This is a genomic window from Paractinoplanes polyasparticus, from assembly GCF_019710575.1.
Taxonomy (GTDB): domain Bacteria; phylum Actinomycetota; class Actinomycetes; order Mycobacteriales; family Micromonosporaceae; genus Actinoplanes; species Actinoplanes polyasparticus.
The window spans coordinates 225,531-337,041 of record NZ_JAHWFK010000031.1; the positions used below are offsets into that span (position 1 = coordinate 225,531).

Below are 111,511 nucleotides of genomic sequence, written 5' to 3' on the forward strand. Positions count from 1 at the left end.
GCCGGCGACGTCGAGCGCGCCACGACGCTGGCGGCCGAGCGGCAGGCCGTGCTGGGCGAGCTGCGGCGGGCCGCCGGACTCGGGGGCCGCACCCGCCGGCACAGCGCCGAGGCGGAACGCGCGCGGGTCAACGCGACGCGCGCCGTCCGGGCCGTGCTGACCCGGCTCGAGCCGCTCATGCCCGTCGCAGCGGCGCACCTGCGTTCCTCGGTGCGCACCGGCAGTCATTTCCGGTACGAACCGGCCGCCGGTGGGCCCGCCCGCTGGCAGGTGTGATCGGAGCCACGAACAACGTGTTCCCCGCCCGGTTACGCCTCCCGGGTATGTCGTCTCCGCTCGTTCTTCTGCACGGACTCACCTTCGACCGGCGGCACTGGGAGCCGTTGCGCCGGCGCCTGGCCGTCGTGGACCCCGGCCGTGAGGTTCTCGCCCTCGACCTGCCGGGTCACGGAGACGCCCCGTCGCGGGCCTCCTACCGCCTGGCGGAGGTCGCCGAGGTGCTGCACAGCCAGATAGCAGCGGCGGGTCTGACCGAGCCACCGACCGTGGTGGGTCACTCGGTGAGCGGGATCATCGCCACTGCCTACGCCGCCCGCTACCCCACTCGTACGGTCGTGAACCTGGACCAGATTCTGCTGCCCGGACCCTTCGGCGCCATCGTGCGCGCAGCGGAGCCGGAGCTTCGGGGCCCGGGCTGGCGTGCGGTCTGGGAGCGAATGGTGGCCGGCATGGGAATCGAGGCGCTCGAGGGTGAGGCCAGGCAGCTCGCGGAGACGGCCACCGATCCGCGCCCCGACCTTCTGCTGGGTTACTGGGACGAGGTCATGCACCGTACGGACCAGCAGCTCCGTGCCGACCGCGAGGCCGACCTGCGCAGCATCGGTGAGCGGGGCACCGGCTATCGGTGGGTGACCGCCGCGGAACCGCCGGCCGCCTACGTCGACTGGCTGACGGCGGCGCTGCCCACAACCGTCGTCACGGTGCTGCCCGGCAGCCACCTGCCGCACCTGGAACATCCCGACGAGCTCGCGCTGCTGTTGTCGCGGCTCGCGATCGAGCCGTAGGCGCAGCGACGCGGGGTCTCACCGGCGGGCGGCCGAGGGAACGTCGGTGAGGCCGAACTGATCCCTGACGCCGGCCAGGAAGGTGGCGTCGTCGGCTGCCCGCCGGGCGCTGAGCATCCGGATGCCGTCGGCGCCCGCTTCGTACCGGAGCTGGTCGGTGCCGTCGGTGACCGCGGTGAAGACGGTTTCGGCGATGTTGGCCGGGGCCGAGCCCTCGGCTGTCAGCGGGCCGAGAACGCCGAGGACCTTGCCGACGGCCGGCTGGTAGTCGGCGATCTCCGGGTCGTTGCTGAAGTCGAGGGACCGGCCGCCGAAGTCGGTCCGGATGCCGCCGGGTTCGACCAGCTTCACCCGTACGCCGATCGTGCCGAGCTCGTAGGCCAGTGACTCGGAAAGGCCCTCGACCGCGAACTTCGCGCCGTGGTAGAGCGTGCCGAGCGGGAACGCCATCCGGCCGCCGATCGACGAGATGTTGACGATGACGCCGGAACGCTGCGTCCGGAAGTGCGGCAGCACCGCCTGGGCCGTCGCCAGCAGGCCGAAGACGTTCACCTCGAACTGGCGCCGGATCTTCGCCATCGGCGTGGCCTCCAAGGGTCCGTACGCGCCGTAGCCCGCGTTGTTGACGAGGGCGTCGAGGCGCCCGAAGCGGTCCAGGCCGGCCCGCACCGCCGACGTGATCGAGCCGGCGTCCTCGACGTCGAGCCGCGTGACGAGCGTGTTGTCCAGCCGCGTCAGCTCGGTCTCGGCCTCGGGCCGGCGCATGGTGGCGACGACGTTCCAGCCCTTGGCCTGGAACAGTTCGGCCGTGGCGCGGCCCAGGCCGCTGGAGGTTCCGGTGATCAGCACTGTCTGAGTCATGGATCAATCGTCGGCCCCGCCGAGGCTCAGCCCTAGACTGTTCGGCGCGCTCCGATGCCTGATCCGCTCACCGCTGCGACCCGCGTGTGAGTGCCATACTCGCGGATGTGGAAGCGCTGACCGAGCTGCGCGAGCTCATTCCTCGGCTGCACGGCACGGTCGCGCGGGGCAGTTGGCTGCCCGGCTCGCTGGTGACGGCCGCGACCGCCGAATCCGAGCCGTACTGCTCGCACGTCGAACCCATGGTCGCCGTCGTGGTGGCCGGCGAGAAGCGGATGGCTCTGGCCGGGCACGAGTTCCGCTACGGCGCCGGCGAATACCTGGTCTTCTCGATGGAGTTGGCGGTCACGGCACGGATCACCCGGGCCGACCCGTTCCTCGCGGCCGGGGTGCGCCTGCGTCCCGAGCTCATCGCCGAGCTGCTGCTCGAATCGCCCGAGTCGGCCGCGCGGGACACCCCCGGGCCCGGCGCCGGGGTCGCCACCGCGGACGACGACCTGCTCGGCGCGCTCGTGCGGCTGCTGCGCCTCGTCGAGCGGCCGCGGGATTTCGCGATCCTGGCTCCGGGGGTCGAGCGGGAGATCCACTGGCGGCTGCTGACCGGCCCCCTGGGCGGTCTCGTCCGGCAGGTCGGCCGGGCCGACGAGCGCTTCACGATCGCCCGGCGCGCCGCGCGCTGGCTCGAGGATCACTACGACCGGGCCATCCGAGTCGATGACCTGGCCCGTCACGCGGGTGTCAGCGTCGCCACGCTCAACCGGCACTTCCGGGCGGCCACCCTGATGAGCCCGGTGCAATACCAGAAGCAGCTGCGCCTGCAGGAGGCCCGGATCCGGCTCGCGGCCGCGCCGGGGGATGTGGCCGGGGTCGGGCACGCGGTGGGGTACGGGAGCCTGTCGCAATTCAGCCGCGAATACCGCCGGCTCTTCGGCGTGCCGCCGAGCGAGGACGCCCGCCGCACCCGCCCCCCGTCGGCCTGAGACCAGCGGCGGCCGGCCCGGCGCAGCAGATCCGGCGGCGAATGCGTTCTTAGCCCAGGGGCACCGGACGGGCGCCACCGACGGGGAGGACGGATGAGCTTCGAGGAGTTCGCGGCGGCGCGGTTGGCCTCGCTGCTGCGATATGCGGTGCTGCTCAGCGGCGACCGCGAGGAAGCCCGCGACATCGTCCAGGAGGTGCTGGCCCGGGCGCTGGTGAAGTGGGGCCGGATCGGCTCGGTGCACGATCCCTACGGCTACGTGCGGCGGATGGTGACCAATGAGTTCCTGTCGCTGCGCCGCCGCCGGCGGGTGTGGACAGTGCCGCTGGGACCGGACGCGGTCGACGGCGCGTCGGCGCCGCGCGTGCCGGAACAGCCGGAGCCGGACGACGACCTGTGGCACCTGCTGATGAGGTTGCCACGCCAGCAGCGGGCGGTGATCGTGCTGCGCTACTACGAGAGCCTCAGCGATCTGGAGATAGCGGAGGTGCTCGGCTGCCGCACCGGGACAGTGCGCAGCAACGCCAGCCGGGCGCTGGCCGCGCTGCGGGTCGAACTCGACGAGCCTGCGAACAACGAAAGGATCCCCTCGTGACCAGCCTCGACGAGCTCCGGCGCACCCTCGAGCAGCGCGCCGATCTCGCCCCCGACGCCGTCGGCCTGGTGGAGCAGGCACGAGCCGGCGCCGTGCGCCTGCGTCGCCGCAACCGGTTCCGCGCGGTCGCCGCCGCGGTCGTCGCCGTGGCTGTCGCGGTGGGCGTCCCGTACGCCGCCCGGCTGAACCCCAGCGAGCCGGCACCGAACCCGGCCGGTCCCATGACGTACTACCGCGAGCCGTTCCAGCTCACCCTCGACCTCGCGCCCGGCCCCGTCTACTTCACCCTGACCCACGGCACCCAGGGCAGGACGCAATTCCTGGTCGCCCGGCCGATCGGCACGCCCAAGGACGACTCCGGCGGCACCATCGCCGCCCACGACCCGGGCACGTTCGACCCCACCCGGCTGCGCCGTGGCGAGCGGGTCACCGTGCACGGCCACCCCGCCTTCTATGTGCAGAACCTGGACCCGCCCGCACCGTCCGAGCCCGCCGGCACGAACGCGTCCGGCCCGGACTCGTCGTACCGGATCGGAGCGGCGGTGGGCTGGCAGGACCCGTCCGGCGCGTGGGTGACCGTCTCCGACGGCGCGAGCCGAGCCGCGATGCTGCGGCTGGCCGAGAGCGTCCGGCTGACGTCGCCGCGCACCGCGCGGGCGCCGGTGAGGTTCGGTTGGGTGCCGCTGGACCTGCCGGTCACCTATACCGAGAGCCGCGACGTGGCGGCCCACGGAGTGTCGGCGAACATCGGGTTCGGCGGCCCCGCCGAACCGTCCGGGCAGCCGTCCAGTCCGTTCTTCGCGATGCCGTACGACACCCCGCTGAGCGTGTCTGTGCTGCCGATGGAGGGCATCATGACCGCGTGGGGGGAGGACTACGCCGATCGCCCGATGCGCGTCATCGCCGGCCACCGGACCTGGTACATCGAGGGTGATGCCGGTCCGCTCGCCAGCCGGGACGGCAGTCACATGCTGATCCAGGCCGGCTCGTGCGGGATCACCATCGCGGTCCGGGACCGAGCCTCGATCCCGTCCGCGGCGCTCGAGAGGATGGTCGAGAACATGACCTTCGGCGGGTGCGACGACACATCGGACTGGCTGCCGATCGTCGGCTCCTGATCACACGGCCCTGATGTCGCAGTCGGTCCTCACGATGTCGCAGTCGGTCCTCACGATGTCGCGGTCGGTCCTCACGATGTCGCGGTCGGTCCTCACGTGAGAGCGGCTGCGCCGAACGACACCGAGAAGCGTTTGCACCAGATGCTGACGCTGCGGAAGTCGCTCGGGTCGATGTTGTCGCGGAGGCGGTACACCTGGTTGCCGTGATTGCCCTTGAGCCGACCCAACTCCGCGTACTCGCCGTCGTCGAAGACGTGCCAGCCGTCGGCGCCGGCCCGTACGGGTTGGTCGGACAGCCATACCCGCAGGTCAGGCCCGTCGGAGGTATCCAGGCCGACCAGTTCCAGCTGGTGGCTGCCGTCCGCGTTGCGGACCATCCTGGCGGTGCCGGTGGTTCCGTGCTCGTGGGTGACGAACGAACCCTGCGTGAGCACCATCGCGGCCGGTTCCCGCGGCTTCGAAGAGGGGGCCGATGCCGCCGATGCGGCCGGAGAAGCGGAAACTTCGATGGACAGCGCGTCCGTCACGGTCGTGTCGGTGAGGAGTCGCCAGGGCTGGAACCAGTAGAGGCCCACGGCGCCGCCGACGCTGAACAGCGCTGCGACGAGCCAGGCAACGGGCTTGGACAAGGTTCGGCGAATCATGGCTTCGAGCCAACCCGGAGCCGACCGTTCGCGCCAGGCTGCGGTGCTTACGGTCACCTTACGGCGGGAGCCCGCCGCCCTGTCCCGCCCGGTCCGCCGGGAACGGCATAACGCGGAGAGAAGCGGGCACGCTAGCAGCCGTGCAAACGTCTGACGTCGTATTCGCGGTCATCGGTTTCGGGGCGCTGCTCGCCGGGATCCTGCCGCGCCTGCTCGAGCGCCGGCCGCTGTCGATGCCGATCGCGTTCCTGGGTCTCGGCATGCTCGTCTTCGGTCTGCCGCTCGGTCTGCCCGACGCCGATCCGCTGACCCATTCCAAGGCCACGGAGCACCTGACCGAGGTCGGCGTCATCGTCGCCCTGATGGGAGCGGGTCTGAAGATCGACCGGCCGCTCAGCGGGCGGGGCTGGGCGTCCACGTGGCGGCTGCTCGTGATCGCGATGCCGGTGACCATCGCCGCGGTGGCGCTGCTCGGCTGGTGGTGGGCCGGACTCGTACCGGCCGCCGCCTTGCTGCTGGGCGCTGCGCTTGCCCCGACCGACCCGGTTCTCGCCTCGGACGTCCAGGTCGGCGAGCCCACCGACTCCGAGGACTCCGAGGACGAGGTGCGGTTCGCGCTCACCTCCGAGGCCGGGCTCAACGACGGGCTCGCGTTCCCCTTCGTCTACGCGGCCATCGCGATGGCCGGGACGGCCGGGCTGGGCTGGATCGGCCACTGGGCCTGGCAGGACCTGCTCTACAAGCTCGCCATGGGCGTGATCGGCGGGTTGATCGTGGGCAGGGTGCTGGGCTGGCTGTTCTTCCGTCCTCGTGCCGAGGCGCTGCGCCTGGCCCGCCATTCCGAGGGTTTCCTCGCCCTGGCGGCGACGTTCGTGGCGTACGGAGTGGTGGAAGTCGCGGGAGGGTACGGCTTCCTGGCCGTGTTCGTCGCCGCGCGAGCCATCCGTGCCGCCGAGCGGTCACACGACTACCACCAGGTGTTGCACGACTTCGCCGAGCAGACCGAGCGGCTGCTCACCGTCCTTCTGCTGCTGCTCTTCGGTGGTGCGATCGTGGGCGGACTGCTCGAAGCCCTCACCTGGCCCGCCGTCTTCGTGGGGCTCGCGCTGTTGTTCGTCATCCGGCCGCTGACCGGCATCCTGTCTCTGCGCGGGGCGCCCGGCTCGACCGCGGAGCACTGGGTGATCGCCGCCTTCGGCATCCGGGGGATCGGTTCGTTCTACTACCTGTCCTACGCGTTGACGCATGCCGCCTTCCCCGGCGCCGACCTGATCTGGGCGACCATCGGCTTCGTCGTGCTCGTGTCGGTGGTTCTGCACGGCGTGGCGGCCACGCCGGTGATGCAGATGCTGGACCGCGCCCACGATCGCACGGGGCAGCGCGGGCCGCAGCCGGAACCCAGCCGGTGAACCGGCAGAACGGGCTTACGGGATCCGGGCGACGGCCCCGTACCCGGTGGCCTCGGCGGCGGTCGGGCGGGGTCCCGGTTCGGGGCGCCAGTCGCTCACCGAGACGATTCCCGGGTCCAGCAGTTCGAGACCGTTGAAGAACGGGGTGACCTCGGCCAGCGTACGCGGGCTGAACCGGGGCTTGATGCCCTCGTTGATCGCGTTCATCGCGGCGATCGTCTCGGGGTCGAGCGGATCGAACGTCGCGTGCGACAGCATCAGGTAGCTGCCGGCCGGCAGCGCGGAGACGAGCTCGCTCACGATGCCGTAGGGGTCCTCGTGGTCCTCGACGAAGTGCATGATCGCCACCAGCTGCAGCGCGATGGGCCGGGACCAGTCCAGGGTGCTGCGCACGGCGGGGTCGTCCAGGATCTTCCGCGGTTCCCGCACGTCGGCGTCGATGTAGGCGGTGGCGCCCTCGTCCGAACTGGTCAGCAACGCCCGGGCGTGGCTCAGCACCAGCGGGTCGTTGTCCACGTAGACGATCCGCGACTCCGGGGCGATTCCCTGGGCCACGTCGTGCACATTGTCGGCGGTGGGCAGCCCGGTGCCGATGTCGAGGAACTGCCGGATACCGGCCTCGCGGGCGAGGTGACGCACCGCCCGCTGCATGAACGCGCGGTTCTCGCGGGCGGCGGTGCGGATGTGCGGGAACACGCCGGCGATCGCGTCACCGGCATCGCGGTCGGCCTGGAAATTGTCCTTGCCGCCGAGCCAGTAGTTGTACCGACGCGCCGGATGCGGCCGGGTGGGGTCGAGGTCCGGCCCGCCGCGCTGATCCGTGCCCTGCTCGCTGCCCATCACCGTCTCCATTGTCCCTCGATGCGATCCCGCCATCCTAGATCGGCCGCGAAATCCGTCCGCCCTTCGGTGCGGCGCAGGGAGGACGGGCGCGGCCCGCACGGCCTCGTCGACGGTGGCGATCACCGAGGCCAGGCCAGCTGGGCCAATGCTCGCGCGGGCCCTCGCCAAGCTGCGGGAGGAGCTCGGCCCGGACGCCGGCTGACCGGTTCCCGGCGCGGAAGGCTCAGAACGTGCCTCGATAGAGTGAGCAACCGCGGCAGACCTCCGGCGGATCGCTGCTGATCAGCCGGCGCCGGAACTCGCGGTAGCGCGCGCCGTGCCAGATCTCGGCGAAAGTCTGCTCGCCGACCTGCCCCAGGGTGGCCCGGTCGTCGCCCATGACCATGCAGCAGGGTTGGACCACGCCGGCGCTGGTGACGTAGACAGCCTCCCAGGGCCAGGAACACCCGCGACCGTCGGACGGCCCGGGCTCGGTCATGGTGAGCCCGGGCAACCGCAGTCGCAGGCCGGTCTCGGCGGCGGCGGAGTTCGCCCGGGCGAACAGGGCGGCGGCGTGGTCGAGGTCGGCGCCGGTCCAGAGCGCCTGATCGGCCGTGAAGGATCGGATGCCCGCGTACCGGCCGGCCGGGTCGGTGTCGGAGAAGCTGTGCGACAGGTTCTGCACGTGCAGCTCGTCGACCCCGATGCCGGCCAGCAGGCGGACCAGGTCCGGCAGCTCGCCGACGTTGCCGCGCATCGCCACGAACACCACCCGGATCCACGGGGTCACGCTCCCGGCCTGCCGCTTGGCGGTGACCAGCCCGGCCAGGTTCTCCACGACGCTCGCGAATCGCGCGCCGTCGCGGATGTTCTCGTAGGTCGCTGCGGTGGCGCCGTCCAGCGAGACGTGCAGCCAGTCGACCCCGCTGCCGACCAGCTCGTCGGCCCGCCGGCGGTTGAGCAGCGTCGCGTTGCTGTTGAAGCCGACCGTGATCCGGCGATCGACGGCCGCGCGGATCATGTCGAGCAGATAGGGGGAGAGGAGCGGCTCGCCCAGGCCCTGCAGGGTGAGCCGCCGCAGCTCGGGCAGGTCGCCGATGAGTCGCTGGAACAACTCGAGCGGCATGGCCCCGGCCAGCTTGTTGACCGGCGGCCGGTAGCGGACGAGGCACATGGTGCAGGCCAGATTGCAGGCTGCGGTGATCTCGACCTGCAGGTGCGGCGGCAGCGCCGGTTCATCCTGATCGACCGGCATGGGCGTCATACGCGGCGCATTCCCCGCCCGGCCGGCTTGAAACCGGCTCCGGTACGGGCAGATTCGCGGGCGGCATCCGGCTTGACAAAGGGCGCGGTCCTTCGTGGACGATGCGGGATGCGCATTCTCGTCGTGGGTGGAAGTGGTCTCGTCGGGGCCCATGTCGCGGAGGTGCTGCGTGAGCGCGGCCACGCGGTGACCAGTGTGGCGCGTGCCGCGGCCCCCGGCGTGGACCACCGGCTCGATCTGGGAGCCGCCTCGGCCGAGCAGATGCGGCCGCTGCTGGCCGGGCACGACGGCGTGGTCTTCGCCGCCCGCACGGACGAGCAACGACCGCTGCGCCGGCCGATCCATCCGGCGTTCCGCCGAGACATGGTGGAGCCGGTGGTACGCCTGTTCGCCGCGGCCCGCCACGAGGGGCTGACCCGCGGCGTCATCATGGGCTCGTACTACACGTACTTCGATCGGCTGCATCCGCAGTGGCGCCTTCCGGAACGGCACGTCTATGTCCGCTGCCGGGTCGAGCAGGCCCGGGAGGCGCGGGTGGCCGCCGGTCCCGGTCTGCCGGTCGCCGTCCTGGAGCTGCCGTTCGTGTTCGGCCGTGCCGGCGACCGCCTGCCGAACTGGGCGCCCGCCCTGGATCGCTGGGTCCGGTCCCGTGCGCCGCTGGTCGCCCCGCCCGGCGGGACAGCGGCCACCTCGGCCCGCCGCGTGGCCGAGGTCGCGGCGGACGCGCTCGAACGCGGCAGCGGCCAGGACATCCCGGTGGCCGACGAGAACCTGACCTGGTCCGAGATGATCACTCGGATCGCCGCGGCAGCCGATCGTCCGCGCCGGGCCGTTCGCCTCCCGGCTGTCGCGATGCGCGGGTCGCTCCGGCTCGGCGGGGCCTTGCAGGCTCTGAGCGGCCGGGAGTCGGGCACCAATCTGACGTACCTGGCCGACCTGCTGCTGGCCGACCTGTTCATCGAGCCGGTGTCGGGCCGGCCGCTGGAGGAGGCCATCCGGGACACGTTCAAGCCTTGACGCCGCTCAGCGCACCCGGACCAGTCCCTGCTGGTAGGCGAGGACGACCAGCTGGGCGCGGTCGCGGGCCCGCACCTTCATCATCGCCCGGTGGATGTGCGTCCGTACCGTCAAGGGGCTCACGGTCAGGCGGTCGGCGATCTCCTGGTTCGACAGGCCGTGGGCGGCCAGCGCGGTCATCTCGCGCTCCCGGTCGGTCAGCGTCGCCAATGAGCCCCGGGACGGCTCGCCGACGGTGCCGGGACCGGACAGGAACTGGTTGATGAGCGCGCGGGTGGCTGACGGCGAGAGCAGCGCCTCGCCCCCGACCACGGTCCTGATGCCGGCCAGCAGAACGTCCGGGGTGACGTCCTTGCCGAGAAAGCCGCTGGCCCCCGCCTCGAGCGCGCGGGCCACGTACTCGTCGGTTTCGAACGTGGTGAGGATCAGCACGCGCGTCCGTGCCAGCTCGGTCGTGGAACAGATGCGTCGCGTCGCGGCCAGCCCGTCGAGGACCGGCATCCGGATGTCCATCAGGACGAGGTCGGGCCGGTGCAGCTGAGCGAGTGCGACCGCTTCCTCGCCGTTCGCGGCCTCGGCGACAACCGTCATGTCGTCGCCGGACTCGATCAGCATCCGGAACGTCGAGCGCAGCAGCGCCTGGTCGTCGGCGAGAACGATCCGGATCATCGGAGCACCTGCGCTTCCTGCCAGGGGGCCAGCGGGATGGTGAGGGAGACCGCGTACCGATCGGGGCCGGCCGGTCCGGCCCGGACCGACCCGCCGACCGCGTTCGCGCGTTCGCGCATGCCGATCAGCCCGTAACCGCCGGTTCCGGCCGGAGCGGAGTGGGCCGAGGTGTTGACCACGTGGACGGCGAAGGTGTCCTCCTCGTACGTCAGGCAGATGGTGACGATCGGGCGGACGGCATGTCTGGTGACGTTGGTCAGCGCCTCCTGAACGATCCGGAACGCTGTGAGCTCGACCAGCGACGGTAAGCGCCGCGGCGTCCCGTCGCTGGTCACGGAGACGTCGATCCCGGCCGCCCGGCAGGCTTCGATCACCTCGGAAAGCTGGTCGAGGCCGGGCGCCGGGGTGGTGCCCGGCGAGGAGTCGTCGCCGGGGTTACGGAGCAGTCCCACGGTCGCTTTGAGCTCGCGCAGAGCGGCCGACGTGGAGCCGCTCAGCCCGGCGAGAAGTTGAGGCACCTGCTCCGGACGCTTCCCCAGCAGATGGGCCGCGGTCCCGGCCTGCGCGTTGGCGACCGCGAGGTGATGGGCGACAACATCGTGCAGGTCACGCGCGATGCGCAAGCGTTCCTCGCTCAGCCGGCGGCGCACGTCGTCGTCCCGATTGCGTTCGGCGTCCGCGGCGCGGGCCTCGACCATCCGCAGGTACGCCCGCTGGGCGTGGGTCATCCGTCCGGCGAACACGGCCGGGAGCAGCCACAGGGCGACGCCGACGGTCCGCAGGAGCAGGGACCCTCCCGTCGGGGTCGCGTCGCCCACCGCGCCGCCCGCGATCACCGCGCCCACCGCGATCCCGGTCCACCAGGCCGCCGCCCGCAGACTGCCGGCAACCGTCAGCCGATACAGGCAGCCGATCAGCGGGGCCAGCAGCAACGGCGTCGGCAGGTAGCCGGCCGCGCAGGCGGCAGCGGCGCAGCAGATCGCGACGACGGTCGCCACCCGCGGGAAGCGGGCGGAGGCGAACAGGGCCCCGCTCGCGACCAGGCTCAGCAGCGCGCCGGGAAGCAGCTCGGCCGGCCGGAAGATGCCCTCGGTGCTGAGGCTGGCGCCGAGGGCAGCGAAGACGAACGCGACCAGCGCGGTCAGTACGTTCATCGGGCCGACACTACGTGAACCGGCTCCGATCCCGGCTGCGGTTCGCTCGAGGCCCCGCCCTCGACGTCGACATGCGGCAGCACCCGGTCGAGCCACCGCGGCAGCCACCAGGCCCGCTCGCCGAGCAGCCGCAGGACGGCGGGCACCAGCGTCAGGCGTACCACGAAAGCGTCGAAGAAGACCGCGCACGCGAGCCCGAGGCCCACCATCTTGATCAGCGGCTCGTCGGCCGCCGCGAACCCGCCGAACACCGCGATCATGATTACCGCAGCCGCGACCACGACCTTGGAGCTCTGCTCGAAACCGGTGACGATCGCGTCGTGGGCCGGCCTTCCGTGTACGTGAGCTTCGCGCATCCGCGACACGAGGAAGACCTCGTAGTCCATCGCGAGCCCGAACACGATGCCCACGAGCAGAATCGGCATCAGGCTCATGACCGGCCCGGTCTGCTCGATGCCGAGCAGGTCGGCTGCCCATCCCCACTGGAACACCGCGACGATCACCCCGAGCGCGGCGAACAGCGACAGCAGGAAGCCGAGCGCCGCTTTGACCGGGACCCAGACCGAACGGAAGACCACCAGCAGAAGCAGTACGGCGAGGCCGATCACGATCGCGACGTACGGGACGAGCGCCGACTGCGTCTTGCGTGCCATGTCGATGTCCAGCGCGGTGGTGCCGGTGATCTCGTACCGTACCTGTCCGGCCGCCTCCACGCCGGGGCGCGCGGTTCGCAGCGCTTCCACCAGTGCCTCGGTACGTTCGTCGGTCGGACCGGTCGACGGCACGGCGGTGAGGATCGCCGTGTCGCGCTGCTGGTTGAAGGTCGCCTTGGACACCGACACCACGCCGCTGGTCGTTCTGACGCTGTCCGCCACAGTTGCCACCGCCGACACCGGGTCAGTGGCGCCACGGGCGTCGACCACCACCGTCAGCGGACCGTTGAACCCGGGACCGAACGCCTCGGCCCTCAGGTCGTACGCGCGTCGCTGGGTCTCTGTCGTCGGCAGCGACGCATCCCCGGGCGTGCCGAGTTGCAGGGACAGGGCCGGGACGGCGATCGCGGCCAGCACCGCGACACCGGCCAGCGTGATCACGAGCGGACGGCGCAACACCAGCCGCATCCAGGCCCGCGCCGCCGGGTGGCGCTCCGAGCTGCGGACACCGCTGCGGCGTTGCGATCGGGGGAGGACCCGGTTCGGGGCGAAGCCCAGCAACGCCGGCACCAGGGTCAGCGCCACCAGGACGGCCACCACCACCGCACCCGCGGCGGCCAGTCCCATCTTCGCCAGCGACGGGATCCCCACCACCGACAGACCGGCGAGCGCGATCACCACGGTGGTCCCGGCGAAGGCCACCGCCGAGCCGGCCGTCCCCACCGCGCGCCCCGTGGCCCGCTCGGCGTCGTCGCGGCCGTGGCGCTCCTCGCGGTAGCGGGAGACGACGAACATCGCATAATCGATGCCGACCGCCAGCCCCAGCATCAGCGCGAGCATGCCGCTGGTGATCGCCATCTTCAGCGGCCCGGCGACCGCCCAGACGCCGAGGAACGAGATGGCCACCCCGATGACCGCCGTGAGGAGCGGCAGACCCGCCGCCACCATCGAACCGAAGGTCATCAGCAGGACGACCGCGGCGATCGCCACTCCGGCGAGCTCCATGGCACTCATCCGGGTGCCGGTCTTGAGCGCCGATCCCGACATCTCCGCCGTCAATCCGGCATCGCGCGCCCGCTCCACCGCATCGGCCAGCGCCATGCGCGACTCCTCGGTCACCTCGGACGACGGAACCCCGTACGACACCGACGCGAACCCGGTCGATCCGTCGGCGCTGACGCCTCCGCCGGTCGAGGGCGGCACGACCCGCGACACCTGAGGGCCGCCGGAGACGAGCGCCAGCGCCGCGTCGACGGCCTTCGCGTTCCCCGCGGACGTCAGTCGCTGACCCGGCGGAGCGACGAACACGATGGTCGCCGACGCCCCGTCCGCGGCGGCGCCCGGAAAGCGCTCCGCGATGAGGTCGAACGCCTGCTGCGACTCGATCCCCGGCATCGTCGCCCGGGTGCTGACCGGGCCCTCCGACTCGACGGCGAGCAGCACGACCCCGCCCAGCGCGAACAGCCACACCAGGACGACCAGCCATCGACGGCGATAGGAAAAGCGACCAAGACGATCCAGCATGCCTGCCATGGCGGACACTCCACTTCTCTGCGAAAGGTGCCCACAGCCTCTCGGCCGGGCCCCGGTCGCGTCGTCGTGCAGGTGCAGGCTTCAGGTACGGGAATCGCAGTACGCGCTGAGCGTCAGGCCGGCGGGTGTGATCCTGCCGTCGGCGGGAAGTGAGCGGACGGAAGGGAGTTGAACCTGTAGTGACGCTCAAGTTCGCGGTATTCGGTGACTCGATCGCCTACGGCCAGGGTGCCTCCGCCACCGCCGACACGGTGGCGCAGCGTCTCTCGGCCGACCTGACCGCCCATGATCTGCCCAACGAGGTGCGCGTCTTCGCCGTACCCGGAGCCCAGAGCCGTGACCTGCCGGCCCAGGTGGACCGGGGGCTCGCCTGGCGGCCGCGGCTCGCGCTGATCATCATCGGCGCGAACGACCTGACCCGCTTCGTGCCGCCGGAGCAGGCCGCCGCTCAGCTCGCTGCCGCTGTTCGGCGCCTGCGGGCGGCCGGCGCCGAGGTGGTGGTCGCGCCGGCGCCCGACCTCAGCGTGGTGCCCTGGGTGCCGCCGCAGATGCGGGCGGTCGTGCGGGCCGGCAGCCGGGTGCTGCACGACGCGCAGAGCCGAGCCGTTCTCGCCGAGGGCGCGCGGGTGGCGGACTTCGGGATGAGCTCCTCGGCGGGCTTCGTCGTGGATCCCGGCCTGTTCAGCGCCGACCGGTTCCACCCGTCCAGCGCCGGCTACGCCGTCATCGCCGGCGCGCTGGCCGGCACGGTCCGCGAGGCGGCTACGGCCGCGCGGTGACGCGGGAGGCACCGTCCGCGGTGTGGCTCGCGGACGGTGCCTCGGCTCAGGTCGCGCCGGGGGTCAGCGGCCCGCGCCGACCGGTTGCGGCAGAGCCGGCGGCTCGGGTACGGCGTCCTGCAGTCGTTCGCCCTCCACGTCGACGTTCGGCAGCAGCCGGTCCAGCCACCGGGGGAGCGCCCACGCCCGCCGGCCGAGCAGGGCCATCGCCGCCGGGACGATCGTCATGCGGACCAGGAACGCGTCGAGCAGGATGGCCGCGGCCAGGGCGAACCCGATCGACTTGATCAGTGGGTCCGGGGCCAGGACGAAGCCGGCGAAGACGCTGATCATGATGATCGCCGCCGCCGTGACCACGCGGGCGCCGTGCGCGTAGCCCGCGGTCACCGCCTGGATCGGGGACGCGCCGTGCACGTGCTCCTCGCGCATCCGGCTGACCAGGAAGACCTCGTAGTCCATGGCCAGACCGAACACGATCCCGATGAGGATCACCGGCAGCAGGCTGACGATCGGGCCGGTCTGTTCCACCCCGAACACGTCGGCCAGCCAGCCCCACTGGAAGACCGCGACCACCGCGCCGAACGTGGCCACCACCGACAGCAGGAACCCGGCGATCGCCTTCAGCGGCACCAGCACCGACCGGAACAACAGGGTGAGGAGCAGGAAGGCCAGAACGACGATCACCGCCAGGTACGGCACCAGCGCGTCACCCATCTTGGCGGCGATGTCGATGGTGACGGCCGTGGTGCCGGTGACGGACAGGTCGGCGCCGGTGTCCGCCCGCAGGTCCGCGTCGGCGTCGCGGATCGCGTGCACGAGGTCGGTCGTCTCGGTGCTGTCCGGCGCGCTGGCCGGGATCACCGACACCATCGCGGTGTCGCCGGCCTGGTTGAACGTCGGCGGGCTGACCGACACCACGCCGGGCAGGGCCTTGATGGTGTCGGCGGCCGCGGTCGCCGCCGCCTTCGGGTCCGGGCTGCCGGCAGCGTCCACCACGACCAGCAGCGGACCGTTGTAGCCGGCGCCGAATCCGGTCGTCATCAGGTCGTACGCCTTGCGCTGGGTGGTGTCCGGCGACGCCATGTTGTCGCCGGGCAGGCCCAGCCGCAGATCGAGCGCCGGCACGGCGATGATCCCGAGCACGGCGACCGCGGTCGCCACGGTCAGGATCGGCCGCCGGGTGATCGCGCGAGCCCACCGCAGGCTCAGCGTGGGGCGGGCCCCGTCCGCCTCGAGGTCCCGGGCGTGGCCGGTGCGCCCGGTGATCCGCCGGCCCGCGAAGCCGACCAGCGCCGGCAGCAGGGTGAGGGCGATGAGCACGGCCACCGCGACCGCGCCCGCGGCGGCCAGACCCATCTCCGTGAGCACCGGGATGTTGACCACCGCCAGCGCGGTCAGGGCGACGAGCACGGTGAGCCCGGCGAACGTGACCGCGGACCCGGCCGTGCCGACCGCGCGCCCGGCCGCCTCCGCGCCGGTCCGGCCCACGGCCAACTCGTGCCGGTACCGCGAGACGATGAAGAGCGCGTAGTCGATGCTGACCGCGATGCCCAGCATCAGCGCCAGCGTCGACGTGCTGCTGCTCAGGTCGAGGAAGCCGGAGGCCAGCTGGATGCCGGCCATCGTGGCCGCCACCCCCAGGAAGGCGGTGAGCAGTGGCAGCCCGGCCGCGATGAGCGAGCCGAAGGTGATGGTCAGCACGACCGCGGCCACGCCGAAGCCGATCACCTCGCTGAGCCCCTGCTCGGGCTCGCTCTGCAGGGCGTCGCCCCCGGCCTCCACGGCCAGCCCGGCGTCGCGCCCGGGTTCCGCGGCCGCCAGAAGCGCCTCACGGTCGGCGTCCGTCACCTCGGCCGCCGGCACCTTGAACGTGACCCGGGCGTACGCGATCGTGCTGCCCTCGTTGACGGTGCCGTCCAGCGGATCGCTCACCTGGGCCACCTGCGGCCCGGTCTTCAAGGCGGCGACGGTACGGTCGACCGCGCCCCGGTTCTGCGGGTCGGTGAGCTTCTCGCCGGGCGGTGCGGCGAACACCACCCGTGCCTCGGCGCCACCCGCGGGTGACTCGCCGAAGCGCTCGCTCAGCAGGTCCTGAGCCTGTTGGGCCTCGGTGCCGGGAATGGCGAAATCGTCCGAGGTCGGGCCGGACAGCGTGGCCGCGCCCACGCCGAGCAGCCCCAGTACGGCCAGCCAGATCGCGAGGACCAGCTTGCGGCGGTAGAAGCTGAACCGGCCGAGCCGGTACAGATAGGTAGCCATCGGAGTTCTCCCGGGCAGCCGGAGTCAGTGACCGCTCCACAGTCGCGAAACCCACGCCGGAAGTCGTCGTCCAGCCACAGACGGCCGTCTACGACAATTGCGGTATCCGGCGCCGTGCCCGGTACCACGCCGGGAGGACGCCACCGGATCGCGCCGGGCGTAGGGTCGGCCGTGATGAACACGACCGAGGGACACCTGCTGGGACGCTGGCGCGTGATCGCCGAGCGGCCGCTGCTGGTCGATTTCGTGCTCGCCCTGGTGCTGGCGGCCGCGGTGTTCAAGGCGGCGCTGCCGGAGTCCACGCACCGGCCGAACGGCTGGGACGTGCTGATCGCGGTGGTGGCGTTCGTGGCGGTCATGGGCCGCCGCCGCCGGCCGATGACCGCGCTGGCGATCGCCACCACGGCCACTGCCGCCGCCGTGGTCCAGGAGGTCAACAATCCGGGCCTGATCGTGGCGCTGGGCGTCATCACGTACTCGATCGCCGCCCACACCGATCGGCGCCGGGGCTGGTTGTGCGCGCTGGCCGCGTCATCGGTGGTCTATGTGACCGTGGTGCTGCTCAACCGGGACGTGTGGCTGCGCCCCGACGTGCTCGGACTGTTCGCCTGGGTCTTCCTGGCGGCCGCGGTGGGCGACGCGGCCCGGTCGCACCGGGCGTATGTCCGCGAGGTGGAGGAGCGGGCCCACCGTGCCGAGCACAGCCGCGAGGAGGAGGCCCGCCGCCGGGTCACCGAGGAGCGGCTGCGCATCGCCCGCGAGTTGCACGACGTGGTGGCGCACCACATCGCGGTGATCAACGTGCAGGCCGGCGCGGCCACCCACATCCTCGACCGCCGGCCCGACCAGGTGGCGCCCGCCCTGAACCACATCCGGGAGGCGTCGAACAGCGTGCTCTCCGAGATCCAGTCGGTGGTGGGCGTGCTGCGCAGCGCGGACGAGCCGGACGACACCGAGCCGGCGCCCAGTCTCACCCGGCTGCCCGACCTGCTGGCCGGTCTCGCGGCGGCCGGTTTTCCGGTGAAGTTCCGTCAGCTCGGCGAGCCGGGGGAGCTGCCGGTGGTGGCCGACCTGGCGGCGTACCGGATCGCGCAGGAGGCGCTGACCAACGCGTACAAGCATGGCGCCGGCACCGCCCGGCTCACGGTGCGGCACACCCCGGAGGCGGTCGAGATCGAGGTGGTCAACCCGCTGCCCGTGGGCGCGGCCGAGTTGGGTTCCGGATACGGGCTGCTGGGCATGCGGGAGCGCGCCGCATCCGCGGGCGGCACTCTCACCGTGGGGCCGACGGGCAGCGATTTCCGCGTACGGGCGGTGCTGCCGGCCGGCGCGCCGGCGCCCCGATTCGGCTCTCCACCACGCGAGCCGGCCCGCAGCGCCGGCCTGCTGCACGACATCGTGACCGGCCACATGGTGTCGGTCGTCGAGCAGACGCGCGCGGCCACGCGCCTGCTCGAGAGCCCCGGGGCGGTGGCGCCGTCGCTCGCCCACATCCAGCGGGCGTCGGACTCCCTGCTCACCGAGATGCATTGCGTGGCCCGCCTGCTCGGCATCTCCGACGAGCCTGCGCCCGGGCTCCGCGGGCTGTCCGAGTTGCCGGCGCAGCTGGCGGCGACCGGGATGACGGTGGAGCTTCAGGTCCGCGGCGAACCGCGGCCGCTGCCCACGGCGACCGACCGGGCCGCGTACGAGACCATCGCCGAGGCCGTGGCCGGGGCGCACCGGCTCACCGTGCGAGCGGTCCGGCTCACCGTGCGGTACCGGCCGGACGCGGTCGAGATCGAGGTGGTCAGCAACGAGGGGGACGGCTACCGGATGCAGGCGGTGCTGCCGGTGGCCTCTCCGGCGCCGCAGACGGCCCCGGGATGCGGAGTCGTGCCCCGCAGCCGGGTGCGGTCGGCGTGACCATCCGCGTCCTGCTGGCCGACGACCAGGCGCTGATCCGGGCCGGCTTCCGCATGATCATCGATGCCGAGCCGGGGTTCGAGGTGGTCGCCGAGGCCGCCGACGGCCGCGAGGCGCTGGGTCTGGCCCGCACGACCCGGGCCGACGTCATCCTGATGGACATCCGGATGCCGCGCATGGACGGCCTGGAGGCGACCCGGCTGATCGGGGCCGACGACAACCTGGCCGGCGTCCGGGTGCTCGTGCTGACCACGTTCGAGAACGACGACAACGTGGTGCTGGCGCTCCAGGCCGGAGCGAGCGGCTTCCTCGGCAAGAGCGTGGAACCGGAGGACCTGCTGAACGCCATCCGGGTGGTGGCCGACGGCGAGGCGCTGCTGTCGCCGCGGGCCACCCGGGCGCTGGTGGCCCGCTTTCTCGACCACCTCCGGCCGGACGGCCCGCGGGCGCCCGCGCTGGACGACCTGACCGATCGCGAGCGCGAGGTCCTGGTCCTGGTGGCGCACGGCCTGTCGAACAACGAGATCGCGGTTCGGTTGCACATGTCGCCGTTGACCGCGAAGACCCACGTGAACCGGGCGATGACCAAACTCGGCGTCCGCGACCGCGCCCAGCTGGTGGTGCTCGCCTATCAGTGCGGTGTGGTCCGCCCGGGCGACGCGCTGCCCGGCGACTGACCGCCGGCCGCTATCTCGTGCAGGGCGCCGAGGACCATGCGGACGCCGGCCCGGTGCAGGCTCTCCGGACGCGCGAGAACGTCGATGTGCCGCCCGGCCGGCAGGTCGGCCAGCGGCCGCAGCACCACGCCGGGATCGGGCCGGCTGGTGTAGCCGGGCAGCAGCGCGAGCCCGCCACCCGCCGCCACGATCGCGGCCACGACGGTGAACTCGTTGACCCGGTGGACGATGTCGAGGGGCCGGCCGGCGATCGCGGCGATGGCGGTCAGCACTCCCTCGATCGGGAACCCCTCGTGGACGCTGATCCACGGTTCCCCGGCGACGTCGGTGGCGGTGAGCGACGGCTCTGAAGCCAGCCGGTGGCCGGCCGGGATGGCGACGTACAGCGGCTCGTGGACCAGCGGCACGACCGTGAGCCGGTCCGCCGGCCAGGAAGGGCTGTGCGCCAGCCGGTGGGCCAGCACCAGGTCGTAGTCGGCGACCAGCGCCGGGAAGCCGGCCTGGGCCACGTCCTTGTCCGAGCACCGCACCGGCGGCAGGCCGGCCCGGCCGATCAGCGGGCCGAAATAGGTCAGCCCGGCGCTGTGGAAGGCGGCCACCGTGACCGGCGCGGCCGGGTCGTCGAGGTAGGCGTCCACGGCCCGGCCGGCCCGGTCGAGCGCGGTGGAGACCTCGATCGCCGCCGCGGCGAGGGCCCGGCCGGCCTCGGTGAGCACGAGACGGCGGCCTCGGCGTTCGGTCAGCGGCACCCGCGCGGAGCGCTGCAGCGACCGCAGTTGCTGGGAGACCGCCGACGGCGTGATGTGCATCGCCCGGGCGACGGCGGCAACGCTGCCCCGGTCGCCGAGTTCCCTGAGCAGGCGCAGATGGTGCAGATCCATTAGGTATGACTACACCGTACGTTCAGAGGTACGCATCTTGTCTTCACGATCTGGCCGCTTCAGGCTGCGGTCATGTCGATACGCCGGAGTGACCTGTTGTTGCTGGCCGTGGCGGTGGTGTGGGGCAGCAGCTACCTGGCCGCGCAGACACTCGTCCTGGCCGGTGGGGTGCTCGCCGTGCTGGCGCTGCGCTTCGCCGTTTCGGCGATCGCCCTCGCGCCGGCCATGGCCGGGCGGCAGCTGAGCCGGCCGGAGCTGCGGGTCGGGGCGCTGCTGGGCCTCACTCAGGCGGCGGTGCTCGTGCTGGAGACGTACGGGGTGGCGCTGACCAGCGCGACCAACGCCGGGGTGCTGATCAGCCTGACGATCCTGCTGACGCCGGCGCTCGAGGGCGCTGTGCGCCGGCGGTGGCTGCCGAGCCGGTTCTTCGTGGCCGCTGCGGTGGCTGTGGCCGGGGTGGTGCTGCTCGTCGCCGGCCCGGGCCTGCGCGCGCCGACGGCGGGCGACGCGCTGATGCTCGCGGCGGCTGTCGTCCGCGCGGCCCATGTGACGCTGTCCGGGCGGCTGACGGAGGGCCGGCGGTACGACACGGTGACGCTCACCTGGCTGCAGATGGTGGTCGGCACGGTCCTGTTCACGATCGTCGCGGCGCCCACCCTGCCCTCGGCGGTGCGCGCCTTCGGGCCTGGTCACTGGCTCGGCGTGCTGTACCTCGCGCTGGGCTGCAGCGTGTTCGCGTTCCTGGTGCAACTGTGGGCGATCCGGCGTACGTCGGCGGCCCGCGCGAGCCTGCTGCTGGGCACCGAACCGGTGTGGGCGGTGCTGATCGGGGTCGGTGTCGCCGGCGAGCGCCTGACCGCGGTCGCCGTCGCCGGGATCGCGCTCGTCCTCGCCGGCACCTACTACGGCCAGCGCGTCGAGGCCGGCCATCGCGCGCTTACCCCGGTCTGATCCCACCGTGCGAGCGCTGGTCAGCGCACCTTGCGCACCCGGGTCACGCCGAGGGCGCCGAGGATGCCGAACAGGGCGCCGCCGAGAAAGAGGCCGGGATAGCCGAACGCGGCGATGACCCCGGGGGCCGCGATGGGGATGAGCGACTGGGGTAGCGATTGGGCGAGGTTGGCCACGCCGAGGTCCTTGCCCGCGTCCTCCTCGCTCGGCAGCACGTCGGCGATGAGGGCGAGTTCGACGGCGAAGAAGGCGCCCACCCCCGCGCCCAGGATGAACTGGCCCAGCAACAGCACCGGAATCGTCGACGAGAGGGCGATGACGGTGAGACCGCCGGTCGCGATCAGCGACGAGAGGATGACGAACGGCTTGCGCCGGCCGAGCCTGTCGGAGAGCCAGCCCAGCACGGGGGTGACCAGCAGCAGGCCGACCGCGTTGACGAGCACGGCCTGGAAGACCATGGTCGGCGCCTCGTCGTCGCTGACGTTGAACTCCGCGATGAGGAAGTACGTCAGGTAGCTGGTGGCGGTGAACTGCGTGGTGTTCAGGAAGAACCGCGTCAGCCAGGCCCAGCCGAGGTCGGGGTGCTTGCGCGGGTTGAAGACGAACGATCCGAACAGGGTCTTCACGTCGAGCCGTCCGACCGGCCGCTCGGTGCGGACCTTGTCCCTGATCGGCGCGACCACGGCGAGCATGAGCACGACGCCGGACAGGCTCGGGATCAGACTCTGCAGGGGGCCGATGGGGAAGAGCTGCACCAGGAACGTGGCGCCCACGCCGCCGACGTTCTGGGCGAGGCTGATGAACGAGGCGACGCGTCCACGCCGGTGAGGTTCGACCTGGTCGGGCAGCAGGGCGATCAGTGCGGCGAGCGAGAGGTTGAGGCCGATCTGGGCCACGCTCCAGCCCAGCAGGACGACCGGCACGTTCGGCGCGAACGCGATGACGGCGACGCCGGCGTAGCCGATGACGGCGCCACTGAAGATCCACGGCTTGCGCATGCCGAAGCGGCTCATGGTCCGGTCGGACAGCCGTCCGGCCAGCGGGTTGGTGACGAAGGAGAAGAAGGCGCCGACGCCGAGCACGATTCCGAGGTTCGTCGCCGCGCCGTCGACGTCCAGCTCGCGCAGCCGCAGGGCGATCGTGACGGCCAGCGGGGGCACCAGGGCGATGGACCAGCCGAGCAGGGCGAGGGGTATCGCCGCGACGGCGTACCGGGATCGTGCGGGCGCGCCGTCCTGCGGCGGGACTTCGGCGACGGACACGGGGGTGCTGCGGGATTCGTCCACGTCAGATCCTCTGAGCTGAGGGAATGCGGCTGCTGCGGCCGCGTGAGCGAACCGTAACACCGAATTGTTCCGCGTGGAACTTTTTGTTGGTGGCTCCGGCCGAGGGGTCAGTCCTCGCGTGGAGTGCCGGTTTCGAGCAGGCGCTCGAGCAGGGCCATGCCGGCGTGCATGTCGGCGCCGGGGTCGAGCAGCCACTGGGTGGAGAGGCCGTCGAGCGCCGCGATCAGCAGGGCGGCCGCGGTGTCGAGCGGGATGTCGGCCCGGACGGTTCCGCGTTCGCGGGCGAACTCCAGCAGCGTCAGCGCCTGCCGGCGCAACGATCGATAGCGCTCGCGGAAGAACTCGCGCGAGTGCTCGTTGCCCGGTTCGAGCGCGCGGGCGACCATGCTGTGCCGCAGGGCCATGAGCCCGGGGACCTGCTGGGCGTAGTTCGCGGCCATCGCCGCGAAGCCCGGCGCCCGGTCGTGACCGGCCTCGTGCGCCTCGGCCAGCGCCTGGCGGTCCTTCTCCCGCAGCACCTCGAGGAAGAGCTCCTCGCGGGTCTCGAAGTAGCGCCGGAGCGCGGCGTGGCTGACCCCGATGGCTTCCCCGATCGCTCGCAGCGAGGTGCCCTCGAATCCGAGGTCGGCGTAGACCTCGACGGCGCGGTCGAGAATCTGCCGGCGACGGAGAATTCCCTTCGGGTAGCGCCCCCGTGCGCCCTGCCCGGACACCGGCGAAACCTTCTCGGGGGCCTCGTCTGTCATCTCGCGCGTTCTCCCTCCCTTGCTGGGTGCGACTCCCGCCACCTTAGTGACGCTGAAAAGTTCCGGGTGGAACTTTTCGGTGTTACGGTTCCGTCATGCATGACAACGACGGCCAGGCGCAGCTGCGCATCGGCAATGTGCTGAGCACCCGGCTCGGACCGCGCCTCTATCGGCGGATCGCGCCGCTGACGGTGACGGCCTGGGAGGCGCCCGGCGAACCGGTCCCGTTCCGGGAAGCGGTCACCCAGTCCTTCCAGCCCTTCTCGGCCGGGCAGCGATGGAGCAGGCCCTGGGGCACGACCTGGTTCCACGTCACCGGCGCGGTGCCGCCGGGCTGGGGCGGCGCCGGCACGGCCGTCCAGATGCTGGTGGACCTCGGATTCAGCGGCCTGCTGCCGGCCTTCCAGGCCGAGGGGCTGGTGTACCGGCCCGACGGTTCGATCGTCAAGGGCCTCGAACCGTTCAACCACGGGGTCGACATCGACCCGGCCGGTGACGCCGACGTCGACTTCTACGTCGAGGCCGCGTCGAATCCGAACCTGCTCGAGCACTTCTTCGCGACGACGCTCGCCCCGGCAGCCGGGGGAGCGCCCCTCCCGTCCGGATTCGCCTCGCCACGCCGGTCCGACGTGGTTCACCTCGGCGACAAGGCGACCGCCGGCGCCGAGCCCATCTACACCCTCCGCCAGGTCGCGCTGGTCGAGCGCGACCTCGCCGTGGACGCGCTGCTGCGGGACGCCGCGGGACTCATGGGCCTGATGCGGGAGCTCGACGCCACCTCGCCGCGCCGGGCCGCTGTCCGGCACGCGCTCGAGCGGATGTGCGACGTTCTCGACCCCGACGACATCGAGAACACGGTGACGGCGGCCGCCGCCGAGCTGAGGCAGGTTCTCGCCGCACCCGCCCACCCCAGCGCCCACTCGATCGTCGCGGTCGGCCACGCCCACCTCGACTCGGCCTGGTTGTGGCCGGCCCGCGAGACGGTCCGCAAGGCCGCGCGCACGTTCTCGAACGTGCTCACCCTGATGGACGCCGACCCCGACTTCGTCTTCGCCGCGTCCAGCGCCCAGCAGTTCGACTGGGTCAGGCAGTTCTATCCCGCCCTCTTCGAACGGATCCGGGCCCGGGTCCACGAGGGACGGTTCGTTCCGGTCGGCGGCATGTGGGTCGAGAGCGACACCAACATGCCCGGCGGCGAGGCCCTCGTCCGCCAGTTCCTGCTCGGCCAGAACTTCTTCCTCCGGGAGTTCGGCGTGTTGTCGCGCGAGGCCTGGCTGCCCGACTCGTTCGGTTTCACCGCGGCGTTCCCGCAGATCGCCCGGGGCGCGGGGACGAACAGTTTCCTGACCCAGAAGCTCTCGTGGAACGACACCAACCGGATGCCGCATCACACGTTCCTCTGGGAGGGCCTCGACGGCAGCCGGATCTTCACGCACTTTCCGCCCAACGACACCTACGGCTCCGACCTCGGCGCCGGCGACCTGGCCAAGGCGCAGCGGCAGTACGCCGAGCGCGGCGCCTCGAACGTGTCGCTGACCCTGTTCGGCTGGTCCGACGGCGGGGGTGGCCCCACCCCGGAGATGCTGGCGGCGGCCCACCGCAACCGGGACCTCGAGGGCGCGCCCCGCGTCACTCTCGGTTCCCCGGCGCAGTTCTTCGACGAGGCCAAGCGGACCCTGGCCGATCCGGCCGTCTGGTACGGCGAGATGTACCTCGAGGGCCACCGCGGGACGTACACGAGTCAGGCCCGCACCAAGCAGGGCAACCGGCGCAGCGAGCACCTCCTGCGCGAGGCCGAGCTCTGGAGCGCGACCGCGGCGGTCCGCGGGCTTGCCCGCTACCCGTACGAGGAACTCGAATCGATCTGGCAGACGGTGCTGCTGCAGCAGTTCCACGACATCCTTCCGGGATCGGCCATCGCCTGGGTGCACGACGAGGCCGAGGAGCACTACCGGCAGGTCGCGGTCCGGCTCGAGCGGATCATCGCGGCCGCCCAGCGTGCCCTGGCCGGCCGCGGCACGGAGAGCGTCGTCTTCAACGCGGCCCCGGTGACCGCCGGCTCCGTCACCGCCCTGGGCGCCGGCTCTCTCGTGGCGGATCCGGCCGTCGTGCCCGTCCGGTCGGGCTCCGGCTATGCGCTGGGCAACGGCCGCGTGGTCGCGCGTTTCGACGCGTACGGCCGGCTGGTCTCCTTCGTCGACGGGCGGACCGGCCGGGACCTGATCGCGCCGGGCGAGGCGGCATCGGCGCTCCAGATCTTCCGCGACATCCCGGCCATGTTCGAGGCCTGGGACATCGACCGTTCCTATCAGCGGTCGGTGACCGAACTGCGCACCCCGGACGCCGTCGAGATCGTCGACCGTTCCCTGGTGGTGACGCACTCCTACGGCAAGTCGTCGATCGTGCAGCGGTACTGGCTGACCGAGGGCGGCGCCGAGCTGCAGATCGAGACGACCGTCGACTGGCACGAGCAGGAGAAGCTGCTCAAGCTCGCCTTCCCGCTCGACCTGCGGGCCGACCAGGCCGCGTCGGAGATCCAGTTCGGCCACGTCCTGCGGCCGGCGTACGTCAACACCTCGTGGGACCACGCCCGCTTCGAGACCGTGGCGCACCGGTGGGTGCACGTCGCCGAGGCGGACTTCGGCGCCGTGGTCGCCAACGGGTCCACCTACGGGCACGACGTCACCCGGACCGTCCGGGCCGACGGCGGGACCACGACGCTGGTCCGCGAGTCGCTGCTGCGCGGCCCGAAATACCCGGACCCGCAGGCGGACCAGGGCCTGCACGTGCTGCGCACCGCCCTCGGTTTCGCGGCCGGCGTCCTCGACGCGGCCGCGGCCGGCTATCGGATCAACCTCCCGGTCCGCACGCTCGAGGACGCGGCGCACGTCGTCGAGCCGGTCGTGACCGTCTCGGCGGCGTCCGTTCTGGTGGAAGCGGTCAAGCTCGCCGAGGACCGGTCGGGCGATCTCGTCGTCCGGCTGTACGAGGCGGCCGGAGCCCGGACCCGGACGACCGTGCAGCCGAACTTCGGCTTCACCGTGGCCCGGTCGACCGATCTCCTCGAGCGTGATCTGGGCCGGTCGACCTGGCACTCGCGGGACAGCATCGATCTCGAGCTGCGTCCGTTCGAGATCGTCACCCTGAGGATCAGCCCGTTCCGGTGAGGACGGATCAGCTCATCTCGGCGAAGGTGTCGGCCACCCAGTCGGCGATGAAGGTGCTGACGTGGGACAGGTGGTCGAGTCCGATGTGCTCGGTGGCGCCCTCCTCGGGGGTGAAGACGCGCAGCTCCCGCTTGGGGGAGTTGACTGCCTGGTCGTACGAGCGGTGGGCGTACGACAGGGGGATCTGCCGATCGTTCGCGCCGTGGGCGATCAGGAAGGGCACCGTGATGTTCCCGACGACGCCGTCGAGGTGGACGCCGTCGGCGAAGTCGATGAACTCGTCGAGGTCGGTGTGGCCCCAGACCCACAGCACGTGCTCCCAGTAGTGGGGGACCGGGCGCTCACCCTCACGTTCGAGGCGCCGGCGTTGAACGGCGCCCCAGTTGTGGTTGGCGCCCCAGGCGACGCACAGAGCCAGGCGCTTCTCGTACGCGGCGGCGCGCGGGGCGTAGTAGCCGCCGAGTGACCAGCCGACGATGCCGATCCGGGCGGCGTCTACGTCGTCGCGGGTCGCCAGCCAGTCGACGGCGGCCCCGGCCTGCCGGGTAGTCAGGCCCGCCGGTGCGCGCGTCGGGGATCTCGGCGACCACCGTCGCGTGCGGGTCCGGCGCCCGGATGCCGGTGACGTCGAAGCAGAAGCCACGTTCCCGCGCCGCCGGCCAGACGCCGAGGCGGTCCAGCTCCCGCAGCGCGTTGCCCTGCAGGGTGATGCCCGAGCCGAGGGCGGTGGCCTCGGGCCTGACCTCGATCAGGTCGACGGCGACCCCGGCCTCGGCCAGCCGGATGGCGGTGGCCGACCCCGCGAGGCCGGCGCCGACGACGAGCACGTTGTCCACAGCGGGCATGTCAGGACTCCTTCACTTGACGGCCAGCGGGTTGACCGGAGCGCCGACGGCGCCGGTCACCGGCAGCGGGGCGGCGGTGAGGAAGAACTCCCAGACGCCGTCGGCTGCGCAGTCGGCGGCGAGGGCGTCCAGGTCCCACATCTCGCCCGGGAACAGTCCGATGTGCGGGATGCACACCTGATGCAGCGGCTGGAAGGCGACGTCGAACTCGTTCGGGCGCACCTCGAACCCCCACGTGTCGGTGGCGATCCCGGCGATCTCCTTGCGGTGCAGCCAGTCGGCGGTGGTGAACGACAGGCCGGGCGCCGGGCCGCCCGCGTAGTCGCCCCAGCCGTCCCGCCGGGCCCGGGCCAGCCGGCCGGTGCGGACGCAGAGCAGGTCGTCCCGGCCGACCCGGGCGCTCGGCCCCTGCGCGTCGATGGTCGCCTCCAGGTGTTCGACCGTGATGGCGAAGCCGTCGGGCAGTTCGCCGTCGTCGCCCACCGCCCGGCCGACGTCGAGCAGCACGCCCCGCCCGGCCAGGTGGGCGGCCGCGGTCTCGATGCCGGTGACCCGGTCGCCCTCGCTGGTCACCACGTCGCCGGCCCGGCGGCCGTTCCAGGCCCGGCCGTGGTCGAAGATGTGGCCCAGCCCGTCCCACTGGGTCGACGCCTGCAACGGCATGAAGATGACGTCGTCGGCGCCGCCCAGTCCGTGCGGGAAGCCCTGTCCGCGCTCGGCGTCGAGGCCGGTGTCCAGCATGGTGTGCACCGGGTTGGTACGCCGCCGCCAGCCGTTCTGCGGGCCGTTGGCGTCGAACGACTGTGCCAGCGAGAACGCGGCGCCCCGCCGGACCAGCGTTGACCAGCGCGGAGCGGGTGTTCACGGCGCAGCCGGACTTCGACCCGGCCACGTCGGCCCGCGAGTTCACCCACCGTCGACGACCTGCGCACCATGCCGTGGGTGGTCAGCTATCACGGCCCGACGGCGTCGACGCCGGCCGCCCGTCAGATGCGGATGCTGGGGATCGAACCCCGGGTCCAGGTTGTCGTCGAGAGCTTCCTCGTGGTTCCCACCCTGGTCGCCGGCAGCGATCGCATCGCCCTGCTGCAGCGCCGGCTGATCGATTTGCTGCCGCTCAACGTCGGCGTCCGCGCCCTGACGCCCCCGTTCGACGCCGGCCCGCTGATCGAGGCGATGTGGTGGCACCCCGTCTACGACGACGACCCCGAGCACATCTACCTGCGCGACGTGCTGGTGCGAGCGGCCCACCAGGCGATCGGTGGCGCCGCCGAGGGGGTGTAGACGCTGCTGATGACCGTCTTCAGCCGTCCTGCAGGGAATCGAAGAAGGCGGACTTGCGGCGCTCGTACTCCGCCGGGTCGTCGCGATGGCGGACCTTGAGTTCGTTGTACGCCGTAACCAGCGCGGGCTCCGCGGCGAGCCGCTGCCAGGTGCGGGTGAAGCGCACATCGTGCTCCGACCCGGCGGGGGTGACCGCGACACCCGTGGGCAGCGAGGTGTGCTCGACGGCGAACGTGGCCAGGGTCGCCTGCCAGATCTCCGGGTGCACCACCACGTAGACCGCCCGGAGAGCGTCGACCGTCGCCGGGAAGGCGGCGCCGGGCACGCGCAGATGGAGGTCGACGTCTCCCTTGGTGAGCGCGCCGGGCAGCGAGCTGCCCCCGACCAGTTCGAGCTCATGGGGGCCGGTCAGCAGGGCCGCCAGCCGCCGGCGTTCGTGCTCCTGGATCAAACGGGCCGTGTCGAGGAACTCCGCCCCGGGCCGGAGGTCGGGCACTGCCACGGCTCAGGACTGGGGGAGCAGGTCTTTGGCCAGATTGCGGCCGGTTTCGGTGAAGCCCAGCTGCTCGTAGAGGGCCCGCGCGCCGGTGTTGTGGGCGAAGACGTGCAGGCCGATCCGGGTCAGCCCGTTGCCGTGGCACCAGCGCTCGGCGGCCAGCATGATGGCGCGGCCGTAGCCCTGGCGGCGCAGGCCGGGCTCGACAGCGACGTTGTAGACGAACGCGGTGTCGTCGGTGACCTTGATCCAGAGGAAGCCGACCCGGCGGTCGCCGTCGTAGGCGTACCAGAAATGGTGGTGCGGGGTGGCGAACTCGTCGGGAAGCAACTTCGCGTAGGTGTCGGCGGCGTTGCGGGCCGCGTCCTGCGCCGACCGGCCCGACGCGGCGACACTCTGCGCGTAGTGCGCCTCGGCCTCGGCCCGCCACGGCCGGTACTCGTCCTCGGTCATCGGTTCCAGCCGAACGTCCGTCATGACCGCCAACCTATCGAGTCGCCGGACGAGGATCCGGCACTGCCCGCTCGGGTGCGTAGCCGGGCGGCTGCTGAGGCGCCGGCAGCAACGGCTTCAGCGGCACGACGTCGCGCTCCACCGGTTCGCCGGCCGCTACCGAGAGGGACTCGTCGTAGAGCCGGAGCGGCAGCCGGGCGCCGTCGCCGTCGCGCACCGTCACCCGTACGGTCCGGTGGCCGGCCTCGACGAGCAGCCGCAGGCCGTGGTGCCGCAGCCGGAACCGCAGGCCCGTGACCCCCTCGGGCAGCCGGGGGTCCAGGGCGAGCACCCCGTCGCGTTCACGCAGGCCGCCGAACCCCTCCACAATGGCCGACCAGGCGCCCGCGAGCGAGGCCAGATGCAGTCCGTGGCCGGTGTTGCCGTGCAGGTCGCGCAGGTCGACGAGGGCGGCTTCGGAGGCGTAGTCGTGGGCCAGTTCGAGGTGGCCCACCTCGGCGCACATCACAGCCTGGGTGCACGCGGACAGGGACGAGTCGCGGACCGTGATGCGCTCGTAGTAGTCGACGTTGCGGGCCTTCTGCTCGGCGGTGAACTCCTCGGGCAACCAGTGCATGGCCAGCACCAGGTCGGCCTGCTTGATCACCTGACGGCGGTAGAGCTGGAAGTACGGCGCGTGCAGCATCAGCGGTTCGCCCGGGTGCTCGCCGGTGAAGGGCCAGGGGGCGTAGCGGGTGAACCCGGTGGACTGCTGGTGCACGCCGAGCCGCTTGTCGTACGGCACGTGCGCGGCATCGGCGGCTGCCTGCCACGCTTCGGTCTCGCCCGGCCGTACGCCCAGGCGGGCGGCCAACGCCGGCCGCCGGGCACAGCCGGCGACGGCCGCGCGCAGGTTGCGGGCCGCCATCAGGTTGGTGAAGACGTTGTCGTCGGCGACCGCGCTGTACTCGTCGGGGCCGGTGACGCCGTCGACGTGCCAGACGCCGGCGTCGTCGTGGTGGCCGTACGACACCCACAGCCGGGCCGTCTCGACGAGGATCTCGAGGCCGCACTCCTCGTCCAGCGAGTCGTCGCCGGTGACCTGACGGTAGCGGTCGACGGCGCGGGCGATCACCGCGTTCAGATGCAGCGCCGCGGTGCCGGCGGGCCAGTACGCCGAGCATTCCTCGCCGTGGATCGTGCGCCACGGGAAGGCGGCGCCGGCCAGCCCCAGCGTGCGGGCCCGGTGCCTTGCCTGGCCGAGGATGCTGTGCCGCCAGCGCAGCGTGTCGGCGGCGGCGTGCGGGGCGATGTAGGTCAGCAGCGGCAGCACGAAGCCCTCGGTGTCCCAGAAGGCGTGGCCGTCGTAGCCGGGTCCGGTCAGCCCCTTGGCCCCGATGGCGCGCCGTTCGGCACGGGCACCGGCCTGGAGCACGTGGAACAGGCTGAAGCGGACCGCCTGCTGGAGCACCGGGTCGCCGTCGACCTCGACATCGGCGGCGTCCCAGAAGTCGTCGAGGTACGCGCGTTGCTCGGCCGCCAAGCCTTCCCAGCCCGCGTAGCGCGCGCCGGTCAGGGCGCCGGCCACCTGGTCGCGCACGGCTTCCGGCGAGCGGGAGGAACTCCACGCGTAGCCCAGGAACTTGGTGATGCGCAGGCTCTCGCCGGGCTGCAGGACGGTCACGACGGTGGTGCGGGCCCAGTCCGCGCGGACGTCGGTCTCCTCGTCGTAGTCGCCGGGCGCCTCGACGACATGGTCCATGCCGGCGCCCATCAGCAGCCGGCTGACCCGGGTGCGGTGCAACAGCACCGCGCCGTGTTGCTCGGTGTCCTGCCCCACCGCTTCGAGCGGGCGGTCGAGCGCGGCCGCGACGCGGGGGTCGGAGGAGTCGTGGGGCTGTTCCTCGTTGGCCACCAGACCCGACTGCACGGTGATCCGCACTGGTTGGCCGACGGCCTCGACCTCGTAGGCGACGGCGGCCACCGCCCGCTGGGTGAACGACACCATACGGGAGCTGCGGATCCGCACCCGCCGCCCGGCCGGGGACTCCCAGTCGACGGACCGCCGGAGCACGCCGTCGCGCAGGTCCAGGATCCGCTCGTGGGCGATCAGCCGGCCGTGCGCCACATGGAACGGCTCGTCGTCGACCAGGAGCCGGATGAGCTTGCCGTCGGTGACGTTCACGACGGTCTGTCCCTGCTCCGGATAGCCGTAGCCGCCTTCCGGGTAGGGCAGCGGCCGCTGTTCGTAGAACGAGTTGAGGTAGGTGCCGGCGATGACGTGGGGCTCGCCCTCGTCGAGGTTGGCCCGGAGCCCGATGTGACCGTTGGCCAGGGCGAACACGGATTCGGACTGGGCGAGCCGGCCGATGCTCAGCGAGGGCTCGCGCACCTGCCACGGCTCGACCGGGAACAACGCGTCGGCAACCATTTCACTACCCTCGGGCCTGGCCGGGCCGGGGTCAAACGCTGAAGCCTTCCGGCTGCCGCGAGCGGAGGGGTGGGCGCCGGTGCGCGCCCACCCCTCCTGCCAGCTTCGGCCGGCCCCGGTCAGGGCAGGTTGATCGGGCGGAGCACCCGGTCGATGCCGTGGGCGATCTGCTTGTTGCCCTTGTTGAGGTCGAAGCGGATCACCCGCGGGTTGCGGTCGCTGCGGTCGGCGTCGATCAGCGCGATCCGTTTGTGCCAGTGGCCGTAGACGTCGACCTTGATCGTCGAGCCGGCGGCCGTCTTGAGCTTGGCCCCGTCGGCCTTCAGGGCCGCCTTGCGGGTGATCGTGGCACCCGGGACGACGTGGTAGAGCAGGACCGACTCGACGGTGTTGATGCCGAGTCCGGCGACCGCGGTGAACGCCGCCTTCTCGCCGGGCAGCCGCTTCGAGTTCTGGATGTCGGCGACCAGCTTCTGGAAGGCGCGGTCGTTGGGCAGGAAGGCGGTGACGGCGGTCTTGCCGTCGGCCAGCACCTTGACCGGGCTGGACGGCTTGGCCTTGAGCACCGCCAGCACGGCGGCGGTCAGGATGTCGTAGTCGTAGCCCTTGTGGTCGAAGCCGCTCTTGTCAGCGGTCAGCACCGCGGCGAGCGACTTCGTGCCCAGCGGCTTGGTCTTGCCGTGCGCGGCGGCCGGGGCGGCGGTGAGAGCGGAGGCGACGATGGCGGCGGTCGCGACGGCGGCGGCGCGCCGGCCGGCTCGGGTGATCCTCATCTACGTGCGTCCTTCCGGAAACGGGATGGTGGCTGCGTCGCCACCACCCCGTCCTTCGCTCCGGTCACGCCGTTTGGATGCACCTAAGAGGTGAGAGTTCCGCGCAGCAGGCTGCGACCCGAATGGGTGACGTCGCCGTCGTGCGGCTCGTCGCTGATGTCGACCACGCGGTAGCGGTTGAGGTCGGTGCCCGGGGGCACCGGCAGCACCGCGTCCGGCCGGTCGGTCAGGCTGCCGACGGCCACCATCTTGCCCGGGTCGTCCGGGTCGAGCAGCCACACCTCGTGGAAGCCCGTGGTCAGCGGCAGATTGTGCACGTCGACCCGCAGCTGCCCGTTGGCCAGCACCCGCACGTCACCGCCCGCGGTCGGCGGCACCTCCTTCAACGGCGTCAGCGTCGCCCGGGCCGTCACCGGCCCGTCCTGTTGCCGGCCGGCGAAACGGTCGACGGCCACCGTGCCGGCCACAGCGAGAACCGCAGCCGCAGCCGCGGCAATGGTGGGCATCAGCCAGCGTGACCGCGAACGGTCCCGCCGTACGCGTCGTTCCGCCATGTCGATCACCGGTGCGGCCGGCGCGGCGGGCACGGCCGAACCGGCTATCCCGGCCTCGATGGCCTTCCAGACATGCTCCGGTGGGGGCGGCAGCTCGCGCAGGTCCTGAGCCTGCGAGCCGACCTCGGCGACGTGGCGCAGAGCTTGTATCTCGTGGCGGCAGCCCTCGCACTGCGCCAGATGATCGGACTCGTTCAGCTCCTCGATCTCCTCAGAGAGCGCGAGAAGGACCAGCCGATCGGGATCCAAATGTTGCACCGTCCACCTCCCAACGGCGTCGCAGGTTGGCCATTCCACGCCGGATATGGCTCTTGACCGTGCCCAGTGGCAGTCCGGTGACGGTCGCTATCTGGGGATGAGTGAGATCGTCGAAGAACGCCAGTTCCAGTGTGCGTCGCTGTTCGTCGGGCAACCGGCCCAGCTCGTCGGCGACCACGAGCCGGTCGACGATCCGTTCCGGTGTCTCGTCGGCGTCCGGCGCCGTCTGCTGGGCCTGAACAGTTTCGGTCGTCCGCTGTTCCCGCGACGCCGACCGCAGGCGGTCGACGGCCTTGCGCCGCGCGATGCCGAGCAGCCAGCCCAGCATCGTGCCGCGTTGCGGATCGAAGCTGTCCCGGCCGGTCCACGCGGCCACGAATGTCATCTGGGTGACGTCCTCGGAGTCGGCCCGGTTACCCAGCAGGCGCTGAGCCAGATAGAGCACGGCTGATCCGTGCCGCTCGTACGCCACTCGTAGAGCCGTCTCGTCGCCGGCGCGTAACCGCTCGGCGAGCTCGTCGTCGGAGCTCATCGACCTCCTTCCCGCGCATAGGGGTTCCACCGATGGTTCGTTTCCCGGACCCCTGGCGGATGCACCCAAAAGTTTTCTGATCCGGCTGCATCCGCCCGCCGACGCCGCGACGAAGGACCGGGCGTACCGAATCAACGACGATCACGCACAGGAGATCCGATGCGCATTCTGCCCTTCCGCCGTGCCGCTGCTTTCGGCGCGGTGACCCTGCTGGCCCTCGGCGGCCTCGGGGCGATGGCCACCTCGCCGGCGTACGCCAAGGCCAACTCGCAGGTGACGGTCGTGCACGGCATCCCAGGACAGGCCGTCGACGTCTACGTCAACGGCGAGAAGACCGTGCCGAACTTCCAGCCCGGCAAGGTCGCGGGCCCGCTGAGCCTGCCCGCCGGCGAGTACGACATCGCCCTGACCAAGCCCGGCGACGCCATCGGCAGCGCCCTGCTCAAGGTCGACAACGCCGAGGTGCCGGGCGACGCCAACATCAGCCTGGTCGCCCACCTCAACGCCGAGGGGGAGCCGGCGCTGACCCCGTTCGTCAACGACACCGCCAAGCTGGCGGCGGGCAAGACCCGGCTCATCGTGCGGCACGCCGCGGCCGCCCCGGCCGTGGACATCCGGGCCGGCGGCGAGCCGGTCTTCGAGGGCGTGACCAACGGCAAGGAGGGCAAGGCCGACCTGGACGCGGGTACGGTCTCGGCCGACGTCGTGCTGGCCGGCACCGACACCCGGGTGCTCGGCCCGGCCGACCTCGACCTCAAGGAAGGCACCGCGACCATCGTGTACGCGGTCGGCTCGGCCGAGGACGAGACCCTCGACCTCGTGACGCAGTCGATCACCGGGCTGCACTCGGCGCCCGGCGGCGTGCCCAGCGGCGACGGCGGCCGCGCCGACGGCAACGGCAACGGCAACCTGCCGCTGTACGGCGCCGGCGCCGTGGGCATCCTCCTGGCCCTGTTCGGCCTCGCGCGGCTGGTGACCGGACGTCGATGAACTCGCATCGCGGCACGCCCCGGACCCGTCCGGGGCGTGCCCTCACCCTCGTTCTGCTCGGTCTGGCCCTGGCCGTCACCGCGGGCACCGTCGCCTGCCAGTCGCAGCCGGCGGACGACTTCGGCGCCCCGGCCGTCACCACTCCCGCGTCCTCGCCGCCTCCGCCGACGGCGGCCGCGGCCGCCGTCGCGATCCAGGACGGCGCGCCGCCGAAGAGCACCGCCGCTGACGTGCCGGCCCGGCTTCGCATCCCCGCCCTCGACCTCGACGCGACCGTCGACGCCGTCGGCATCGACGCCGCGACCGGCGAGTTCGCCGTCCCGCCGAGCGTCGACCGGGTGGGCTGGTACCGGTACGGGCCGGGCTTCTCGGCGAAGGCCGGATCCATCGTCGTGGCCGGGCACGTGGACAGCGCGGCCGAGGGCAAGGGCGCCTTCTTCCGGCTGGGGTCGCTCGAGGCCGGGGACTCCGTGACCCTGACCGGCCCGGGTGGCAAGGAGCGTGTCTTCGAGGTGATCGCCCGCGAGCGGTACCGCAAGACGGCCATCCCGCTGGACAAGTACTTCGCCCGCGACGGAACGGCCCGGCTCACGCTGATCACCTGCGGCGGGCCGTTCGATCCGAAGACCCGCCACTACCGCGACAACGTGGTGATCACGGCCGCCGCCCGCGGGTGAGGCCCCATCGTGGTGGAAGCGACGTTCACCCCGGCGGCGTGCCTGCCACCGTCGGTTCGCAGCTTGTCCTGATCGATGCGTGTGACCAGGATGCGGTCGGCCGAGTCGCCGCGCAGGCGGCGCTCGACGTCGACGTCGTACAGCGCCAAGGGGATGCTCTGCGCGCCGGCGACGGCCCGCTGCGGGACCAGAGCGCTCTCCAGGAGCTTGGCGCGGACGCCCTCCACGGTGCCGCTGACGACGGTGTCCGCGGTGTCCGCCATCTCCTCGACGGAGGCGTAGACCGGACCGTCGAAGTGGGCCATCGGCACCGGCTCGGCCGGGGCGCAGCCGGCGAGCGCCGCGACGGCGACCGCCGCGAGCGGCAGAATCATGCGTTTCGATCGAATCATGGCTCGCTCCCCTCAGTAGATGTTCTGGACGCCTCGGACGTCGTCCGCCCACGGCGCGGTGCCCGGGCAACCGAACTTGCCCCGTCCCTGCGCCATGACCGAGGGGCGGCCGCACTCCATCGTGGTGTGGTCGAGTCCGACCGTGTGGCCGAGCTCGTGGATGGCGACGAGCTTGCGCTCGTGGCCGGAGAAGCCGTCCATGATCCGGCTGTTGAAGTGGACCTGGACGGTCCGGCGCCACGTGTTCGGCGCGTAGCAGCCCTGATCGATGATCGTTCCCCAGTAGTCCTCGCTCGTGGAGACCGTCCACGTCTCGACGTTCGCGCCGCTGGTGGCCTCGGCGAACGTGACCGGCGCGCTCGTGCGGTTCCAGGCGTTCGCGGGGTCGATGGCGGCGTTGCGGTAGACGCCGGTGGACCGCACGACCAGGTCGAGCCTCGGATTGGTGCCCGTGAACAGGGCGCCGGCCCCGGGGAGCGAAACGGTCAGGCGGGGGAGCGGCGCCACGTCGCGGCCGGAACCAGGGGGACGGGGTCGGGCCGTTCGGTCGTCGTGGTCAGCTCGATGCGGCGGCCCTCCTCAGCCGACCGCAGCAGCGACGTCATGGCGTCCAGGACGTGCAGGGCCAGCGCGCCGCTCGCCCGGGGCGACGTCGTGGTGAGCATGTCGAGCAGGCCGATGCCCCGGGCCGCGTCCGCGTACCCGGCGGACGGGGGCACACTGCGCCACTCGGTGGCGCCCAGCTCGAACAGGCGGACGTCGCCGGCGAACAGGTTGGGGTCGGGCACCGCGAGGGTGCCGGTCTCGCCGTGCACCTCGATCGGGGCGGCCGTGGTGCGGACGGCGTCGAAGCTGGTGGTGATCGTGGAGAGGGCGCCGCTCGTGTGATGCAGGATCCCGGACACGTGGGTGTCGACCGAGACCGGGATCCGCTCACCCGTCCGCGGACCGGAGCCGATCACGCGCGTGTCGCGCCGGCGGGACGAGGCGCCGGTGACGGCGGCGACCGGGCCGAGCAGGTGGACGAGGGCGGTCAGGTAGTACGGGCCCATGTCGAGCAGCGGGCCGCCGCCGGGACGGTAGTAGAAGTCGGGCTGATGATGCCAGCGTTCGTGCCCGGGCGTCGCCATCACCGCGACGGCGGACAGCGGCTGCCCGATCACACCGGCGTCGATGACCGCCCGGGCGGTCTGCACACCGGTGCCCAGCACGGTGTCGGGGGCACAGCCGACCTCGACACCGGACGCGGCGGCTCGCTCCAGCAGCGAGACGGCTGCGGGCATGTCAGCGGCGAGCGGCTTCTCGCCGTACACCTGCTTGTTGTTGGCGATGGCGCCCAGCGCGATCGAAGCGTGCGCCGCCGGGATCGTCAGGTTGAGAACCGTGGCGATGGAGTCCTCGCGCAGGAGGTCGTCGACCCGTAGGGCGCGGCAGCCGGGGATGCCGGCCGCGACCGAGGCCGCACGGGAGGCGTCGAGGTCGGCCACCGCCGCGATGGTCACGGCCGGGTGGTTCCCCAGCGTCTCGAGGTACGCGCCGGAGATCCAGCCGGTGCCTACGATCCCGACGCGGTGCGGCTCGCCCACAGCATTCCCCTCTCGATCACGGTTCGTACGCCGGGGTGCCGGAGGACGTCGAGGCTGTGACCGGGCGTGGTGACGACGATCCGGCCCTGACCCCACTGCCTGGTCCAGACGGCCGGTGACGTGATCGGGCGCTGCCACGGATGCCACGGCTGGACGGGGTGGGTGGTGGTGGCGAGGACATCGATGAGGTCGTCGTGCAGCACCCAGTACTGCTCGGTGGTCAGCTCGAAGTCGTCGAGCCCGGCCGTGATCGGATGCTCCCGGCCGGCCGCGGTGATGTCCACCGAGTGGGTCAGGAAGTTGTCGGTCTCGTCGCCCACCCGCGCGGCCGGATCCTTGCCGGGATGGGTCGCGAACTGGCCACCGACCAGCTGCAGATAGTCCGACGAGGCGCGGAACGAGTCGGCGATGCCCCCGTGCCAGCCGGTGAAGCCGGTGCCGGCGGCCACCGCGGCCCGCAGCCCCTCCAGCTCCCGCTGCTCGATCGACGACATGGTCACGCACTGCACGATCAGGTCGGTCGCGGCCATGACGGCCCGATCGCCGTAGACGGTCGTCGAGTCGCTGACCCGCACCTCGAATCCGTTGTCGGCCAGGAACGGCAGGAACAGGTCGGTGGCCTCGACCGGCCGATGGCCTTCCCAGCCGCCGCGTACCACCAGAGCGTCAGGCATCCTCCACGCTTACCACATACATGACCTTGCGGTCGATGAGCGGGCCGGCGGGCGGGACGTGCTCGCGGCGGCGTTCTTCCGCCGCGGCGGAATATTGACACGCGACTCTTGTGCTGCGAATGGGCCGCGGCGCGATAGCCTTGCGGCATATGGCTACCTTTCGCAGCGCCTCGACACTTCTTTCCGCGGACGGCACCCGGACGGCCGGCACCGCAGCGCTCTTCACCGAGCCCGGGCGCAAGGGCGGAACTCCGCCGTGGGCCGGTGATTTCCGGCCTGCGAACGGCCCCGGAAACATTCCGAAGAACGCCGTCGGAAAGACCTTCACCTTGGAGTTGCCCGACGGCAGCACCGGCAAGGTGGTCGTCCAGAATCTGAAGACGGGCAAGAACGGCGTCACGCTGGCGTTGATGGGCCAGGACGCGCCCCCGTTCTGACCGTCGAATGACACCGGAACCGCCCGTGAGTGTGAACTTCCGCGAGTGCCGATTGGGCGCTGGATCTTCCGGGCATGTTCTCGCCGCCGTACTGGAACCGCTTGGCTGGAGCCGACGATGATCAACCCGCGAGTGACCCTGGACAGCGAGTCCCTGGGCCCGGTGGAGCAGAAACTGCAGGAGCCGTTGGAGCAGCAGCTCACCTCGGCCCTGCAGCAGGCCACGCACACCGTCGAGGACAGCTACTCCGGCGAGAGCGTTCAGCAGGTGGCCCAGGAACTGCTGGTGGAAACCAAGGACGGCCTGCACCCGGACATCGCCGCCGGCTTCGCGCCGGACGCCGCGCAGCTGCAGGCCGTGGCGGCCGCCATCGTGGACGAACACCGATAAACCGCCCCGCGTGCGGGGTCCGCCGGCTGAACCAGCCGGCGGACCCGCGCGGATCACGGTGGAGTATGTCGATCGTCGGTGACGTGGCCGGTGGCCTCCTCGTCCGGCCGTGCCACCGTCGGCTCCGACGATGAGGTGCCGGGCGGCGGCGCCGAACGTGCGGTGGGTGCGGGCGGCTCCGGTGGCTGTGCGGGGCCGGATCGGCCGGGCCACGACGCGGCCATGAGGTCGTCGAACTCCGCCTGAACCAGGTCGGGGTCGCTGGTGACGAGCTCTGCGAACGCCTCGTCGAACCCGTGGTCCCACTCCGGGGACAACGCGGTCCGGGCCTGCACCTCGAGATTGTCGATCATGTTTCACCACCCGTCGTCTGATCCGGACGAGAAGCTGACGAGCCGCCAGGTCAGCTGGTGATGACCTTCTGCTCCCCGGTCTGACCGGCCGTCACGGCGACCTTGCGCGGTTTGGCCTTCTCGGCGATCGGGATCCGCAGTACGAGAACCCCGTTCTCGTACGCGGCGTCGATGTGCTCGGTGTCGAGGGCGTCTCCCAGGAACAGCTGCCGGGAGAACACACCGAGGGGGCGCTCGGTCAACTGCGTCACAGCCTGCTCGCCCAGGTCGATGGGGCGGCGCTCGGCGCGCACGGTGAGGACGTTGCGTTCCACGTCGACTTCGATGTCGTCGGCCTGGACGCCGGGCAGATCGAAAGCGATCACAAAATCGTCGCCGTTGCGGATCGCGTCGACCGGCATCGTCGTCGGGCGGGACCAGGTGCCGGACGGCGCGGCGCCGAACAGCTGCTGGGCGAGCCGGTTGACCTCGGTGAAGGGTTCACTGCGCATCAACATCGTGCCACCTCCTGCAGTCTCGACCTCGGGGTCAATGCGCGTTACTGTTTTCGTACCACGTCATCGGAACGATGACAAGAGGAATGTCGTCGCAACGATGACGGCGCGGCCGGGAGGGTGCGGCATGACGGAGGCAGTCACCACGGGGCGCGATCTCGTAGCAGTCACGGCAGCGCTCGCCGGCACGGCTGAGTCGGTCCGACGGGCCGCCGACGAGGTGAGCCCGGCTGATCTGCTCGCCGCGCTGAGCCTGCTGCGGTGGGCGCAGTCCGAGCTGGCCGCCATCGAACCGGAGCTCGTCACGGCCGCTCGGGCCGCCGGCGTCTCCTGGCAGAGCCTCGCTCCGGCGCTGGGCGTGGCCAGCCGGCAGGCCGCCGAGCGTCGCTACCTGCGCAGCACGTCCGCCGGCACCGGTGCGCCGGGGGCCACGCGCGACGCCCGGGTCCAAGCCGAACGCGACCGCCGCGCCGCGCACCGGGCTGTCACGCGATGGGCCAACGACAACACCGCCGACCTGAGGCGGCTGGCCGGACAGGTCGTGGGCCTCACCGATCTCGATGACGCGGCCACCGAGACCGTCAGCCGGTTGCACGGGGCACTGGGAGACCACGACGCCTCGGCGCTGCCCGGCCTGCTCGCCGCCACCCAGCCCCATCTTCCGGGACATCCGGAGCTGGCCGCCCAGATCGACGCGGTCACCGAGCAGGCGGCCCGGATCCGCCGCCACCACGACCGTCCGAAAGGGGCCCGGACGCCGGAACCCTGACCGGCCGGCGCCGCGCCCGGAGCGGGCAGCGAGATGCTTGGATGCCCTCATGGGTATCGACGGCAAGGCGCTCGTGCTGGGCGGAGGCGGCGTCACCGGCGTCGCCTGGGAGATCGGACTGCTGCGGGGCCTGGCCGAGCGGGGCGTCGACCTGACCGATGCCGGGCTGTTCGTCGGGACGTCGGCCGGCTCGTCGGTGGCCGCCCAGGTGCTGTCCGGCGTGCCGCTCGAGGACCTCTACGAGGCGCAGCTGGCCGGGGCAAGTGCTGAGATCGCGGCGCGGATGGGCTTCGGCGATCTGCTCAAGTTCGTGGTCGCCGGGCTCTGGCCGGGCGATCCGGCGCGGGGGCGGGCCTGGCTCGGACGGCTGGCCCTGCGTGCCCGCACGGTGCCCGAGGCGGAACGACGCGCCGTGATCGAGCGGCGCATCGGCGACAGCGGCTGGCCGGCGACCCGTCTGCTCATCACCGCGGTCGAGGCGGTGAGCGGGAAGGAACACTGTTTCGACGCGGCCGGCGGGGTGCCGCTGGTCGACGCCGTCGCGGCCAGTTGCGCGGTGCCGCTGGTCTGGCCGCCGGTGACGATCGGCGGAGTGCGGTACATCGACGGCGGGATCCGTTCGATCGCCAACGCCGATCTGGCCGCCGGCTGCCGACAGGTGGTGGTGCTGGCCCCGATGACCAGGTCGGTACGGCGATCGGGCCGGCCGGCGGCACAGCTCGCGGCGCTGGGACCGCGGGTGCGCGGCGTGGTGGTGTCGCCGGATGCGGCCGCCCGCGCTGCCATCGGCGGCAACCCCCTGGATCCGGCGCGGCGGCGACCGGCCGCCGAGGCGGGGCGCGCGCAGGCGGCGGTCGAAGAGGATCGGCTCCGGGCCGTGTGGGCGAACTGAGGCCGCGTACTCAGAAGGGTTGAGTAGGCGCGGGGAAGTGGCGCGGGGTGCGGAATCCCTAGCGTCATACCCGTGATCTCGACCTTCCGGCAATGGACGCTGCGGCTCGGCAGCTACGCGCTGAGCGGCATCTACGCGCTCTATCGGGCGCATCCGGCGGTGTGGCGTCTCATGGCACGCCACTACCGGCCGCGGATGGCCGGCTTCGCCCGGCTCAACGCCTGGATGACGTGTCAGTTCGCGGCGCTCGACGTGCCCGCCTACGGCGACTTTCTCCGGCGCCAGGGGTGGGAGTTCCGCTGGTTCGACCTCGAGAGCTACCCGCCCACCGGGAAGGCCTCGTACGTGCAGGCGTATCCGGAGCACGAGCGGTGCCGCAACGGGCGGCTCGAGATCGCGGGCAGTGTGGTCGACGAGTCGTCCGGGTCGTCGGGGCAGCCGTTCAACTGGGTCCGGAGCCGGGCCGAACTGCGGGCGGTGCACCGCAACCTGGCCGCGTACGCCACCATGATCTTTCCGGCGAAGCGGCGGTTCGTCATCAACGCCTATTCGATGGGCGCGTGGGCGACCGGCACGAACACCGGCATCGCGATGTCGCGGATCGCCATGGTGAAGAACACCGGTCCGGACATCCGCAAGATCATCGACACGCTGCGGCATTTCGGGCCCGACTTCGAGTACGTGGTGACCGCGTACCCGCCCTTTCTCAAGCGCCTGCTCGACGAGCTCGACGCCGAGCGGTTCCCGTGGTCCGAGTACCGGATCTCCGGGCTCGTCGGCGGCGAGGGGATGACCGAGGCCCTGCGCGACTATCTCGAGAAGCGCTTCCTGAAGGTCCGCTCCGGCTACGGCGCCAGCGACCTCACCATCGGCATGGCCGGCGAGACCGACCTCACCGTCTGGGTCCGTCGCCGGCTGCGCGCCGACGCCGGGTTCCGCGCCGAGCTGCTCGGTCCGGACGAGCAGCGGCTGCCGATGGTGTTCCAGTACAACCCGCTCGAGACGTTCCTGGAGACCACCGCCGACTCGGAGATCCTCTGCACGATCAATTCGACCTCCGTGGTGAATCCGAAGGTGCGCTACAACATCGGCGACGAGGGCCGGCTGGCCACGCTGCCCGAGGTGCTGGCCGCCATCGCCGATCCGGCGGCACGGGCCGAGGCGCAGGCGGCGATGCGGGTCGACGGGATGCGCCTGCCGCTGCTGTTCCTGTTCGGGCGCAAGGACAGCACGATCTCGTACATGGGGGCCAACATCTACCCCCAGGACATCGAGTACGGGCTGTACGACGGAAACCCGTACGCCCATCTGCTCGAGGGTTTCTGCCTCGAGCTGGTGCAGGACGACCGGCTCGAGAGCCGCCCCACCGTCCACCTTCAACTGCGTTCCGGCGTACGCCTGGAGGCCGCGCGACGCGACCTGCTGACCGACACCTGCCGGACCGGGGTGCTGGCCCACCTGACCGCGTCGAGCCGGGACTTCGCGGAGTCGCTGGCCGAGGACCCGTCCGCTGCCGACCTGCGGGTCGCCGTCCATGAGCACGGCGCCGGCCCGTTCGCCGGCGCGGCCGCCAAGCTCAAGAACGTCTACCTCATCAAGGGGACAGCCGCATGAGGACCACCGACTTCACCGCCGCCCCGCCGCAGGGCCGGGCGACCGCCATGTTCATCGGGGCCACCCGCTACTCCGGGCCGCTGGCCATGCTGCACACGATCCGCGCCTGGTTCCCGATGGTGCGGCAGATGAAGCGCATGGCCGGGTACCGCTGGCACACCGTGTACTACCAGTTCCCGTACACCATCGGCACCATCGCCTTCTTCAGCGACCAGGACGCGATGCTCAAGTTCGCCCGCAGCCGCCACCATCGCGATCTGATGTGCTGGCTCACCGACTCCGGCGCCGGCAACGCGACGGCCGGCTTCATCCGGCTGTTCACCGCCGAGCCGCACGGTTACAGCAACGGCTCGTGGCGCGCCGAGGACGGCAGCCTGTCGCACATGCCGACGTGGACACCACTGTCCACCGAGGACGCCGGTCCGCCGGTGCACCGCTCGTGAAGGCCACTCCGGTCCGTACCCGGGCCGACCTCCGCGACTTCTGTGAGCTGCCGCTGCGACTGCATCCCCGCGACCTCTACGTTCCCCTGCCGGCGCCCGTCATCGCCCGGCACGCGCGGACCGCGAAGCTGTACGTGGTGCGCGACAGCCGGGGCCGGGTCGTCGGGCGGACCAGCACACACCGCGACGAGGCGTTCGTCCCGTGCCAGCTCTTCGGGCACACCGAATTCATCGACGACGACGCCGTGTTCGCGACGCTGGTGGACGTCGTGACCCGCGATGCCGGTGGGCGCGCCCTGTTCGGCCCGGTGGCGTTGCTGCCGAACCAGACCGGCGGCGTCATCACCAGCGGCTTCGAGGACCGCGGTTTCGTCGACTCGGCGTGGAACCCGGCCTACTACCCGTCCCTGTACGAGCGGCACGGCTTCACCCGCCGGTTCCAGGCCGACACCTGGGTCGTGGAGGTCGCGGGCTCGGCCGCCGCCTACACGTTCGACGACAGCCGGATCGCCGCCGAGCGACTGGTGATCCGGCACGGTTCGCGCCGCGGGCTGCGTCACCAGCTGCCGATCCTGCGCGAGATGCTGAACGCGAGCTTCGCCCGGCTCGGCTACTACACCGAGATCTCCGCCGGTCAGCTGGCCGAGCAGACCGACGGCCTGGCCTTCCTGCTCGACGAGGGCCTGCTGCTCTGGCTGGAGAAGGCGGGCCGGCCGGTGGCGTTCGTGGTCGCCGTCCCGGACATCTCCGAGTTCCTGATGCGCACCGGCGGCCGGCTCGGCCCGGTCGAGCAGCTGCGGCTGCTCGCCACCCGGTCGCGCTACCGCCGGGACGCGGTGCTGGTCGTCAAGGGCACCGTTCCCGGCGCGCAGGGCCAGGGCTACATGACGCTGCTGAGCCGCGAAGTGCACCGCCACCTCGAGGCGAGCGGATACCGGACGCTGCGCAGCACCTTCGTGGAGCGCGACAACGCCGCGTCCGCCGCGTCCTACCGCCGGGCCGGTGGCCGGCCCCTGCACGGATACACCTTCTTCGAGCGAGGTGCGGCATGACGTGGGTTTCCGCCCTGCGGGAGCGCGAGGCGTTGTTCCGGCGGGCGCCGAGCGCGCACAACACGCAGCCCTGGACCATCGACTACCGCGATGACGAGATCGTCATCGGCGCCGACCCGGAGCGGTCGCTGCCCGGCTCGGATCCGTCCGGCCGGGACCTGGCGCTCGGGCTGGGCGCGTTCGCCGAGACCTGTCTGATCGTCGCGGCCGACGCCGGTCTGCCGGTAGCCTGCGACCTCAGCGATCCGCGGCGGATCCGGCTGGTGCCGGCGGCGGAGCGCTACGACACGATCTTCCACCGCGCCGACATCGAGGCGCGCCGGGTGAACCGGGGACCGTACGAGCCCGGGCTCCTGGATCTGGTCGTCCTGGCCGGTCTGGAGCCCGGGATCGTGCACGTCCGCAGCCGCGCCCTGGCCGGCGATCTGGCCGAGGCCGACCGCTGGATGTTCGGCAGCCCGCCGGTGGCGCGCGAGCTGTGCGCCTGGCTGCGGCTGAACCCGCGCGACCCGCGTTATCACCGCGACGGGCTGACCGACCGCGCGCTCGGACTGAGCCGCCTCGAAGCGCGGGTGCTGTCGGCTGCGCTGCGCGCCTACCCCCTGACCCGGCGGCTCGGCCTGCCCGCCCTGCTCGCGGCGAGCGGGCAGAACCTTCTGCGGTACGACGGAAGTGTGCTCGTCCTGACCGGCCGGGGCGACGATCCGCGGGACGCGGGCCGGCGCCTGTTGCGGACCTGGCTCCGGCTGGCCCGCTTCGGGCTGGCCGTCCATCCGCTCAGCCAGCTGCTGGACTGCCCGGCCACCGCGGCCCGCCTGGCCGGCCGGGTGGGCGCGACGCCGCTGGCGGTCTTCCGCGTCGGCTACCCGCAGCACGAGGCGGCCCGATCGGCCCGCCTCCCGGCAGGCACGGACGTGAGGGGAGAAGCAACGGTGCAACCTCCGTCACAATTACCACATTTGGGGTATTAACCGCCGCGGGTGCGCATACTTTTTGGCGACCGGATCAACCGCTCGTGAAGAGGAAGCCACAGCGTTGCCCCAGTCGCTCGTCGAGTCCGCGAACCCGATCACGATCGTCGCCGCGAGCCTCCTGCTCTGCGCGGTGATCGTGGTGCTGCTGCGCCGCAAGGTCAAGCCGGTCGTCGAGTCCGTCGCCCGGGCCCTGTACGACGAGGTGCGACCGCATCTGCCGCCCGGCCTGCGCCGCGTGGCGCGCCGCTGGTACGAGCGGACCGACCCGGCCATCGCCCGCTCCATCCTGGTGGCGGCGATCGCCGCCGGGATCGCCTGGTCCGCAGCCGAGACCCTGCAGCTGGTGGGCGCGGTCACGGCCTCGATCTCGGCGATCCTGTCGGTGCACCTGAGCTCGCACGCCTCGGTCCGGGAGGGTACGAAGCGTCTGGTCGGCACCGCCGCCGGTATCGGGTTCGCCGTGGGCGTGTGGGGCGTGTTCGGCCCGAGCCCGGTGTCGATCGCGCTGATCGCCGGGTGCGGGCTCGTCGTCGGCCGGCTGTTGCGGCTGGGCGACGGCGCCGTCACCGTGCCGGCGACCTCGCTGGGCGTCCTGGTCGCCGGCAGCGCGGTCACCGGCGCCTTCGTCTGGGAGCGGGTCTGGGCGACGGGGCTGGGCATCGTGGTCGGCATGATCCTGTCGCCGCTCGTCGGCGGGATGACGCCGCTGGAGCGGGCGCACTGCAAGCTGGCCCACCTGTCCACCGAGATCGCCCGCCTGCTCGGCGACCTCGGGACCGGTGCGGCTCGTGGGTACGGCCGGGACCAGGCGGCGCAGTGGCTGGCGCGGTCGCGCGAGCTCGGTGAGACGCTCGGCGAGGCGGTCGACGCGGTGGAGGACCTGGACCGGCAGGCCCGCTGGTCGCTCACGACGCCGCACACCGAGGTGGCCCCGGTGCACCACACGTATCGCGTCCTCGAGCACGGCGTGCACCAGGTGAACTCGGTGGCCCGGACGATGTTCGACGCCGCCCTGACGCCGCACAGTCCCGGCGTGCCGGATGACATCGGGCCGCTGCTGACGGCCGCTTCGGAGGCGTTCGCCGCGCACGCCCGGCTGGAAACGGATCCGGACGCCGACCCCACCCAGGACGCGGACGACCTCGAGGATCTGCTGGACGGTCTGCGCGAGACGCGACGCCGGACGCTGCACAAGATGCGTAACCAGGTGGACGACACCGGGGTGCTGGTTCTGACCGGCTCGATCATCACCGACATCGACCGGATGGCCGGGTCGCTGGAGAAGTCGGCGCCGGCGCTCAGCATCGGCGCCCGGGAGACCGGCCCGAGCATCCCGGCGGTCTCGGAGGTCGTGCCCGTGGTCCGCAGCTTCTGGGAGAAGGCCGTGGTCACGAAGGCCGAGCCGGACCGCCGCCGGCCGCACCGGCGAACTGGGCGCTGAAGTGACGGGACGCGGTCAGCCCGGGCGTCCTCGCGTCTCCCGGCGCAACACTGCGGAGGAATAACGAGCCGGGGTCAGAGCCCATTCGGCCGGGGCGAACCCGGCCGGCAGCCCGGGCCGGCGCCAGGTGTCCGGATGGTGGCCGTCCGGCAGCCACTCGCGGCGCCAGATGCCCAGGGCGGTGTCGAGATCGGCCATGGCCGGGCTGAGCTGGTCGGCCAGGGGCGTCCGCAGGTGCTCGGCCCACAGCTTGGCGCGCAGGTCGCGGACCAGGGGCCCGGAGGTGACGAGGGTGGACGTGATCTCGCTGTCGGTGCCGACCATCGAACGGCTGAAGAAGTTGGCCGAGCCGATGCTGGCGAACACGTCGTCGACGAGCATGAGCTTGGTGTGGACGGTCAGGTTGTCGACTCGGTACATCACCACGTTGCGCTGGGCGGCCTTCGGTAGCCGGGCCAGCACCCGCCACCGCAGGTCGTGGGTGATCACCGGATGGACGGTGCTGTCGCCGCCGTCGGCCGGGTCCTTCCGCCCGGACCCGATCAGGATGATCTTGACGCCACGCCGGGCGGCGGCGCGCAGCCGGCCGTAGAGCTGGAACCGCGGATCGCCGCCGGGGGCCTCGTGGAAGTACTGGTCCTCGAGGTAGATGTAGCGCTCGGCGGCGCCGATCGCGGTGGTCATCGAGTGGTAGATCTCCTGGATGCCGGCCCGGACGACGTTGGCCCGGCGCAGACGGCGCAGCCCGCGGTGGCCGTAGAGACGCCACGGCCGGTAGGAGCGCACGACCTGGACCGCGGTTCCCTCCGCCGGATGCTCCGGCTGCTCGGGCACGGGCGGCAGGTCGCGCGGCGGGTCGAGCGGGTTGAGCCACGTGAGCCCGCCGCTGGGCAGGTGGAAATACTCCGGTGGCAGGTTCTTGGCGATGGGTCGCGGCGGCAGTGCGGCGGTGTTCTGCCAGCGGAACTGGAACGTCTCCCGGACCCGTCCGGCGGCCGGGCCGTGCAGGCGCGCGGCCGCGTCGTGCCAGCCCCAGCGGTGGGTGCCGAGCTTCAGGCGCTGGTGCGGCGAGTGGTCGTACCGGGTGGGGGAGAGGTCGAGACCGCCGACGTACGCGGTGAGCACGCCGTCGTGGCAGAACACCACGAGTTTCTGGTGGTTCGAGCCCAGCACCGGGCCCGACCAGTCCAGCAGCACCCGGTCCTCCAGCGGCGGCGTGGCGACGTCCCGCGTCGATGGCTTCCACGCCCGGATCACCCGGGCGGCCAGCGTGTTGGCCCGGAACGGCCCGACCGGCAGCCACGGCACGCCGCCGGAGAACTCGGCCGCGCTGAGCACGATCCGCACGTCGGTGCCGCCCGCGGCCTTCTCGGCGAGCACATCGGTGAACGGCCGGTAGCCGGCCTCGCCCGGTGCGCGCCCGGTGAGGTCGAGCTGCGGGTCGGCCTGGTAGCCGGCGATGTAGACGGCGTCGCCGGGACCGAGCGCCTGCATCCGTCCGGCCAGCTCGGTGAAGTAGGTGACGCCGTCGATGATCGGCTCGAAGAGCGAGTTCTCGGTGAAGGTCGGGCACGCCTCGGTGGCCGGTGGCAGATAGCGGCCGATCAGGTCGGTCAACGACGGTGCGTGCGGCATGCCCGTGATTACACCCGATGCGGGCCGTCCCGTCACCTACGGGGCCAGGGCCTCGGCCGAGCACGGGGCCGGGTCGCTCAGCTCGGCGATGATGCGGGTGGCGGCGGGGACCCGCTTCGCGTACGCCTCGGGGTAGGCCGACACCTGCACGGCCTGGGCGGCTTCGGTGTAGCGCATCTCCTGCCAGCCCCGGGTGCGGAGCAGCTTGTCGTAGAACCGGTGGGTCTGGTACGCCGGGTCGGACAGTTGCCGGGGCGTTCCCCAGCCCTGGCTGGGGCGTTGCTGGAACAGGCCGATGGAGTCGCGGTCGCCGCCCTTCAGGTTGCGCAGGCTGGACTCCTGCAGCGCGGTGGCGACCGCGATCAGCCGGCCCTCGGCCGGCACCCGCCGCTCGGCGCCGATCGTGATGATGGTGCGCGCATTGGCGAGTTGCTCCTCGCTCCAGCTCGCACCGTCCGGTGTGGAGGGCGGCGCCGCAGCCGCCGGCGTGCAGTCGGCGTCGGCATGGAGCAGGGGACTGATGACAAAGCCGGCCAGCACGGCGGCGACGATCACGAACAACGCGCGCACGACGAGGAGCACCTTTCGGGGGTGGGGGTCCGGCGAAGGCTACCGGTCGGCATCGATGGATCCCCGCGGCCGCCGCCAGGTTCAGCCGGCCGGCCGGCAAGATCGGACCGGTCGGCCGGTGGCGGCGGTGCACGCTTTGAGTTCGAAGCAAGTAGAATGGCCCGGTGAGTGATCCGACCCCTGGCCTGAACGCCGAGCAGCTCGGCGCGTACTTCGCCCTGATGGAGGTCAGCAGCCTTCTTCAGTACGCGGTCGACGAGCACCTGCGGGCCGACGGTGACCTCAGCTATGTGCAGTTCCAGATCCTGGCCCGGCTGGTGGACGCGCCCGACGGCCGCCTGCGGATGACCGATCTGGCCGACGGTGTCGTCTACAGCCGCAGCGGGCTGACCTATCAGGCCGGGTTGCTCGACAGGCGCGGCCTGATCACCCGTGCGCCGTCGCCGGACGACGAGCGCAGCGTCATCGTGAGCGTCACCGACGCCGGCCGGGAGCTGGTGGCCCGCGTGCTGCCGGGGCACGTCGACCGCGTACGGCAGCTGCTGTTCGAACCGATGAAGGGCCGGGACCTCCCCGTCCTCAGCGCCGTGCTGGGCCGGGTCCGCGACCACATGCGCGCCAACCCGCCCCGGTCCGCCAAGCCTCGCGCCGGGCGTGGGCGAGCCGGCTGACCGGTCGTACGGAAAGGGTGGAACGGCATGGACCGGGCGCTGCTGGCGGATTTCCTGCGGTCTCGACGTGAGGCGCTGCAGCCGGAGGACGTCGGGCTCCCGCGCGGACCGCGACGCCGCACCGGTGGGCTGCGGCGCGAAGAGGTGGCGGCGCTGGCCGGCATGTCGGCCGACTACTACGGCCGGATCGAGCAGCAGCGCGGCCCGATGCCGTCGGAGCAGATGCTGGGCGCGCTCGCCCGGGGGCTGCAACTGAGCCTGAGCGAGCGGGACCATCTGTTCGCCCTCGGCGGGCATTCGGCGCCGCGGCGGGCGCGGGGCGAGGAGGAAGTCAGCCCCGCCATGAGGCGTATCGCCGACCGCCTCGCGGACACGCCGGCGCTGGTGATGTCCCGGTACGGCGAGACACTGCTGCAGACGCGCCCCGCGGTGGCTCTGTTCGGCGACTACACCCGGTTCAGCGGGTTCTCGCGCTATCTGGTCTACCGGTGGTTCACCGACCCGGCGCAGCGCGAGATCTATCCCCCCGAGGACCACGACCTGCGGGGGCGGGTCTTCACCTCGGATATGCGGGCGGCGTACACGGCCGATCCTCAGGGCCGGGCCGGCGAGATCGTCGCGGCGCTGCTGGCGGTCAGCCCCGAGTTCGCCGAGGTCTGGGGGCGGCACGAGGTGGACATCAACCATCACCTCGACCTCAAGCGCTACCGGCATCCCGAACTGGGCGAGCTGGAGTTGTACGGCCAGCGGCTGGTGGACCCCGACCAGGGCCAGGAACTGCTGGTCTTCTCGGCGGCGTCCGGAACCGAGAGCCACGAGAAGCTGCAGATCCTGACCGCCGCCCGCGGCTGACCCGGCCGGCGGCACGACCCGGACAACTTGTCCCCGGATGAGTGCGGCCTTCAACCGGGTCCCGCCTCGCGCCACGCTGAACGGGTCGAACACCGACGCCGGCCGGCTCGGCTGTCGGCCGAGTCACACCGACAACTATTGCTTCGAAATCGAAGCGTGTTACGGTCTCCATGTGCTTCGAAAACGAAGCACATGACATCAGCGGGAAGAGGGATCACCCATGAAGGCAATGCGTTTCCACAAGTACGGCGACCCGGGCGTCCTGCGGTACGAGGACGTCGAGCAGCCCGTCGCCGGCCCCGGGCAGGCTCTGATCCGGGTGGCCGCGACGTCGTTCAACGGGGTCGACGGCACCATCCGCGCCGGATTCATGCAGGGCCCGATCCCGGTGACGCTGCCGCACACTCCCGGCATCGACGTCTCCGGCACGGTCGAGGCGCTGGGCGACGGCGTGACCGGGCTCCAGGTCGGCGACCGGGTCATCGGCTTCCTGCCCATGGCGGGTACGGGCGCCGCCGCCGAGTACGTCGTGGCCCCGGCCGAGGTGCTGGCGGCAGCGCCGACGAGCATCGCGCTGACCGATGCCGCCGCTCTGCCGGTGGTCGGACTGACCGCGTGGCAGGCGCTGTTCGACCACGCGAAGCTGACCGCCGGGCAGCGCGTGCTGGTCAACGGCGCGGGCGGGGCGGTCGGCGGCTATGCCGTGCAGCTGGCCAAGCGGGCCGGCGCGTACGTGATCGCCGCGGCCGGCCCGCGCAGCGTCGACCGGGCCAAGGCGGCCGGGGCCGACGAGGTCGTCGACTACACCGACACCGATGTCATGGCCGCGACCACCTCGGTCGACGTGGTGCTCAACCTGGCGCCGATCGAGCCGGCCCGGCTGGCCGACCTGGTCAACCTCGTCCGGGCGGGCGGGGTCGTGGTGAACACCACGGTCTGGATGCCCGCACCCTCGGACGAGCAGCGCGGCGTACGCGGCATCGACCTGTACGTGCGCAGTGACGCCGCCCAGCTGTCGCAGCTGGTGGCGCTGATCGACGCGGGCGAGCTGCGCGTCGACGTCGCCGGGCGCGTCCCGCTGGCCGACCTGCCGGCGGTCCACGCCCGGGCCGGCGCGGGCGAGCTGCACGGCAAGGTCGTCATCACCGCACCGGCCGCCTGAGACCCTTCCCCCCGTACGAATTGAGGACCGCATGACACTCTGGACCCCGCCGCGGTCGGTGCTCTCGAGCTCCCGCACCGCCTGGCGATGGCGCCGATGACCCGTAACCGATCGCGGGCGGACGGCGTCCCGACCGATCTCAACCGCGAGTACTACCGTCAGCGCGCGTCGACGGCTCTGATCATCACGGAGGGCACCCAGCCCTCGGCCGACGGGCAGGGCTACCTGCTGACACCGGGCCTCCACACGAACACGACACCCGCGACCTCTACCCGGCGCTGGTCGCGACCCTGGCACCGGTCGGCCTCGCCTACCTTCACCTGGTCCACGGCGGCGACGAGGAACTGCTGCGCCGACTTCGCCGGAGCTGGCCCGGCGCGCTGCTCCTGAATCGCGTGGGCGCTCCGCTCGAGACGCGCGTGGCCGACCTCGACGCGGACCGGGCCGATGTCATCACGGTCGGCACCGCCGCACTGGCCAATCCCGACCTGCCGGCCCGCCTCCGCGCGGGCGGTGACCACCACCGCTACGCCGACTACCCGGCCCTCGAGGTGGCGCTGACCGGTTCCCCGCTGCTGCGTCTGCTGATAGACGGCCCGGTCCGGATCGACCCGGACACCCGGACGGCCCGCGTGCCCGCCGGCGGGACGTGGGGCGACGTCCTCCACCGTCGGCGTCATCGGGTACTGCTCGGCGGCGGCCTCAGCTTCTACGGCCGCCGTTTCGGCCTCGCCGCGAACTCGGTGCGATCGCTGACCGTCGTGCTGGCCGACGGCGAGGTCGTCGAGACGAGCGCCACGAACCGCCCGGATCTGCTCTGGGCGCTGCGCGGTGGCGGCGGCGGGATCGGCGTCGTCGTGGCGGCCGAGATCGACCTGGTGCCCATGCACAGCGTGGTCACCGGCATGGCGGTCTGGGACCCGGCCGACGCGGCCCGGCTGGCGCCGGTCTGGCAGGAGTGGGCCCGGACCGCCCCGCCGCAGATCAGCACCAGCTTCCGCATGCTGTCCCTGCCACCGCTGCCGTCCCTCCCGCCCTACCTGGCCGGCCGGCGTGTGCTCGCCCTCGACGGCGCTGTCGTCGCCCCGTCCGCCGCGGACGTGCCCGCGGCTCAGCACATCGTGGACACCATGCTGTCGCCGCTGACAGCGCTTGCCCGGCCGGTGGCAAACACGTGGGTGCCGGCCCCACCGCAGGCACTTCCCCTGACCCACCTCGACCCGCCGCAGCCGGTGCCCTTCCAATCGGACTCCGCCCTCCTCCACGAGATCGACGAGCCCGGCTGGGCCCGCATCCTGAACGCCGGGTCCGGACTGCTCGCCCTCGAACCGCGCCAGCTCGGCGGCGCCTTCGCCGCCCCGCCGACCGGCGGCGGTGCGCTCGACCGCTTCACGGCGCCGCTGCTCTACTACGCGGTCGGCCTGGCCGGGGACGCCACCGTACGGGATCTGAAGGCCGTGCGGTCGGCCGTCGAGCCGTTCCTGACGGGATTCACGGCCCCCAATTTCGTCGAGCACTTCGACCAGCCCCAGCGCACCCTCGACGACCACACCCGGATCCGGGTGGAACGCATCCGCCACGGCGCCGACCCGACCGGCCTGTTCGCCGGCGACATCGACGCCATCCGCCTCCCGCATGGAAGCCCGGCGTGAGTTCGAGCGCCCGGATCCGGACCGGGGCCGGCCTCCTGCGGGACCGGCCCCGGGCGGGCCGCCGGGCGGATCAGTACCAGGTCAGATGCTGCTGCCGGTTTCCCGCGACGCAGTCCCACAGCTGCAGCGGGGTGCCGTTCGCCGTGGACGAGTGCGGGATGTCGATGCACTGCGACGAGCCCCAGGAATGCATCAGGTAGTAGTCAGGGTTGCCGTCGCGGACCAGTTCGCCTCTCCACAGCTGGCTCGAGACCTGCTGGCACGTTCTCTGCACGACCCGGGTGCCGTTGGGACCGCCGGGGTCGGCGCTGGCCAGGCACTTGCCGGTGTCCAGGTTGCGGATGTGGGCGGAACCCCCGGCCCACCAGACGAAGACCCATTTCTGGCTGCCGTTCGCCCCGATGCAGCTCCACTGCTGGATCATGTTGTAGTCGGCGGACGATCCCTGGTAGTTGTCCATGCACTTGCCGGAGTGCCGGAACTTGATGTGGTAGGGCCCCGCGGTGTCGGCGGCAGCCGCCGGCGACGGGCTCAGCAGGACGATCGACGCGGCCAGAAGCAACGCGAACAGACCGGCCGACGCGCCTGTTCCGCTGTACCTGCGTAGATCCCAGAACCTCATGACACGTACCTCCCCGTTGGATGGGCCGCTGTACGCGCGCGGCCCATCCCGAGGCTAGGTGACCGTCGTCCTCGATCGACAGACCCGGAAGGCCTCAGCGGCCGGTCAGCGTTCCGCTGATCTCGTTGGGAGCTGCCTCGAGGGTGGCCGAGGCGACGACCTTGCCGGTGGCGAGGTCGAGCCGGTGCACCTTCCTGGTGGCCGGTTCGGTGACGTACGCGGTGTCGCCGCGAACGAAGAGGGCCGGGCGCGGCTGCTGCCACTCGACCGGCTCCGTCCACGCGCCGACCACCGGCCACGAATCGGTGATCTTTGCCGTGGCCGGGTCGACGACGTGCAGCTTGCCGTCGGTGCCGAGGATCAGCGCCTCGCCGGCGGGGCCGCGGTTGAGCGAGCGGAAGCTGTAGCTGACGTCCTTCGGCATCGGCACCACCGTGATCTTGTCGGTGGTCGTGTCGATGAGGGAGAACTGCTCGGGCGCCTCGAGTTCCGCGTCCGGTTCGATCTTGTAGTCGCCGAGCAGGATCGGTGAGGCGTCGCTGCCGGCCTGATTCCCGATGCGGCTGTAGGCCCGGTTGCTCTTCACCTTGGTGAAGGCGCCGTTCTTGAACAGCAGTACGCCGTCCTCGCAGCCGAGCGCGACGACGTCCCCCTTGGCCACCGCCTCGCCGTGCACGCCGGGACACTGCTCGTTGCGGGCGACCTCCTTGCCGCCGGCGTCGACGGCGATCGCGCCCGATCGGGACTCCTCGGTGCCGAGGGTGACGATCATCGTGCCGTCGGCGAGTTCGACGGCTACGCCGTGGTGCGGCTGGGCGGTCTTGTACTGCCGGCCCTGCGGCTTGCCGGCGGCGAGGTCCTTCGGGTCGAAGCTGTTGACCTCGCCCGTGCCGTCGGTGAACAGGATGGTGCGGTCGCCGTGCCGGACGACATGACCGGGCTTGTCGCCCGGATAGGTGACTCCGGTCATCCGGCCGGTGGTGGCGTCGAGCATCTGGAAGCCGGAGGCGGTGGAGACGACGACGGTGCTGTCGTCGCCGGCCGGGTTGACCCGGTTGAAGCCGGGCAGCGCGATGGTGTGCGCCACCTTCAGGGACTCGCCGTCGAGAACGTAGATGCCGCCGTCGTACGTGATGGCCAGTGGCTCCTTGACAGCCGGAGCGGCGCCGGCGGGCTGGGTCGCCGTCTCCTTGCCGCAGGCCGCGAGGGCCAATGAGGCGAGAGTCAGGACGGTGAAGCCGCGGAGGGACCGTCGGTTCACGTTGTTCTCCTTACCTAGTTGTTTCATGGGAGAAAGGCTCAGCCGGACAGACCGCGGACGATGGCGTCGGCGTTGAAGCGCATCATCGTCAGGTAGCCGGCCGCTTCACCGCCGGCCTCGCTGAGCGATTCGGAGTACAGCCCGATCACCCGTACGGAGAGGCCCGCCTCGGCCGCCAAGACCTCGGCCAGCCGCGCGGGCTGGGCGGTGTCGGCGAAGATCGCGGGCACGCGGTGCTTCCGGATCGCGGCGGCCAGCGACGAGAGGTCGGAGGCGCTCGGCGAGGCCAGCGTCGTCCCGCTGGGCAGGATCGTCCCGACCACCTCGAAGTCGTACCGGTCGGCGAGGTAACCGAACACGTGATGGTTGGTGACGAGCACGCGGCGCTCGGCGGGGATCCGCGCGAAGCGCGCCGTCAGCTCGGCGTCCAGCTCGGTCACCTGTCTCGCGTACGCCGCGGCCTGCGCTCGCACGACGGCGGCGTCCACACCGCCGACGTGGGCCACGATCTCGTCGGTGAGCAGCCCGACGGCCGTGCCCACCCGGGCCGGGTCGGTCCAGAAGTGCGGATCGGGCACGCCCGCGGCGTCGCCGTCCCGGTACTCCATCGGCGCGACCCGTGGACCCACCTCGACCGTCGGCACCCCCTCCGCCTCGGCCGTTTCGACGTGCTGCGACACGCCTTCCTCGAGGCCGAGGCCGTTGTGGACGACCAGGTCGGCGGTCTGCATGGCGTGCGCCTCGCGGGCCGAGATCGCGAACGAGTGGGGGTCGGCGTTCGGCTTCATCAGCACGGTGACCGTGGCCTGGCTGCCGGTGATCTGACGCACCACGTCACCGAGGATGTTGGTGGTGACGACGATGCGGGCCTCGTCCCCGGCCGTGCAGGCGACGCCGCCGACCAGCAGGGCGGCCGCGGCTCCGAGGGCCGTCACGAGTCTTCTCACCGGCCCACCTCCACGGTGAGGTCCGGCCGCTGCGACGCCCGAAGCGTGCGAGCCGTACGAAGCTGGTCGTGATAGTCGATCTCATGAATGACCCGGGCCGCCGGCTCGGCCAGGTAGGCCCGGCTGATGTCGAGAGTCAAGGTTGTGGCCCGCAGCGGAGTCTCGGCGATCCGCCGGCCGGTCCCGAGGTCGAAACTGGCCAGCGTGCCGGCGGCGTCGAGGGTGAGCACGGTGTTGCCGTCGGCCGGGGAGGCGGCCGCCCTCAGGTTGCGGCCGGCCGCAGGCACGTGCTGCAGGGTGGCCTTGGCCGCGTTCACCGACCAGATCCCGTTGCGGCCCGCGACGGCGGTCTCGTTGCTGCGGGGCCGGTGACCGAAGTCCCCTTCCGCGATCGGTCCGGCCGGAGAGTCGAGCACCTCGGCGGTCAGCCGGTCGCGCTCGCTTCTCACGCGTACGAACGAGTTCTCGCAGGCGATGACCGTGCCGCCGCGTAGCGCCGCCCACCCGCGTGGCGCCGGACAGGGCGTTTGCAGCGCGCCACTTTCCCGGCCGTCGGCGCCCATCGCCACGATGCGATTAGCCGGCCGGCCCGGATCGTCGCCCACGGCGACCAGCAGGTGTCCGGCATGCGGAACGGCGAGGGCGGTCGAACTGCGGGAGTCGATCGTCGTGGTCTCGGCGATGCTGCCCTCCTGCAGCTTCCGGCGGTCGAGAACCCGGATGCGTCCATCGGTGGTGCCGATCGCGGTGTGGGCCCCGGCGGCGGCAACCGTCGCGACCGGAGCGCCGAGTGTCACGGCGCCCAGCGTCCGGGCCGGGGCGCGGTAGTAGTGGACGTGGTCGGTGTGGTCGACGGTCCAGACGCCGGCGTCGACGATTTCGAGCGTCCGGTCGCCGTCGCCGACATAGAGGAACCGGCCGTCCTCGGTGAGGTGGTGGGCGCTTGTCGACAGGTCGATCCGCCGGTCCTGCTCGGTGGCGAGGTCGAGCAGATTCAGCTGCCGTGAGCCGCGCGCCGCGTAGGCGAGGGTCGACTGCGCTTCGGGCAGCTCCTCGGCGCCGGCGACGTAGCCGTGCGGTCGCTCGGTGGTCTCCCCGGCCGAGGCGCAGGCCGATCCGGCCAGCACCACGCTCAGCGCGGCGACACCGGTGAGTTTCCTGATCACGAAGTTCCTTCCGGTGAGGGGGTGCGGGCGGAGACGAGCCGGCCGTTCGCGAGGCGGCGGGCGCCGAGAATCGCGAAGAAGATCAAGACGGCGACGGCGGCGATCGTGGCGCCGGCGGCCGTCCCGGCGAACCAGGAGATCCACAGTCCCGTCACGGTGGCCGTGGAGCCGATCGCGAAGCCGGCCAGCATCACTGCCGGCAGCCGCCGGGCCATCAGCATCGCCGCGGCCGACGGCGCGATGAGCATCCCGAAGGCCGGCAGCGTGCCGACCACGCTGAACGCGACCGCCATCGTGACCGTGAGCAGGATCGTCATGGCGGCGTTGGCGGGCCCCGGGCGCAGGCCAAGGGTGCGGGCCTTGCGCGGGTCGAAGGTCAGCGCCAGGAAGGGGCGGTGGAACACCGCCGACACCGCCGCCACGGCGACCCCGGCTCCGGCCAGCAGCCAGAGGTCGTTCCGATCGATGGCCAGCACGTCGCCGAAGAGGAAGGCGGTCAGGTCGGTGGCGAACGAGCGTGAATGCGAGACGGCGATGACGCCCACCGAGAGCATGCCGATGAACAGCAGCCCGATGCTCGTGTCGCGACCGAAGTCGCGGCTGTCGCGCAGAGCGTTGACACCGCCGGCCATGGCCAGCGCGCTCAGCGCGGCGCCGACGACCAGGTTGCCGCCCAGCATCGAGGCGATCGCGACGCCCGGCAGCATGCCGTGGCTCATGGCCTCGCCCAGGAAGGTCATTCCGCGAGCGATCACCCAGACCCCGACCAGGGCGCAGATCGCGGCCAGCAGCACGCCGCCGAGCAGCGCACGCAGGACGAACGAGACGGTGAACGGCTCGACCAACGACGACATGGTCGAACCATATAATGAAACTGAAAACCATTACTAATAAGGGACTGTGTATGAGTGAGGTTCGGCTGACCGCCGAGAACTTGGGTTTCCGGTACGCCGGCACACCCGTCCTGCGAGACGTGAACCTGCGCGCCGAGTCCGCGTCGACGCTCGCAGTGACCGGCCCCAACGGCTCCGGCAAGAGCACCCTGCTGCACCTGCTGGCCGGGGTCGAACGGCCGGCCGTCGGTGTGGTCCGCCGCGACCCGGGCACCCGCGTGGCCCTGCTTCCTCAGCGCACCGGCGACATCGACGCGCTACCGCTCACCGTCGCCGAATGTGTCCGCATCGGACGGTTCAGCTCCCGGGGGCTGCTGGGGCGGCTCACCCGGGCCGACCGCGCGGCCGTCGACGACATGATGGAACGCCTCGGGATCGCCCAACTCGCCCGGCGGCGCCTGCGCGAGCTCTCCGGCGGCCAGCGCCAGCGCACACTCCTCGCCCAGACGTTCGTGCAGGAGGCCGACGTCTACATCCTCGACGAGCCCACGGCCACCCTCGACGCCGGCAGCCGCCGCCGGGTCCACGACCTGCTCACCGCCCGGGTCGCCGCGGGCGCCGCCGTGGTCATCGCCAGTCACGACGACGAGGACGCGGCCCGGGCCGATCGCATCCTCGCCCTCGGCCGTCCCGCCGAGGACGCCGCTCGGCTAGCCTGACCGGGCTGCACCAGTAGTAAAGGCCCGACGGCGATGGGATGGTCCCGACGTGAAGGCGCACAGGGGCCGGATCGCCGGGCTCGGCGTGGCCCTGGCGGCGTCCGGGGCGCTGATCTGGGCTCCGTCGCCCGCACCGCCACCGCCGCCGCCGCCCACTGCCGGGCAGGCCTGGCCGGACGCGCAGAAGGGAACACTGCCGGCCGATCTGCCGGACGGGACGGCGTTCGACCCGGGCCTGTTCCTCGACATCCGGACGTCGGTCGGGTCGGCACCGACCCGTGACCGCCGGCACCGGCGACTGGTGATCCGGGGTCCCGGCGACTCCCTCCGCGAGCTGCGGCGGCTACCGGTGAGCCGGAATCCGTCCTTCCTCAGCCTGACGGTCGCCGGCGACGACCTGGTGTGGGTCGAGAGCACCGACGCCGGGCAGCAGCTGTGGACCGCTGATCTGCGCACCGGGCGGCCGGCGCGGCGGCTGACCGCCGACATCGGCGACGCGCGCTTCTATCAGACCCAGTACGACCTGGTCATCGCGCCGGGCCGCGTCAACTGGGTGGCCGCGGCGCCCGGCGGCGGCACCGAGATCCGGTCGGTGGCGTTGACCGGGGGCCCGGTCGGGAAACGCGCCGTGCCGGGAAACTGGGCCCTGACGGCGTGGCCCTGGATGGTCGACGGCCTGACCGACATCGCCGGCGCCGGCCGGCTGCGCAATCTTGTCACCGGCGAGGAGCGGCCCCTGCCGCGGACCCGCCTCAGTGAGACCGCGTGCACCCCCCTCTGGTGCCGGGCCGTCTCGCTGGACGACGACGGCTACCCGAGGATCGAGGTCGTCCGGGCTGACGGCACGCAGCGCCGGCTGGTCGCCCGGAAGACGGCCCGCACGGTCATCACCGACGTCGCGGTGCTCGGCCGGTTCGAGGTCTTCGCTCAGGTCACTCCGGCATCGGAACTGTCGGGGCGCGACGAGCTCCTGGTCTACGACATCGCGACCAACCGCACCGTGCAGATCAGCCGGGAGGCCGGCGACGTCCGGTATCGCAACGGCGTGCTGGCGTGGTCGACCGGCAACGCCCAGTCCTTCCTGCGTCACGTTCTCGACCTGCGCTCCGTCTGAGGATCGGGCCGGAGTTGCGAGCCCGAGCCGTGTCGCTCGCCGGGATCGCTCAGGCGTGGACCGCCGACACGGACGAGCGCGTCGTCCTCGTGCCGCAGTCCGGCCTCGTCGTCCGGGCGGCCGTGCACTGACTGTTCACTGGTTCTCCAGTCGGTCCGGTCAACCTCTGTCGTGACCTCAACCGGTCGTCGACAAGGAGACACACAGTGGGCAAGCCTTCCATCGTCCTCGTACACGGAGCGTGGGCCGACGCCTCGAGCTGGAACGCGGTGGCGTCACAGCTGCGCGGCCAGGGATTCACCGTGCTGGCGCCGCCCAACCCGTTGCGGGGTGTGGCCTCCGACGCCGAGTACCTGTCGTCGTTCGTCTCGCAGCGCACGTCCGGACCGGTCGTGCTGGTCGGTCACTCGTACGGCGGCGTGGTCATCAGCAATGCCGCGGGCGGCCTGAGCGACGTGCGGGCGCTCGTCTACGTCAACGCTTTCATCCCCGCCGAGGGCGAGAGCATCTTCCAGCTCCTGGGTGGATCCGGCTCGGCCCTGGACGTCCCGGACCCGACGACGGTCCTCGACATCGCCGGCTACCCGGGCGCCCCGGAGGGCGACGCCGAGGCGTTTCTCAAGCCGGACACCGTCTTCCGGCTCTTCGCCCAGGACCTCTCCGAGGCGGACGGGTGGCTGATCGTCTCGGGCCAGCGCCCGATCACCCTGAGCGCCAACGCCACGCCCTCGGCCACGGCGGCCTGGCGCACGCTGCCCAGCTGGGCCGTCATCGGCTCCGACGACCTGGTGATCCCGGCCGGCACGCAGCGCTCGATGGCCGAGCGGGCCGGGTCGAAGACCTTCGAGGTGGCGGGCTCGCACGTCTCGATGGTGTCGCACCCGGACGTGACCGTGGAGGCGATTCTGGCCGCAGCCGAACACGTGGGCGACTGACGGCCCGGCCAGGTTACGTCATTTGACGCAGTCTGGCCGGGCCGCTCGTGCCTACGGTCGGGCCATGACAACCCGCCTCCAGGTACTGGGCCCGCTGCGTGTCTGGCACGGCGACGCCGAGGTCGACGCGGGGCCCAACCAGCAGCAGTGCCTACTGGCGCTGCTGCTGGCCAATGCGGGGCATCCGATCGGCGTCCAGGCGCTCACCGAGATGCTGTGGGACCTCGACGCGCCGCCGAGCGCGCTCAACATCATTCACAAGTACGTCGGGCAGCTGCGCCGGCTCCTCGAGCCGGGCCTGCCGCCCCGGGCCCGCGGCGCCTATCTGACCCGGCACGGCAACGGGTACCGTTTCGTCGCCGGCCCCGACACCCTCGACCTCCTCCGGTTCCGGCAGCTCGTCGGCGAGGCGCAGGCGCACAGCCACGACGGCGAGCACGACGAGGCGCTCGACCGGTACGCCGAGGCGCTGCGCCTCGGCAGCGGCGTCGCCGGTGCCGGTCTGGCCGACACCACGGCCGCCCGCACCGTCTTCCTGAGGCTGCACAACGAGTTCGTCGACGCCGTTGTTACCGCCGCTCAGCTCGCGATCCGGCTCCGGCAGCCGGCGCGCCTTCTGGACGCGGTCCGGCGCACGGCCGAGACCGACCCGCTCAACGAGCTCGTCCACGGGACGCTGGTGACGATGCTCGCGGCCGCCGGCCGTCCGGCCGAGGCGCTGGCCGTGTACCGAGCGATCCGGGAGCGACTTGCCGGCGAGCTGGGCATCGATCCGGGGCCGGACCTGCAGAACGCCTACTTCGGGGTGCTGGCTCGCAGCGGCCCGACGGCAACGCCGTCCCCGGCCGTCCATCCGGCGCAGCTGCCGCCGGACCTGCCGTTGTTCGCCGGCCGCACGGGCGAGCTGGCGACGCTGAGCCGGTTGGCCGCGGGGCTGCGCGAGCCGGGACGCGCCGGCCCACTGATCATCGCGATGAGCGGGCCCGGCGGGGTGGGCAAGTCGGTCCTGGCCCTGCGGTTCGCCCACCTCGTCGCCGATGAATTCACCGACGGACAGCTCTACCTCGACCTGCGCGACGACCCGGACCCGGTGCGTTCACTGCTGTACGGGCTGGGGTTGCGCCGGCCCGACATCCCCGGCACGCAGGCCGCGCGGGTGGGGGCTTATCGCAGCCTCACGGTCGCCAAGCGAGTGCTCGTCGTCCTCGACAATGCCGGCGACACCGCGCGGATCCGGTCGCTGGTGCCGAGCTCTCCCACCAGCCTGGTGCTCGTCACCGGCCGGCAGCGGCAGCTGGACCTGGCTGTCCGCAACGGCGCGCACCTCATGGCCGTCGACGTGCCCGACCTCGGCGCCGCGAGAGAGCTGATGGCGCTCCGGACGTCCGGGCTCCCGGTCACCGGACCGGTGGACGAGATCATCGAGCGGTGCGGCCGGCTGCCACTGACCATGGCGACGACGGTCACCGCGGCGTCCCGTTGAGGACAGGCCGATCAGCCTCCGTTGCCCGGGCGGCGATGGCCGCGTATCGGCGGTCCGGGCGCTCCGGGAACTGCTGTTGCCGGCGCTCGAGTTCGGTGAAACCCGCCTGGGCCAGGCGGGCGGAGAACTCGGCCACCGGCCAGCGGTACGCCGTGACGACCTTGTGGTCGAAGGCGGCCACCCCGTCGTCGCTGTCGAAGAAGCCGATCACCAGCCGTCCCGACGGAGCCAGCATCCGGCGGAACCGGGCGAGCGTCCGGTCCAGGTCCGCCGGCGGCAGGTGGATGGTCGAGTACCACGAGAGGACGCCGGCCACCGAGTGGTCGGGGACGTCCAGCTCGGTCATCGCGCCGAGCCGGAACTGCGGACCGGGGAAGTTGGCCCGGGCGTGGTCGAGGAACTCGGGAACCAGGTCGACACCGGTCACGTCGGCGCCCAGCCCGTGCAGGTAGGCGGTCCAGTGGCCGGGGCCGCAGCCGAGGTCGAGCACCGGACCGTCCAGCCCGGCCAGATGGCCCCGGATCAGCGCCGTGTCGTCCTCGTGGGCCTGCCAGTCGCCGTCGAACAGGGCGATGTACTGCTCGGACATGGTCGAATAGGCGTCACGCACAGGCTCCCAGCTCACCTCGACACCCTACGGTCCGCTTGCCCGAATGCGCGTGAGCCCACGACCTCACGGGTTCACCAATTCAGGTCGATCAATGAGTGAGCCTACCTTGGCGGCATGATACGAGTCCTGAATCGATGGGGCGCCACCGCGCTGGTCGTCATTCTCGTGACGGCAGCCGGGCCCGTACCGGCCGTCCGGGCGGCCCTGCCGGCCCTGGCCGTCGGCGCCACCACCTCCGTGAACGACACGGTCGGCAGCGGGAACACGTGTGCCGGCTTCCTCGACGAGCGAACCCACCTGGGCGACCTGGGTGTGCGCCGGGTGTTCGCCTCGGCCGGCCAGGTTCCGCCGGCGGACGCGATCACCTGCCACACCACCTTCGGCGCCACGCTCTGGTATTCGTTCAAGACCTCGTGCACCCCGACGGTCGTGGCCGTCGGAGGCTGCGACACCGAGATCCAGAACATCGCGACCGCGATGCCCGCGGGCAGCCTGCTCACCTACTTCCACGAGCCCGAGGACGACATGACGGGCACCCAGTTCGTCAGCGCCTTCACGCACGCCTATCAGGTGGCCAAGGCGGTGAACTCCGCGATCGACGTGGTGCCGGTCCACATGTCCTACCAGTGGCGGCCGGGCTCGCCCGGCGTCACCAACAACGGCACGGGGGGCGACCGCGAGATCCAGGACTGGATCGTCCCGCCGCAGTTTGCCGACGCGTACGGCTTCGACCTCTACTGGCAGGCCAGCACCCGCGGCAGCGAGCCGGACAACCCGGTCAGCGTGGGCAGCGACCCCCGGATGACCCGGTGGTACAACGCTTTCAGCGGGCAGGGGCGGCCCCTGGCCCTGGCCGAGTGGGGGATCGACGACGACCAGGGTGTGCGGGCCTCGCGAGGGCCGGCGATCCGGGCCTCCAAGACGTGGCTGACCGCCCGCAACTTCCGGATCGTCAACTACTGGCAGCTGGACAACTGGTATCTGGGCGCCACGTCCGGTCCGCCCGGAAGCTACCTCGACCCGGACGGCGTGGCCGCCTATCAGGAATTCGTCGCCGCCGCAGCGCCCTGAGCCGGCGCGAATCGAACCCGATCCATCTCATCCCTCGGCCGTCCCACCTCTTGGGAGCGCTCCCATAGGGTGAGCTGGGCATCGACGAACGTCATTGCTACGGATCTCCGGCCCTCCTAGCCTTCGGGGATCCCCGTCCCCGAAGGCCCCTGGAGAAGCCATGACTCCCCACCGCTTCACCGCGCCGAAATGGTCCAGGGCGATGCGTCACCTTCTCGCCGTTCTGACCGCAACCCTGATGCTGGGCGCGGTCCCTGCGAGCGCCGTCTCTGCCCGGCCCGGCGCCTGCCGTCAACCGATGCTCTTCTGCGAGGACTTCCAGCAGTTGCCGACTGGCGGCGCTGCCAGCCTGAAGTGGGGGATCGACACGAGTGGGGGCACGCTCACCGTGGAGCGGAGCCACCGCGGTAACAAGGTGCTGCACGTCCACACGGTCGGCAACGGGCGCGCCTTCCTGCGTGTCGACGACTTCGCCGCGCCCGGCAACCGCTTCTTCGGCCGGATGCGGCTGCGCGTGGACGCGTTCCCGACCGCTCCCGACTGGGCGCATTTCACCCTCGTCGAAGCCACCGGCAGCGGCAGCTCGGAGGTCGTCCGTCCGATCGGCGGTCAGTACGCGCCCACGGTGCCAGGTGTCTTCTGGGGTGTGGGCGCCGACGGCGGACCCACCGGCGACTGGACCACCTGGCGCGAGTCGGCTCCGGTCACCGAGGACACCTGGCAGTGTTTCGAGTGGACGCTCGACGCGGCGGGCAACCGGGTGGCCGTGTGGATCGACGGGGTGGCCCGGCCCGAGCTGACCGCGTCGACCACGGAGCACGGCGGCAACGACGTCCCGTTCGTGCTCCCGGTCGTGGACACCGTCAAGGTCGGCTGGCAGCTCTACCAGGACGGGTCCACGCCGGAAGCGTTCGACCTCTGGATCGACGATCTCGCCCTGTCGACCCGGCGGCTCGGTTGCTGACCGGTCAGCCGCGGCGCCACTTCTGGTTGGCGCCGCCGACGCAGGTCCACAGGTGCAGGAGCGCGCCGTTGTCCGGCCGCCACTCGGCGATGTCCACGCACTTGTTCGCCTGCGGGTTGACCAGATCGCCGGCGGCGCTCAGCACGAACTGCTGCGCGGCGGTGCCGTTGCAGGTGTAGATCTGGACGGCGGCGCCGTCGTGGGTGGCGGCGTCGGCGACGTCCAGGCACTTGTTGTTCCCGGTGCGCACGGTGCCGTTGACGAATTCCCACTTCTGACTGGTTCCGTCGGTGCAGTCCCACACCTGGACGCGCTGGCGGTCGGCGAAGTTCCCGTTCGGCACGTCGACGCACTTGTTGTTCCAGTTGCTGACGATCCGGCTCGTGGTGGCCGGCGGGTTCTCCGTCGAGCCCGGCGTGCAGGTGTTGTCCGCGGTCACGTTGTCGGTGTGCCGCGTGCCGGCCGACCGGAGAGCGCCGACCCGGGCGGTCGCCTCGGCCGGCGTGAGCACCTGCTTCTTGGCGTGGAAGACGTAGTCGATGTTCTCGTGCCAGACGCTGGTGCCGCTGCCGGTGTGCCCGGTCAGATCGATGAACCACTGGTTGAAGTCGATCGACATGTTCTGCCGGGGGTAGAACTTGCCGCCGTGGGTGCCGACGAGCTGGCCGTCGATGTAGTAGCGGACCTCACCGTTGGCGACGGTCGCCATGACGTCGCGCCAGCCGGCGATGCTGCGGTTCTGCTTGCTGTACTGGCGGTCCTGCACCCACGGGTCGGCCTGGTACGTGTACCAGGTGGTCTGGAAGTTGGTCGGCCCGCTCTCGCCCCAGCCGCCGTTGGGCAGGTACTCACTGAAGTCGAGCTCGCTGTAGATCGGGTCGAACGCGTAGCGCAGCGGTGAGATCGTGTAGAAGGTCTGGTTGACGATGTCGCCGTCGGTACCGGAGGCGGGCGTGTCGGCGAACTTGATCCGGGCGAAGTAGGTGCCCTCGAAGAATCGCCGGTCCGGCAGCGACATCTCGGCGTGCGTCGTGCCGCCGGCCGTGCCGTTCGTGGTGGCCTGGAGGCGGGCCACCGTCTGGCCGTCGACGACAGGGAACGAGACGTTGCCGGCCGACCAGGTGGCGCCGGGAACACCGGGGCCGCCCGCGTTGGCGCGCAGGTGCCAGCCGCGCTGGCCGAGTGCCGGGTCGGAGGCGGAGCTGTAGGCGAAATCGTCGAACAGCACGCCACAGGTCACCGCGGCGTTGGCGGGCAGGGCCGCGGCCACGCCGGCTGTGGTGAGCCCGGCGGCGACGAGGACGGCGGTGGCGGCGCGGATCGTACGGCTGATCAGGGCAGGTGCCATCGAGAGCAGACTCCTCGGGGGAAGGGGACTCCTCGGGGTGGGGAGTGAGCTCAGCATCGCCGCGCCCGTTGACGGCAGTCAATGAAACCGCGCGAATTTTTTACATCTGAGGATCCAGTAGAGAAAATTATTACTGGCACGGTTGCCCGAAAGTACATCGACGGCCGTTCATGAAGGGTTCACCCGTCGGCAGCGTCCCGGGGCATTCATGATCATCTACCCTTCTCGGGACTGAGCCAGTCATCGGTCTCTATGCATGGGGGAGAGTTGTGCGTACTCGCACGAGAATGAAGGCGGGCCTGCTGGCCGTCGTGTCGACCGGCCTGATCGCCACACCGGCGTACGGCGTCGCCGGTGGAATCGAAGCGGTTGCCGGCGCTTACCCGTTCGTGGCCCAGGTGGCCGTGGGCGGCGACTACGCCTGCACCGGATCCCTTGTCGCGCCGTCCTGGGTGGTCACCGCGGCCGGCTGCTTCGGGCCCGGCGACGCCGACCGGCCGGATCAGCCCACCACGGTCACGATCGGGCGCAGCGCTCTCGCCGACGGCTCCGCCGGCCGGGTGCGTGCGGTCACCGGCCTGGTCCGTCACCCGGCCGGCGCCATCGTGCTCGCCCGCCTGGACGCGGCAGTGACCGACATCGCTCCGGTCGCGATCGCGACCGCGCCGCCCGCGACGGGCGAGACGTTGCGCAGCGCCGGATACGGCCGCACAGCCACCACCTGGGTGCCGGAGCGGCTGAGCACCGCCGACTTCGCGGTGGACACGGTCGACGCGGCCGCGATCGGCATCGCCCCCGCGACCGGGTCCACCGCGGCGACGTGCAAGGGCGATGCGGGCGGGCCGCTTTTCCGCGCGGGCGTCCCGGCCCAGCTGGTCGCTCTCAACGCCGCGTCCTGGCAGGGCGGTTGCCTCGGCGAGACCGAGACCCGCCGGGGCGGCACCGGCACGCGGGTGGACACCCTGGCCGACTGGATCGCACGCAACACCGCCGACCCGTACCCGGGTGTGGTCAGCCCGCCCAACACCGGCTTCGAGAGCGGGCTGTCCGGCTGGTCCCAGTTCGGCGCGGGCGGCAACACCGCCTCGACCGAGCGCGCCTACGCCGGGACGACCTCGGTGAAGATCGTGGACAGCAGCACGACCGCCGCGGACGGCGTGGAAAGCACCCGGATGCCGGCCGCGCCCGGCATCCGCTACACCGCCACGGCCCATGCCGGCGTCACCAACGGCAGCCCCGACCTCTACATCCGCTTCCTCGACGCGAGCGGCACCCAGCTCGCAGCCGTCTACACGCCGTATTCCGGCACCGCCGGCCAGTGGCAGCGGCTGCAGGTCACCGGGACCGCGCCGGCCGGTACGGAGCAGGTCAGCGTGCTGCTCTACTCGGCGCAGGCCAAGACCGGCACGTCGTACTTCGATGAGGTGGCACTGTCCCGGGCGCCCGGGATTCCGCTGACCAACGCCGGGTTCGAGAGCGGCCTGTCCGGCTGGACCCAGTTCGGCACCGGCGGCAACACTGTCTCGACCGATCGCGCGTACGAGGGCGTCGCGTCGGGCCGGATCGTGGACGCCAGTACGACCGTCGCGAACGGCTTGGAGAGCGCGGGGCAGCCCGCCGTTGCCGGGGTCAGCTACACCGTCTCGGCCCGCGTCAACGTGGCTGCCGGCCAGCCTGACCTGTACGTGCGCTTCTGGAACGCCGGCGGCGACGTGCTGTCCAGCGCCGCCACCAGCTTTGCCGGAACCGCCGGCCGCTGGACCCCGCTGACGGCCACAATGACGGCCCCGGCGGGCACCACCAAGGTCTCCGCGCTGCTGTACTTCAGCCAGGCCCGCACCGGCACCGCCTACTTCGACCAGATCGGCGTGGCCCGGACAGCCGATGTCACGGTGCCCGGCCACGGCTTCGAGAACGGGCTGGCCGGCTGGACGCAGTGGGGCGCGGGCGGCAACACCGCATCGACCGAGCGCGCCTGGACCGGTACCACCTCGGCCAAGCTGGTGGACACCAGCACCACGACGGCCACCGGTCTGGAGAGCGTACGGCTGCCGGCTGCCCCCGGCGTCCGCTACACCGGCCTTTCCCGGGTGCTCGTCGCGTCCGGGACGCCCTCGATCTACCTTCGTTTCTACAACGCGTCGGGGGCCCTGATCTCGAGCACGGCCGCCGACTTCACGGGCGCCACCAACGCCTGGCAATGGTTGCGGGTGGCCGCCGCCGCGCCGGCCGGCACCGCCGAGCTCTCGGTGCTGCTGTATTCCAAGGCCGCGTCCACCGGCACCGCCTACGCTGACCATGCCGTAGTTCAGTAGCACCGGGAGGGCGGCATCGTGTTCGCATTGGTCGTTCGCTTCGACTGCCGGGACGAGGCGGCCGCCGCCCGGTTCGACGAGCTGACGGGTTCGGCCGTGCGGCAGATCGCCGAACGGGAGCCGGGCACGCTGGTCTACGCGACCTCGGTGGTCGACGGGGAGCCGCTGGCCCGGGTCTTCTACGAGGTGTACAGGGACCGCGACGCCTTCGAGGCGCACGAGAACGCCGAGCACGTCCGGCGGTTCCACGAGCTGAAGAACCCACTGCTCACGGCCACCCGCGTCGAGTTCCTCGAGCCGGGACCGGCCGTTCAGCGGTAGAAATCGGCGGGGTCGCCGGCCAGGGACGCTTTCACGTGAGCGGTCCACTGGTCGGCGACCACCTCGACGCTGCCCCGCTCGAGGCCGTCGAGCCCGGCCCGGACGAGCACGGCCGGGTCGCCCTTGGGGCCGTCGTAGTCGCTGCTCAGGTCGGTGTCGGCCGCGCCCAGGTGCAGGGCGGTGACCAGCGTCTTCTGGTCGGCGAGCTCGAGCCGTACGCCGTTGGTGAGGTTCCACTCGGCGGCCTTGGCCACGCCGTACGCGGTGCGGCCCGGGTAGTTGAACCACGACATCGCCGACAGCACATTGAGGATGGCCCCGCCGGCCAGCTGGGGCGCGAAGGCCCGGATCATGCCGAGCGTGCCCCAGAAGTGGGTGTCGAGCTCGAGCCGGATCCGGTCGAGGTCGCCGGTGACCAGGCCGGTCACCGTGTCGACGCCGGCGTTGTTGACCAGCAGGGTGACGTCCGGCGCGGCGTCCGCGGCGGCGGTGACCGACTGCGGGTCGGTGATGTCGAGCGGCAGCACCGTGGCGCCCGGGATGTCGACGAGCTCGGGCCGGCGGGCGGTGGCGTACACCTTGGCGCCGCGCACGAGAAGCTGCTGGGCGAAGTGCTTGCCGAGGCCGCGATTGGCCCCGGTGACGAGGGCTACTGCTCCGGAGATCTGCATGCGCCCCACGTTAGAACCTGACGTTGACGTCAGAGGCAAGGTGCGCGATGCGGGTCACAGTCGGCTGCCGAGCGTACGTCTGAGAGAAAATTTCACATTTACATCTATGAATGAGGTGTGACCTTTCTTACACTCGCCGGGACGGTGATCAAGCGAGGGGGTTCCTATGGCGAGACTGCGCAAGCTGGCCGCGGGCTTACTGGTGCTCGGGCTCGTCGGAGGGCTTCCCGCGCCCGCCGTCGCTGCTCCGGCCTGGGCCCCGGCCCACGACCTGGAGGGCGCGTGCGTGACGCTCCAGGTGTACGACGGGTCGGCGTCGCGCGGATACGTCCAGCGCGCCTCGGTCGGCTACGGCTTCACCGGCGCGGCGTCGAGTGCCGAGCCGTTCCGGTTCGAGGCCACCCAGCTCGGCCGCTATCTGCTGCGGGACTCCACCGGCAAGCCGCCCTACCAGAGCGTCCTGGGCTGGGTGTGGGCCGGTGACGCGTACGGCGACCGCGCCGACTGGACGGTCAGCGTGGCCGACGGCCGCTACCGTTTCGTGTCCACGGCGACCGGCCAGCAGCTGGGCGTCTACCTCGGCGGGCTCGGCGCGGGCAACGCCGGCTCCACCGTGGCACTCGCGCCGGCGAACGGGTGCGCGGCCGTCCCGGACATCGCCACCGGCGTCAGCGGAACCGCTGCCCCCGGCGTGGACGCCAACGGCAAAATGGTCGGCTGGATCGACGCCCACGCGCACATCACCGCGGCCGAGGCGTTCGGCGGATCGCTGCACTGCGGGGACGCGTACGCGCCCGGTGGCGCGCCGGTCGCTCTCGAGGGCTGTCCTTCGCACGCCACTCTCGGCTGGGGCGCCCTCCTCGAGGCGATCATCGCCGGCACCGATCCGATCAACTCGGCCGAGGACGGCTGGCCCACCTTCGGCGACTGGCCGCAACACGACACGATGCTGCACGAGGCCTCGTACTTCCGCAGCCTGGAACGTGCCTGGCAGTCCGGGCAGCGGGTGCTCAACGTGCTGCTGGTCGCGAACCGGGTGATCTGCGGGCTGACCCTGGAACACACGTCCTGCGACGAGATGGACCAGATTCGGGCCCAGGCCACGTATCTGCGCCAGATGCAGGACTATGTGGACGCTCGGAGCGGCGGCCCCGGCAAGGGCTGGTTCCGCCTGGCCACCACCCCGGCCCAGGTACGCCAGATCGCCGCCCAGGGCAAACTGGCCGTCACCATCGGCGTCGAGAACTCCGAGATCTTCGGCTGCCGCGAGGTCGACGACGTGCCGCAGTGCACCCGGGCCCAGATCGACGCCGGCCTCGACGAGCTGGCGGGCATGGGCGTCAGCGGAATCTATCCCGTGCACAAGTTCGACAACGCGTTCGGCGGCACCCGCTTCGACGAGGGGGTCACCGGCGCCGCGGTCAACGTCGGCAACCTGATCTCGACCGGCCACTGGTGGCAGGCGACCTCCTGCACCGGGCCCTCCGACAACGAGCAGCCGCTGGTCAGCGACGACTTCGCCCGGCTGCTGCAATTCGGGGTCGGCCTGCCGGCCGGCGCGATCCTGCCGGTGTACCCGAGCGGCAAGATCTGCAACGTCCGGGGCCTGACCGAGCTCGGCCGCTATCTCGTCGAGCGCATGATGGACCGCGGCATGATCATTCACCTCGACCACATGAGCGTGAAGGCCGCCTCGGCCGTGCTGGACATGGCCGAGCAGGCTTCGTACCCGGGCGTCGCCTCGGTGCACAGCTGGTCCGACCCGTCGATGGTGAACCGGCTGCTCGGAGTCGGCGGCTTCGTCGCCGGCTATGCGTTCTCGGCCACCGGCGACGGCCAGGACACGCCCACCTTCCTCGACGAATGGCGGGCCAACAAGGGCCTGGCCAACGGCTCGAAGATCAGCGGGTACGGCGTGGGCACCGACGTGAACGGGCTGGGCACCCAGGCGGCGCCGCGCCTGGACGCCGGCGCCCGCCCGCTCACCTATCCGTTCACGGCGACCAACGGCACGCGGGTGGCCAAGCAGGTCTACGGCTCCCGCACGTTCGACCTCAACACCGACGGCGTGGCCCAGTACGGCCTGTACGCGGACTGGATCACCGACCTGATCAACCAGGCCGGCCCGGACGCGACCCTGCTGCGCCGGCATCTGCTCAGCGGAGCGGAGGCGTACACCGTGATGTGGGAGAAGGCGCGAGCCTGACCCTCGTCGATCGCAGACCCGCCCGCCCCGGCGTTCGCACAAGCGCCGGGGCGGGCGTCACTCGTCCTGGGCGCTCAGCAGCTCGCGGGCCAGCTTCTTGGCTCGGACCAGCACGTCGAACTGAGCCTCGTTGTGGAGCTCCCGCATCGCGTCGTCGAACGTCTGCCGGGTGACGGATTTGCCCTCCAGCACGTGCCCCATCGGGTTGTTGTTCATCCAGGGATAGTCGCGCAGGGTCTTCGCGATCTGCGGCGCGAACTTCTCGGCCAGGTTCTGACGGGTCGCCTCGTCGGCGTCGGCCGGCAGGGAGTCGAAGTCGTCGTCGGCCGCGGAGTGGTCCTCGGCCAGCAGGCGCTGCAGGTCGGCCAGGGCCTTCTCGTCGTAGACCTGCGCGTATACGTGGACGATGGAGCGATCGGCCTCGGACAGGCGGGCCGCGACGGACTCGAAGCCCGGCGGCGAGTCCGGCGGCGCCTTTTCCCGCAGGATGGCGGCGATGTCCTCCCGGGCCTTGGCCAGCCGCTCGATGGCGGCCGCGTGCTCGGTGTCGACCTGGCGCAGCGCTTCGGGGGAGCCGTCCCCGTCCGCGGTCAGGGCTTTGATCCGGGTGAGCGGCACGCCCAGCTCGACGAGCCGCCGGATGCGCAGCAGGCGGACGAGATCCGCCGTCCCGTACTGCTTGTAGCCGTTGTGGCGGCGATCGGGCTCCTCGAGCAGGCCGGACCGGTGATAGTGGCGGATCGTGTTCACCGTCGTGCCGGCGAGCCTCGCCAGCTCGCTGGTGCTCCAGGCCACGTCGCCTCCTTCCCGCGCATCCGGGGTGCGGGCCGGGCCACGGGCGATAAGTACCGGCCGGTACGGAAGGCGTAGAGCTTAGCAGCCGGCCGGCGGGCCGTGGGTGCAGCTGAGGCGACCGTCACGTGCGCGGACCGGTCGGTACCGTGACGGGATGAGTGGCGCCCGCAGCACAGCGATCGGCAGGCCCCGGGGCTTCGACACCGATGAGGCGCTGGAACGTGCCATGCGGGTGTTCTGGCAGCGGGGTTACGAGGGCGCGAGCCTGACCGATCTGACCACCGCCATGGGCATCACCAAGACCAGCATGTACGCGGCCTTCGGCAACAAGGAGGAGCTGTTTCGCAAGGCCCTGCAGCGCTACTCCGACGGCCCGGCCCGCTACATCGAGAGCGCGCTGGCCGAGCCGACCGCGCGCGCGGCCACCGAGGCGATTCTTCGGGGAGCCGTCCGCACCTCGACGTCTCCCGGCGACTTCGCGGGGTGTCTGACGGTGCAGGGCGCCCTGCCCTCGAGCGACGGATGCCGGTCCGCGCACGATGTGCTCGTCGAATGGCGCAACCAGGCCGGCGCGCGTCTCGAGCAGCGTTTCCGCCGTGCCGTCAGGGACGGTGACCTGCCGCGCGGCACGAAGCCGAAGCGCCTCGCCCGTTTCGTCATGACGGTCGCCTTCGGCATCTCGGTGCAGGCCGCGAACGGTGTCGGCCGCGACACGCTCGACGAGATCGTCGACCACACGATGCTGACCTGGCCCGGCTGACCGAGGGGCCGCGGTGGGCCCCTCGGTGTACGAAACCCTCAGAGGGTGCTGACGAGCCCGCCGTCGATCGCGAAGTCGGAGCCGGTGATGTTGGCGGCCCGGTCGCCGGCCAGGAACACCACGAGGTCGGCGACCTCCTCGGGGCGGGTGAACCGCCCGGTCAGGGAGTCGCCCGCGGCCCGGTCGGCGACGGCGTGCGGATCGCCGCCGGTGGCCTTCGCGACCGTCGCGGCGACTCCGCCGTCCCCCAGCCACAGCGCGGTGGCGACCGGACCGGGACTGACCGTGTTCACGCGCAGACCGGCCGGCCCGTACTCCTTGGACAACGACTTGCAGAGGCTGGCGAGCGCGGCCTTGGCCGCGCTGTAGTCGATCACCAGCGGATCCGGCAGCACGGCGTTGACCGAGCTGACCGTGACGATGCTCGCCGCCCCGCGCTCGACCAGCCGGGGAATCGCGGCCCGGGTCATGCGCACGGCGGTCAGCAGGTTGATCCCCAGCGTCGTCTCCCAGTCGGCGTCGGTCACCGACAGGAACCCGCCGATCCGGGGCCGGACCGCGCCGACGTTGTTGACCAGGACGTCGACGCCCCCGAAGGCGGCGACCGCGGCCGCGACCACCGCGTCCGGCGACTGCGGATCGGTGAGATCCGCCGGAACAGCCACCACCCGGCCGGTTTCCTCGAGTTCCTTCAGCTCGGCCGATCCGCCCTTCGAGACGGCCACCACCGACGCGCCCTCGCGGGCGAACGCGGCCGCGACGGCCAGGCCGATGCCCCGGCTGGCGCCGGTGACGATCACGCTCTTGCCGGCTACTCCCGCGTCCATCAGAGGGACTGCCCTCGCAGCCAGACCAGCGCGGTCTCGGCGACTTCACGCCAGCCGCTGTCGATCGTCAGCGAGTGGCCCCGGTCGGGGAACTCGGTGATGTCGGTGACGGCCTCGGAGTGCCGGTACTGCTTGAGCGTGGCCCGGACAACCGATTCCGGCACCGTGTGGTCCTTGCCTCCGGTCATCAGCAGCAGCGGGCCGCGCGACTGGTTGGCCGTGTCGACCTTGGCCGGTGAGTGCGGGTCGAAGTTCGCGGCGGCCGCCTCGAACAGCGGCTTGCCGGGGGCCGGGATGGTCCACTTCTCGAACAGCGCGTCCGATTCGGCTTCCGGGATCGCGTTGCCGAACGCGAACCGGAACTGATCGGGGGTCAGGGACACCGCGCGGTGCTTGTTGGCCGGGTTCTTGAAGACGGGGAGGGTGGCTCGCAGCGCGGACAGCGGCAGGGGCAGCACGCCCTTGATCTGAGCGGCGTCGATCGCGACGGCCGCCCGGGCCAGATCCTGCCCGAGCAGCTTCTGCGCGATCATGCCGCCGAAGGAGTGGCCGATGAGGATCGGCGCGGAGTCCAGGGAACGGATGACCTGCGCGAAGTGCTCGACCACGTCGTCGATGCCGTGGTCGGCGATGCTTTCGGGCGTCTCGCGGGCCTCGGCCACCGTGTCGGGATCGCCGGGCCAGCCGGGCGCGATCGGTGCGTACCCCTGCGCGCTGAACATCTCGACCCAGGGATCCCAGGAGGTGGCGTGCAGCCACAGGCCGTGGATGAAGACTACGGGTGTCGGTGTCGTCATGAGGGTCAGCCCAGCACCCCGGGCCGGTTCTCCGAATCAGGGAAAGACCACAGTCCCGGCGTACGTCTTGCGCGGACGAACCCGGGATTCCTAAGGTCGACGAGCCGCCCGGGCACCGAGGAGCGATCGTGACCAGTGGTGAGACCGCGACGCTTTTCGTCGGCCGGGCGACGGAGTCCGAACGGTTGCGGACGTGCGCCGACGAGGTCCGAGGCGGAACTTCGCGGCTGGTCGTCGTCGAGGGCGAGGCCGGAATCGGCAAGACCGCTCTGCTGCGCAGTTTCTCGGCGTCGCTCGACGACTTCACCGTCCTGCGGGCCACGGCCGATTCGTCCGAGATCGATCTCCCGTACGGCGTGATCGGGCAATTGACGCGCGGTGCCGGCCGGGCCGCTCTCGACGACTTCCCGTTGCTGACCGCTCCCGCGGCCGGGACGGGCCCGCACGTCATCGGCGGGCAGTTGCTGCTCCTGCTGGGCGAGTTGCAGCAGCCGGGCCGGCCGGTCGCGATGATCGTGGACGACCTGCACTGGGCCGACCGGCAGTCGACCCGGGCGCTGGGCTTCGTCCTGCGCCGCCTGTGGTCCGACCACGTCCTGACGGTCCTGGCCACCCGCCCGGCCGGCGTTTCCGCCGACGAGTCGCTGGACCGGTTGCTGCGATCCTCGGACCGGACGGCGACGATCGATCTGGGCGGCCTGGCCGGTGACGAGGTCGCGCGGCTCGCGCAGGTCATGGTCGAGGGCCCGCTGACGCCGGGGCTGAGCGAACGGTTGCACACCTACACCCGTGGCCACCCGCTGCACCTCCGGACGGTGCTGGCCGAGGTGCCGGCGGACGTGCTGCGCGACGACGGCCTGCGCCGCTGGCCGGTGCCGCGCTCGCTGCTGGTCGCCATCAACGCCCAGCTCGACCGTCTGCCCGGCGACTCCCGTGAATTGCTGGAGGCGATGGCCGTCCTGGACGCCCGGATGCCGCTGTCGGCGGCCGGCCGGCTTGCCGCGCTGCCGGATCCGGCCCAGGCGCTCGGTCCCGCTCTGACGGCCGGCCTGGCCGTGTGGTGGCCCAACGAACCGCAGAGCCCCGTCGCCCTGGTGCACGCCCTGCAGCGCGACGCGATCTACGACGCGCTCAGCCCCGAACGGCGGCGCACCCTGCATGCCGGCGCGGCCGGGCTCGTGGGCACGGCGGCGAGCTGGGCCCACCGCGTCGCCGCCGCGGCCTCCACCGACGAGGGCCTGGCCACTGATCTCGAGGCATCCGGCCTGACGGAGGCCGCGAGCGGGCGCAATGCCATCGCCGCCACCCACCTCCGGTGGGCCTCGGCGCTGTCGGCCGGCCGCGACGATCGTGAGCGGCGGCTGCTGACCGCGTGCGCTCAGTCGCTGCTGACCCTGCGGGCCGACGCCGTCCTGCCGCTCCGGCCGCAGGTCGAGGACTGCGCGCCGGGACCGCTGCGCAGCTGCGTCCTGGGAATCATGGACATGATGACGGGCCGGATCCCGAGCGCCGAGGCGCATCTGAACCAGGCCTGGCAGGAAGCCGGCGCCGGCTGGGTCGCCGCGCTGGCCAGCCTGTTCCTGGCTCAGATCACGATCGCCGGCGGCCGGGGCGCCGAGACCGTGCGGATCGCCCGCCGGACGCTGGCGATCGGCGACCTCGACCCGGCGACGACCGACCTCACCCGCGCCCTGCTGGCGACCGGGCAGATGTGGCACGAGGGTCCCCGGGCGGCGCTGGCGGAGCTGACGCATCTGCCGGTGGAGAGTCACGACGTACGCGACGACAACCTCGACACCTTGGCCACCCGGGGAGTGATGCGGCTGTTCCTGGGCCGGCTGCCCGCGGCGCGCGCCGATCTGCGGACCGTCGCCCTGCGCGACCAGCAGGGTGCGAACTCCCGGCTCGGGCCCGTGACGCTGGCCCTGCAGTCCGTCGTCCACTACCTCGCCGGTGAATGGGACGAGAGCGCCTCCGCGGCGGACCGGGCCCAGGCCGTCGCCGCCTCCCAGGACCAGCTGGCCTTCGACGCGGCGGCCCGGTTCGCGGCCGTCTGCGTCGACGCCGGCCGGGGGGAGTGGGACAGCGCGCGCCGCCGGCTGGACGAACTCTCCCGCATCGTGCAGACCTTCGGGTCGCCGCCCGACATCGTCTACTCGTCCCTGGCCGCGGCGACGGTCGCGCAGGCCCGCGCCGACTTCGCCGGCATGCGCCTCTCGTTGGGGCCGCTGCTCGACGACACGGGCCGGTCCGGCCTGCGTTACCAGCCCTTCCGGCTGTGGCAGCAGTCGCTGCTCGTCGAGGCGCTGACCGGCATCGGCGAGCTCGACGACGCCGAGGCTGTGCTGCACGACCTGCGGGCGGAACATGACAGCGGCGGTTATCTGCGCGACGTCGTGGCCCGGCTCACCGGCCAGCTCGCCGAGGCCCGCAACCGTCCGCGCGATGCCGTGGAGGTCTATCGTGACGCTCTCACGGTCGAGGTGGACGCCGATGTCGCGCCGCTCCACCGGGCTCTGCTGGAACACGCGTACGGCAAGCATCTGCTGGCCACCGGGTCGGCGTCCCGGCGCGACGCGGCGACCTGGCTCACCCGGGCGCACCGTCGCTTCACCGCGCTGCGGGCCGCGCCTTTCCTGGAGCGGTGCGAACAGGACCTGGCGGCCGGCGGGCTGACCGCCGCCGAGAGCTACCCGGGCCGCCCGCTCACGCTGACCGAGCGCGAACTCTCGGTGGCGCACGTCATCGCGAACGGGCGGACCAACCAGGAGGCCGCCGCCGAGCTCTACGTCAGCCAGAAGACCGTCGAGTATCACCTGTCCCGCATCTACGCCAAGCTCGGCATCTCGTCGCGCCGGCTGCTCGCCGACGCTCTGCGCGCCGAGGGCGTCTGACCCTGGGTCCGGGATTTAGGGTTTTTCCCTGGCGTCCCGGAGCCGCCCCGGGTGGTCCCCTGGAGCCCAGGCAGAGCTGGGGGGTGATGCCGCTATGGGGATGCCGGACCGATCGGTCCCGTTCGTCGGCCGTCACGACGAGCAGCGCGTCCTGGCCGGCCTGGTGGCCGGTGTCCGGGACGGGCACAGCGGCACGCTGGTGGTCGTCGGCGAGCCCGGCAGCGGCAAGACGAGCCTGCTCGACCAGGTGGCCGCGAGCTGCCCGGACGTCGGGGTCGTCCCGGTCGCCGGGGTCGAGTCGGAGATGTGCCTCGGCTACGCGGCCCTGCACCGCCTGCTGCGACCCTGGCTGTCCGGCATCGACGCGCTGCCCGATCCTCAGCGCGATGCCCTGCGTACGGCGTTCGGCCACACGGCCGGCGCCACGGCCGACCGCTACCTCGTGGGCATGGCCACCCTGACCCTGCTCGCCGGCGCCGCGGCGCCGCAACCCCTGCTCTGCGTGATCGACGACGCGCAGTGGCTGGACCGGGAGTCGGCCGACGCCCTCGCCTTCGTCGCCCGCCGCCTGCACGCCGAGGCCCTCGGGCTGCTGTTCGCCACCCGCCAGCACGGCCGGCCCTCGGTCGACGGGCTGCCCGCGCTCGTGTTGGGCGGACTTCCCGGGGAGGACGCCCGCTGCCTGTTGTCGGCGGTCGTCTCCGGTCACCTCGACGCCGCAGTCGCCGCGGCCGTCATCACCGGCACCGGCGGCAACCCGCTGGCCCTGATCGAGCTCGCTCGCACCCTGTTGCCCGGGCAGCTGGCCGGCACCGTCCCGTTGCCCGCGCCGCTGCCGGTCGGCGTGCTGCTCGAAACGCACTTCCTGCGCCAGATCCAGCCGCTTCCGGCCGAGACCCGGTCGATCCTGTTGCTCGTCGCCGCCGCGCCACCCGCGAACCCCTCCCTGCTGTGGCGGGCCGCCGGGCACCTGGGAATAGCCGCCGACCGGGTGGACCTCGCAGTGTCGGCCGGTGTGCTGACCGCCTCGCTGGATTTCCGGCATCCGCTGATCCGCTCGGCCGTATACCGGGGCGCCGAGGCGGCGGACCGGCGGCTCGTGCACGCGGCCCTCGCCACCGTGTACGACCCCGAGCTCGATGCCGACCGCCACGCGTGGCATCGCGCGCAGGCCACGGCCGGGCTCGACGAACAGGTGGCCGCCCTGCTCGAGAAGGCCTCCGAAAGCGCCCGGTCGCGCGGCGGCCATGCCGAGCAGGCCGCCTTCCTGTCGCGGGCGGCGGACCTCTCGCCCGATCCGCGCGCGCAGGGCTCGCGCCTGGTCGCGGCAGCTCGCGCCCACCTCGTGCTCGGCGATCCGGTCGCCGCGGCCCGGATGCTCGACCGCGCCGAGCCCGGGCTGGACCGGCCCGTGCCGCGAGCGCTGGCCCGTCAGGCCCGGGCAACGGCCGAGATGTACGCCGGCCGCTATGCCGCTGCGCCCGGGATCCTGCTGCAGGCGGCCGCGTCGATCGCCGGCCTGGACGCCGCGCTGGCCCGGAAGCTGATGTTCGAGGCGATGCAGGCCGTCCTGATCGCCGGCGATCAGGCCACCGCACCGGCTCTGGCTCGTGCGGTGCTGGCTTCACCGGCGCTGCAGGCGGCGCGGTCGACGTACGCGGACCTGTTTCTGACCGGCTGCGCCACCCGCCTCGCCGGCGACTACCGATCGGCCGTGCCGCTGCTGCGTGGCGCGCTGACCGCCCTGGCCGCGGAGGGCGGGCCGGCCGAGGACGGACTGCCGCTCGCCGCGGCCGGCCTGCTCGCCGCCGACGACCTGTGGGACGACGAGGCCGGCCGGCGGGCGTGGATCAAGCTCGAGGCGTACGACCGCGCGAGCGGAGCCCTGGGAAGGCTGCGGACCGCCCTGGCGGTCGGCGCCACCTGGGAGCTGCGAGCGGGTCGCTTCACCGCCGCCGAGGCGCTCCAGGACGAGCTGTCCGGCCTGGTCGCGGTCGTCGGGCAGCACCACAGCGGTGTCGCCTCGCGGATCGAGCTCCTGGCCTGGAGCGGGCGGGCGGCCGAGACGCGGGCGATCGCGGCCCGCGCCGGCGACCTCGACGACCTGGCCCGCAACGCGCTGGCCGTCCTCGAGCTCGGTCTCGGCCGGTACCCCGAGGCACTGGCCCACCTACGATGCACTTTAGACAGTGATCGGCCGGGCGCGGCCACCCGGTCGCTGCACGAGATCGTCGAGGCGGGCGTGCGGAGCGGAGACCACGAGGCGGCGAAGGCGGCCCTCGCGCGGATGGACGAACGGGCCCCGGTCAGCGGCACCGCATGGGGACTGGGCCTGCTGGCCCGCTGCCGGGCCCTGATGGCGGACGACGATCAGGCCGAGGCGCTGTATCGCGAATCGACCGAGCTGCTCGGCCGCACCCGGATCAGAACCGAGCTGGCCCGCAGCCACCTCCTGTACGGCGAGTGGTTGCGCCGGCGCCGGCGACGGGCCGACGCCCGGGTCCAGCTGCGAACCGCCCACGAGATGTTCACGCGCATGGGCGCCGCCGCTTTCGCCGGCCGCGCGCGATCCGAACTGCTGGCCACGGGCGAGCGGCCCCGCCCCCGCAGTGAGCGCTCCGACAGCGGCCTGACCGCGCAGGAGAGGCAGGTCGCCGGTCTGGCGGCGGCCGGCGCGACCAACAGCGAGATCGCCGCCCGGCTGTTCCTCAGCACGTCCACCGTCGAATACCACCTGACCCGGATCTTCCGGAAGCTGGCCATCACCTCACGCCGCCGGCTGGCCGCCGCCCTGAGCGACGGGGCCTGAGGCCTGTTTCAGCCACGTCTCGACGGGCTCGATGATCGCGCGCGGGCTGCGGCGGGCCCAGGTGAAGTGGTCGAAGCCTCCGGACGCGGTGGCGGGCACGGTGATCTGTTCCACCGGTCCGCCCACCCGGCGGGCCAGGTGGGCGACGGCCGCGGGCGGGATCAGCCGGTCGCCGTCCAGAGCGAGCAGCAGCGACGGCACCCGGGAGCCGCTCAGGGCCGCCTCGTAGTCGGTGGGGTCGCCGGCGAGGTGGTATCGGCCGTGCCGGGCCTCGTACGCCCAGTCGCGCATCATCGACCGCGGCTGCCGGCCGCCGAATCGCAGCAGATGACCGGGCCAGTGACCCGCCGCGCGGGACACGCCGCCCACGACAGCGACGCCCAGCCGTCGCTGCCAGCGCCGGTGCGCCGGCAGGTGCAGGGGAGCGCTGGTGCCGGTGGCGATCGCGACGACCGCGGCCGGGCGGACGGTTCCGCCGGCGGCGGCGAGCAGGGCGATCTGACCGCCCAGGCTGTGGCCCACCAGCGCGACGTCCGGAGCGCCCAGGGCCCGGGCCAGCTGCACCGCGGCCGGAAGGTCGCCGCGGATCAGGTCGGAGTAGCCGAACCGGGCCCGGCGCAGGTCGCCGACGCGGCTCTCGGGCATGCCGCGCCACTCGACACCGATGACGTGGCGTGCCCAGGCCTGGAACAGGGGCTCGTAGTAGCCGATCGGAACGCCCAGCGCGGGAAGGAAGACGATCGACGGCCCGGACGACGGCGCGTGGTATTCGCGAACGCCGATGACGGCATCGGCCAGCGGGATGCGGTGTGTCCGTGTGCCCGTCACCCTGTCGTCCGTCCCTGGTCGAGAAAGGGGGTCAGCAGTCCGGGGACCGCGGCGTCGGCCACGTCGATGCCGGCGCCCGCGGCCACGTCCCGGATGGCGTAGGCGCCGGAGCCCGCGGCCGTGGTCGCCCGGACGGTGATCAGCCCGGCCCGGCGCTGGAACAGTGACTGGCGCACCGTCCAGCCGATGATGCCGCGACGCTGGAGGGCGACCGTGCTGCGGCGGACCGAGCCGCTGCGGGCCACCAGGTATTCGCCGTGGATGCCGTGGCCGAGGCTGCGGTAGGCGTCCAGGGCGAGGGCCACGGCCACCGGCACGGCGACCGTCGCGGTGATCCACGCGAGGTGCAGGAGCACGTCGGTGACGAGCAGGCCGAGCACGATCAGCGGCAGTTCGCCGGCCAGCACACCACCCAGCGCCCAGCTCAGGCGGCGCCCGCGCGCCGCGACGGGATGCGGCGACAGGTGGGCCGCCTCGGTCGGTGCGACCGGTTCGCGTACGACGTCGGCCGCGACCCGCCGGGCCAGCGCTCCGGGCGCGGGCGGCAGCAGGGTGCTGTGCTGAGCCTTGTCCTGTTCCACCCCGGTCGCCATGCCGGTGGCCACGACATCCACCCGGGCCGCTCCGGCCAGCCGGTTGCCGAGCGGCTCGACGACCTCGACCCCCCGCACCCGCTGCTCCTCGACCGAGATGGACCGGGTGGTCAGCAGCCCTCGCCGCACCCGCAGAGTGCCACCCGGCTCGCGCTCGAGCCGATAGCCCCACCACCTCTCGGCCCACAGCCCGAGCGCGCCGATCGCCCCGGTCACCAGCGCCGCCACCACCAGCACGGCGATGCCCCCGAGCACGCCCAGGCCGCTCAGCCGGTCGATCGTCCACTCGACGAGCCCGCCGGACAGACCGAACCAGTCGGCCACGTTGAGCAGGCCGCCGACCGCGGAGAAACCCAGCAGGGGCGCGACGAACGACAACGGCGCGTACCGGATCCAGGCGGGATCGAGCACGGCGAGCGTGCCGCCGGCGCCCGCGGCGGCGGATCGGTCGAGCAGCGTACGACGCAGTTCGTCGCCGGTGGCCCGGGTGACCGGCCCCAGCCGCACGGTCCCCTTCTCGGCATGCTCGCCGGTGCCTATCCGCACCGACACCAGCCCGAACACTCGCAGCAACGGATTGGCGGTGACATCGACGGTGCGGATCCGGTCGCGTTGCAGGGAGCGACGATTCCGGATGAGCATTCCCGTGTGCAGCTCGACGCGATCGGGACCGATCCGATACCGGCTGAACCGCAGGCGCAGCCATTCCGCGAGCGTTCCGGCCACCACGATCACCACCGCGCCGGGCAGCACCCAGCCCAGCGCGACCGCGACGGAGATGTCGGCCAGCCCGACCGCCGTCGGCACGCCGGCCACCACCGCGACGCCGAGCATGAAGATCGCGGCCACCGGCACGGCCCGCCGGTCGAGCCGGCGCCAGTCCGGGCTCACGTGGCATCACCCGGAACGGCCTGGGTGGCCTCGGTGAGCTGCTCGGCGACCTCCTCGGCACGGGCGTGGTCGAGGCCGGGCATGGTCACCGCCCCCTTGGCCGACGCCGTCGTCACGACCACGGTGGCCAGCCCGAATCGCTGCTCCACCGGGCCGCGCCGGGTGTCCACGGTCTGGATACGGGACAGCGGCGCCACCCGCCATTCCTGCCAGAACCAGCCCGTACGGGTGTAGACGGCGATGTCGGTGACCTCCCACCGGTGCACCCGGAACCACCAGCGGGGGAGTGCCACCACGGCGACCAGGCCGGCCGCCGCGATGACCGCGGCCGGGGCGAGCAGCCATAACCGCGCGGGCGCGATCAGCACGCCGAGCACGACCAGCACCACAACCGGCGCGGCGAACAGCAGCACCAGGTTGGTCGCCCACCAGCCGACCGCGCGCCGATCGACCGGATGACGCGGCGGCCGCAGCCGCACGCCACTCGCCGATGCCGTTGCGGGCCCAGCGCCACCGGTCATGTCACGGTCCCCCGGCGTCGTAGACAGCTGGCGGCTCCACTCTATAGCCGGGTGCCACCGGCCCGGACGGGTCGATCCGGCACGGGCCCGGCCGTTCGTCGCCTACGGTTCGGTTTCGATGGCGAACGAGGCCCAGACGTGTTTGGCGTCTCCGGCCGGGTACCAGCCGATATCCAGCGACATGGCGCGGGCGATGGGCAGGCCGCGGCCCCGATGGTCGGCCAGGGCGGCGGCGGTGTCGACCGGGGCGTGGTGGCGGTCGTGGTCGGCGACGTCGAGGACCAAGCGGTCGTCGTGGCGCAGGAGCCGGACGGTGGTGGGTGGAAGACCGTGTTGCAGAGCGTTCGTGGCGAGCTCGGTGGCGACCAGCACGATGCGCTCGAAGACCTCTGCCAGCACCTCGTCGCCGGTCGGCCCCAGCTCGGCGAGCACCTGATCCAATGATCTCCGGAGCGAGCGCAGATCGTCGGGGCGTACGAGCGACCAGCGCCGCAACTCGACGGTGTGCGGCGGGGGACGGGACTTGGTCACCTCGGTCATCCTTCAGATGTGCCCTCCCACGGCGGGGTCAAGCGCGGAAGCCGGCATGACCTGATCAGGGCGTGCCGGCCACCGACCAGATCGGGCCGGCCGACCGGCATGATCCGGTGACCCTGAGGTCAGCGGCTCGACCGGGCCTCCCGCAGCGGCGCTCCGACCTCGTGCAGGTGGCGAAGGGCCTGCCGGTAGGACTCGATGAGGCCGGTCTGCTCGTACGGGACACCGATCTCGGCGCAGTACTGCTGGACGATCGGCTGCGCCTTGCGCAGGTTCACGCTCGGCATGGCCGGGAACAGGTGGTGCTCGATCTGGTAGTTGAGGCCGCCCAGCGCGACGTCGACGAACCATCCGCCGCGGACGTTCCGGGAGGTCAGGACCTGCTTGCGCAGGTAGTCCTCATCGCCCGTGGGGTGCGGCATGCCCTTGTGGTTGGGCGCGAACGTCATGCCCAGATAGACGCCGAACAGCGCCTGGTGAACCACCATGAAGGCCAGCGCCTGGAGCGGCGAGAGGACGATGAACAGCGCCGAGAAGTAGGCCGCGGCGTGGACGATCAGCAGGCCGATCTCCAGGCCCGGGCGTTTGACGGTGCCGGCTCGGATGGCCTTGAGGCTGGAGATCTTCAGGTCGAGGCCGAGCAGGGTCAGCAGCGGGAAGAAGAGGCCGGCCTGGTGGCGGGTGACGAAGGCGGCCAGGCCGCGGCGGCCGAGCGCCGATTCGCTGGCCCAGATCAGCACCTCGGGCGCCACGTCCGGGTCGAGGTCGTCGTGGTTCGGGTTGTTGTGGTGGCGGGTGTGCTTCTCCATCCACCAGCCGTAACTCATGCCGACACCGAGGTTGCCGGCGATGCGGCCGGCGATCGCGCTGGGACCCTTGGTGCGGAACACCTGCCGGTGGGCCAGATCGTGCGCGACCAGGGCCAGCTGGGCGAACGCCACGGCGAGCACCGCCGCGACCGCCAGCGTCCACCAGGACGAGCCGACGAGGAAGAACGCGGTCCAGCTGCCGGCGGCCAGCAGGCCGACGAGCGTCAGACGCAGGACGTAGTAGACCGGGCGGCGCCGCATCAGGTCGAGCGCGCTGACCCGGCGGTTGAGTTCCGCGAAGTCGCTGCCGGCGGCGGGGGGACGCCGGAGTGTGGAAGCCGTCATCGGTCCATCGTCGTCGCTGCGGGCCGGCGGATCAGGAGTGCCAGGCCCCAGTTCCGATTGGGGTGCCAGCACTCCTGCGGTGTCGCCACCGCCCGTCCTCCGCCGACCGGCGGCGCGGGATGATGGGGTCATGCTCTTCCGGATTCGTGTGCGCACCGGCCTTCGTGCGATCGGGCACGGCGTGTGCGCGACCGGTCTCGGGTTGCTGAACGTGCCGGTGCTCGCCCTGTGGTTGATCGGTCTGGTCCTCAGCCCGATGCCCGTGCTCGGCGCCGATCTGCTCCACGTGACCACCGTGGTCGTCCGGTGGCGGGCCGACCTCGAGCGGCGCCTCGGCGAGCTGGCCGGGGTGCCCATCCGCCGGCCGTACCTGCCCTCGCCCGACCGGGCCGAGCAGGGGGGCCGCCGATGGGTGCGATGGATCATCACGGACCCCGCGACCTGGCGTGACATGTCCTGGCTGCTGCCGGGCGCGTTGGTCAGTGTGGTGCTCGGCCTGATCACGGTGGCGATTCCGGCGTACGGTCTGGCCGGGGTCCTCCTGGTCCCGCTGTGGCTGTTCCTGGGTGACGTGTGGTTCGGGTACGGCTTGTTCTGGCCGGTCGCGAACCTGGCCGAGGCCTGGCTGGCCCTCCCGCAGGGGCTGATCGTCATCGCGGGCGGGCTCGTCGTGGCCCCACTGCTGCGCCGGGTCGATGTGCTGTTCGCCCGGCTGTTCCTCGCGCCCACCTCGGCCGCCGAACTGCGGCTGCGGGTCGCCCACCTGACCACCACCCGAAGCGACACGATCGACGCGCAGAGCGCCGAACTGCTCCGCATCGAGCGCGACCTGCACGACGGCGCCCAGGCCCGGATGGTGTCGGTCGGCATGACGATCGGGCTGGCCGAACGGCTCGTCCGGCGCGATCCGGACGCGGCGCTCAAGCTCCTGGCCGAGGCGCGCGCGTCCAGCACGGCCGCCCTCGTCGACCTGCGCCACCTGGTGCAGGGAATACATCCGCCGGTGCTCGCCGAGCGCGGCCTGGAGGGGGCCGTACAGGCGGTCGCGCTGCACATGCCGGTGCCCATCGAGGTCACGTCGCAGCTGCCCGGCCGGCTCGAGACGCCGATCGAATCGGCCGTCTACTTCGCCGTGGCCGAGGCTCTGACCAACATGGCCCGGCACAGCCGGGCCCACTCGGCCTGGGTGCGCATCCGTCACGTCGAGGGGCTGCTCGCGGTCGATGTCGGCGACGACGGTGTCGGCGGCGCCGACGCTGCCCGCGGCACGGGTCTGCGCGGTGTCGAGCGTCGCCTCAACGCCTTCGATGGCACGATGACGATCTCTTCGCCGCCGAACGGCCCGACCGTCGTGACCATGGAGGTGCCGTGCGCGTTGTCATCGCCGAAGATCTGACGTTGCTGCGCGACGGGCTGACCCGCCTGCTCGAGGCGTTCGACTTCGAGGTCGTCGCCGCCGTCGACAACGGGCCCGCGCTGCTCCCGACCCTGCTGCGCGAGCGCCCGGACGTGGCCATCATCGACGTGCGGCTGCCACCCACGCACACCGACGAGGGGCTCAAGGCCGCCATCGCCGCCCGTACCGCGATTCCCGGTCTCCCGGTGCTGGTGCTCTCGCAGCACGTCGAGTCGCTCTACGCCCGGGAACTGCTGACCGACAGCGGTGGGGGAGTGGGCTATCTGCTCAAGGAACGGGTGTCCGACGTCGAGCAGTTCGTTCAGGCGGTGCAGCAGGTGGCCGCGGGCGGAACGGCCCTCGACCCCGAGGTCGTCACCCAGTTGCTGGGTCGCCGGGAACGGCTCGCCGGCCTGACCCCGCGGGAGCAGGACGTCCTCAAGCACATCGCCGAGGGGCGTTCGAACGCGGCCATCGCGGGCCGGCTGTTCATCACCGAGAAGGTGGTCAGCAAGTACATCAACAACATCTTCACCAAGCTCGGCCTGCCCCCGTCGGACGACGACAACCGGCGGGTCCTGGCCGTCCTCAGATACCTCGGCGGCTGATCCGCCTACTTGGTGCTGGGTGGTGCGGCGACGTCGAAGGGATGACGCAGCGTCTGCATGGTGCTGCCCTCGCGGTCGGATGCCCGGGCGGCGGGCGGCTTCTGCTCCGCCGAGGGCGGTGCGAGGAACGTCGCCGTGTGATCGTGGGCCGGGGCGCTCTGCGGCGCGGCGTCGGCCGACTGCCGATCGTGGCTGAATCCGCCGGGGACCGATGCGGGCCGGGTGGCGGGGGTGTTCGGTGACGAGGCTGTCACTATCGGGCAGTGCCTTCCTGGAAAGGCGCGTCGTTAAGAAGGCACGGGCCGTGGGGCACGGCCATCACGAAAACGAACCTGAGGAAAAATGAACAATGAGAATTTGCTACACGGCGGCCCGCTGAACCAGTCGGGCCGCCGCGGTGAAGCGTGGATCAGATTACGCGGATATTCGAGGCCTGGGGGCCCTTGGCGCCCTGAGTGATGTCGAACTCCACTCGCTGGTTCTCGTCGAGGCTGCGAAAACCGCTGGCCGAGATCGCCGAGAAATGGGCGAAGACGTCGGCGCCGCCGTCGTCCTGGCTGATGAAGCCGAAGCCCTTGTCGCCGTTGAACCACTTCACAGTGCCTGTAGTCAAGTCTGCTCCCAGTAGGGGTGTCGGGGACCGCTTGGTGCGGAACCGCATGCCGCCGCGTTGATCACCCCGCGTCGAAACCGACACGAAAAACGAAAAAACGCCTGGACGGGTTTCAGATAACCCATCAGGCGCCGAGAACGTCCAAGGAAATCAAAACTGCAACTGTGCCACCGTAACACAGAATTCTGCGAGCCCTTCTCTGACGCGCTCTCGTTATTTTGACCGGCCGGTCCGCCGCGTAGAGTGGAGGGTCGGCCCTCCTGCGGAGCCTGCCCAGGCTGAACAGCGCAGCAGCGTCCCGTCGGCAATTCCCCCGATTTCGCGGTCACCGGTCAGCCACTTCGACGCAGCGGCGGCGGACGAGTGGTCCTGCCCGAGCACCACCGACACCACAGGAGAACCTGCATGATCTCGAACAACACGCTCACCGCGCCCACGGCCCGCCAGCCCGTCAAGACCCTCCGCGAGAAGGCGGCCACCAGCTTCAACGCCGCGCTCGCCGCGGTTCTGGTCGCCGGTCTCGAGGAGGCGCTCGCCGCGGGCGACCACCCGAGGGCGATCAATCTGATCAACCGGGGCTTCGCCGAGGGCAGTCCGCAGCTGGGCTGCGACCTGCTGTGCCGGGCCATGGCGGTCGTCGGCACCGCCCGGACCTGGACCGTGCAGCTCGCACCGTTGACCAAGGTCGAAACACGCTCCGCCCCGTAGGCGACTACTGCCGGTTGCGTCGCTCCGCCCTCGTGCCACCGACCGGGACAGCGCGTACAGTGACCTTGCTCCGGCGTTTTCGCACGCCCCTCACCGCACCCTCGGGAGCACCATGCCTCTGACACCAGCCGACATTCACAACCGGGAGTTCGGGAAGTCGTCGCTGGGCCGGCGTGGCTACGACGAGGAAGAGGTCGACTCGCTTCTCGACGACGTCACCCGCGAGATGATCAGGCTGCTGGAGGAGAACGACGCCCTGCGTGGCCGGCTCGACGCCGCGCCGCCGCCCCGCCGGCCGGACATGTCCGGCCGGGCCGTCGCCGAAGAGTTGTCCGCGGTGACGGCCGCGCTCGACCGGGCGCACCGCGGGTACGAGCAGGCCGAGCATCGGGCCCGGCTCGCGCGGCGTCAGCTCGACGAGGCCTACCGATCCGTCGCCGCCGCCCCGCCGGCCGTTGACGAAGGGGCGCCCTCGGAAATGGTGCTGGGAATGGCGCAGCGGACAGCCGACAACTACCTGCGCGAGGCTCACGAGAAATCCCGCGTGTTGCTCGCCGAAGCGCGCGAGCAGGCCGAACGCGCGCAGGACGAAGCGCGGCGGCTGGCCGACGACATCGATCTGAAGGCTCACCGTCAGCATGACGAGGCGGCGGCCCAGCTGGTGACCAGGCGCAACGATCTCCTGCAGGAGATGGAAGAGCTCACGCGATTCGCCGCGGACTACCATGCCGCTCTGGAACGCCATCTGCACCGGCAGGGCCAGCTGATCGACGGCACCGCCGAAGCGTAAAGGCCCCCCGGGCACCCTTGCGATTATTGGCGTCCATCAATGCGCAGCGGAAAAGTGAAAAGTGCTCTCGGGCCGGATCGCGCCTGCCTCAGCCTTCGACGTGTGGGATCGTTGCTGATGGATGTCCGATCTTGCCGGGAGTGCTGTGCTCGAGGTGCGTCTGCTGGGACCGGTGGAACTCTGGGCCGGGGAACGACCGCTGCCGGTCGGGGAACCGCGCCAGCGCGCGGTGCTGGCCGCGCTGGCCTGCGAGGCCGGCCGGGTGGTCACCGCCGAGACGCTGATCGACCGCGTGTGGGGCGAGGCCGTGCCGGCCAAGGCCCGGCACGCGTTGCAGTCGCATCTGGCGCGGGTACGGGGTGCGTTGCGACGCGGCGGCGGCGACCCGCTGGTCCGGCGGTCCGGCGGCTACCTGCTCGACGTTCCGGCGGAGCACGTCGACCTGCTCCGGTTCCGCGCTCGTGGATCAGGCGGACGGGGACGCCGGGCTGCTGCGTGAGGCCGTCCGGCTGTGGCGCGGCGAAACGCTGGCCGGGCTGGCCGGCGAGTGGGCCTCCTCGATGCGTGCCGCCTGGGACACCGAACGCCTGCTGGCGGTCGTGGCCTGGGCCGGCGCCGAACTCGAGGCCGGCGACCCGGCCGCGGTGATCGGACCGCTCGGCGCGACCGGCGAGCGACGGCACCTTGTCGAGGTAGGCGAGCGCGTCGGCCCGGCCGGCGACGTCGGCCACGTTCTCGTACGCCGGGTGGCGCCCGAGTTCCGCGGCCGAGCGATGGGGGTGGCCGCCTCGGGCCTGGTGGTCAGCCAGGGCCTCGGCTTCCTGGCCGCCGGTGGCGCCGTGGAGGCCGTACTGCCCCCGGCGACAGTGGTCGGACTGAGCGGTCTGCTCGGCACGGCGGCTGTCCTGGCTGTCCGGTTCGCACGGGTTCCGGCTGAGTCGTCGCACAGCTGACGACTCAGCCGTCGCCCGGGCGGAGGGCTGAGAGAAGGTGGTCGATCCGGTCGACGATCGCGCCGATCTGATCGTCGTCGGGGCGGCCCGCGAGAGGGCGCTCGATGGCGGCGCGATACAGCGCGATGCTGCGGTTGAGCTGCTCGGCCTCCTGGCTCAGGCGGAGTTGGTCGGCCGAGTGGTGGCGGCGCCCGAGCAGGACGGCGCCGATGGCGACCCAGCCGAGCAGATGCAGGCACAGCCACACGATCGGCGACCGCAGGGCCTCGGCCCCGGTGACCTTCGCCGCCGCGGCGAGCGGAACGAGCAGGTGCAGCAGGGCGCCGGCGCCCACGATCGGGCCGAGCGCGGGGAATCGGCGGGCTGAACGCCGCATGTGCGTCTCCTCAGGATCAAGTTCGGGGAGCCGTCCCCACGATGCGGCCGGTCCGGCACGGGCCGAGCACCAACCGGGCACGGGGTGGGCACGGGCCCCGACCGGTCGCGACAATGCAGCGGTGACAGTCAGCGCTCCGGTGAGGTTCGGCATCCTGGGCCCGGCCCTGGCGCGATCCGCCGACGGCCGGATCGTGCCGATCGGGGGCCCGCGTCTGCGCGCGCTGTTCGCCCTGCTGCTCGCCCACGCCGGCCAGGCCGTCCCGGTCGAGCGGCTCATCGACGGCGTGTACGGGGACCAGCCGCCGGACGGCGCCGTCAACGCCCTGCGCTCGCAGGTGGCCCGGCTGCGCGGGCTCGTCGGCGACGCCGTGTCGCCGGACCCGGCCGGCTACCGGTACGCGGGCGACCCCGACGACGTCGATCTTCACCGGTTCGAGCGGCTGGCCCGCGCCGGGCGCGGCGCTCTGGATTCCGGCGAGAGCGCCCGGGCGGCGGCCGTGCTTCGTGAGGCGCTCGGTCTGTGGCGTGGGCCCGCCCTGGCCGACGTCGGCCCGGCGTCGTTCGCCGGGCCGCTCATCGTCCGGTTGGAGGAGCTCCGGATGACCGCGCTGGCGGACCGCATCGACGCCGACCTGCGGTGCGGTGACGCCCGGCAACTCGTGCCCGAGCTGCTCGAGCTGGTGGCCGCCCATCCACTGCGCGAGCGGCTGCACGCCCAGCTCGTCAGCGCGCTGGCCCGGGCCGGACGCCCGGCCGAGGCGCTGGCCGCCTACGCCGACGCGCGGCGGATCCTGGCCGACGAACTGGGCGCCGACCCGTCACCCGCCCTCACCGCCGCCTATCTGGACGTGTTGCGCGGGCAGACAGCGGATGCCCCCGCTGACCCGCCCTTGAAGGGGGCCCCGAGGACGTTGCCGGCGACCGTCGCCGACTTCACCGGCCGTGACGCCGACCTGACCGCGATCCGGCGCGCGCTGGGCGGGCAGCCCGCCGGCGGCCGGCTGGCCGTCCCGATCGTCGCGATCGCGGGCCGGGCCGGGATGGGCAAGACGACCCTCGCCGTGCACGCCGCGCACGGGTTGACCGACCGGTTTCCCGACGGTCAGCTCTTCGCCGGACTGCACGCCGGCGGTCCGCGTCCGGTCGACGCGGGGGCGATTCTCGAGCGCTTCCTGCGCATGCTCGGTGTGCACGGCAATGACATCCCGGGCGCCGTCGACGACCGGGCGGCGCTGTTCCGCAGCCTGCTGGCCGACCGCCGGGTGCTGATCGTGCTCGACGACGTCGGGAGCGAGCAGGACGTGCTGCCGCTGCTGCCGGGCAGCACGTCGTGCGCGGTCCTGGTCACCAGCCGGCGCCGGTTGGCCGGACTCGCCGCGGCCACCGTGCTCGAGCTGGGCCGGTTCTCCCCGGAACAGTCGATCGAGCTGCTGGGCCGGGTGGTCGGCGGTGACCGGGTCGGTCAGGAGGCCGCCGTCGCCCGCACCCTGGCCGAACAGTGCGGGTACCTGCCTCTGGCGCTGCGTATCGCCGGGGCACGGCTGGCGTTGCGTCCGCATTGGACCGTGCGGCAGATGGCTGTGCGACTGACGGACGAGGAACGCCGGCTCGACGAGCTCGTCCACGGGGGGATGGCGATCGGGGCCAGCATCAGCCTCAACCACGATGCGCTCAGCGCGCCCGCCCGCCGGTTGTTCCGGCTGCTGGCTGTCCTGGACGCGCATGTCTACTCGGGCTGGACAGCGGCGGCTCTGCTCGGCGTGTCGCTCGACACGGCCCAGGAGGCGCTGGACGAGCTGGTCGACGCGCAACTCGTCCAGCCGATCCTGCCCGGTCACGGCCTGCTCACCCAGTACCGCTTCCACGACCTGGTCCGGGGTTTCGCCCGGCAGCGGCTGGCTGCCGACGAGTCGCCGGGCGAGGCCGAGGCCGCTCTGATCCGCATGCTGGACGCCGTGCTGGCGCTGACCCGCGCCGCCACCGGGCCGCAGATGGCGGGCGAGGTGTTGTCCGACCAGGGCCGAGCCCAGGCCTGGTCGCCACCGCCGGTGCTGCTGGAAGCCGTGACCGCGGACCCGACGGCCTGGCTGGAACAGGAGCGCCCGGGCATCGTCGCCGCCGTCCACCAGGCGTCGCGGGCCGGGCTGTCCGAACAGTGTCATGGCCTGGCCGAGGCCGTCCAGCCGTTCCTGAGCCTGCGCGCCTACCGCGACGACGCCCGGTCCGTGCTGACCGTCGCGCTCGACACCGCTCGGCGGGCCGGCGACCGGCGGGGTGAGGCCGTGATGCTGTTCAGCCTGCGGATGGATGTGGCCGACGTGCACGACCAGGACGCCGCCCTGCGCGACCTCACCCGGGCCGAGACCCTCTTCCGGCAGCTCGACGATCGGCCGGGAGTCGCCGTCGCGCTGCGGGCGCAGGCCTTCGTGGCGTACCGGTACGGACGGACCGCCACGGCCGTGCGCTTGTTCTCGTCGGCCTTGGAGATGGCGCAGGCGCTCGGCCACGACGGCGAGGCCGCGTACATCCTCCAGATACAGGCCGCGATCCACCTGCTGCACGGGGAGGCCGGCACCGCGTTGGTGCTGCTGGCGGAGGCGCTCGACGCCGCGCGGGCGAGCAACAAGCCCAGGGTGCTGGCCCAGGTGCTGTACCGGACCGGTCAGGCCCACCTGGAAGTCGGTGACCGCGAATCGGCCGCCGGCGTGCTCCGGGACGCCCTCGCTGTTGCCCGCGCGACCGGCGATGCCTCCGGCGAGGCCCACATCCTGGTCGAGCAGGTCCGGGCCGAGCTGTGGCCGGAGGCGCCGGAGGCCGCGGCCTCGTTGCTGGTGGCGGCCCGGGAGCGGGCAGTGGCTGCCCGCGACGCGCTCGCCGAGGGCCATGTGCTGACCGCCTCGGCCGAATTGGCGAGTGCCGGGCACGACCATGCGGGTGCAGCCCGGCTTCTGGGGGAGGCCGCCGCGAAATTCCGGTCGGTCGGCAGCCTGGTGAACGAGGCCCGTGCGCTCATGGCGCTGGGCGACGCACAGCAGGCCGGCGGCGATCAGGAGGCGGCCGCCGCCACCCGGGCTCAGGCTGCCGTACTCATCGACCGGACCGAGCCCGCCATCGCCGTACGCCTGCGGAGCGGCCCGGACCGGCGATGAGGCCGCCTCAGGCGGCGGCGTTCAGCAGGTCCAGCGCGGAGTGCTGGCAGGCGTGGGCGCTGGGAACGAAGGGGCCGGCCCAGTGGATGCCGTACTCGTCGAGGCTGTTGCGGTTGTGGGTGAAGGCCGACGTGGCCTGTCGCTGCAGGTACCCGTCGTACACCCCGCCCAGCGCGTCGTTGAGGACACCCAGCCCGCGCGCGTACTCGCCCTTCCACGACGGCTGGTCGCCCTGGCAGCTCTCGCCCTCGCCCGGTTCCCGCAGGATGCCGCCGTTGTTCAGGGCGGAGTGCGTGGTCGAGGCGTCGCCGATGCGCCGGGCCGTGGCGAGCGCGGCCGCGTCGCCGGTGGCCCGGTTCAGCTGCACCAGCGCGTTCATCAGCACGCCGGAGTTGTAGGTGAGCGGCCCGCTGGTGCCGCGGCAGGTCTCGAGGCTGATCCGGTCGATCACGATGTTGCCCGTGGTCAGCATGCCGGTGCCCGCGAACCAGGACCAGCCGGTGCGGGCCCGGTCGCGGTAGACGGTGTCACCGGCCAGGCGCTGCGCCAGTTCCGCGTTGAGTTGGATGTACAGGCTGTTGGCGATGGCCACCTTGCTGCTGCGGTCGGTCTTCCACCAGACGCCCCCGCCGCAGGTGTTGTCCCAGTAGGCGTGCATGTGGTCGGCGTCGGCGCGGGCCGTGCTGAGATAGCGGCTGTCGCCGGTCAGGTCGTAGGCGGCCACCCAGGCCAGCCCCCACCAGCCCGTGTCGTCCAGGTACTCGTTGCGGAACTGGCCCTGACGGCTGGTGATCTGCTTGTCGTACGTGGTGGCGATCGCGTACCGGTAGCTGTCCATGCCCGAGACGCGGATGTTGCCGATCAGGGCGGTCAGCGCGTTGGCGCTGGTCCACCAGGCGTTGCCGTCGAACAGGCCGGTGTTCTGGTCGTAGCGCATCATCAGCGCGGTGGCCGCCGCCCGGCTGCGGTCGGCCGCGTTCCACGTGCTGCGGGCCCACGCGGTGCAGGCGACCTCGGGCCGGTCGCCGGCCTTGCCGCACGCGCGCAGGGCGCCGACGCCCCGGTTCACCCAGTCGTCGACGTTGACCATCGTGGTGCGGGTCTGGATGGCGCCGGCGGGCACGGCGGTGGCGCCCAGCCGGCTGCCGGAGGACCAGCCGCGGCCGCCGTCGAACGACCGGTCCAGCCACACCTCGTCGCCGGCCCGGCCGCCGGCCAGCGAGGCCCATCCCATCGAGTCGGCGTCGTCGAGATGCAGGGCGAAGGTGCGCCCGTACAGGGTGCTGCTCACCGGCGTGCGGTCGCCGCCGGCCAGGGCGGCATCGCGGCCGTCGCAGTAGCGGTTGCAGACGGTGGCCGCGGCAGCCGGGCTCGCGCCCGCCACCACGAGCACCCCGGCCGTGACGGCCGCGGCTGTTCCCGCGGCCACTATTTTGCCCCAGCGCACCGACATGACTCACCCCTGACGCTCAGGTGTTGCTGACACCGTGCGTCAGGATTGTCCACCGCCGCTCGGCTTCCGGGGAGCGGCGACGCATTTATTTACATCAATCTATAAAGAACCCGTGCTGATGAGCTGGACCAGCTCGCCGGTCACCTCGGCCGGGCGTTCGATGTGGGGCGAGTGGCCGCAGTTCTCGTAGACGACCTCGCGGAAACGGCCGCCGTTCTCCGCGTACCGCTGCAGCACGGCCCGGGTCTGCCCGACCATCGGCTGCGGCGGGCAGGCGTCGTCGCCGGGCCAGCCCGGCACCGCGCCGATCGAGCCCAGATAGGCCAGGTCGAACAGGGACGTGTCGGAGACGATGGCGTCCCGGTCACCGCGGACCCACACGATCGGCGGCTTCGAGCCCGCGCCGACGAGGGCCTCGGCCACGTTGAAGTGGTTGGGCGCCATGGTGTTGAGCACGCCCCGGTCGCCCGGCCCCATTCCGGGCCAGCTCGGCGCCGCCTTGGCGTCGCCGGGGTAGTTGTCGTCGCCGATCGCGGTGCTCAGCACGGTGTCGAGCAGCAGTTCCTCGTCCGCGCCGAGGGACGCCGGGTCGGCCACGTACGCCGACCGCAGCACGGACAGCGGGCTGGTCGGCGCCTCGGCGCTGCGGTCGCCGGCCTGGATGCGAGCGACGAAGTCCGGGTTGGCGGCGCCACCCCCGGTGCCCGCGAAGTCGGCCGTGGTCGGGTTCCCGTCGAGGTCGCGGGTGCCGCCGAAGCCGTACGGGCTCACCGGCGCCTCCAGCAGCACGGCCGAGAACCGGCCCGGGTGGTCGGCCAGCAGGTGCATCGCCACGCCGGCGCCCATCGAGTGCGCGACCAGCACGACCGGGCCCTCCCGCGGGAACACTTCACGGTCGTCGAGCAGCGCGGCCACGTCGTCGGCGAAGTCGCGCAGACCCCGGGTCGCGTCGACCGGCGCGGTCTCGCTGCGGCCGTAGCCCCGCAGATCCGGAGCGACGACGCGAACGCCGTCGGGCAGCCGCCGGACCAGCGGCGCCCAGAAGTCGGCGGACGAGCAGTTGCCGTGCACCAGCAGCACCGGCGTCCCGTCGGCCGGACCGCCGACGAGCACGTTCTGGGTGATGCCACGGGCCTGCACACGCATGTCACGGGTCTGCATCGGCTGATCCTGACACATCGGCGGGCGGGCCCGGGGCGCGACCGTCGAAGCGTGCCGGAAGCCGGCCGGCCGGCTCCCATCCCGGAACAGGAGAGCTAGATTCGGATCATGACGACGACGCGGGTGGTAGCGCTCGACCTGACCGGCCGGAAGGCGCTGGTCACCGGCGCCGGGGGCGGGATCGGGCTGGCCTGCGCCACGCGGCTGGCCGCGGCCGGGGCCGAGGTGCTGGTCGTCGACATCGACGGTGCCGCAGCCGGGGCAGCGGCGGCCGCCGTGGGCGGCCGTGCCGTGGTGGCTGATCTGTCCGATCGCTCGGTTGTCGAGACCTTCGAGGCCGACGTCGACGTGCTGGTCAACAACGCCGGGCTCCAGTTCGTCGCGCCGCTGCCCGAGTTCCCGCCGGAGCGCTTCGCCTACCTGCAACGGGTCATGGTCGAGGCGCCGTTCCGGCTGGTACGCCGGGTGCTGCCGCACATGTACGACCGGGGCTGGGGCCGGGTCGTCAACATCTCGTCGGTGCACGGCCTGATCGCCTCGCCGTACAAGTCGGCCTACGTGACGGCCAAGCACGGTCTCGAGGGCCTCTCCAAGACCGTCGCGCTCGAGGGCGCCGGTCGCGGCGTCACGTCCAACTGCGTCAACCCGGCCTTCGTGCGCACCGCGCTGGTCGAGAAGCAGATCGCCGACCAGGCTGCGGCCCACGGCATCGATGAGTCCGAGGTGATCGAGAAAATCATGCTCGACCGTATGGCGATCAAGCGGCTGATCACCCCGGAGGAGGTGGCCGAGCTGGTGGCGTACCTCTGCACGCCCGCGGCCGACCTCATCACGGGCGCCTCGATCGCGCTCGACGGCGGCTGGACGGCCCACTGATGGACGAGTTCGACGTCGACGTGGACGGCGGCCGGCTGCGGGTGTGCCGCTGGCCCGGCGACGGGCCGGTGGTGCTGGCCGCGCACGGCATCACCGCGAACGCGCTGTCCTTCGCGGCGCTCGCCGCGGCGCTCGCCGGCCGGGTCCAGCTGGTCGCCCCCGACCTGCGCGGGCGGGCCCGCAGCAGTGGGTTGCCCGGCCCGTACGGCATGGCCGCGCACGCCGCCGACCTGATCGCCGTGGCCGACCATCTCGGGCTGGAGCGCGTGGCGCTGGCCGGGCACTCGATGGGCGGCTTCGTGGTTGCCGCGACGGCCGCTGCCCACCCCGGCCGCGTCACCGGCGTGCTGCTGATCGACAGCGGCGTCGGCCTGACCGTGCCCCCGGCCGCCGACATCGACGAGGTGCTGCTGGCCGTCATCGGCCCGGCCATGCGGCGGCTGGACATGACGTTCGCCGACGAGCAGACCTACCTGGACTTCTTCCGCGCGCACCCGGCGCTGCACGACGGGTGGTCACCGGCGGTCGCCGCCTACGTCCGGCGCGACCTGGCCGGCACACCTCCGCACCTGCGTTCGTCCTGCGCGATCGAGGCTGTCCGCGCCGACGCCACCGACACGCTCATCGACCGGGTAACGGTGGAGGCCGTGCACCGGTTGCCCGCCCCGGCCCGGCTGATGTGGGCCGAGCGGGGGCTGCAGAACGAGAAGCCGGGCCTGTACGACGAGAGCCGCCTCGCCGCAGCCGGCCTCGACCCGGCCCGGATCGCCGTCGAGCACGTGCCCGGCGTCAACCACTACTCCATCCTGTTCGACCCCCGCGCCGCCGCCGTGGTGGCCGACCGGCTGGTGGAGCTGGCCACCGGCCCGTAGAGCCGGCCGGCGGAATCAGGCCGAGCCGCGCAGCACCAGCCGGGTCGGCAGGATGACGGACGTACGGTCCTGGCCGGCGATCAGGGCGAGCAGCATCCGGGTCATCTCCTTGCCCAGGGCCTGGATCGACTGGTGGACCGTGGTCAGGGGCGGGTCGGTCCGCTCGGCGATCCCCAGATTGTCGAAGCCGACCACGGCCACGTCGCCCGGCACCGAGCGGCCGGCCTCGGTCAGCACCCGCAGGGCCCCGGCCGCCATGTTGTCGCTGGCGGTGAACACCGCGTCGAGGTCGGGGTGGCTGTCCAGCAGGGTTCTCATCGCCGCGGCGCCGCCGGCCTCGGTGAAGTCGCCCTCGACCACGCCGTGCGGGGTCAGGCCGGCCATGACCATCGCCTCGCGGTAGCCCCGGTAGCGGGCGTCGCCGGCCTCGCTGCCGAGCACACCGCGGATGGTGGCGATGCGGGTGCGGCCCAGGCCGACGAGATGCTCGGTGGCGAGCCGGGCCCCGCCGAGGTTGTCCGAGTCGACGTACCACTGCGGCTCGAAATGGGACGGCCGGCCGCCGTACACCGCGGGAAGCCCGGCCTGGCTCACGATGCGGTTCAGCGGGTCGTCCTCGCTCATGGCCATGAGCATGATGCCGTCGACACCACGGGTGCGCAGCAGGTTCGTCAGCCGCGACCGGCCCCGGCCCGAGCTCGCCAGGCACAGCAGCAGGTGCAGGTCGGTGTCCTCGAGCACCGAGGACACCCCGACGATGATCTGGGCGTAGAACGGGTCGGCGAACAGCTCGGGATCGTCGTGGGAGACCGCCAGGGCGACGATGCCCGTCTGCCGGGTGGCCAGGGCGCGGGCCGTGCGGTTGGGCAGGTAGCCCATCTCCTTGATGGCTCTCTCGACGGCCTCGCGGGTGGCCCGGCTGACGTGCGGAGCCTGGTTGATGACCCGCGACGCGGCCGATCGGGACACTCCGGCCCGCTCGGCCACCTCGTCCAGAGTGGGCTGCCGCCGCGGTGTCGCTGCTGCCATCTCGCTGCCGGGTCCTTTCCGTCCGCCGGGGACTCCGGCGCGGCTCGATGATATCGACCGCCGCCGACGTGTCGACGAGTCGTCCCGAGCCTGGAAGCGCTCTCGGAGATTTCCGGAGCTGGGGGTGCGCCTATTTTCCCGTAGTCGGCGCACACTCTTGACTTTCCCAGCGCGGATGCCGAGCATTTGTATCGACCTGCATGGATGCCTATAACCGGGAGCGCTTCCAGTATTTCGTACGAGCGTGGCGGTCGACGGCCCCGACGTCACCGCACACGCCTTCCCCCATGAGGAGACCCGCCGATGAAACGCCTGCTCCGTCCCCGCACGTTCGCCGCCGCGCTGGCGCTGGTGGTGCCCGCCGTCCTGCTCGGCGCCCCGGCCGCCCACGCCGACCCCGTGAGCCAGACCAGCGGGTTCTATGTGAACCCCCAGTCCAGCCCGGCGGCGTGGGTGGCCGCCAACCCCAACGACGGCCGGGCCGGCGCCATCCGCAGTCAGATCGCGCAGCGGCCGATGGCCAGCTGGTTCGGCAACTGGAGCGGCGACATCTCCCGCACGGTCGGCAGCTACGTCGGGGCCGCGGACGCGGTCGACAAGCTGCCCGTCCTGGTGGCCTACAACATCCCCGGCCGTGACGCCTGTGGTGGCCACTCGGGTGGGGGCGCCGGCAGCGTCGCCGCCTACGACTCGTGGATCGCCGCCTTCGCCTCGTCCATCGGCAACCGCCCCGCCGTGGTCGTGCTCGAGCCCGACTCGCTGGGCGACTTCAGCTGCATGAACCAGACCCAGATCAACGACCGGGTGGGCATGCTCTCGCGCGCTGTCGGCCAGTTCCGCTCCAAGGCGCCCAACACCTGGGCGTACCTCGACGCGGGCAACCCGGGCTGGGTCGACGCCACCACGATGGCGCAGCGCCTCAACCAGGCCGGCGCGGCCAACGCCCGCGGCTTCGCGCTGAACGTGTCGAACTACTTCCCCACCGGCGACAACACCAACTACGGCAACCGGGTCGCTTCCGCCCTGCGCAACTACGGATACAGCAAGCCCTTCGTGATCGACACCAGCCGCAACGGCAACGGCTCCAACGGCGCCTGGTGCAACCCGGCCGGCCGCCGGATCGGGACGCCGACTCAGCTCGGCGGCGGCGCCGAGATGCTGCTCTGGCTCAAGACGCCGGGCGAGTCCGACGGCAACTGCGGCGTCGGCGCAGGATCCTCCGCCGGACAGTTCCTGCCCGAGGTGGCCTACAAGCTGATCTACGGCTACTGAGGCCGGTCGCGGGCGGCCGGAATTCCCGCCGCCCGTGACCGGCCGGCGCCGGCCGTGGCCCGCGCTGCTGGTCGCTCCCGTTCCTGGTGGCTCGGATCGGGGGCGACCAGCGTCTGTCCTTGGTCGCTGTGCTCTTGTTCGTGGTGGCTCGGATCCGGGGCGGCCGGCATCCGCTCAGGTCCGGTCGTCTCTTTCCCTGGCGGCCCACCAGGGGCGGGCGACGCCGTCACCAGGCGGTCAGCACGATGTGGTTGACCAGCAGCGCGGTGGCGGCCTGCACCACCAGCCAGAACCGGCGGTCGGGGCGGGGCAGCAGGGCAGCCGCGGCCGGCAGCCACACAGCGAACGGCAGCCAGATGCGCTCCACCTCGGCCTTGCTCAGCCCGGACAGGTCGGCGGCCAGAGCGGCGGCAACCCACGCCACAGCCAGCGCGGCCACCGGGGAACGCGGGATCCGGACCGCGGCCCGGCGCAGGATCGCGGCCGCGGCCGGTCCGGCGCACAGGGCCAGGGCGGCCAGATTCGCCCAGACCCAGTACGCGTACGGGCGGGCGCTGGCCAACCCCTGGTAATAGCGCACCCGTACCAGGTGATAGCCCTCCCACCACCGGAAGCCGAGCAGGGTCATGACCGCCACGACAGCGACGGCGCCCACGGCGGCCGCGAGAACGGGCCAGGCGATGCTGCGGCCAGGATCGGGTCGGGCTGACGCGATCGTCCGCCCGGACGGGCCTGACGTGATCGTCCGGGCGGGCCGGAGTGACGCGATCGCCGGGGCGGACGCCGTGCGAATCCGGCGCCTGTGGTTCAGCGCGATGAGTGCGGCTGCGGGTAGGGCGAGCAGCACCAGTCCGTACGAGAGATAGACGCACGCCGCGAGGCCGGCGCCACCCGCCACGGCCGCCACTCGGGACGGCCGGGACAGGCCCACGGCGAACAGCGCGAACGCGCCGGCCGCCGCCCCGGCGAACAGCCCGTCGGCGGACGCGCCCGTCCAGACGGCGCCGGGGAAGAGCACGAGGAACGGTGCCGCGATGCGTGCCGCCCGTTCCTGGCCCAGCGTCCGCAGCGTGATTGCAATCGCCACGCTGGCCAGGCTTCCGGCCAGGACGCAGACGGTCGCCGCCCATCCGCCGCCGCCCAGCCCGAGCCGGTCGAGGCCGACGAACACCAGCAGCGCGCCCGGGGGATGCCCGGCCACATGCGTGGTCCACGGATCGGGGCCGCCCTCGACGATGCGGTCGGTGAACCCGCGCAGCACGGCCCCGGTGTCAGTGACGCCGGGGACCTCGGCGAGGTACTCGTACTGGGTGGTCAGCCGGCCGGCCAGGCCGCGCTGCCAGCCGTCGACCAGCGCGAGCGCGAAGGTCCAGGCCACCGAGGTGGCCCACGTGACGGCCAGCATCCGCCGCCAGGGCAGGCGCTCGGCCAGGCCGGGTCCCCAGCGGATCACGGCCAGGGCGACCGCCACGGCGGCGGGGGTGCCCGGCCCGAGGTGCGGGAGCACGTGTCCGAAGAGGGGAGCGGCCGGGGCGTGCACCGGTCGCCCGGCCCAGCCGAGCAGGGCGCCGGCCAGCGCCGCGACGGCCACCAGGGCGACGACCGCGCCCAGAGCCCACCGGTCACCCGGCGACGAGGGCCCACGCCACAGCCCCGGCCGCCGGACGGCGCCCAGATCGAACCGCCTGAAAGTGCGCACCTTGAGCCGTGCGGCGGCGCGCACGTTGAACCATGCGGTGGCCCCCATGTGCGCCCGGGTGGTGGCACCTATGTCCGGCCGGGCGGTGGCGCCGTTGGTCAGACCGGCAGCGGCGGGCTCGTCCGGCCCGGCGGCGGTGGGCATGTCAGCCGCGTAGTGGCGCGGACGCGAACTCCCGCAGACCGGTGGCCGGGGCCACCGTCGCCCGGAAGCCGAGTTCGGCGGCCGCGCGGTCCGGGGCGGCCACCACGTGGCGGACGTCGCCGAGACGGAACCGGCCGGTCACCTGGGGCGCGGGCCCGCCGAAGGCGTCCGCGAGCGCGCCGGCCATCGCGCCCACGGTGGTGGGCCGGCCGGAGGCGACGTTGTACGCCCGGAAACCCGGCCCGGCGTCCAGGGCGGCCACGTTGGCCGCCGCGACGTCGCCGACGTGGACGAAATCCCTCAGCTGGCCGCCGTCCTCGTACACCTGCGGGGCCCGGCCCTGTTCCAGGGCCGACCGGAAGAGCGCCGCCACCCCGCTGTACAGGGTGTCCCGGGGCATCTTCGGCCCGTACACGTTGTGGTAGCGCAGGGCGGCCACCGCGGCGTCGTGCTCACGGGCCCAGACCGCGCACAGATGTTCCTGGGCCACCTTGGTCGCGGCGTAGACGCTGCGCGGGTCCACCGGCGAATCCTCGTCCACCAGCTCGGAGGTGAGCGGGTCGCCGCACCGCGGGCAGGGCGGCTCGAACCGGCCCCCGGTCAGGTCGGCCGGATCCCGGGGCGCCGGCCGTACCGAGCCGTGCCGCCCGCAGCGGTACGCGCCCTCGCCGTAGACCACCATGGAACTGGCCAGCACCAGCCGCCGGATCCCCGACGCGGCCATCGCGGCCAGCAGCACCGCCGTGCCGAGGTCGTTGCAACCGACGTACTCGGGCAGGTCGTCGGGGCCGGCGCCGAGCCCGACCAGGGCGGCCTGGTGCACCACCGCGTCCACGCCCCGCAGCGCGCCCTGGACGGCGGCGCGGTCGCGCAGGTCGGCCCGATGCAGCAGGGCGACCCCGGTGGGAACCTTCGGCGGTGTGCTGTGCGCGGCCGGGTGAAAGGAGTCCAGGATGGACACGTCGTGGCCCGCGCCGAGCAGAGCTGTGGTGACGGCCGAGCCGATGAAGCCGGCGCCGCCGGTCACGAGAATGTGGGTCACGCCAGCGACCGTAGGGCCCGTCCGGGGGTCGCGGCACCGCCGGCGACGGATCCGTCAGTGGTTCGTAAGGACTGGCCCCGGCGTTCGCGTTCCGTAAGATCCAGCCGCCCGGAACGCGGCTAACTTCCAGCTCATGACCGATGTGGTGTTGCCCTGCCTGAACGAGGCCGCGGCCCTGGGGTGGCTGCTCGACCGGATGCCGGCCGGCTACCGGCCGATCCTGGCCGACAACGGCTCCACCGACGGCTCGCGCGAGGTCGCCCGCCGGCACGGGGCCCGGGTGATCGAGGTGCCCCAGCGGGGCTACGGCGCCGCCGTGCACGCCGGGATCCTCGCCGCCGACCCGGACGACGGCGTGGTGTGCGTGCTCGACGCTGACGGCTCGTTCGACCCGGCCGAGCTTCCCCGCCTGGCCGGCCCGGTCCGCGACGGCGACGCCGACCTGGTGTGCGGGCGCCGCCGGCCGACCGGCATCCGGGCCTGGCCCGTGCACGCCCGCGCCGGCAACGCGGTCGTCGCCCGCCGCGTCCGCCGGGCCACCGGCCTGCCCGTGCACGACATCGCCCCGATGCGGGCGGCGCGGCACGACGCGCTGCTCGCCCTTGACCTGCGGGACCGCCGCTTCGGCTACCCCCTCGAACTGCTGCTCGCCGCGGCTGGGGCCGGCTGGCGGGTCCGCGAGCTCGACGTCACCTACCGCCCCCGGGCCGCCGGGACACACTCGAAGGTGACCGGCACGGTGCGGGGCACCGTGCGGGCGATCCAGGACATGCGGGCGGTGCTGGCCCGATGATCCAGGTGCTCGTGATGGCCAAGGCCCCGGTGCCGGGACGGGTGAAGACGCGGCTCTGCCCGCCGTGCACCCCGGAAGAGGCCGCAGCGATCGCCGAAGCCGCGCTGGCCGACACGCTGGCCACCGTCGGTCGCGTTCCGCTGGTGCGGCGGACGCTCGTGCTGGACGGCTCCTGTCCGGTGCCGCGAGGCTGGTCGTCGGTGCCGCAGCGCGGCGCCGGGCTGGGGGAGCGGCTGGCGCACGCGTTCGCCGACACCAGCCTGCCCGGCGTGCCGGCGCTGCTGATCGGGATGGACACCCCGCAGCTGACCGAAAGACTGGTGCAGCAGGCGGCCGAGGCGCTGGCCGACGCCCCGGCGGTGCTGGGCCCGGCCCGGGACGGCGGGTGGTGGGCGCTCGGACTGCATGCCGCGGACGACGCCCGCGTGTTGCCGGGGGTGCCGATGTCCACACCGGACACCGGGGCGCTGACGCTCGCCGCTCTGCGTGGTCGCGACCTCCGGCCCGCGGTGCTGCCGTCCCTGCGCGACGTCGACACCGCCGCCGACGCGGTCGAGGTGGCCGCGCTCTGCCCCGCCGCCGGCCGCTTCCCGCGCGCCGTCGCGCGTTTCCTGCCCGTCGCGACCACCGGAGCCACGTCGTGAACGCCGTCCCCTGTCTCCGGCCCGCTGTGACGGCCGTGAGCGCAGTCGCGCTCGCCGGGGCGAGGTCGTGAACCCCACGAATGTGGCGTGCCCGCCGGGGGAGCAGGTTGCCCTCGACCTGTACGACCGGGTCCTGGCCCGGGCTGCCGCCGGCGTGGACGGCACGCTCGTTCTGCGGGACCCGAGCGGGCGCGAGCACCGGGTCGACGCCGCGAGCTGGTGCCGCCCGCACCGGCCCGGCGACGGCGGTCTGCTCGACCGGTGCCGCGGCGCGACCCTGGACGTCGGCTGCGGCCCGGGCCGGCTCGCCGGGGCGCTGCTGGAGCGCGGACGACCGGCCCTGGGCATCGATGTCAGCCCGACGGCCGTCCGGCTCGCCCGCCTACGCGGAGCCCTCGCCCTGTGCCGGGACGCCTTCGCGCCGGTTCCGGGACAGGGGCGGTGGGAGCACCTGCTGCTGGCCGACGGCAACATCGGCATCGGCGGTGACCCGGCCGCCCTGTTGCGCCGGTGCCGCGACCTGCTCGCGCCGCACGGCCGGCTGCACGTCGAGCTCGAGCCGCCCGGCACCCGCAGCTGGAATGGCCGGGCCACCCTGCACGACGGCGACGGCGACGGCGACGGTGACGGCACCGACCACAGCGGTGGCGCGCCGATGCGCTGGGCCCAGGTGGCTGCCGACGACCTCGCGCCCCTGGCCGGCACGGCCGGCCTGTTCATCCGGACGACCTGGACGGAGGAGGACCGATGGTTCGCGACCTTGGCGCCGGCCTGAGGCGGATCGCGGAACGGATCCCGGAGCCCGGCGATTTCCGATCGCCCCTGCGGTCGGTGCGGCTGACCACCGTGCTCGGCATCGCGCTCGGGGTGGCGTTCGGTGTCTGCTTCCTGACCGGCGTGCTGAGCCACTTCATCCAGCATCCGCCGTTCTGGTTCCGGTGGCCGTCCCGGCCGGTCGGCCTCTACCGGTTCACCCAGGGCCTGCACGTGGCGACCGGGCTGGCCACGGTGCCCCTGCTCGGCGCCAAGCTCTGGTCGGTCTACCCGCGGCTGTTCGTCCGGCCGCCGCTGCACGGCCTCCGGCACGCCGCCGAGCGGCTCGCGATCGCCGCCCTGGTCGCCGCCGCCCTGTTCCAGGTGGTCTCCGGGGTGCTGAACGTCGCGCGCTGGTACGCCCCGATGCCCTTCTTCTTCACGGCCGGGCACTACTGGATCGCCTGGCTCGCCGTCGGCGCCCTCCTGGTGCATCTCGGCGTCCAACTGCCTGTGGTCCGGGCCGCCCTGCGCCGTCCCGCACCGGCCGGCGCCGACGGGATCGGGCGGCGGCAGGTGCTCGTCGCCGTGGGCGCGGCCGCGGGCGTCGTCACCCTGGCCACGATCGGCCAGACCGTCCGGCCGCTGGCCGCGGTGAGCGTGCTGGCCCCCCGGCGTCCCGGCACGGGACCGCAGGGGCTGCCGGTGAACAAGACCGCCGCGGCCGCCGGCGTCGGCCCGGCCGCTCTCGACCCGGCGTACCGCCTCGTCCTCGCCGGTTTCGGGCGCAGCATCACCTTGAGCCGGACCGACCTGGACGCGATGCCGCAGCACACCGCGGCGCTGCCGATCGCCTGCGTGGAGGGCTGGAGCGCGACCGGCACGTGGTCGGGGGTGCGGCTGCGTGACCTGGTCGCCCTTGTCGGCGGCGATCCGGCCGGCTGCGAGGCCGTGATCGAGTCGCTGGAGGCGGCCGGGCGGTACCGCATGTCCGTGCTGCCCGGCCCGCATCTGGCCGACGACCTCACCCTGCTCGCGCTGCGTCTCGGCGGCGAGCCCCTCGACCTCGACCACGGCTTTCCGGCGCGGATCATCGCCCCCAACCGGCCCGGCGTCCTGCAGACCAAATGGGTCGGGCGGATCACCGTGCGGAGAACCCGGTGAGGCGCGCCCTGGTCGTCGTGGGCGCGCTGGTCATGGCGTACGCCGTGGCCGGCGCCGTCGGCGACGCGGCGCTGAACCTGGTGGGGGTGGCGGTGTTCCTGGTCGCCGTCCTGGCCCTGCACGACGCCTTGTTCCTGCCGATCGTGCTGGCCGCCGGCGCGTTGATCCGCCGTCTCGTCCCGCCGCCGTGGCAGGCGACCGTGCGCTGGGCGGCCGTGGCCGGTGTGGCCGTCCTGATCGTCGGCCTGCCCCTGGCCTGGGGTTTCGGCCGGGACGCGGGGAATCCGACGGTGCTGCCCCGGCCGTACGGCGCCGGTCTGGGTCTCGTTCTGGCCGCGATCGCCGTGAGCGCGGTGGCCGGCCGTAAGGGAATCGAAAGGTGGCGCCGGCGGCGGCCGCCGCCCCCGCCTGGGTAGCCTCCGAGCGTGACCCATCAGGTTCTCGTGGTCGACGACGACCCGACCGTCAGCGATGTCGTCCGCCGCTACCTCGAACAGGACGGCTGCCGGGTGCGGCTGGTCGGCGACGGCCTCGCCGCGCTGGCCGCCGTCGACGCCGAGCGCCCGGACCTCGTCGTGCTCGACCTGATGCTCGGCGGTGTCGACGGGCTCGAGGTGTGCCGCCGGCTGCGGCGCGATCGGCCGGACCTGCCGGTCGTCATGTTGACGGCGCTGGGGGAGGAGAGCGACCGGGTGCTCGGTCTCGAGGTGGGCGCGGACGACTACGTGACCAAGCCGTTCAGCCCGCGCGAGCTGGTGCTGCGGGTGCGGTCGGTGTTGCGCCGGACAGCACCGGCGGCGCCACCGGGCCCGGCGTTGCTGCGCGACGGCGACCTGACGGCTGACACCGGACGGCGGACCGCGGAACTCGCCGGACATCCGCTGGCGCTGACGGTGCGCGAGTTCGACCTGCTCGAGTTCCTGCTGCGCCATCCGGGCCGGGCCTTCTCCCGGGCGCAACTGCTCGACCAGGTGTGGGGCTGGCAGTTCGGCGACCAGTCGACCGTCACGGTCCACGTCCGCCGCCTGCGCGAGAAGATCGAGGCCGACCCGGCCGCGCCGGTGCGCCTGCTGACCGTGTGGGGCGTCGGCTACCGCTACGAGACTGCCGGCCATGCGTGACATCCTGCTGATCGGCCTGTACTCGCTGGCCGCGGGCGGGGTGGTCGGCGTCTTCGGGGCGATCGCGCTGCGGATGCTGCGCGGGCGGTCCGTCGCTGTGCACGTGTGCGTGCTGCTGGCCATCACCGTGGCCGCGGTCGTGGCCGGGGTGGTCACCGTCGCGCGGGCCATGTTCCTGTCCCGTCACGACATGCAGGTCGTCCTGCTCACCGTGGCCGCCTCGGCGGTGGTCAGTCTGGCCGTCGGGGTGATCTTCGGGCGCCGGCTGGCCGCCGCGGCCATGTGGGCGGCGCAGGCCCGGGAACAGGAGAGGCGGATGGAGGCCGGCCGCCGCGATCTGGTCGCCTGGGTCTCGCACGATCTGCGGACGCCGCTCGCCGGGCTCCGGGCGATGACCGAGGCCCTGCAGGACGGCGTCGTTGCCGACCGGGCCACCGTCGCCGTCTACCACGAGCGGATCCGCGCCGAGACCGACCGGATGAGCGGCCTGGTCGACGACCTCTTCGAGCTGTCCCGGATCCACGCCGGCGCGCTGCGCCTCGCCCCGGCCGACCTGCCCCTGGCCGACGTGGTGTCCGACGCCGTGGCCGCGGTCGCGCCGTTGGCCGGCCGCCGGGGGATCCGGGTCGTGGCCGGGCAGCACGAGTGGCCCGTGGTGACCGCGGGCCCAGCTGAGCTCAACCGGATCCTCGACAATCTGCTCACCAACTCGGTGCGGTACACCCCGGCCGAGGGGACCGTCCGGATCGACGCCGGGCGGGACGGCCGCACGGTGTGGTTCTCGGTGTCGGACAGCTGCGGCGGCATCCCCGACGAGGACCTCGCGCGCGTGTTCGACGTCGCCTTCCGCGGCACCCGCGCCCGCACCCCCGGGGCCGCCGGCGGGGGCGGACTCGGCCTGGCAATCGTCCGGGGCCTGGTCGAGGCGCACGGCGGGCAGGTGCACGCCCGTAACGTCGCCGGTGGTTGCCGCTTCGAGGTGCGCCTGCCGGCGAGCCCGTAGGCTCGTCCCGCAGAACCGCTCAGCCCTTTCCGGTCCGGTGCCGATCGGGGGAGTGTGCGGTCTGCTCGCAGTGCGCTCGGCTATTGGCGATCCGCGACGTTGCCGTTGCTGATCTGGCTGCTGCTGGCCGTGATCGCCACGACCGGGCTGCTGTGGCAGCAGCGGGACAGCCGCCAGGCGGTGGCCCAGCGCTTCGAGTTGCGCGTGTCGCTGATGCGGGACTTCGTCACCAGCTACACCGCCGACCTCATCGAGCGCGAGGCCGTGCAGGCCCGCGCCTCCCTGACCGGCGCTTCCGTCGGGGCGGACCAGTTCGCCCAGGCAGTCGCGGGTTTCGGCTACCCGGCCGCCGTGCTGATCGATAGTCGCGGGCGGGCCCTGCAGGTGAGACCGTCCGACCCGGCGGTGATCGGCACGGACCTGACGTCGCGGTACGCCCATCTGCGCACCGCGCTGCGCGAGGGCCGCCCGGCGGTGTCGCCCGTCGTGCGTTCGGCAGTCCGGGGTGTGCCGGTGGTCGCGTTCGCCGTGCCGTTCGACTCCCTGTCGGGGCGGCGGGTGTTCTCCGGGGCGGTAACTGTGCGCGACGGACCGCTGTCGGCCTATCTGACCAGCGCCCTGTCCTTGTCCGGGGCGCAGATTCAGCTGGTCGACTCGGCCGGCAGCATCGTCGCCGCCAACCGGCCGCTCGACGCCGACATCCGCACGCTGGCCGAGGAGAACGGGCCGCTCGCCGCGGCCGTGCGGCAGGGCGACCACGGTCGCTACCGGGCCGGCGATCAGTGGTGGCGGTACTCGTCCACCCCCATCGCCGGCACGCCGTGGAACCTGTCGGCCACCGTCAGCGAGAACGTGCTGTACGCGGCCCAGGCCGACAACGAGATCGCCGGCCGGGCCGCGCTGATCGGCTCGGCCGTGGTCGGGCTGATGGTCGTCGTGGCCATCGCCCGCGCTCGCCGCAGCCACCAGGATCTGACCAGCAGCGAGCAACGGTTCCGCAAGATCTTCGACGACTCGGCCATCGGCATGACGCTCACCGACCGCCACGGCCGGTTCATCCGCGTCAACCCGGCGGCCTGCCGGCTGTTCGGCCGCACCGAGGCCGATCTGATCGGCCGCCGGTTCACCGACATGATCCACCCCGACGACCTCGAGGCGGTCCGGGCCCACGGTCGCGCCTTCCTCGAACAGCGCGCCGACAGCTTCCGCCGAGAGGTCCGGTATGTGCACGCCGACGGGCACATCCGCGAGACCGCGACCACGAGCGCCCTGTTGCGCGATGGCGACGGGCGTCCGACGCACTTCGCCACCCAGATCGTCGACATGACCGAGCGTCGCGCCCTGGAGCGGGCCCGGCTGGCCGGCGAGGCCGAACTCGAGCAACGCGCCCAGCAGCTCCAGGAGGCCAACGCCCACCTGGCCGACTTCATCGCGATGCTCAGCCACGACGTCCAGCAGCCTCTCACCAAGATCGTGGGGCTGGGCGAGCTGCTCCTCGAGGACTGGGACCATTCGTCCGAGGGTGACAAGCACAGCGACGTCCGGCGCATCACCTCGGCCGGGCACCGGGCGAGCGAGCTGGTCAACGACGTCCTCACGCTCGCCCGGCTCGACGCCGGCGCCATGCGGGCCCGGCCCGTCAGCCTCGACCTCTGCCACGTGGTCCGCGGCGTCGTCAGCGCCCACCAGGCCGGCGAAAGCACACCGGTCCGGGTCGTCGCCCCGGATCAGACCCGGGGGCGGGCCGACCGCAAGCTCCTGGAGCTGATCCTCGGCAACCTGCTGAGCAACGCCACCAAGTATGGGGAACCTCCGATCGAGGTGACCGTGGCCAACCGCCCCGACCATGTCGAGATCCGGGTGGCGGACCACGGCGAGGGCGTGCCGGTGTCGTTCGTGCCGCGCCTGTTCGACCGGTTCGCCCGCGCCGAGACCGGGGTTGCCGTCAGCACGAGCGGCACGGGCCTCGGCCTCTATCTGGTGCGGCAGCTGGCCGAGGCCAGCGGTCTGGAGATCGCCTATCAGCCGAACGAGCCGCGCGGCGCCGCCTTCGTGGTCACCGTCCCGTACAGCCGCGAGGACAGGCCGTCGCCGGCCCGGCCGGGATTCAGCCGGGCCGGCCTGAGAGCGCACGGCATGG

The 111,511-nt window shown here is 72.3% G+C and carries 110 protein-coding genes and 1 pseudogene (2 of these 111 only partly in view); 59 read left to right on the forward strand and 52 right to left on the reverse strand.

What is annotated here, in order from left to right:
* Together KXC43_RS28065 and KXC43_RS28070 are read left to right on the forward strand one after the other, a co-directional pair.
* On the forward strand, positions 1-276 hold the 3' end of the coding sequence (locus KXC43_RS28065) for an ATP-binding protein (protein ID WP_221379151.1). Its footprint begins 1,875 nt before the window's first position; 276 of the gene's 2,151 nt are visible here — the last part of the coding sequence; its start codon lies beyond the left edge, outside the window; its stop codon occupies positions 274-276.
* Positions 277-323: 47 nt separating this feature from the next.
* Positions 324-1,064 (forward strand): alpha/beta fold hydrolase, encoded by a 741-nt coding sequence (locus KXC43_RS28070; protein WP_255644929.1) that lies wholly within the window; start codon positions 324-326, stop codon positions 1,062-1,064.
* An 18-nt stretch (positions 1,065-1,082) separates the two neighbouring features.
* Here the strand turns inward: KXC43_RS28070 and KXC43_RS28075 are convergent, their stop codons facing one another.
* Entirely contained in the window at positions 1,083-1,925 is an 843-nt protein-coding gene (locus KXC43_RS28075; RefSeq protein ID WP_221379153.1) for an SDR family oxidoreductase, read from the reverse strand.
* 107 nt (positions 1,926-2,032) lie between these two features.
* Between KXC43_RS28075 and KXC43_RS28080 the strand changes: the two genes are divergently transcribed.
* The 3 genes from KXC43_RS28080 to KXC43_RS28090 all read left to right on the forward strand — a co-directional run bounded on the left by KXC43_RS28080 (position 2,033) and on the right by KXC43_RS28090 (position 4,617).
* On the forward strand, positions 2,033-2,905 hold the full coding sequence (locus KXC43_RS28080; RefSeq protein WP_221379154.1) for an AraC family transcriptional regulator: 873 nt from the start codon (positions 2,033-2,035) through the stop codon (positions 2,903-2,905).
* A 93-nt stretch (positions 2,906-2,998) separates the two neighbouring features.
* The gene (locus KXC43_RS28085; RefSeq protein WP_221379155.1) at positions 2,999-3,499 is read left to right on the forward strand and encodes a SigE family RNA polymerase sigma factor; all 501 of its coding nucleotides are present in this window, start codon (positions 2,999-3,001) and stop codon (positions 3,497-3,499) included.
* Complete coding sequence (locus KXC43_RS28090) at positions 3,496-4,617, forward strand: hypothetical protein (RefSeq protein ID WP_221379156.1); 1,122 nt, start codon at positions 3,496-3,498, stop codon at positions 4,615-4,617. Before KXC43_RS28085 ends, KXC43_RS28090 begins: the two co-directional genes overlap by 4 nt.
* A gap of 92 nt (positions 4,618-4,709) precedes the next feature.
* Here KXC43_RS28090 and KXC43_RS28095 read toward each other — a convergent pair whose 3' ends face one another.
* Positions 4,710-5,261 (reverse strand): DM13 domain-containing protein, encoded by a 552-nt coding sequence (locus KXC43_RS28095; RefSeq protein ID WP_221379157.1) that lies wholly within the window; start codon positions 5,259-5,261, stop codon positions 4,710-4,712.
* Positions 5,262-5,401: 140 nt separating this feature from the next.
* Here KXC43_RS28095 and KXC43_RS28100 point away from each other — a divergent pair, with 140 nt between their 5' ends.
* The gene (locus tag KXC43_RS28100) at positions 5,402-6,670 is read left to right on the forward strand and encodes a cation:proton antiporter (protein ID WP_221379158.1); all 1,269 of its coding nucleotides are present in this window, start codon (positions 5,402-5,404) and stop codon (positions 6,668-6,670) included.
* A 15-nt stretch (positions 6,671-6,685) separates the two neighbouring features.
* On the opposite strand, the gene KXC43_RS28105 is transcribed toward KXC43_RS28100, so the two are convergent.
* Together KXC43_RS28105 and KXC43_RS28110 are read right to left on the reverse strand one after the other, a co-directional pair.
* A complete protein-coding gene (locus KXC43_RS28105; RefSeq protein WP_221379159.1) occupies positions 6,686-7,522 on the reverse strand; it encodes an SAM-dependent methyltransferase in 837 nt (278 codons plus the stop codon).
* A gap of 214 nt (positions 7,523-7,736) precedes the next feature.
* Positions 7,737-8,747 carry a radical SAM protein gene (locus KXC43_RS28110; protein ID WP_221379160.1) on the reverse strand — a complete coding sequence of 337 codons (1,011 nt, stop codon included), beginning with the start codon at positions 8,745-8,747 and terminating at the stop codon, positions 7,737-7,739.
* 117 nt (positions 8,748-8,864) lie between these two features.
* On the opposite strand from KXC43_RS28110, the gene KXC43_RS28115 reads away from it, so the two are divergent.
* Complete coding sequence (locus KXC43_RS28115) at positions 8,865-9,773, forward strand: NAD-dependent epimerase/dehydratase family protein (RefSeq protein ID WP_221379161.1); 909 nt, start codon at positions 8,865-8,867, stop codon at positions 9,771-9,773.
* Positions 9,774-9,779: 6 nt separating this feature from the next.
* Here KXC43_RS28115 and KXC43_RS28120 read toward each other — a convergent pair whose 3' ends face one another.
* From KXC43_RS28120 to KXC43_RS28130, 3 genes are read right to left on the reverse strand one after another with little or no spacing between them, the layout of a single operon-like run.
* Entirely contained in the window at positions 9,780-10,442 is a 663-nt protein-coding gene (locus tag KXC43_RS28120; protein ID WP_221379162.1) for a response regulator transcription factor, read from the reverse strand.
* Entirely contained in the window at positions 10,439-11,596 is a 1,158-nt protein-coding gene (locus KXC43_RS28125) for a sensor histidine kinase (protein ID WP_221379163.1), read from the reverse strand. The genes KXC43_RS28120 and KXC43_RS28125 overlap by 4 nt, the downstream gene beginning before the upstream one ends.
* Positions 11,593-13,773 (reverse strand): MMPL family transporter, encoded by a 2,181-nt coding sequence (locus KXC43_RS28130; RefSeq protein WP_255644930.1) that lies wholly within the window; start codon positions 13,771-13,773, stop codon positions 11,593-11,595. The genes KXC43_RS28125 and KXC43_RS28130 overlap by 4 nt, the downstream gene beginning before the upstream one ends.
* Positions 13,774-13,961: 188 nt before the next feature.
* Here KXC43_RS28130 and KXC43_RS28135 point away from each other — a divergent pair, with 188 nt between their 5' ends.
* A complete protein-coding gene (locus tag KXC43_RS28135; protein ID WP_221379165.1) occupies positions 13,962-14,561 on the forward strand; it encodes a GDSL-type esterase/lipase family protein in 600 nt (199 codons plus the stop codon).
* 63 nt (positions 14,562-14,624) lie between these two features.
* Here KXC43_RS28135 and KXC43_RS28140 read toward each other — a convergent pair whose 3' ends face one another.
* A complete protein-coding gene (locus KXC43_RS28140) occupies positions 14,625-16,820 on the reverse strand; it encodes an MMPL family transporter (protein WP_221379166.1) in 2,196 nt (731 codons plus the stop codon).
* A gap of 174 nt (positions 16,821-16,994) precedes the next feature.
* Here KXC43_RS28140 and KXC43_RS28145 point away from each other — a divergent pair, with 174 nt between their 5' ends.
* Together KXC43_RS28145 and KXC43_RS28150 are read left to right on the forward strand one after the other, a co-directional pair.
* Entirely contained in the window at positions 16,995-18,725 is a 1,731-nt protein-coding gene (locus KXC43_RS28145) for a sensor histidine kinase (protein WP_221379167.1), read from the forward strand.
* On the forward strand, positions 18,722-19,402 hold the full coding sequence (locus KXC43_RS28150; protein ID WP_221379168.1) for a response regulator: 681 nt from the start codon (positions 18,722-18,724) through the stop codon (positions 19,400-19,402). Before KXC43_RS28145 ends, KXC43_RS28150 begins: the two co-directional genes overlap by 4 nt.
* Here KXC43_RS28150 and KXC43_RS28155 read toward each other — a convergent pair.
* A complete protein-coding gene (locus KXC43_RS28155) occupies positions 19,357-20,283 on the reverse strand; it encodes a LysR family transcriptional regulator (protein WP_221379169.1) in 927 nt (308 codons plus the stop codon). The two genes, KXC43_RS28150 and KXC43_RS28155, sit on opposite strands and share 46 nt — an antisense overlap.
* A gap of 72 nt (positions 20,284-20,355) precedes the next feature.
* On the opposite strand from KXC43_RS28155, the gene KXC43_RS28160 reads away from it, so the two are divergent.
* On the forward strand, positions 20,356-21,234 hold the full coding sequence (locus KXC43_RS28160) for a DMT family transporter (RefSeq protein ID WP_221379170.1): 879 nt from the start codon (positions 20,356-20,358) through the stop codon (positions 21,232-21,234).
* Between the two features lie 20 nt (positions 21,235-21,254).
* Here the strand turns inward: KXC43_RS28160 and KXC43_RS28165 are convergent, their stop codons facing one another.
* Together KXC43_RS28165 and KXC43_RS28170 are read right to left on the reverse strand one after the other, a co-directional pair.
* A complete protein-coding gene (locus KXC43_RS28165) occupies positions 21,255-22,520 on the reverse strand; it encodes an MFS transporter (protein WP_221379171.1) in 1,266 nt (421 codons plus the stop codon).
* Positions 22,521-22,627: 107 nt separating this feature from the next.
* Positions 22,628-23,266, reverse strand: a complete 639-nt coding sequence (locus tag KXC43_RS28170; protein ID WP_221379172.1) for a TetR/AcrR family transcriptional regulator — start codon at positions 23,264-23,266, stop codon at positions 22,628-22,630.
* A 95-nt stretch (positions 23,267-23,361) separates the two neighbouring features.
* Between KXC43_RS28170 and KXC43_RS28175 the strand changes: the two genes are divergently transcribed.
* Positions 23,362-26,433, forward strand: coding sequence for an alpha-mannosidase (locus KXC43_RS28175; RefSeq protein WP_221379173.1), 3,072 nt, complete (start codon positions 23,362-23,364; stop codon positions 26,431-26,433).
* Positions 26,434-26,440: 7 nt separating this feature from the next.
* Here KXC43_RS28175 and KXC43_RS51340 read toward each other — a convergent pair whose 3' ends face one another.
* The 3 genes and pseudogenes from KXC43_RS51340 to KXC43_RS28190 form a co-directional block, all read right to left on the reverse strand.
* Entirely contained in the window at positions 26,441-27,076 is a 636-nt protein-coding gene (locus KXC43_RS51340) for an alpha/beta hydrolase family protein (RefSeq protein WP_308129289.1), read from the reverse strand.
* Positions 27,054-27,278, reverse strand: a pseudogene (locus tag KXC43_RS51345) (FAD-dependent monooxygenase); the annotation flags it as partial. The gene KXC43_RS51340 and the pseudogene KXC43_RS51345, both read right to left, overlap by 23 nt.
* Before the next feature lie 12 nt (positions 27,279-27,290).
* Positions 27,291-28,019 carry a cyclase family protein gene (locus KXC43_RS28190; RefSeq protein WP_255644932.1) on the reverse strand — a complete coding sequence of 243 codons (729 nt, stop codon included), beginning with the start codon at positions 28,017-28,019 and terminating at the stop codon, positions 27,291-27,293.
* A 201-nt stretch (positions 28,020-28,220) separates the two neighbouring features.
* On the opposite strand from KXC43_RS28190, the gene KXC43_RS28195 reads away from it, so the two are divergent.
* Positions 28,221-28,562 (forward strand): type 2 periplasmic-binding domain-containing protein, encoded by a 342-nt coding sequence (locus KXC43_RS28195; RefSeq protein WP_221379176.1) that lies wholly within the window; start codon positions 28,221-28,223, stop codon positions 28,560-28,562.
* Between the two features lie 19 nt (positions 28,563-28,581).
* Here KXC43_RS28195 and KXC43_RS28200 read toward each other — a convergent pair whose 3' ends face one another.
* The 6 genes from KXC43_RS28200 to KXC43_RS28225 form a co-directional block, all read right to left on the reverse strand.
* Positions 28,582-29,064, reverse strand: a complete 483-nt coding sequence (locus KXC43_RS28200; protein WP_221379177.1) for a GrpB family protein — start codon at positions 29,062-29,064, stop codon at positions 28,582-28,584.
* Between the two features lie 3 nt (positions 29,065-29,067).
* Positions 29,068-29,535 (reverse strand): GNAT family N-acetyltransferase, encoded by a 468-nt coding sequence (locus tag KXC43_RS28205; protein ID WP_221379178.1) that lies wholly within the window; start codon positions 29,533-29,535, stop codon positions 29,068-29,070.
* Positions 29,536-29,545: 10 nt separating this feature from the next.
* Positions 29,546-31,921, reverse strand: a complete 2,376-nt coding sequence (locus KXC43_RS28210) for a glycoside hydrolase family 65 protein (RefSeq protein WP_221379179.1) — start codon at positions 31,919-31,921, stop codon at positions 29,546-29,548.
* Positions 31,922-32,040: 119 nt separating this feature from the next.
* Complete coding sequence (locus KXC43_RS28215; RefSeq protein WP_221379180.1) at positions 32,041-32,694, reverse strand: fasciclin domain-containing protein; 654 nt, start codon at positions 32,692-32,694, stop codon at positions 32,041-32,043.
* Between the two features lie 83 nt (positions 32,695-32,777).
* Positions 32,778-33,506, reverse strand: a complete 729-nt coding sequence (locus KXC43_RS28220; protein ID WP_221379181.1) for an anti-sigma factor — start codon at positions 33,504-33,506, stop codon at positions 32,778-32,780.
* Entirely contained in the window at positions 33,460-34,038 is a 579-nt protein-coding gene (locus KXC43_RS28225; protein WP_221379182.1) for an RNA polymerase sigma factor, read from the reverse strand. The genes KXC43_RS28220 and KXC43_RS28225 overlap by 47 nt, the downstream gene beginning before the upstream one ends.
* A 159-nt stretch (positions 34,039-34,197) precedes the next feature.
* Between KXC43_RS28225 and KXC43_RS28230 the strand changes: the two genes are divergently transcribed.
* Both KXC43_RS28230 and KXC43_RS28235 read left to right on the forward strand, forming a co-directional pair.
* A complete protein-coding gene (locus tag KXC43_RS28230) occupies positions 34,198-35,028 on the forward strand; it encodes a DUF4397 domain-containing protein (protein ID WP_221379183.1) in 831 nt (276 codons plus the stop codon).
* A complete protein-coding gene (locus KXC43_RS28235; protein WP_221379184.1) occupies positions 35,025-35,705 on the forward strand; it encodes a class F sortase in 681 nt (226 codons plus the stop codon). Before KXC43_RS28230 ends, KXC43_RS28235 begins: the two co-directional genes overlap by 4 nt.
* Here KXC43_RS28235 and KXC43_RS28240 read toward each other — a convergent pair.
* From KXC43_RS28240 to KXC43_RS28255, 4 genes are read right to left on the reverse strand one after another with little or no spacing between them, the layout of a single operon-like run.
* Complete coding sequence (locus KXC43_RS28240) at positions 35,663-36,097, reverse strand: hypothetical protein (protein WP_221379185.1); 435 nt, start codon at positions 36,095-36,097, stop codon at positions 35,663-35,665. The genes KXC43_RS28235 and KXC43_RS28240 overlap by 43 nt on opposite strands.
* Before the next feature lie 12 nt (positions 36,098-36,109).
* Entirely contained in the window at positions 36,110-36,604 is a 495-nt protein-coding gene (locus tag KXC43_RS28245) for a matrixin family metalloprotease (RefSeq protein ID WP_221379186.1), read from the reverse strand.
* Positions 36,583-37,683 (reverse strand): Gfo/Idh/MocA family protein, encoded by a 1,101-nt coding sequence (locus KXC43_RS28250; RefSeq protein ID WP_221379187.1) that lies wholly within the window; start codon positions 37,681-37,683, stop codon positions 36,583-36,585. Before KXC43_RS28250 ends, KXC43_RS28245 begins: the two co-directional genes overlap by 22 nt.
* A complete protein-coding gene (locus tag KXC43_RS28255; RefSeq protein ID WP_221379188.1) occupies positions 37,653-38,357 on the reverse strand; it encodes a ThuA domain-containing protein in 705 nt (234 codons plus the stop codon). The genes KXC43_RS28250 and KXC43_RS28255 overlap by 31 nt, the downstream gene beginning before the upstream one ends.
* 149 nt (positions 38,358-38,506) lie before the next feature.
* On the opposite strand from KXC43_RS28255, the gene KXC43_RS28260 reads away from it, so the two are divergent.
* On the forward strand, positions 38,507-38,794 hold the full coding sequence (locus tag KXC43_RS28260) for a hypothetical protein (RefSeq protein ID WP_221379189.1): 288 nt from the start codon (positions 38,507-38,509) through the stop codon (positions 38,792-38,794).
* A 117-nt stretch (positions 38,795-38,911) separates the two neighbouring features.
* Positions 38,912-39,184, forward strand: coding sequence for a hypothetical protein (locus tag KXC43_RS28265; RefSeq protein ID WP_221379190.1), 273 nt, complete (start codon positions 38,912-38,914; stop codon positions 39,182-39,184).
* Between the two features lie 53 nt (positions 39,185-39,237).
* On the opposite strand, the gene KXC43_RS28270 is transcribed toward KXC43_RS28265, so the two are convergent.
* Together KXC43_RS28270 and KXC43_RS28275 are read right to left on the reverse strand one after the other, a co-directional pair.
* Positions 39,238-39,537 (reverse strand): hypothetical protein, encoded by a 300-nt coding sequence (locus KXC43_RS28270; RefSeq protein ID WP_221379191.1) that lies wholly within the window; start codon positions 39,535-39,537, stop codon positions 39,238-39,240.
* Positions 39,538-39,587: 50 nt separating this feature from the next.
* Positions 39,588-40,034 carry an Hsp20/alpha crystallin family protein gene (locus tag KXC43_RS28275; RefSeq protein ID WP_221379192.1) on the reverse strand — a complete coding sequence of 149 codons (447 nt, stop codon included), beginning with the start codon at positions 40,032-40,034 and terminating at the stop codon, positions 39,588-39,590.
* Between the two features lie 124 nt (positions 40,035-40,158).
* On the opposite strand from KXC43_RS28275, the gene KXC43_RS28280 reads away from it, so the two are divergent.
* The 7 genes from KXC43_RS28280 to KXC43_RS28310 all read left to right on the forward strand — a co-directional run bounded on the left by KXC43_RS28280 (position 40,159) and on the right by KXC43_RS28310 (position 47,216).
* Positions 40,159-40,800 (forward strand): hypothetical protein, encoded by a 642-nt coding sequence (locus KXC43_RS28280; protein WP_221379193.1) that lies wholly within the window; start codon positions 40,159-40,161, stop codon positions 40,798-40,800.
* Between the two features lie 49 nt (positions 40,801-40,849).
* A complete protein-coding gene (locus KXC43_RS28285; protein ID WP_221379194.1) occupies positions 40,850-41,692 on the forward strand; it encodes a patatin-like phospholipase family protein in 843 nt (280 codons plus the stop codon).
* A gap of 72 nt (positions 41,693-41,764) precedes the next feature.
* A complete protein-coding gene (locus KXC43_RS28290) occupies positions 41,765-43,306 on the forward strand; it encodes a phenylacetate--CoA ligase family protein (RefSeq protein WP_221379195.1) in 1,542 nt (513 codons plus the stop codon).
* Positions 43,303-43,749, forward strand: coding sequence for a DUF4188 domain-containing protein (locus KXC43_RS28295; protein ID WP_221379196.1), 447 nt, complete (start codon positions 43,303-43,305; stop codon positions 43,747-43,749). The genes KXC43_RS28290 and KXC43_RS28295 overlap by 4 nt, the downstream gene beginning before the upstream one ends.
* Positions 43,746-44,801: a hypothetical protein gene (locus tag KXC43_RS28300; RefSeq protein ID WP_221379197.1), complete on the forward strand. Its 1,056-nt coding sequence runs from the start codon at positions 43,746-43,748 to the stop codon at positions 44,799-44,801. The genes KXC43_RS28295 and KXC43_RS28300 overlap by 4 nt, the downstream gene beginning before the upstream one ends.
* Positions 44,798-45,772: a nitroreductase family protein gene (locus KXC43_RS28305; protein WP_221379198.1), complete on the forward strand. Its 975-nt coding sequence runs from the start codon at positions 44,798-44,800 to the stop codon at positions 45,770-45,772. Before KXC43_RS28300 ends, KXC43_RS28305 begins: the two co-directional genes overlap by 4 nt.
* Positions 45,773-45,836: 64 nt before the next feature.
* A complete protein-coding gene (locus KXC43_RS28310; protein WP_221379199.1) occupies positions 45,837-47,216 on the forward strand; it encodes an FUSC family protein in 1,380 nt (459 codons plus the stop codon).
* 15 nt (positions 47,217-47,231) lie between these two features.
* Here KXC43_RS28310 and KXC43_RS28315 read toward each other — a convergent pair whose 3' ends face one another.
* A complete protein-coding gene (locus tag KXC43_RS28315) occupies positions 47,232-48,851 on the reverse strand; it encodes a phospholipase D-like domain-containing protein (protein ID WP_221379200.1) in 1,620 nt (539 codons plus the stop codon).
* A 36-nt stretch (positions 48,852-48,887) separates the two neighbouring features.
* Positions 48,888-49,421 (reverse strand): peptidase M23, encoded by a 534-nt coding sequence (locus KXC43_RS28320; RefSeq protein WP_221379201.1) that lies wholly within the window; start codon positions 49,419-49,421, stop codon positions 48,888-48,890.
* Between the two features lie 164 nt (positions 49,422-49,585).
* On the opposite strand from KXC43_RS28320, the gene KXC43_RS28325 reads away from it, so the two are divergent.
* The 5 genes from KXC43_RS28325 (at position 49,586) to KXC43_RS28340 (ending at position 53,758) form a co-directional block, all read left to right on the forward strand.
* Complete coding sequence (locus KXC43_RS28325; RefSeq protein ID WP_308129290.1) at positions 49,586-50,092, forward strand: MarR family winged helix-turn-helix transcriptional regulator; 507 nt, start codon at positions 49,586-49,588, stop codon at positions 50,090-50,092.
* A 27-nt stretch (positions 50,093-50,119) separates the two neighbouring features.
* Positions 50,120-50,944, forward strand: coding sequence for a helix-turn-helix transcriptional regulator (locus KXC43_RS28330; protein WP_221379202.1), 825 nt, complete (start codon positions 50,120-50,122; stop codon positions 50,942-50,944).
* 220 nt (positions 50,945-51,164) lie between these two features.
* Positions 51,165-52,106: an NADP-dependent oxidoreductase gene (locus KXC43_RS28335; RefSeq protein WP_221379203.1), complete on the forward strand. Its 942-nt coding sequence runs from the start codon at positions 51,165-51,167 to the stop codon at positions 52,104-52,106.
* Positions 52,107-52,202: 96 nt separating this feature from the next.
* The gene (locus KXC43_RS51350) at positions 52,203-52,496 is read left to right on the forward strand and encodes an oxidoreductase (protein ID WP_255644934.1); all 294 of its coding nucleotides are present in this window, start codon (positions 52,203-52,205) and stop codon (positions 52,494-52,496) included.
* Between the two features lie 5 nt (positions 52,497-52,501).
* Positions 52,502-53,758 (forward strand): FAD-binding protein, encoded by a 1,257-nt coding sequence (locus KXC43_RS28340; RefSeq protein ID WP_255644935.1) that lies wholly within the window; start codon positions 52,502-52,504, stop codon positions 53,756-53,758.
* A gap of 70 nt (positions 53,759-53,828) precedes the next feature.
* Here the strand turns inward: KXC43_RS28340 and KXC43_RS28345 are convergent, their stop codons facing one another.
* The 5 genes from KXC43_RS28345 to aztB form a co-directional block, all read right to left on the reverse strand.
* Complete coding sequence (locus tag KXC43_RS28345) at positions 53,829-54,380, reverse strand: RICIN domain-containing protein (RefSeq protein WP_221379204.1); 552 nt, start codon at positions 54,378-54,380, stop codon at positions 53,829-53,831.
* A gap of 94 nt (positions 54,381-54,474) precedes the next feature.
* A complete protein-coding gene (aztD, locus tag KXC43_RS28350) occupies positions 54,475-55,641 on the reverse strand; it encodes a zinc metallochaperone AztD (RefSeq protein ID WP_221379205.1) in 1,167 nt (388 codons plus the stop codon).
* Between the two features lie 38 nt (positions 55,642-55,679).
* A complete protein-coding gene (aztC, locus tag KXC43_RS28355; protein ID WP_221379206.1) occupies positions 55,680-56,588 on the reverse strand; it encodes a zinc ABC transporter substrate-binding protein AztC in 909 nt (302 codons plus the stop codon).
* On the reverse strand, positions 56,585-57,754 hold the full coding sequence (locus tag KXC43_RS28360) for a PQQ-binding-like beta-propeller repeat protein (RefSeq protein ID WP_221379207.1): 1,170 nt from the start codon (positions 57,752-57,754) through the stop codon (positions 56,585-56,587). Before KXC43_RS28360 ends, aztC begins: the two co-directional genes overlap by 4 nt.
* Positions 57,751-58,608: a zinc ABC transporter permease AztB gene (aztB, locus tag KXC43_RS28365; protein WP_221379208.1), complete on the reverse strand. Its 858-nt coding sequence runs from the start codon at positions 58,606-58,608 to the stop codon at positions 57,751-57,753. Before aztB ends, KXC43_RS28360 begins: the two co-directional genes overlap by 4 nt.
* A gap of 50 nt (positions 58,609-58,658) precedes the next feature.
* On the opposite strand from aztB, the gene aztA reads away from it, so the two are divergent.
* From aztA to KXC43_RS28385, 4 genes are all read left to right on the forward strand, one after another.
* On the forward strand, positions 58,659-59,306 hold the full coding sequence (aztA, locus tag KXC43_RS28370) for a zinc ABC transporter ATP-binding protein AztA (protein WP_221379209.1): 648 nt from the start codon (positions 58,659-58,661) through the stop codon (positions 59,304-59,306).
* Between the two features lie 49 nt (positions 59,307-59,355).
* On the forward strand, positions 59,356-60,420 hold the full coding sequence (locus tag KXC43_RS28375; protein ID WP_221379210.1) for a hypothetical protein: 1,065 nt from the start codon (positions 59,356-59,358) through the stop codon (positions 60,418-60,420).
* Between the two features lie 206 nt (positions 60,421-60,626).
* The gene (locus KXC43_RS28380) at positions 60,627-61,355 is read left to right on the forward strand and encodes an alpha/beta fold hydrolase (RefSeq protein WP_221379211.1); all 729 of its coding nucleotides are present in this window, start codon (positions 60,627-60,629) and stop codon (positions 61,353-61,355) included.
* A gap of 64 nt (positions 61,356-61,419) precedes the next feature.
* Positions 61,420-62,838: an AfsR/SARP family transcriptional regulator gene (locus KXC43_RS28385; protein WP_221379212.1), complete on the forward strand. Its 1,419-nt coding sequence runs from the start codon at positions 61,420-61,422 to the stop codon at positions 62,836-62,838.
* Here the strand turns inward: KXC43_RS28385 and KXC43_RS28390 are convergent.
* Positions 62,819-63,427, reverse strand: coding sequence for a class I SAM-dependent methyltransferase (locus KXC43_RS28390; protein ID WP_221379296.1), 609 nt, complete (start codon positions 63,425-63,427; stop codon positions 62,819-62,821). The genes KXC43_RS28385 and KXC43_RS28390 overlap by 20 nt on opposite strands.
* A 135-nt stretch (positions 63,428-63,562) precedes the next feature.
* Between KXC43_RS28390 and KXC43_RS28395 the strand changes: the two genes are divergently transcribed.
* A complete protein-coding gene (locus KXC43_RS28395) occupies positions 63,563-64,519 on the forward strand; it encodes a hypothetical protein (RefSeq protein WP_221379213.1) in 957 nt (318 codons plus the stop codon).
* Between the two features lie 202 nt (positions 64,520-64,721).
* Positions 64,722-65,483, forward strand: a complete 762-nt coding sequence (locus KXC43_RS28400; protein WP_221379214.1) for a hypothetical protein — start codon at positions 64,722-64,724, stop codon at positions 65,481-65,483.
* A gap of 4 nt (positions 65,484-65,487) precedes the next feature.
* On the opposite strand, the gene KXC43_RS28405 is transcribed toward KXC43_RS28400, so the two are convergent.
* Complete coding sequence (locus KXC43_RS28405) at positions 65,488-66,831, reverse strand: ricin-type beta-trefoil lectin domain protein (protein ID WP_255644936.1); 1,344 nt, start codon at positions 66,829-66,831, stop codon at positions 65,488-65,490.
* A 287-nt stretch (positions 66,832-67,118) separates the two neighbouring features.
* On the opposite strand from KXC43_RS28405, the gene KXC43_RS28410 reads away from it, so the two are divergent.
* Together KXC43_RS28410 and KXC43_RS28415 are read left to right on the forward strand one after the other, a co-directional pair.
* Entirely contained in the window at positions 67,119-69,146 is a 2,028-nt protein-coding gene (locus KXC43_RS28410; protein WP_221379216.1) for a trypsin-like serine protease, read from the forward strand.
* A gap of 18 nt (positions 69,147-69,164) precedes the next feature.
* A complete protein-coding gene (locus KXC43_RS28415) occupies positions 69,165-69,467 on the forward strand; it encodes a putative quinol monooxygenase (protein WP_221379217.1) in 303 nt (100 codons plus the stop codon).
* Here KXC43_RS28415 and KXC43_RS28420 read toward each other — a convergent pair.
* Positions 69,458-70,138 carry an SDR family oxidoreductase gene (locus tag KXC43_RS28420; protein ID WP_221379218.1) on the reverse strand — a complete coding sequence of 227 codons (681 nt, stop codon included), beginning with the start codon at positions 70,136-70,138 and terminating at the stop codon, positions 69,458-69,460. The genes KXC43_RS28415 and KXC43_RS28420 overlap by 10 nt on opposite strands.
* Before the next feature lie 166 nt (positions 70,139-70,304).
* On the opposite strand from KXC43_RS28420, the gene KXC43_RS28425 reads away from it, so the two are divergent.
* A complete protein-coding gene (locus KXC43_RS28425; protein WP_221379219.1) occupies positions 70,305-72,344 on the forward strand; it encodes an amidohydrolase family protein in 2,040 nt (679 codons plus the stop codon).
* 57 nt (positions 72,345-72,401) lie between these two features.
* Here KXC43_RS28425 and KXC43_RS28430 read toward each other — a convergent pair whose 3' ends face one another.
* Positions 72,402-73,139 carry a helix-turn-helix domain-containing protein gene (locus KXC43_RS28430; RefSeq protein ID WP_221379220.1) on the reverse strand — a complete coding sequence of 246 codons (738 nt, stop codon included), beginning with the start codon at positions 73,137-73,139 and terminating at the stop codon, positions 72,402-72,404.
* A 154-nt stretch (positions 73,140-73,293) separates the two neighbouring features.
* On the opposite strand from KXC43_RS28430, the gene KXC43_RS28435 reads away from it, so the two are divergent.
* Positions 73,294-73,899 (forward strand): TetR/AcrR family transcriptional regulator, encoded by a 606-nt coding sequence (locus KXC43_RS28435; RefSeq protein WP_255644937.1) that lies wholly within the window; start codon positions 73,294-73,296, stop codon positions 73,897-73,899.
* 38 nt (positions 73,900-73,937) lie between these two features.
* On the opposite strand, the gene KXC43_RS28440 is transcribed toward KXC43_RS28435, so the two are convergent.
* Together KXC43_RS28440 and KXC43_RS28445 are read right to left on the reverse strand one after the other, a co-directional pair.
* On the reverse strand, positions 73,938-74,726 hold the full coding sequence (locus tag KXC43_RS28440; RefSeq protein ID WP_221379221.1) for an SDR family NAD(P)-dependent oxidoreductase: 789 nt from the start codon (positions 74,724-74,726) through the stop codon (positions 73,938-73,940).
* Positions 74,726-75,523 carry an alpha/beta hydrolase gene (locus KXC43_RS28445; RefSeq protein WP_221379222.1) on the reverse strand — a complete coding sequence of 266 codons (798 nt, stop codon included), beginning with the start codon at positions 75,521-75,523 and terminating at the stop codon, positions 74,726-74,728. The genes KXC43_RS28440 and KXC43_RS28445 overlap by 1 nt, the downstream gene beginning before the upstream one ends.
* 128 nt (positions 75,524-75,651) lie before the next feature.
* Between KXC43_RS28445 and KXC43_RS52835 the strand changes: the two genes are divergently transcribed.
* Together KXC43_RS52835 and KXC43_RS28455 are read left to right on the forward strand one after the other, a co-directional pair.
* Entirely contained in the window at positions 75,652-78,417 is a 2,766-nt protein-coding gene (locus KXC43_RS52835) for an ATP-binding protein (protein ID WP_221379223.1), read from the forward strand.
* 94 nt (positions 78,418-78,511) lie between these two features.
* Positions 78,512-81,226: an ATP-binding protein gene (locus KXC43_RS28455; RefSeq protein ID WP_221379224.1), complete on the forward strand. Its 2,715-nt coding sequence runs from the start codon at positions 78,512-78,514 to the stop codon at positions 81,224-81,226.
* Here the strand turns inward: KXC43_RS28455 and KXC43_RS28460 are convergent.
* The 5 genes from KXC43_RS28460 to KXC43_RS28480 all read right to left on the reverse strand — a co-directional run bounded on the left by KXC43_RS28460 (position 81,185) and on the right by KXC43_RS28480 (position 85,750).
* A complete protein-coding gene (locus tag KXC43_RS28460; RefSeq protein WP_221379225.1) occupies positions 81,185-82,054 on the reverse strand; it encodes an alpha/beta fold hydrolase in 870 nt (289 codons plus the stop codon). The genes KXC43_RS28455 and KXC43_RS28460 overlap by 42 nt on opposite strands.
* On the reverse strand, positions 82,051-83,538 hold the full coding sequence (locus KXC43_RS28465) for a PH domain-containing protein (protein ID WP_221379226.1): 1,488 nt from the start codon (positions 83,536-83,538) through the stop codon (positions 82,051-82,053). Before KXC43_RS28465 ends, KXC43_RS28460 begins: the two co-directional genes overlap by 4 nt.
* Entirely contained in the window at positions 83,535-84,059 is a 525-nt protein-coding gene (locus KXC43_RS28470) for a PH domain-containing protein (RefSeq protein ID WP_221379227.1), read from the reverse strand. Before KXC43_RS28470 ends, KXC43_RS28465 begins: the two co-directional genes overlap by 4 nt.
* Before the next feature lie 102 nt (positions 84,060-84,161).
* Complete coding sequence (locus KXC43_RS28475) at positions 84,162-84,599, reverse strand: ATP-binding protein (RefSeq protein ID WP_221379228.1); 438 nt, start codon at positions 84,597-84,599, stop codon at positions 84,162-84,164.
* A 119-nt stretch (positions 84,600-84,718) separates the two neighbouring features.
* A complete protein-coding gene (locus KXC43_RS28480; RefSeq protein WP_221379229.1) occupies positions 84,719-85,750 on the reverse strand; it encodes a fatty acid desaturase family protein in 1,032 nt (343 codons plus the stop codon).
* 130 nt (positions 85,751-85,880) lie between these two features.
* Here KXC43_RS28480 and KXC43_RS28485 point away from each other — a divergent pair, with 130 nt between their 5' ends.
* Complete coding sequence (locus KXC43_RS28485) at positions 85,881-87,146, forward strand: sensor histidine kinase (protein WP_221379230.1); 1,266 nt, start codon at positions 85,881-85,883, stop codon at positions 87,144-87,146.
* The gene (locus tag KXC43_RS28490; protein ID WP_221379231.1) at positions 87,119-87,754 is read left to right on the forward strand and encodes a LuxR C-terminal-related transcriptional regulator; all 636 of its coding nucleotides are present in this window, start codon (positions 87,119-87,121) and stop codon (positions 87,752-87,754) included. Before KXC43_RS28485 ends, KXC43_RS28490 begins: the two co-directional genes overlap by 28 nt.
* 5 nt (positions 87,755-87,759) lie before the next feature.
* On the opposite strand, the gene KXC43_RS28495 is transcribed toward KXC43_RS28490, so the two are convergent.
* Both KXC43_RS28495 and KXC43_RS28500 read right to left on the reverse strand, forming a co-directional pair.
* Positions 87,760-88,008 carry a hypothetical protein gene (locus tag KXC43_RS28495; protein ID WP_221379232.1) on the reverse strand — a complete coding sequence of 83 codons (249 nt, stop codon included), beginning with the start codon at positions 88,006-88,008 and terminating at the stop codon, positions 87,760-87,762.
* Between the two features lie 155 nt (positions 88,009-88,163).
* Positions 88,164-88,367, reverse strand: a complete 204-nt coding sequence (locus KXC43_RS28500; protein WP_221379233.1) for a cold-shock protein — start codon at positions 88,365-88,367, stop codon at positions 88,164-88,166.
* A gap of 405 nt (positions 88,368-88,772) precedes the next feature.
* Here KXC43_RS28500 and KXC43_RS28505 point away from each other — a divergent pair, with 405 nt between their 5' ends.
* From KXC43_RS28505 to KXC43_RS28520, 4 genes are all read left to right on the forward strand, one after another.
* The gene (locus tag KXC43_RS28505) at positions 88,773-89,075 is read left to right on the forward strand and encodes a hypothetical protein (RefSeq protein ID WP_221379234.1); all 303 of its coding nucleotides are present in this window, start codon (positions 88,773-88,775) and stop codon (positions 89,073-89,075) included.
* 112 nt (positions 89,076-89,187) lie between these two features.
* On the forward strand, positions 89,188-89,865 hold the full coding sequence (locus KXC43_RS28510) for a DivIVA domain-containing protein (protein WP_221379235.1): 678 nt from the start codon (positions 89,188-89,190) through the stop codon (positions 89,863-89,865).
* Positions 89,866-89,986: 121 nt separating this feature from the next.
* On the forward strand, positions 89,987-90,364 hold the full coding sequence (locus tag KXC43_RS28515; protein ID WP_221379236.1) for an AfsR/SARP family transcriptional regulator: 378 nt from the start codon (positions 89,987-89,989) through the stop codon (positions 90,362-90,364).
* Positions 90,327-90,818 (forward strand): BTAD domain-containing putative transcriptional regulator, encoded by a 492-nt coding sequence (locus KXC43_RS28520; protein ID WP_221379237.1) that lies wholly within the window; start codon positions 90,327-90,329, stop codon positions 90,816-90,818. The genes KXC43_RS28515 and KXC43_RS28520 overlap by 38 nt, the downstream gene beginning before the upstream one ends.
* A gap of 4 nt (positions 90,819-90,822) precedes the next feature.
* On the opposite strand, the gene KXC43_RS28525 is transcribed toward KXC43_RS28520, so the two are convergent.
* Positions 90,823-91,194 (reverse strand): hypothetical protein, encoded by a 372-nt coding sequence (locus KXC43_RS28525; protein ID WP_221379238.1) that lies wholly within the window; start codon positions 91,192-91,194, stop codon positions 90,823-90,825.
* Positions 91,195-91,315: 121 nt separating this feature from the next.
* On the opposite strand from KXC43_RS28525, the gene KXC43_RS28530 reads away from it, so the two are divergent.
* Positions 91,316-94,345: an AfsR/SARP family transcriptional regulator gene (locus KXC43_RS28530; RefSeq protein ID WP_221379239.1), complete on the forward strand. Its 3,030-nt coding sequence runs from the start codon at positions 91,316-91,318 to the stop codon at positions 94,343-94,345.
* A gap of 7 nt (positions 94,346-94,352) precedes the next feature.
* Here KXC43_RS28530 and KXC43_RS28535 read toward each other — a convergent pair whose 3' ends face one another.
* Together KXC43_RS28535 and KXC43_RS28540 are read right to left on the reverse strand one after the other, a co-directional pair.
* Positions 94,353-95,798, reverse strand: coding sequence for a glycoside hydrolase family 76 protein (locus KXC43_RS28535; protein ID WP_255644939.1), 1,446 nt, complete (start codon positions 95,796-95,798; stop codon positions 94,353-94,355).
* A gap of 99 nt (positions 95,799-95,897) precedes the next feature.
* Entirely contained in the window at positions 95,898-96,959 is a 1,062-nt protein-coding gene (locus tag KXC43_RS28540) for an alpha/beta fold hydrolase (protein ID WP_221379240.1), read from the reverse strand.
* A gap of 108 nt (positions 96,960-97,067) precedes the next feature.
* Between KXC43_RS28540 and KXC43_RS28545 the strand changes: the two genes are divergently transcribed.
* On the forward strand, positions 97,068-97,835 hold the full coding sequence (locus KXC43_RS28545; RefSeq protein WP_221379241.1) for a 3-hydroxybutyrate dehydrogenase: 768 nt from the start codon (positions 97,068-97,070) through the stop codon (positions 97,833-97,835).
* Positions 97,835-98,707 carry an alpha/beta fold hydrolase gene (locus KXC43_RS28550; protein WP_221379242.1) on the forward strand — a complete coding sequence of 291 codons (873 nt, stop codon included), beginning with the start codon at positions 97,835-97,837 and terminating at the stop codon, positions 98,705-98,707. Before KXC43_RS28545 ends, KXC43_RS28550 begins: the two co-directional genes overlap by 1 nt.
* Before the next feature lie 15 nt (positions 98,708-98,722).
* Here KXC43_RS28550 and KXC43_RS28555 read toward each other — a convergent pair whose 3' ends face one another.
* The gene (locus KXC43_RS28555; protein WP_221379243.1) at positions 98,723-99,736 is read right to left on the reverse strand and encodes a LacI family DNA-binding transcriptional regulator; all 1,014 of its coding nucleotides are present in this window, start codon (positions 99,734-99,736) and stop codon (positions 98,723-98,725) included.
* Positions 99,737-100,039: 303 nt separating this feature from the next.
* Between KXC43_RS28555 and KXC43_RS28560 the strand changes: the two genes are divergently transcribed.
* Positions 100,040-101,008, forward strand: a complete 969-nt coding sequence (locus KXC43_RS28560; RefSeq protein WP_221379244.1) for a glycoside hydrolase family 6 protein — start codon at positions 100,040-100,042, stop codon at positions 101,006-101,008.
* Between the two features lie 226 nt (positions 101,009-101,234).
* Here the strand turns inward: KXC43_RS28560 and KXC43_RS28565 are convergent, their stop codons facing one another.
* Both KXC43_RS28565 and KXC43_RS28570 read right to left on the reverse strand, forming a co-directional pair.
* Complete coding sequence (locus KXC43_RS28565) at positions 101,235-102,851, reverse strand: hypothetical protein (protein WP_255644940.1); 1,617 nt, start codon at positions 102,849-102,851, stop codon at positions 101,235-101,237.
* A gap of 1 nt (position 102,852) precedes the next feature.
* Complete coding sequence (locus KXC43_RS28570) at positions 102,853-103,893, reverse strand: NAD-dependent epimerase/dehydratase family protein (RefSeq protein ID WP_308129292.1); 1,041 nt, start codon at positions 103,891-103,893, stop codon at positions 102,853-102,855.
* Between the two features lie 133 nt (positions 103,894-104,026).
* Here KXC43_RS28570 and KXC43_RS28575 point away from each other — a divergent pair, with 133 nt between their 5' ends.
* The 8 genes from KXC43_RS28575 to KXC43_RS28610 all read left to right on the forward strand — a co-directional run.
* The gene (locus KXC43_RS28575; protein ID WP_221379245.1) at positions 104,027-104,686 is read left to right on the forward strand and encodes a glycosyltransferase family 2 protein; all 660 of its coding nucleotides are present in this window, start codon (positions 104,027-104,029) and stop codon (positions 104,684-104,686) included.
* Positions 104,683-105,330 carry a TIGR04282 family arsenosugar biosynthesis glycosyltransferase gene (locus tag KXC43_RS28580; RefSeq protein WP_221379246.1) on the forward strand — a complete coding sequence of 216 codons (648 nt, stop codon included), beginning with the start codon at positions 104,683-104,685 and terminating at the stop codon, positions 105,328-105,330. The genes KXC43_RS28575 and KXC43_RS28580 overlap by 4 nt, the downstream gene beginning before the upstream one ends.
* 67 nt (positions 105,331-105,397) lie before the next feature.
* Positions 105,398-106,105 (forward strand): class I SAM-dependent methyltransferase, encoded by a 708-nt coding sequence (locus KXC43_RS28585; protein ID WP_221379247.1) that lies wholly within the window; start codon positions 105,398-105,400, stop codon positions 106,103-106,105.
* Positions 106,078-107,247: a molybdopterin-dependent oxidoreductase gene (locus KXC43_RS28590; protein WP_221379248.1), complete on the forward strand. Its 1,170-nt coding sequence runs from the start codon at positions 106,078-106,080 to the stop codon at positions 107,245-107,247. The genes KXC43_RS28585 and KXC43_RS28590 overlap by 28 nt, the downstream gene beginning before the upstream one ends.
* Positions 107,244-107,663 carry a hypothetical protein gene (locus KXC43_RS28595; RefSeq protein ID WP_221379249.1) on the forward strand — a complete coding sequence of 140 codons (420 nt, stop codon included), beginning with the start codon at positions 107,244-107,246 and terminating at the stop codon, positions 107,661-107,663. Before KXC43_RS28590 ends, KXC43_RS28595 begins: the two co-directional genes overlap by 4 nt.
* A 9-nt stretch (positions 107,664-107,672) precedes the next feature.
* The gene (locus KXC43_RS28600; protein ID WP_221379250.1) at positions 107,673-108,368 is read left to right on the forward strand and encodes a response regulator transcription factor; all 696 of its coding nucleotides are present in this window, start codon (positions 107,673-107,675) and stop codon (positions 108,366-108,368) included.
* Positions 108,361-109,371 (forward strand): sensor histidine kinase, encoded by a 1,011-nt coding sequence (locus KXC43_RS28605; protein WP_221379251.1) that lies wholly within the window; start codon positions 108,361-108,363, stop codon positions 109,369-109,371. Before KXC43_RS28600 ends, KXC43_RS28605 begins: the two co-directional genes overlap by 8 nt.
* Before the next feature lie 99 nt (positions 109,372-109,470).
* A protein-coding gene (locus KXC43_RS28610; protein WP_221379252.1) for a sensor histidine kinase crosses the window boundary here: on the forward strand, positions 109,471-111,511 show its 5' portion. It continues 38 nt past the right edge of the window; only the first 2,041 of its 2,079 coding nucleotides appear in the window; its start codon is at positions 109,471-109,473; its stop codon lies off the right edge, out of view.

What these genes read in the sequence shown, in the direction of transcription:
- KXC43_RS28210 (WP_221379179.1), bottom strand. Translation starts at nt 31,921, where the DNA reads ATGGTTGCCGACGCGTTGTTCCCGGTCGAGCCGTGGCAGGTGCGCGAG.
- KXC43_RS28455 (WP_221379224.1), top strand. Translation starts at nt 78,512, where the DNA reads ATGGGGATGCCGGACCGATCGGTCCCGTTCGTCGGCCGTCACGACGAG.
- aztA (WP_221379209.1), top strand. Translation starts at nt 58,659, where the DNA reads ATGAGTGAGGTTCGGCTGACCGCCGAGAACTTGGGTTTCCGGTACGCC.
- KXC43_RS28125 (WP_221379163.1), bottom strand. Translation starts at nt 11,596, where the DNA reads ATGAACGTACTGACCGCGCTGGTCGCGTTCGTCTTCGCTGCCCTCGGC.
- KXC43_RS28580 (WP_221379246.1), top strand. Translation starts at nt 104,683, where the DNA reads ATGATCCAGGTGCTCGTGATGGCCAAGGCCCCGGTGCCGGGACGGGTG.
- KXC43_RS28345 (WP_221379204.1), bottom strand. Translation starts at nt 54,380, where the DNA reads ATGAGGTTCTGGGATCTACGCAGGTACAGCGGAACAGGCGCGTCGGCC.
- KXC43_RS28505 (WP_221379234.1), top strand. Translation starts at nt 88,773, where the DNA reads ATGATCTCGAACAACACGCTCACCGCGCCCACGGCCCGCCAGCCCGTC.
- KXC43_RS28140 (WP_221379166.1), bottom strand. Translation starts at nt 16,820, where the DNA reads ATGGCTACCTATCTGTACCGGCTCGGCCGGTTCAGCTTCTACCGCCGC.
- KXC43_RS28470 (WP_221379227.1), bottom strand. Translation starts at nt 84,059, where the DNA reads ATGACCGGTGGCGCTGGGCCCGCAACGGCATCGGCGAGTGGCGTGCGG.
- KXC43_RS28110 (WP_221379160.1), bottom strand. Translation starts at nt 8,747, where the DNA reads ATGCCGGTCGATCAGGATGAACCGGCGCTGCCGCCGCACCTGCAGGTC.
- KXC43_RS28260 (WP_221379189.1), top strand. Translation starts at nt 38,507, where the DNA reads ATGGCTACCTTTCGCAGCGCCTCGACACTTCTTTCCGCGGACGGCACC.
- KXC43_RS28550 (WP_221379242.1), top strand. Translation starts at nt 97,835, where the DNA reads ATGGACGAGTTCGACGTCGACGTGGACGGCGGCCGGCTGCGGGTGTGC.
- KXC43_RS28280 (WP_221379193.1), top strand. Translation starts at nt 40,159, where the DNA reads ATGACGGAGGCAGTCACCACGGGGCGCGATCTCGTAGCAGTCACGGCA.
- KXC43_RS28475 (WP_221379228.1), bottom strand. Translation starts at nt 84,599, where the DNA reads ATGACCGAGGTGACCAAGTCCCGTCCCCCGCCGCACACCGTCGAGTTG.
- KXC43_RS28175 (WP_221379173.1), top strand. Translation starts at nt 23,362, where the DNA reads ATGCATGACAACGACGGCCAGGCGCAGCTGCGCATCGGCAATGTGCTG.
- KXC43_RS28315 (WP_221379200.1), bottom strand. Translation starts at nt 48,851, where the DNA reads ATGCCGCACGCACCGTCGTTGACCGACCTGATCGGCCGCTATCTGCCA.
- KXC43_RS28230 (WP_221379183.1), top strand. Translation starts at nt 34,198, where the DNA reads ATGCGCATTCTGCCCTTCCGCCGTGCCGCTGCTTTCGGCGCGGTGACC.
- KXC43_RS28155 (WP_221379169.1), bottom strand. Translation starts at nt 20,283, where the DNA reads ATGGATCTGCACCATCTGCGCCTGCTCAGGGAACTCGGCGACCGGGGC.
- KXC43_RS28295 (WP_221379196.1), top strand. Translation starts at nt 43,303, where the DNA reads ATGAGGACCACCGACTTCACCGCCGCCCCGCCGCAGGGCCGGGCGACC.
- KXC43_RS28420 (WP_221379218.1), bottom strand. Translation starts at nt 70,138, where the DNA reads ATGCAGATCTCCGGAGCAGTAGCCCTCGTCACCGGGGCCAATCGCGGC.
- KXC43_RS28335 (WP_221379203.1), top strand. Translation starts at nt 51,165, where the DNA reads ATGAAGGCAATGCGTTTCCACAAGTACGGCGACCCGGGCGTCCTGCGG.
- KXC43_RS28070 (WP_255644929.1), top strand. Translation starts at nt 324, where the DNA reads ATGTCGTCTCCGCTCGTTCTTCTGCACGGACTCACCTTCGACCGGCGG.
- KXC43_RS28160 (WP_221379170.1), top strand. Translation starts at nt 20,356, where the DNA reads ATGTCGATACGCCGGAGTGACCTGTTGTTGCTGGCCGTGGCGGTGGTG.
- KXC43_RS28510 (WP_221379235.1), top strand. Translation starts at nt 89,188, where the DNA reads ATGCCTCTGACACCAGCCGACATTCACAACCGGGAGTTCGGGAAGTCG.
- KXC43_RS28400 (WP_221379214.1), top strand. Translation starts at nt 64,722, where the DNA reads ATGCGTCACCTTCTCGCCGTTCTGACCGCAACCCTGATGCTGGGCGCG.
- KXC43_RS28305 (WP_221379198.1), top strand. Translation starts at nt 44,798, where the DNA reads ATGACGTGGGTTTCCGCCCTGCGGGAGCGCGAGGCGTTGTTCCGGCGG.
- KXC43_RS28235 (WP_221379184.1), top strand. Translation starts at nt 35,025, where the DNA reads ATGAACTCGCATCGCGGCACGCCCCGGACCCGTCCGGGGCGTGCCCTC.
- KXC43_RS28270 (WP_221379191.1), bottom strand. Translation starts at nt 39,537, where the DNA reads ATGATCGACAATCTCGAGGTGCAGGCCCGGACCGCGTTGTCCCCGGAG.
- KXC43_RS28540 (WP_221379240.1), bottom strand. Translation starts at nt 96,959, where the DNA reads ATGCAGACCCGTGACATGCGTGTGCAGGCCCGTGGCATCACCCAGAAC.
- KXC43_RS28480 (WP_221379229.1), bottom strand. Translation starts at nt 85,750, where the DNA reads ATGACGGCTTCCACACTCCGGCGTCCCCCCGCCGCCGGCAGCGACTTC.
- KXC43_RS28240 (WP_221379185.1), bottom strand. Translation starts at nt 36,097, where the DNA reads ATGATTCGATCGAAACGCATGATTCTGCCGCTCGCGGCGGTCGCCGTC.
- KXC43_RS28410 (WP_221379216.1), top strand. Translation starts at nt 67,119, where the DNA reads ATGAAGGCGGGCCTGCTGGCCGTCGTGTCGACCGGCCTGATCGCCACA.
- KXC43_RS28555 (WP_221379243.1), bottom strand. Translation starts at nt 99,736, where the DNA reads ATGGCAGCAGCGACACCGCGGCGGCAGCCCACTCTGGACGAGGTGGCC.
- KXC43_RS28405 (WP_255644936.1), bottom strand. Translation starts at nt 66,831, where the DNA reads ATGGCACCTGCCCTGATCAGCCGTACGATCCGCGCCGCCACCGCCGTC.
- KXC43_RS28205 (WP_221379178.1), bottom strand. Translation starts at nt 29,535, where the DNA reads ATGACGGACGTTCGGCTGGAACCGATGACCGAGGACGAGTACCGGCCG.
- KXC43_RS28215 (WP_221379180.1), bottom strand. Translation starts at nt 32,694, where the DNA reads ATGAGGATCACCCGAGCCGGCCGGCGCGCCGCCGCCGTCGCGACCGCC.
- KXC43_RS28425 (WP_221379219.1), top strand. Translation starts at nt 70,305, where the DNA reads ATGGCGAGACTGCGCAAGCTGGCCGCGGGCTTACTGGTGCTCGGGCTC.
- KXC43_RS28440 (WP_221379221.1), bottom strand. Translation starts at nt 74,726, where the DNA reads ATGGACGCGGGAGTAGCCGGCAAGAGCGTGATCGTCACCGGCGCCAGC.
- KXC43_RS28515 (WP_221379236.1), top strand. Translation starts at nt 89,987, where the DNA reads ATGTCCGATCTTGCCGGGAGTGCTGTGCTCGAGGTGCGTCTGCTGGGA.
- KXC43_RS28190 (WP_255644932.1), bottom strand. Translation starts at nt 28,019, where the DNA reads ATGCTGGACACCGGCCTCGACGCCGAGCGCGGACAGGGCTTCCCGCAC.
- KXC43_RS28435 (WP_255644937.1), top strand. Translation starts at nt 73,294, where the DNA reads ATGAGTGGCGCCCGCAGCACAGCGATCGGCAGGCCCCGGGGCTTCGAC.
- KXC43_RS28225 (WP_221379182.1), bottom strand. Translation starts at nt 34,038, where the DNA reads ATGAGCTCCGACGACGAGCTCGCCGAGCGGTTACGCGCCGGCGACGAG.
- KXC43_RS28170 (WP_221379172.1), bottom strand. Translation starts at nt 23,266, where the DNA reads ATGACAGACGAGGCCCCCGAGAAGGTTTCGCCGGTGTCCGGGCAGGGC.
- KXC43_RS28330 (WP_221379202.1), top strand. Translation starts at nt 50,120, where the DNA reads ATGGACCGGGCGCTGCTGGCGGATTTCCTGCGGTCTCGACGTGAGGCG.
- KXC43_RS28255 (WP_221379188.1), bottom strand. Translation starts at nt 38,357, where the DNA reads ATGCCTGACGCTCTGGTGGTACGCGGCGGCTGGGAAGGCCATCGGCCG.
- KXC43_RS28085 (WP_221379155.1), top strand. Translation starts at nt 2,999, where the DNA reads ATGAGCTTCGAGGAGTTCGCGGCGGCGCGGTTGGCCTCGCTGCTGCGA.
- KXC43_RS28535 (WP_255644939.1), bottom strand. Translation starts at nt 95,798, where the DNA reads ATGTCGGTGCGCTGGGGCAAAATAGTGGCCGCGGGAACAGCCGCGGCC.
- KXC43_RS28575 (WP_221379245.1), top strand. Translation starts at nt 104,027, where the DNA reads ATGACCGATGTGGTGTTGCCCTGCCTGAACGAGGCCGCGGCCCTGGGG.
- KXC43_RS28605 (WP_221379251.1), top strand. Translation starts at nt 108,361, where the DNA reads ATGCGTGACATCCTGCTGATCGGCCTGTACTCGCTGGCCGCGGGCGGG.
- KXC43_RS28565 (WP_255644940.1), bottom strand. Translation starts at nt 102,851, where the DNA reads ATGCCCACCGCCGCCGGGCCGGACGAGCCCGCCGCTGCCGGTCTGACC.
- KXC43_RS28105 (WP_221379159.1), bottom strand. Translation starts at nt 7,522, where the DNA reads ATGGAGACGGTGATGGGCAGCGAGCAGGGCACGGATCAGCGCGGCGGG.
- KXC43_RS28145 (WP_221379167.1), top strand. Translation starts at nt 16,995, where the DNA reads ATGAACACGACCGAGGGACACCTGCTGGGACGCTGGCGCGTGATCGCC.
- KXC43_RS28545 (WP_221379241.1), top strand. Translation starts at nt 97,068, where the DNA reads ATGACGACGACGCGGGTGGTAGCGCTCGACCTGACCGGCCGGAAGGCG.
- KXC43_RS28445 (WP_221379222.1), bottom strand. Translation starts at nt 75,523, where the DNA reads ATGACGACACCGACACCCGTAGTCTTCATCCACGGCCTGTGGCTGCAC.
- KXC43_RS28120 (WP_221379162.1), bottom strand. Translation starts at nt 10,442, where the DNA reads ATGATCCGGATCGTTCTCGCCGACGACCAGGCGCTGCTGCGCTCGACG.
- KXC43_RS28395 (WP_221379213.1), top strand. Translation starts at nt 63,563, where the DNA reads ATGATACGAGTCCTGAATCGATGGGGCGCCACCGCGCTGGTCGTCATT.
- KXC43_RS28285 (WP_221379194.1), top strand. Translation starts at nt 40,850, where the DNA reads ATGGGTATCGACGGCAAGGCGCTCGTGCTGGGCGGAGGCGGCGTCACC.
- KXC43_RS28590 (WP_221379248.1), top strand. Translation starts at nt 106,078, where the DNA reads ATGGTTCGCGACCTTGGCGCCGGCCTGAGGCGGATCGCGGAACGGATC.
- KXC43_RS28275 (WP_221379192.1), bottom strand. Translation starts at nt 40,034, where the DNA reads ATGTTGATGCGCAGTGAACCCTTCACCGAGGTCAACCGGCTCGCCCAG.
- KXC43_RS28075 (WP_221379153.1), bottom strand. Translation starts at nt 1,925, where the DNA reads ATGACTCAGACAGTGCTGATCACCGGAACCTCCAGCGGCCTGGGCCGC.
- KXC43_RS28130 (WP_255644930.1), bottom strand. Translation starts at nt 13,773, where the DNA reads ATGCTGGATCGTCTTGGTCGCTTTTCCTATCGCCGTCGATGGCTGGTC.
- KXC43_RS28095 (WP_221379157.1), bottom strand. Translation starts at nt 5,261, where the DNA reads ATGATTCGCCGAACCTTGTCCAAGCCCGTTGCCTGGCTCGTCGCAGCG.
- KXC43_RS28115 (WP_221379161.1), top strand. Translation starts at nt 8,865, where the DNA reads ATGCGCATTCTCGTCGTGGGTGGAAGTGGTCTCGTCGGGGCCCATGTC.
- KXC43_RS28525 (WP_221379238.1), bottom strand. Translation starts at nt 91,194, where the DNA reads ATGCGGCGTTCAGCCCGCCGATTCCCCGCGCTCGGCCCGATCGTGGGC.
- KXC43_RS28385 (WP_221379212.1), top strand. Translation starts at nt 61,420, where the DNA reads ATGACAACCCGCCTCCAGGTACTGGGCCCGCTGCGTGTCTGGCACGGC.
- KXC43_RS28485 (WP_221379230.1), top strand. Translation starts at nt 85,881, where the DNA reads ATGCTCTTCCGGATTCGTGTGCGCACCGGCCTTCGTGCGATCGGGCAC.
- aztB (WP_221379208.1), bottom strand. Translation starts at nt 58,608, where the DNA reads ATGTCGTCGTTGGTCGAGCCGTTCACCGTCTCGTTCGTCCTGCGTGCG.
- KXC43_RS28390 (WP_221379296.1), bottom strand. Translation starts at nt 63,427, where the DNA reads ATGTCCGAGCAGTACATCGCCCTGTTCGACGGCGACTGGCAGGCCCAC.
- KXC43_RS51350 (WP_255644934.1), top strand. Translation starts at nt 52,203, where the DNA reads ATGACCCGTAACCGATCGCGGGCGGACGGCGTCCCGACCGATCTCAAC.
- KXC43_RS28265 (WP_221379190.1), top strand. Translation starts at nt 38,912, where the DNA reads ATGATCAACCCGCGAGTGACCCTGGACAGCGAGTCCCTGGGCCCGGTG.
- KXC43_RS28560 (WP_221379244.1), top strand. Translation starts at nt 100,040, where the DNA reads ATGAAACGCCTGCTCCGTCCCCGCACGTTCGCCGCCGCGCTGGCGCTG.